110 protein-coding genes, 9 pseudogenes and 2 riboswitches (2 of these 121 only partly in view) are annotated in these 111,169 nt (G+C 71.5%); of the genes and pseudogenes, 62 read left to right on the top strand and 57 right to left on the bottom strand.

Annotated features, from left to right (window positions below):
- Positions 1-399, bottom strand: partial view of an AzlC family ABC transporter permease gene (locus tag MM440_RS00860; protein WP_241441320.1) — the 5' portion only. The gene continues 357 nt to the left of window position 1, outside the view; 399 of the gene's 756 nt are visible here — the first part of the coding sequence; the start codon lies at positions 397-399; its stop codon lies off the left edge, out of view.
- A 127-nt stretch (positions 400-526) separates the two neighbouring features.
- On the opposite strand from MM440_RS00860, the gene MM440_RS00855 reads away from it, so the two are divergent.
- From MM440_RS00855 to MM440_RS00840, 4 genes are all read left to right on the top strand, one after another.
- Positions 527-1,099: a TMEM165/GDT1 family protein gene (locus tag MM440_RS00855; protein WP_241441319.1), complete on the top strand. Its 573-nt coding sequence runs from the start codon at positions 527-529 to the stop codon at positions 1,097-1,099.
- A 16-nt stretch (positions 1,100-1,115) separates the two neighbouring features.
- The gene (locus MM440_RS00850) at positions 1,116-1,781 is read left to right on the top strand and encodes a histidine phosphatase family protein (protein ID WP_241441318.1); all 666 of its coding nucleotides are present in this window, start codon (positions 1,116-1,118) and stop codon (positions 1,779-1,781) included.
- Between the two features lie 9 nt (positions 1,782-1,790).
- Positions 1,791-2,222 (top strand): hypothetical protein, encoded by a 432-nt coding sequence (locus tag MM440_RS00845; protein WP_241441317.1) that lies wholly within the window; start codon positions 1,791-1,793, stop codon positions 2,220-2,222.
- 84 nt (positions 2,223-2,306) lie between these two features.
- Entirely contained in the window at positions 2,307-4,052 is a 1,746-nt protein-coding gene (locus MM440_RS00840) for a pyruvate dehydrogenase (protein ID WP_241441316.1), read from the top strand.
- Positions 4,053-4,117: 65 nt separating this feature from the next.
- Here the strand turns inward: MM440_RS00840 and MM440_RS00835 are convergent, their stop codons facing one another.
- Positions 4,118-5,065, bottom strand: a complete 948-nt coding sequence (locus tag MM440_RS00835; RefSeq protein ID WP_241441315.1) for a TolB family protein — start codon at positions 5,063-5,065, stop codon at positions 4,118-4,120.
- A 186-nt stretch (positions 5,066-5,251) separates the two neighbouring features.
- Between MM440_RS00835 and MM440_RS00830 the strand changes: the two genes are divergently transcribed.
- The 3 genes from MM440_RS00830 (at position 5,252) to MM440_RS00820 (ending at position 8,238) form a co-directional block, all read left to right on the top strand.
- Entirely contained in the window at positions 5,252-6,037 is a 786-nt protein-coding gene (locus tag MM440_RS00830) for a LytR C-terminal domain-containing protein (protein ID WP_241441314.1), read from the top strand.
- A gap of 172 nt (positions 6,038-6,209) precedes the next feature.
- Positions 6,210-7,310: an HpcH/HpaI aldolase/citrate lyase family protein gene (locus tag MM440_RS00825; protein ID WP_241441313.1), complete on the top strand. Its 1,101-nt coding sequence runs from the start codon at positions 6,210-6,212 to the stop codon at positions 7,308-7,310.
- A 1-nt stretch (position 7,311) separates the two neighbouring features.
- Complete coding sequence (locus MM440_RS00820) at positions 7,312-8,238, top strand: HpcH/HpaI aldolase/citrate lyase family protein (RefSeq protein WP_277626168.1); 927 nt, start codon at positions 7,312-7,314, stop codon at positions 8,236-8,238.
- On the opposite strand, the gene MM440_RS00815 is transcribed toward MM440_RS00820, so the two are convergent.
- Entirely contained in the window at positions 8,213-10,477 is a 2,265-nt protein-coding gene (locus MM440_RS00815) for a family 78 glycoside hydrolase catalytic domain (protein ID WP_241441312.1), read from the bottom strand. The two genes, MM440_RS00820 and MM440_RS00815, sit on opposite strands and share 26 nt — an antisense overlap.
- A 38-nt stretch (positions 10,478-10,515) precedes the next feature.
- A pseudogene (locus tag MM440_RS00810) lies at positions 10,516-10,743 on the bottom strand (family 1 glycosylhydrolase); the annotation flags it as partial.
- Between the two features lie 50 nt (positions 10,744-10,793).
- Between MM440_RS00810 and MM440_RS00805 the strand changes: the two are divergent.
- Both MM440_RS00805 and MM440_RS00800 read left to right on the top strand, forming a co-directional pair.
- The gene (locus tag MM440_RS00805; RefSeq protein ID WP_241441311.1) at positions 10,794-11,426 is read left to right on the top strand and encodes a TetR/AcrR family transcriptional regulator; all 633 of its coding nucleotides are present in this window, start codon (positions 10,794-10,796) and stop codon (positions 11,424-11,426) included.
- Positions 11,427-11,472: 46 nt separating this feature from the next.
- Positions 11,473-12,987, top strand: coding sequence for an amino acid permease (locus MM440_RS00800; RefSeq protein WP_241441310.1), 1,515 nt, complete (start codon positions 11,473-11,475; stop codon positions 12,985-12,987).
- Between the two features lie 2 nt (positions 12,988-12,989).
- On the opposite strand, the gene MM440_RS00795 is transcribed toward MM440_RS00800, so the two are convergent.
- The 8 genes from MM440_RS00795 to MM440_RS00760 all read right to left on the bottom strand — a co-directional run bounded on the left by MM440_RS00795 (position 12,990) and on the right by MM440_RS00760 (position 22,431).
- Positions 12,990-14,390 carry an MFS transporter gene (locus MM440_RS00795; RefSeq protein ID WP_241441309.1) on the bottom strand — a complete coding sequence of 467 codons (1,401 nt, stop codon included), beginning with the start codon at positions 14,388-14,390 and terminating at the stop codon, positions 12,990-12,992.
- 74 nt (positions 14,391-14,464) lie between these two features.
- Positions 14,465-14,830 (bottom strand): biotin/lipoyl-containing protein, encoded by a 366-nt coding sequence (locus tag MM440_RS00790; RefSeq protein ID WP_241441308.1) that lies wholly within the window; start codon positions 14,828-14,830, stop codon positions 14,465-14,467.
- Positions 14,831-14,873: 43 nt separating this feature from the next.
- Positions 14,874-15,155, bottom strand: coding sequence for a hypothetical protein (locus MM440_RS00785; RefSeq protein WP_241441307.1), 282 nt, complete (start codon positions 15,153-15,155; stop codon positions 14,874-14,876).
- Complete coding sequence (locus MM440_RS00780; RefSeq protein ID WP_241441306.1) at positions 15,152-16,732, bottom strand: acyl-CoA carboxylase subunit beta; 1,581 nt, start codon at positions 16,730-16,732, stop codon at positions 15,152-15,154. Before MM440_RS00780 ends, MM440_RS00785 begins: the two co-directional genes overlap by 4 nt.
- 26 nt (positions 16,733-16,758) lie before the next feature.
- Positions 16,759-18,264: a methylmalonyl-CoA carboxytransferase subunit 5S gene (locus MM440_RS00775; RefSeq protein WP_241441305.1), complete on the bottom strand. Its 1,506-nt coding sequence runs from the start codon at positions 18,262-18,264 to the stop codon at positions 16,759-16,761.
- 12 nt (positions 18,265-18,276) lie between these two features.
- Positions 18,277-19,944 (bottom strand): GGDEF domain-containing protein, encoded by a 1,668-nt coding sequence (locus MM440_RS00770; protein WP_241441304.1) that lies wholly within the window; start codon positions 19,942-19,944, stop codon positions 18,277-18,279.
- 84 nt (positions 19,945-20,028) lie between these two features.
- Positions 20,029-21,609 (bottom strand): diguanylate cyclase, encoded by a 1,581-nt coding sequence (locus MM440_RS17160; protein WP_241441303.1) that lies wholly within the window; start codon positions 21,607-21,609, stop codon positions 20,029-20,031.
- A gap of 3 nt (positions 21,610-21,612) precedes the next feature.
- The gene (locus tag MM440_RS00760) at positions 21,613-22,431 is read right to left on the bottom strand and encodes a thioesterase family protein (protein ID WP_241441302.1); all 819 of its coding nucleotides are present in this window, start codon (positions 22,429-22,431) and stop codon (positions 21,613-21,615) included.
- A 131-nt stretch (positions 22,432-22,562) separates the two neighbouring features.
- On the opposite strand from MM440_RS00760, the gene MM440_RS00755 reads away from it, so the two are divergent.
- The 4 genes from MM440_RS00755 (at position 22,563) to MM440_RS00740 (ending at position 28,828) form a co-directional block, all read left to right on the top strand.
- Positions 22,563-23,144 carry a GNAT family N-acetyltransferase gene (locus MM440_RS00755; RefSeq protein ID WP_241441301.1) on the top strand — a complete coding sequence of 194 codons (582 nt, stop codon included), beginning with the start codon at positions 22,563-22,565 and terminating at the stop codon, positions 23,142-23,144.
- Entirely contained in the window at positions 23,141-25,564 is a 2,424-nt protein-coding gene (locus MM440_RS00750) for a glycoside hydrolase family 31 protein (RefSeq protein WP_241441300.1), read from the top strand. Before MM440_RS00755 ends, MM440_RS00750 begins: the two co-directional genes overlap by 4 nt.
- 77 nt (positions 25,565-25,641) lie before the next feature.
- On the top strand, positions 25,642-27,579 hold the full coding sequence (locus MM440_RS00745; protein WP_241441299.1) for a penicillin-binding transpeptidase domain-containing protein: 1,938 nt from the start codon (positions 25,642-25,644) through the stop codon (positions 27,577-27,579).
- Between the two features lie 37 nt (positions 27,580-27,616).
- A complete protein-coding gene (locus MM440_RS00740; protein ID WP_241441298.1) occupies positions 27,617-28,828 on the top strand; it encodes an MFS transporter in 1,212 nt (403 codons plus the stop codon).
- On the opposite strand, the gene MM440_RS00735 is transcribed toward MM440_RS00740, so the two are convergent.
- The gene (locus MM440_RS00735; protein ID WP_241441297.1) at positions 28,810-29,295 is read right to left on the bottom strand and encodes a MarR family winged helix-turn-helix transcriptional regulator; all 486 of its coding nucleotides are present in this window, start codon (positions 29,293-29,295) and stop codon (positions 28,810-28,812) included. The genes MM440_RS00740 and MM440_RS00735 overlap by 19 nt on opposite strands.
- 272 nt (positions 29,296-29,567) lie before the next feature.
- Here MM440_RS00735 and metB point away from each other — a divergent pair, with 272 nt between their 5' ends.
- Positions 29,568-30,845, top strand: coding sequence for a cystathionine gamma-synthase (gene metB / locus MM440_RS00730; RefSeq protein ID WP_241441296.1), 1,278 nt, complete (start codon positions 29,568-29,570; stop codon positions 30,843-30,845).
- Here metB and MM440_RS00725 read toward each other — a convergent pair.
- From MM440_RS00725 to MM440_RS00710, 4 genes and pseudogenes are all read right to left on the bottom strand, one after another.
- Positions 30,822-31,397 carry an LOG family protein gene (locus tag MM440_RS00725; RefSeq protein WP_241441295.1) on the bottom strand — a complete coding sequence of 192 codons (576 nt, stop codon included), beginning with the start codon at positions 31,395-31,397 and terminating at the stop codon, positions 30,822-30,824. The two genes, metB and MM440_RS00725, sit on opposite strands and share 24 nt — an antisense overlap.
- Before the next feature lie 28 nt (positions 31,398-31,425).
- Positions 31,426-33,931 (bottom strand): annotated as a pseudogene (locus MM440_RS00720) (glycoside hydrolase family 65 protein).
- Entirely contained in the window at positions 33,928-34,641 is a 714-nt protein-coding gene (locus MM440_RS00715; RefSeq protein ID WP_241441294.1) for an HAD family hydrolase, read from the bottom strand. The pseudogene MM440_RS00720 and the gene MM440_RS00715 overlap by 4 nt, the downstream one beginning before the upstream one ends.
- Before the next feature lie 101 nt (positions 34,642-34,742).
- Complete coding sequence (locus tag MM440_RS00710) at positions 34,743-35,699, bottom strand: DUF389 domain-containing protein (RefSeq protein WP_241441293.1); 957 nt, start codon at positions 35,697-35,699, stop codon at positions 34,743-34,745.
- Between the two features lie 213 nt (positions 35,700-35,912).
- On the opposite strand from MM440_RS00710, the gene MM440_RS00705 reads away from it, so the two are divergent.
- Entirely contained in the window at positions 35,913-36,128 is a 216-nt protein-coding gene (locus tag MM440_RS00705; RefSeq protein ID WP_241441292.1) for a DUF2283 domain-containing protein, read from the top strand.
- A gap of 3 nt (positions 36,129-36,131) precedes the next feature.
- On the opposite strand, the gene MM440_RS00700 is transcribed toward MM440_RS00705, so the two are convergent.
- Entirely contained in the window at positions 36,132-37,142 is a 1,011-nt protein-coding gene (locus MM440_RS00700; RefSeq protein WP_241441291.1) for an LLM class flavin-dependent oxidoreductase, read from the bottom strand.
- A 141-nt stretch (positions 37,143-37,283) separates the two neighbouring features.
- On the opposite strand from MM440_RS00700, the gene MM440_RS00695 reads away from it, so the two are divergent.
- From MM440_RS00695 to MM440_RS00680, 4 genes are all read left to right on the top strand, one after another.
- Positions 37,284-37,829, top strand: coding sequence for a YceI family protein (locus MM440_RS00695; RefSeq protein ID WP_241441290.1), 546 nt, complete (start codon positions 37,284-37,286; stop codon positions 37,827-37,829).
- 161 nt (positions 37,830-37,990) lie between these two features.
- Positions 37,991-38,506: a universal stress protein gene (locus MM440_RS00690; RefSeq protein ID WP_241441289.1), complete on the top strand. Its 516-nt coding sequence runs from the start codon at positions 37,991-37,993 to the stop codon at positions 38,504-38,506.
- On the top strand, positions 38,503-38,940 hold the full coding sequence (locus MM440_RS00685; protein ID WP_241441288.1) for a fluoride efflux transporter FluC: 438 nt from the start codon (positions 38,503-38,505) through the stop codon (positions 38,938-38,940). The genes MM440_RS00690 and MM440_RS00685 overlap by 4 nt, the downstream gene beginning before the upstream one ends.
- The gene (locus MM440_RS00680; RefSeq protein ID WP_241441287.1) at positions 38,937-39,338 is read left to right on the top strand and encodes a fluoride efflux transporter FluC; all 402 of its coding nucleotides are present in this window, start codon (positions 38,937-38,939) and stop codon (positions 39,336-39,338) included. Before MM440_RS00685 ends, MM440_RS00680 begins: the two co-directional genes overlap by 4 nt.
- A gap of 80 nt (positions 39,339-39,418) precedes the next feature.
- On the opposite strand, the gene MM440_RS00675 is transcribed toward MM440_RS00680, so the two are convergent.
- Both MM440_RS00675 and hrpB read right to left on the bottom strand, forming a co-directional pair.
- A complete protein-coding gene (locus MM440_RS00675; RefSeq protein WP_241441286.1) occupies positions 39,419-39,607 on the bottom strand; it encodes a DUF5302 domain-containing protein in 189 nt (62 codons plus the stop codon).
- 120 nt (positions 39,608-39,727) lie between these two features.
- Positions 39,728-42,383 (bottom strand): annotated as a pseudogene (hrpB, locus tag MM440_RS00670) (ATP-dependent helicase HrpB).
- Between the two features lie 71 nt (positions 42,384-42,454).
- Here hrpB and MM440_RS00665 point away from each other — a divergent pair.
- On the top strand, positions 42,455-42,925 hold the full coding sequence (locus MM440_RS00665; protein ID WP_241441285.1) for a YbaK/EbsC family protein: 471 nt from the start codon (positions 42,455-42,457) through the stop codon (positions 42,923-42,925).
- Here MM440_RS00665 and MM440_RS00660 read toward each other — a convergent pair.
- Complete coding sequence (locus tag MM440_RS00660) at positions 42,817-44,088, bottom strand: trans-sulfuration enzyme family protein (RefSeq protein WP_241441284.1); 1,272 nt, start codon at positions 44,086-44,088, stop codon at positions 42,817-42,819. The genes MM440_RS00665 and MM440_RS00660 overlap by 109 nt on opposite strands.
- A gap of 108 nt (positions 44,089-44,196) precedes the next feature.
- Between MM440_RS00660 and MM440_RS00655 the strand changes: the two genes are divergently transcribed.
- Both MM440_RS00655 and MM440_RS00650 read left to right on the top strand, forming a co-directional pair.
- Positions 44,197-44,721: an Lrp/AsnC family transcriptional regulator gene (locus MM440_RS00655; protein WP_241441283.1), complete on the top strand. Its 525-nt coding sequence runs from the start codon at positions 44,197-44,199 to the stop codon at positions 44,719-44,721.
- A gap of 62 nt (positions 44,722-44,783) precedes the next feature.
- Positions 44,784-45,563, top strand: coding sequence for an alpha/beta fold hydrolase (locus MM440_RS00650; protein ID WP_241441282.1), 780 nt, complete (start codon positions 44,784-44,786; stop codon positions 45,561-45,563).
- 6 nt (positions 45,564-45,569) lie between these two features.
- Here the strand turns inward: MM440_RS00650 and MM440_RS00645 are convergent, their stop codons facing one another.
- A complete protein-coding gene (locus tag MM440_RS00645; protein WP_241441281.1) occupies positions 45,570-46,235 on the bottom strand; it encodes a hypothetical protein in 666 nt (221 codons plus the stop codon).
- A gap of 223 nt (positions 46,236-46,458) precedes the next feature.
- Here MM440_RS00645 and MM440_RS00640 point away from each other — a divergent pair, with 223 nt between their 5' ends.
- The 6 genes from MM440_RS00640 to MM440_RS00615 are packed head-to-tail and all read left to right on the top strand — an operon-like array spanning position 46,459 to position 50,686.
- Entirely contained in the window at positions 46,459-47,013 is a 555-nt protein-coding gene (locus MM440_RS00640) for a quercetin 2,3-dioxygenase (protein ID WP_241441280.1), read from the top strand.
- Positions 46,998-47,948 carry an alpha/beta hydrolase gene (locus MM440_RS00635; RefSeq protein WP_241441279.1) on the top strand — a complete coding sequence of 317 codons (951 nt, stop codon included), beginning with the start codon at positions 46,998-47,000 and terminating at the stop codon, positions 47,946-47,948. Before MM440_RS00640 ends, MM440_RS00635 begins: the two co-directional genes overlap by 16 nt.
- Positions 47,945-48,718: a hypothetical protein gene (locus MM440_RS00630; protein WP_241441278.1), complete on the top strand. Its 774-nt coding sequence runs from the start codon at positions 47,945-47,947 to the stop codon at positions 48,716-48,718. Before MM440_RS00635 ends, MM440_RS00630 begins: the two co-directional genes overlap by 4 nt.
- A 31-nt stretch (positions 48,719-48,749) precedes the next feature.
- Positions 48,750-49,052, top strand: a complete 303-nt coding sequence (locus MM440_RS00625; protein ID WP_241441277.1) for a DUF2218 domain-containing protein — start codon at positions 48,750-48,752, stop codon at positions 49,050-49,052.
- Positions 49,033-50,112: an alpha/beta hydrolase gene (locus tag MM440_RS00620; protein ID WP_241441276.1), complete on the top strand. Its 1,080-nt coding sequence runs from the start codon at positions 49,033-49,035 to the stop codon at positions 50,110-50,112. The genes MM440_RS00625 and MM440_RS00620 overlap by 20 nt, the downstream gene beginning before the upstream one ends.
- Before the next feature lie 25 nt (positions 50,113-50,137).
- Entirely contained in the window at positions 50,138-50,686 is a 549-nt protein-coding gene (locus MM440_RS00615; RefSeq protein WP_241441275.1) for an NADPH-dependent FMN reductase, read from the top strand.
- Positions 50,687-50,729: 43 nt separating this feature from the next.
- Here the strand turns inward: MM440_RS00615 and MM440_RS00610 are convergent, their stop codons facing one another.
- The 5 genes from MM440_RS00610 to MM440_RS00590 form a co-directional block, all read right to left on the bottom strand.
- The gene (locus MM440_RS00610) at positions 50,730-52,439 is read right to left on the bottom strand and encodes an NAD-dependent malic enzyme (RefSeq protein ID WP_241441274.1); all 1,710 of its coding nucleotides are present in this window, start codon (positions 52,437-52,439) and stop codon (positions 50,730-50,732) included.
- Positions 52,440-52,479: 40 nt separating this feature from the next.
- Positions 52,480-53,631 (bottom strand): phospholipase D-like domain-containing protein, encoded by a 1,152-nt coding sequence (locus tag MM440_RS00605; RefSeq protein ID WP_241441273.1) that lies wholly within the window; start codon positions 53,629-53,631, stop codon positions 52,480-52,482.
- Positions 53,632-53,685: 54 nt separating this feature from the next.
- Positions 53,686-55,398, bottom strand: coding sequence for an AMP-binding protein (locus MM440_RS00600; RefSeq protein ID WP_241441272.1), 1,713 nt, complete (start codon positions 55,396-55,398; stop codon positions 53,686-53,688).
- 64 nt (positions 55,399-55,462) lie between these two features.
- Positions 55,463-56,296: an ABC transporter permease gene (locus tag MM440_RS00595; protein WP_241441271.1), complete on the bottom strand. Its 834-nt coding sequence runs from the start codon at positions 56,294-56,296 to the stop codon at positions 55,463-55,465.
- The gene (locus MM440_RS00590; RefSeq protein ID WP_241441270.1) at positions 56,293-57,291 is read right to left on the bottom strand and encodes an ATP-binding cassette domain-containing protein; all 999 of its coding nucleotides are present in this window, start codon (positions 57,289-57,291) and stop codon (positions 56,293-56,295) included. Before MM440_RS00590 ends, MM440_RS00595 begins: the two co-directional genes overlap by 4 nt.
- A gap of 9 nt (positions 57,292-57,300) precedes the next feature.
- On the opposite strand from MM440_RS00590, the pseudogene MM440_RS17535 reads away from it, so the two are divergent.
- Positions 57,301-57,849, top strand: a pseudogene (locus MM440_RS17535) (universal stress protein); the annotation flags it as partial.
- 100 nt (positions 57,850-57,949) lie between these two features.
- Complete coding sequence (locus MM440_RS00585; RefSeq protein WP_241441269.1) at positions 57,950-58,351, top strand: universal stress protein; 402 nt, start codon at positions 57,950-57,952, stop codon at positions 58,349-58,351.
- Positions 58,352-58,361: 10 nt separating this feature from the next.
- Here the strand turns inward: MM440_RS00585 and MM440_RS00580 are convergent, their stop codons facing one another.
- The 5 genes from MM440_RS00580 to MM440_RS00560 form a co-directional block, all read right to left on the bottom strand.
- Complete coding sequence (locus MM440_RS00580) at positions 58,362-59,189, bottom strand: oxidoreductase (protein WP_241441268.1); 828 nt, start codon at positions 59,187-59,189, stop codon at positions 58,362-58,364.
- A 2-nt stretch (positions 59,190-59,191) separates the two neighbouring features.
- Positions 59,192-60,067, bottom strand: a complete 876-nt coding sequence (locus MM440_RS00575; RefSeq protein WP_241441705.1) for an aldo/keto reductase — start codon at positions 60,065-60,067, stop codon at positions 59,192-59,194.
- 112 nt (positions 60,068-60,179) lie between these two features.
- Positions 60,180-60,911, bottom strand: a complete 732-nt coding sequence (locus tag MM440_RS00570; RefSeq protein ID WP_241441267.1) for a (2Fe-2S)-binding protein — start codon at positions 60,909-60,911, stop codon at positions 60,180-60,182.
- Positions 60,911-61,837 (bottom strand): CbtA family protein, encoded by a 927-nt coding sequence (locus MM440_RS00565; protein WP_241441266.1) that lies wholly within the window; start codon positions 61,835-61,837, stop codon positions 60,911-60,913. The genes MM440_RS00570 and MM440_RS00565 overlap by 1 nt, the downstream gene beginning before the upstream one ends.
- A 39-nt stretch (positions 61,838-61,876) precedes the next feature.
- Positions 61,877-62,098, bottom strand: a complete 222-nt coding sequence (locus MM440_RS00560; RefSeq protein WP_241441265.1) for a CbtB domain-containing protein — start codon at positions 62,096-62,098, stop codon at positions 61,877-61,879.
- Positions 62,099-62,137: 39 nt separating this feature from the next.
- Positions 62,138-62,280, bottom strand: a riboswitch (cobalamin riboswitch).
- Positions 62,281-62,361: 81 nt separating this feature from the next.
- Between MM440_RS00560 and MM440_RS00555 the strand changes: the two genes are divergently transcribed.
- Positions 62,362-62,715 carry a YciI family protein gene (locus MM440_RS00555; RefSeq protein WP_241441264.1) on the top strand — a complete coding sequence of 118 codons (354 nt, stop codon included), beginning with the start codon at positions 62,362-62,364 and terminating at the stop codon, positions 62,713-62,715.
- A gap of 23 nt (positions 62,716-62,738) precedes the next feature.
- On the opposite strand, the gene MM440_RS00550 is transcribed toward MM440_RS00555, so the two are convergent.
- Together MM440_RS00550 and MM440_RS00545 are read right to left on the bottom strand one after the other, a co-directional pair.
- Complete coding sequence (locus MM440_RS00550; RefSeq protein ID WP_241441263.1) at positions 62,739-63,401, bottom strand: helix-turn-helix transcriptional regulator; 663 nt, start codon at positions 63,399-63,401, stop codon at positions 62,739-62,741.
- A gap of 203 nt (positions 63,402-63,604) precedes the next feature.
- A pseudogene (locus MM440_RS00545) lies at positions 63,605-63,691 on the bottom strand (helix-turn-helix domain-containing protein); the annotation flags it as partial.
- Positions 63,692-63,792: 101 nt separating this feature from the next.
- On the opposite strand from MM440_RS00545, the gene MM440_RS00540 reads away from it, so the two are divergent.
- The gene (locus tag MM440_RS00540; protein WP_241441262.1) at positions 63,793-65,247 is read left to right on the top strand and encodes an MFS transporter; all 1,455 of its coding nucleotides are present in this window, start codon (positions 63,793-63,795) and stop codon (positions 65,245-65,247) included.
- Here MM440_RS00540 and MM440_RS00535 read toward each other — a convergent pair.
- The 3 genes and pseudogenes from MM440_RS00535 to MM440_RS17525 all read right to left on the bottom strand — a co-directional run.
- The gene (locus MM440_RS00535) at positions 65,235-65,873 is read right to left on the bottom strand and encodes an FAD-dependent monooxygenase (RefSeq protein WP_241441261.1); all 639 of its coding nucleotides are present in this window, start codon (positions 65,871-65,873) and stop codon (positions 65,235-65,237) included. The two genes, MM440_RS00540 and MM440_RS00535, sit on opposite strands and share 13 nt — an antisense overlap.
- A gap of 207 nt (positions 65,874-66,080) precedes the next feature.
- Positions 66,081-66,353: a hypothetical protein gene (locus MM440_RS17530; protein ID WP_420914122.1), complete on the bottom strand. Its 273-nt coding sequence runs from the start codon at positions 66,351-66,353 to the stop codon at positions 66,081-66,083.
- Positions 66,311-66,511: pseudogene (locus tag MM440_RS17525) on the bottom strand (glucose-6-phosphate dehydrogenase); the annotation flags it as partial. The pseudogene MM440_RS17525 and the gene MM440_RS17530, both read right to left, overlap by 43 nt.
- Positions 66,512-67,471: 960 nt before the next feature.
- Here MM440_RS17525 and MM440_RS00525 point away from each other — a divergent pair.
- The gene (locus tag MM440_RS00525; protein WP_241441260.1) at positions 67,472-69,793 is read left to right on the top strand and encodes an HNH endonuclease signature motif containing protein; all 2,322 of its coding nucleotides are present in this window, start codon (positions 67,472-67,474) and stop codon (positions 69,791-69,793) included.
- A 294-nt stretch (positions 69,794-70,087) separates the two neighbouring features.
- Positions 70,088-70,921 carry an aminoglycoside phosphotransferase family protein gene (locus MM440_RS00520; RefSeq protein ID WP_241441259.1) on the top strand — a complete coding sequence of 278 codons (834 nt, stop codon included), beginning with the start codon at positions 70,088-70,090 and terminating at the stop codon, positions 70,919-70,921.
- Here MM440_RS00520 and MM440_RS00515 read toward each other — a convergent pair.
- Complete coding sequence (locus MM440_RS00515; RefSeq protein ID WP_241441258.1) at positions 70,858-71,499, bottom strand: TetR/AcrR family transcriptional regulator; 642 nt, start codon at positions 71,497-71,499, stop codon at positions 70,858-70,860. The two genes, MM440_RS00520 and MM440_RS00515, sit on opposite strands and share 64 nt — an antisense overlap.
- 120 nt (positions 71,500-71,619) lie before the next feature.
- Here MM440_RS00515 and MM440_RS00510 point away from each other — a divergent pair, with 120 nt between their 5' ends.
- The 8 genes from MM440_RS00510 (at position 71,620) to MM440_RS00475 (ending at position 77,663) form a co-directional block, all read left to right on the top strand.
- A complete protein-coding gene (locus MM440_RS00510) occupies positions 71,620-72,939 on the top strand; it encodes an FAD-dependent oxidoreductase (RefSeq protein WP_241441257.1) in 1,320 nt (439 codons plus the stop codon).
- The gene (locus tag MM440_RS00505; RefSeq protein ID WP_241441256.1) at positions 72,936-73,895 is read left to right on the top strand and encodes an ABC transporter permease; all 960 of its coding nucleotides are present in this window, start codon (positions 72,936-72,938) and stop codon (positions 73,893-73,895) included. The genes MM440_RS00510 and MM440_RS00505 overlap by 4 nt, the downstream gene beginning before the upstream one ends.
- The gene (locus MM440_RS00500) at positions 73,892-74,734 is read left to right on the top strand and encodes an FkbM family methyltransferase (RefSeq protein ID WP_241441255.1); all 843 of its coding nucleotides are present in this window, start codon (positions 73,892-73,894) and stop codon (positions 74,732-74,734) included. The genes MM440_RS00505 and MM440_RS00500 overlap by 4 nt, the downstream gene beginning before the upstream one ends.
- A 51-nt stretch (positions 74,735-74,785) precedes the next feature.
- Complete coding sequence (locus MM440_RS00495) at positions 74,786-75,469, top strand: 1-deoxy-D-xylulose-5-phosphate synthase N-terminal domain-containing protein (protein WP_241441254.1); 684 nt, start codon at positions 74,786-74,788, stop codon at positions 75,467-75,469.
- Entirely contained in the window at positions 75,469-75,675 is a 207-nt protein-coding gene (locus tag MM440_RS00490; protein WP_241441253.1) for a hypothetical protein, read from the top strand. The genes MM440_RS00495 and MM440_RS00490 overlap by 1 nt, the downstream gene beginning before the upstream one ends.
- Positions 75,672-76,343, top strand: a complete 672-nt coding sequence (locus MM440_RS00485) for a transketolase C-terminal domain-containing protein (protein ID WP_241441252.1) — start codon at positions 75,672-75,674, stop codon at positions 76,341-76,343. Before MM440_RS00490 ends, MM440_RS00485 begins: the two co-directional genes overlap by 4 nt.
- Positions 76,344-76,388: 45 nt before the next feature.
- A complete protein-coding gene (locus MM440_RS00480; protein WP_241441251.1) occupies positions 76,389-76,781 on the top strand; it encodes a DUF2237 family protein in 393 nt (130 codons plus the stop codon).
- Positions 76,782-76,862: 81 nt separating this feature from the next.
- The gene (locus MM440_RS00475; RefSeq protein WP_241441250.1) at positions 76,863-77,663 is read left to right on the top strand and encodes a carboxymuconolactone decarboxylase family protein; all 801 of its coding nucleotides are present in this window, start codon (positions 76,863-76,865) and stop codon (positions 77,661-77,663) included.
- Here the strand turns inward: MM440_RS00475 and MM440_RS17520 are convergent.
- A pseudogene (locus tag MM440_RS17520) lies at positions 77,584-78,299 on the bottom strand (alpha/beta hydrolase fold domain-containing protein); the annotation flags it as partial. The gene MM440_RS00475 and the pseudogene MM440_RS17520 sit on opposite strands and share 80 nt — an antisense overlap.
- A gap of 15 nt (positions 78,300-78,314) precedes the next feature.
- The gene (locus tag MM440_RS00470) at positions 78,315-78,545 is read right to left on the bottom strand and encodes a hypothetical protein (RefSeq protein ID WP_241441249.1); all 231 of its coding nucleotides are present in this window, start codon (positions 78,543-78,545) and stop codon (positions 78,315-78,317) included.
- A 30-nt stretch (positions 78,546-78,575) separates the two neighbouring features.
- Between MM440_RS00470 and MM440_RS00465 the strand changes: the two genes are divergently transcribed.
- Positions 78,576-79,625: an NAD-dependent epimerase/dehydratase family protein gene (locus MM440_RS00465; protein ID WP_241441248.1), complete on the top strand. Its 1,050-nt coding sequence runs from the start codon at positions 78,576-78,578 to the stop codon at positions 79,623-79,625.
- A 16-nt stretch (positions 79,626-79,641) separates the two neighbouring features.
- Here MM440_RS00465 and MM440_RS00460 read toward each other — a convergent pair whose 3' ends face one another.
- Complete coding sequence (locus MM440_RS00460; protein WP_241441702.1) at positions 79,642-80,661, bottom strand: zinc-binding dehydrogenase; 1,020 nt, start codon at positions 80,659-80,661, stop codon at positions 79,642-79,644.
- A gap of 297 nt (positions 80,662-80,958) precedes the next feature.
- Here MM440_RS00460 and MM440_RS00455 point away from each other — a divergent pair, with 297 nt between their 5' ends.
- On the top strand, positions 80,959-81,423 hold the full coding sequence (locus MM440_RS00455) for an ASCH domain-containing protein (RefSeq protein ID WP_241441247.1): 465 nt from the start codon (positions 80,959-80,961) through the stop codon (positions 81,421-81,423).
- A 78-nt stretch (positions 81,424-81,501) separates the two neighbouring features.
- Here MM440_RS00455 and MM440_RS00450 read toward each other — a convergent pair.
- The 5 genes and pseudogenes from MM440_RS00450 to MM440_RS00430 all read right to left on the bottom strand — a co-directional run bounded on the left by MM440_RS00450 (position 81,502) and on the right by MM440_RS00430 (position 85,420).
- Positions 81,502-82,857 (bottom strand): annotated as a pseudogene (locus MM440_RS00450) (IS256 family transposase).
- Positions 82,858-83,082: 225 nt separating this feature from the next.
- Positions 83,083-83,265 (bottom strand): ArsR/SmtB family transcription factor, encoded by a 183-nt coding sequence (locus tag MM440_RS00445; RefSeq protein WP_284285154.1) that lies wholly within the window; start codon positions 83,263-83,265, stop codon positions 83,083-83,085.
- A 99-nt stretch (positions 83,266-83,364) separates the two neighbouring features.
- Positions 83,365-83,523 carry a hypothetical protein gene (locus tag MM440_RS00440; RefSeq protein ID WP_241441245.1) on the bottom strand — a complete coding sequence of 53 codons (159 nt, stop codon included), beginning with the start codon at positions 83,521-83,523 and terminating at the stop codon, positions 83,365-83,367.
- A 20-nt stretch (positions 83,524-83,543) separates the two neighbouring features.
- Complete coding sequence (locus MM440_RS00435) at positions 83,544-84,800, bottom strand: IS256 family transposase (RefSeq protein WP_241441244.1); 1,257 nt, start codon at positions 84,798-84,800, stop codon at positions 83,544-83,546.
- Between the two features lie 50 nt (positions 84,801-84,850).
- Entirely contained in the window at positions 84,851-85,420 is a 570-nt protein-coding gene (locus MM440_RS00430; RefSeq protein WP_241441243.1) for a hypothetical protein, read from the bottom strand.
- A gap of 66 nt (positions 85,421-85,486) precedes the next feature.
- On the opposite strand from MM440_RS00430, the gene MM440_RS00425 reads away from it, so the two are divergent.
- From MM440_RS00425 to MM440_RS17155, 4 genes are all read left to right on the top strand, one after another.
- Positions 85,487-85,909, top strand: a complete 423-nt coding sequence (locus tag MM440_RS00425) for a cupin domain-containing protein (RefSeq protein ID WP_241441242.1) — start codon at positions 85,487-85,489, stop codon at positions 85,907-85,909.
- Entirely contained in the window at positions 85,903-86,283 is a 381-nt protein-coding gene (locus tag MM440_RS00420) for a DUF4267 domain-containing protein (protein WP_241441241.1), read from the top strand. Before MM440_RS00425 ends, MM440_RS00420 begins: the two co-directional genes overlap by 7 nt.
- Positions 86,284-86,372: 89 nt before the next feature.
- Entirely contained in the window at positions 86,373-86,963 is a 591-nt protein-coding gene (locus MM440_RS00415) for a maleylpyruvate isomerase N-terminal domain-containing protein (RefSeq protein ID WP_241441240.1), read from the top strand.
- Between the two features lie 414 nt (positions 86,964-87,377).
- Positions 87,378-87,608, top strand: a complete 231-nt coding sequence (locus tag MM440_RS17155) for a RidA family protein (protein WP_338155583.1) — start codon at positions 87,378-87,380, stop codon at positions 87,606-87,608.
- A gap of 85 nt (positions 87,609-87,693) precedes the next feature.
- Here the strand turns inward: MM440_RS17155 and MM440_RS00405 are convergent, their stop codons facing one another.
- Positions 87,694-88,572, bottom strand: coding sequence for an SDR family NAD(P)-dependent oxidoreductase (locus tag MM440_RS00405; RefSeq protein WP_241441239.1), 879 nt, complete (start codon positions 88,570-88,572; stop codon positions 87,694-87,696).
- A 259-nt stretch (positions 88,573-88,831) separates the two neighbouring features.
- Between MM440_RS00405 and MM440_RS00400 the strand changes: the two genes are divergently transcribed.
- From MM440_RS00400 to MM440_RS00375, 6 genes are all read left to right on the top strand, one after another.
- The gene (locus tag MM440_RS00400; protein ID WP_241441238.1) at positions 88,832-89,338 is read left to right on the top strand and encodes a MerR family transcriptional regulator; all 507 of its coding nucleotides are present in this window, start codon (positions 88,832-88,834) and stop codon (positions 89,336-89,338) included.
- Between the two features lie 9 nt (positions 89,339-89,347).
- On the top strand, positions 89,348-89,998 hold the full coding sequence (locus MM440_RS00395) for a hypothetical protein (RefSeq protein ID WP_241441237.1): 651 nt from the start codon (positions 89,348-89,350) through the stop codon (positions 89,996-89,998).
- A gap of 530 nt (positions 89,999-90,528) precedes the next feature.
- Positions 90,529-92,421, top strand: a complete 1,893-nt coding sequence (dnaK, locus tag MM440_RS00390) for a molecular chaperone DnaK (protein ID WP_241441236.1) — start codon at positions 90,529-90,531, stop codon at positions 92,419-92,421.
- Positions 92,422-92,452: 31 nt separating this feature from the next.
- The gene (grpE, locus tag MM440_RS00385) at positions 92,453-93,049 is read left to right on the top strand and encodes a nucleotide exchange factor GrpE (RefSeq protein WP_241441235.1); all 597 of its coding nucleotides are present in this window, start codon (positions 92,453-92,455) and stop codon (positions 93,047-93,049) included.
- Positions 93,050-93,129: 80 nt separating this feature from the next.
- On the top strand, positions 93,130-94,179 hold the full coding sequence (locus MM440_RS00380; protein WP_241441234.1) for a DnaJ C-terminal domain-containing protein: 1,050 nt from the start codon (positions 93,130-93,132) through the stop codon (positions 94,177-94,179).
- Positions 94,180-94,189: 10 nt separating this feature from the next.
- Positions 94,190-94,675 carry a heat shock protein transcriptional repressor HspR gene (locus MM440_RS00375; protein ID WP_241441233.1) on the top strand — a complete coding sequence of 162 codons (486 nt, stop codon included), beginning with the start codon at positions 94,190-94,192 and terminating at the stop codon, positions 94,673-94,675.
- Positions 94,676-94,684: 9 nt separating this feature from the next.
- Here the strand turns inward: MM440_RS00375 and MM440_RS00370 are convergent, their stop codons facing one another.
- From MM440_RS00370 to cls, 3 genes are read right to left on the bottom strand one after another with little or no spacing between them, the layout of a single operon-like run.
- On the bottom strand, positions 94,685-95,452 hold the full coding sequence (locus tag MM440_RS00370; protein WP_241441232.1) for a carbon-nitrogen hydrolase family protein: 768 nt from the start codon (positions 95,450-95,452) through the stop codon (positions 94,685-94,687).
- Entirely contained in the window at positions 95,449-96,000 is a 552-nt protein-coding gene (locus MM440_RS00365; protein WP_241441231.1) for an O-acetyl-ADP-ribose deacetylase, read from the bottom strand. Before MM440_RS00365 ends, MM440_RS00370 begins: the two co-directional genes overlap by 4 nt.
- A 10-nt stretch (positions 96,001-96,010) precedes the next feature.
- A complete protein-coding gene (gene cls, locus MM440_RS00360; RefSeq protein WP_241441230.1) occupies positions 96,011-97,501 on the bottom strand; it encodes a cardiolipin synthase in 1,491 nt (496 codons plus the stop codon).
- A 155-nt stretch (positions 97,502-97,656) separates the two neighbouring features.
- On the opposite strand from cls, the gene clpB reads away from it, so the two are divergent.
- Entirely contained in the window at positions 97,657-100,248 is a 2,592-nt protein-coding gene (gene clpB, locus MM440_RS00355) for an ATP-dependent chaperone ClpB (protein ID WP_241441229.1), read from the top strand.
- A 26-nt stretch (positions 100,249-100,274) separates the two neighbouring features.
- On the opposite strand, the gene MM440_RS00350 is transcribed toward clpB, so the two are convergent.
- From MM440_RS00350 to thiM, 5 genes are all read right to left on the bottom strand, one after another.
- Positions 100,275-100,886, bottom strand: a complete 612-nt coding sequence (locus MM440_RS00350; protein WP_241441228.1) for an AAA family ATPase — start codon at positions 100,884-100,886, stop codon at positions 100,275-100,277.
- A 12-nt stretch (positions 100,887-100,898) separates the two neighbouring features.
- Complete coding sequence (locus MM440_RS00345; protein WP_241441227.1) at positions 100,899-101,558, bottom strand: TenA family protein; 660 nt, start codon at positions 101,556-101,558, stop codon at positions 100,899-100,901.
- Complete coding sequence (gene thiD / locus MM440_RS00340) at positions 101,555-102,436, bottom strand: bifunctional hydroxymethylpyrimidine kinase/phosphomethylpyrimidine kinase (protein WP_241441226.1); 882 nt, start codon at positions 102,434-102,436, stop codon at positions 101,555-101,557. Before thiD ends, MM440_RS00345 begins: the two co-directional genes overlap by 4 nt.
- Positions 102,433-103,092 (bottom strand): thiamine phosphate synthase, encoded by a 660-nt coding sequence (gene thiE, locus MM440_RS00335; RefSeq protein WP_241441225.1) that lies wholly within the window; start codon positions 103,090-103,092, stop codon positions 102,433-102,435. The genes thiD and thiE overlap by 4 nt, the downstream gene beginning before the upstream one ends.
- Positions 103,092-103,919: a hydroxyethylthiazole kinase gene (gene thiM, locus MM440_RS00330; protein ID WP_241441224.1), complete on the bottom strand. Its 828-nt coding sequence runs from the start codon at positions 103,917-103,919 to the stop codon at positions 103,092-103,094. The genes thiE and thiM overlap by 1 nt, the downstream gene beginning before the upstream one ends.
- A riboswitch (TPP riboswitch) is annotated at positions 103,908-104,000 on the bottom strand. Its footprint overlaps the gene before it by 12 nt.
- 101 nt (positions 104,001-104,101) lie before the next feature.
- Here thiM and MM440_RS00325 point away from each other — a divergent pair.
- Complete coding sequence (locus tag MM440_RS00325) at positions 104,102-104,536, top strand: hypothetical protein (RefSeq protein WP_241441223.1); 435 nt, start codon at positions 104,102-104,104, stop codon at positions 104,534-104,536.
- Positions 104,537-104,549: 13 nt separating this feature from the next.
- On the opposite strand, the pseudogene MM440_RS00320 reads toward MM440_RS00325, so the two are convergent.
- Positions 104,550-105,286: pseudogene (locus MM440_RS00320) on the bottom strand (exodeoxyribonuclease III).
- A 141-nt stretch (positions 105,287-105,427) separates the two neighbouring features.
- On the opposite strand from MM440_RS00320, the gene MM440_RS00315 reads away from it, so the two are divergent.
- From MM440_RS00315 to MM440_RS00305, 3 genes are all read left to right on the top strand, one after another.
- Entirely contained in the window at positions 105,428-106,225 is a 798-nt protein-coding gene (locus MM440_RS00315) for an SDR family NAD(P)-dependent oxidoreductase (RefSeq protein ID WP_241441221.1), read from the top strand.
- Between the two features lie 10 nt (positions 106,226-106,235).
- Complete coding sequence (gene pyrE / locus MM440_RS00310) at positions 106,236-106,796, top strand: orotate phosphoribosyltransferase (RefSeq protein ID WP_241441220.1); 561 nt, start codon at positions 106,236-106,238, stop codon at positions 106,794-106,796.
- A gap of 108 nt (positions 106,797-106,904) precedes the next feature.
- Positions 106,905-107,717 (top strand): LemA family protein, encoded by an 813-nt coding sequence (locus MM440_RS00305; protein ID WP_241441219.1) that lies wholly within the window; start codon positions 106,905-106,907, stop codon positions 107,715-107,717.
- Between the two features lie 563 nt (positions 107,718-108,280).
- On the opposite strand, the gene MM440_RS00300 is transcribed toward MM440_RS00305, so the two are convergent.
- Entirely contained in the window at positions 108,281-108,886 is a 606-nt protein-coding gene (locus MM440_RS00300; protein ID WP_241441700.1) for a DedA family protein, read from the bottom strand.
- A 147-nt stretch (positions 108,887-109,033) separates the two neighbouring features.
- Between MM440_RS00300 and MM440_RS00295 the strand changes: the two genes are divergently transcribed.
- The 3 genes from MM440_RS00295 to MM440_RS00285 form a co-directional block, all read left to right on the top strand.
- Positions 109,034-109,741 (top strand): TrmH family RNA methyltransferase, encoded by a 708-nt coding sequence (locus tag MM440_RS00295; protein WP_420914113.1) that lies wholly within the window; start codon positions 109,034-109,036, stop codon positions 109,739-109,741.
- A gap of 113 nt (positions 109,742-109,854) precedes the next feature.
- Positions 109,855-110,886, top strand: a complete 1,032-nt coding sequence (gene fbaA, locus MM440_RS00290; RefSeq protein ID WP_241441696.1) for a class II fructose-bisphosphate aldolase — start codon at positions 109,855-109,857, stop codon at positions 110,884-110,886.
- 13 nt (positions 110,887-110,899) lie between these two features.
- Positions 110,900-111,169 carry the 5' portion of a DUF3151 domain-containing protein gene (locus tag MM440_RS00285; RefSeq protein WP_241441218.1) on the top strand. The gene runs 141 nt beyond the window's last position, so 270 of the gene's 411 nt are visible here — the first part of the coding sequence; the start codon lies at positions 110,900-110,902; its stop codon lies off the right edge, out of view.

The raw sequence follows: 111,169 nt of genomic DNA, 5'->3' as shown, positions 1-111,169 counted from the left end.
GCCGATGCCGGCGGTCCAGAAGCCGCGCACCTGCTCGTCGCGGTCCGGCTGGGCCACGGCGGTGGCGGTGGACTCGTCGATGGTCAGGTGCGCCGCGAGCAGCCGGGTGAGCCCGCGGGGGCGCAGCAGCGCGTTCATCTGGATCCCGTAGAGCGCGTTGCGGGTCCCGAGCAGCAGCGCCGTCGACAGCGCGGTGAGCGGCGAGCCGGCCGCCCCCACGACCCCGATGAAGCCGAACTGCGAGCCGCCGGTGAACATCAGCAGCGACAGCGCCTGGGCCTGCCAGACCGCGAGCCCGGCGCCGACAGCCAGCGCCCCGAACGAGATGCCGTAGAGCCCGACGGCGGCCGAGATCGACAGGCCCATCCGGGTCGCGGGGGTCATCGTCAGTGCGGGCATGGCTGCCACTGTGGCAGATGGTCGCGCCGGGTGCCGATGCTGTTCGGCGGTGCCGGTATCCTGAAGGTCTGCCCCTGCGCTGCCTGAGTCGTCGGCGCCTTCTGCCCCATCTCGAAGGACTCCCTCGATGCTCGCTGCCCTCTGGCTCAGCTTTGTCGTCATCTTCGTCGCTGAGCTCGGTGACAAGAGCCAGCTCATGGCGATGACGTTCGCGACCCGGTTCCGGCCGGTGCCGGTGCTCGTCGCCATCACCATCGCGACCGCCCTGGTGCACCTCGCGTCCGTGGGCATCGGTGCGGTGCTGGGCTACTCGATCCCGACGAAGTGGATCACCATTCTCGCCGGCGTCGCGTTCCTCGGCTTCGCCCTGTGGACGCTGCGCGGCGACGAGCTGAGCGAGGAGGAGGAGGCGAAGGCCTCCCGCTCGACCAGGTCGGTGCTGATCGCCGTCGGCACGGCCTTCTTCCTCGCCGAGCTCGGTGACAAGACGATGCTCGCCACGATCACCCTCGCGGTGCAGCACGACTGGGTCGGCACTTGGATCGGCTCGACGCTCGGCATGGTCGCGGCCGACGCGCTCGCCATCGGGGTCGGCGCGATCCTCGGCCGACGGCTGCCCGAGCGGGCCATCGCCATCGGTGCGGCCGCGCTGTTCGCGATCTTCGGCATCCTCCTGCTCGTCGAGGGCATCCGGGCCTGAGGCTAGGCTTGCCGGCATGAGACTGCTCCTCGTCCGGCACGGCCAGACCAGCTCCAACGTGGCCGGGGCGCTCGACACGGCGACGCCCGGGGCGGACCTCACCGAGCTGGGTCGCGAGCAGGCCGACGCGATCGTCCCGGCCTTCGCCGGCGAGCGGGTCGACGCGATCTACACCTCGACGCTCGTGCGCACCCAGCAGACGGCCGCGCCGCTCGCCGCGGACCGCGGGCTGGAGCCGACCGTCCGGGCCGGCCTGCGCGAGGTCGGGGCCGGTGACGTCGAGATGCGCACCGACGAGGACGCCATGCGCATCTACTTCCTGACCCTGCTCTCCTGGGCCGGCGGCGACCTCGAGGTGGGCATGCCCGGCGCGGAGACGGGGCACGAGGCCCTCGGGCGGTTCGACGCCGTCGTCGACGAGATCTGGGCCGAGGCCGAGGCCTCCGGGCGCACCGACCAGACCGTCGCCGTGTTCAGCCACGGAGCGATCCTGCGCCTGTGGGCGTGCCTGCGCTGCGCCAACCTGGCCCCGGACTACCTGGGGGACCGGCACCTGTCCAACACCGGGGTCATCGTCGTCGAAGGATCCCCGGGGGCGTGGACGGCGCTGTCCTGGGAGGATGACGCCATCGGCGGCGATGCGCTCACGGACCTCGCCCACGACGGCCCCGCGGCCGGCTGAGGAGGAGCAGTGCCGAGCACGACAGGGGTAGCCCGAGCGGCCGCGACGTCGGCCACGCTCGGTGCGCTGGGGCTGGTGCTCTCGCTGGTGCTGTCCGTGTCCGCGTGCGGCTCCGGTTCGGGTGGGTCTGGGTCGGCTGGGGCCGGCTCGGGCGCGACGTCGACCACTCCGTCGACGGCCTCGGCCATCCCGACGGCCACCCCCTCGACGCTGCCGAGCCCGGACGTCGAGACCATCATCGGCGTGGTCTCCGCCGGCACCGAGAAGGGCTGTCGGGTGCTCACCGTCGACGTGACCGGTGAGGTGCTGCCGCCCATCGGCGGCGGCCTGCAGCCGGGGATGATCGTCACCGTCCGCGGCTACCGGCTCAAGGGGGTGCGCACCACCTGCATGCAGGGCAAGCCGTTCAAGATCACCGAGGTCGTCACGACCTCGACGTAGCCCTCCCCACCTGCCCAGCCCGCTCCAGACCCGATCCAGCACCGAACCAGCTCCGACATCGATCAGCATCGAAGGGAACTCATCGTGAACCTCGCCGACCAGCTCGTCGCCCAGCTCCAGGCCGCCGGTGTGCGGCGGATCTACGGGATCGTGGGGGACAGCCTCAACCCGGTCGTGGACGCCGTCCGTCGCACGGGCGGCTCTGCCAAGGGTGGCATCGACTGGATCCACGTCCGCCACGAGGAGTCGGCCGCGTTCGCGGCCGCGGCCGACGCCCAGCTGACCGGGGAGCTGGCGGTGTGCGCCGGCTCGTGCGGGCCAGGCAACCTCCACCTCATCAACGGGCTCTACGACGCCAACCGCACGGGCGCCCCGGTGCTCGCGATCGCGAGCCACATCCCGAGCGTGCAGATCGGTCAGTCCTTCTTCCAGGAGACCCACCCCGACCGGTTGTTCGTCGAGTGCTCCGTCTACGACGAGATGATCAGCACCCCGGCGCAGGCCCCGCGGGTCGTGCACGCCGCCATCACGCACGCGCTCGCCGCGCCGGGCGTCGCCGTCATCTCCCTGCCCGGCGACATCGCCGCCGAGGAGGCGACCGGCAAGGCACCGGTCTACGTGCCGCCGTTCGCGGGTGTGCTCGAGCCCTCGCCGGCCGCGATCGACGCCGTGGTCGCGGCCATCGACTCGGCCAAGAAGATCGCGATCTTCGCCGGCGCCGGGGTCGAGGGCGCCCACGACGAGGTCGTCGCGCTCGCCGAGCACCTGGCTGCCCCCGTCGGGCACAGCCTGCGCGGCAAGGAGTGGATCCAGTACGACAACCCCTACGACGTGGGCATGACCGGTCTGCTCGGCTACGGCGCCGCCAGCGCCGGTCTCGAGGGGGCCGACCTGCTGCTGATGCTCGGCACCGACTTCCCTTACGACCAGTTCCTGCCCGACGGCCCCACCACCGTCCAGGTGGACCGCCGCGCCGAGGTCCTCGGTCGGCGCACCCAGGTGGACCTCCCGGTGCAGTCCGACGTGCTGCCCTTCGTCACGGCGATCCGGGACCGCGTGCCGCGGCGTACCGACCGCGGCTTCCTGGATGCCATGCTCGACAAGCACGAGCGGTTGATGACCAAGGCGGTCGGGGCCTACACCCGCAACGCCGACACCCTGGTGCCGATCCACCCGGAGTACGCCGCGTCGATCCTCGACGAGCTGGCCACCGACGACGCGATCTTCACCGCCGACACCGGCATGTGCAACGTCTGGACGGCGCGCTACATCAACCCCAACGGCAGGCGCCGGCTCATCGGCAGCTTCCTGCACGGCTCGATGGCCAACGCCCTGCCGCACGCCATCGGCGCCCAGGTCGCCTACCCGCAGCGCCAGGTCGTGTCGGTGTCCGGCGACGGCGGCCTGTCGATGCTGCTCGGCGAGATGATCACCGTCGCCACCCTCGGCCTGCCGGTGAAGGTCATGCTGTTCAACAACTCCACGCTCGGCATGGTCAAGCTGGAGATGCTCGTCGACAAGCTGCCCGACTTCGGTGTCGACGTGCCCGAGACCAACTACGCGGCCGTCGCCGCGGCGATGGGCTGGCACGGGGTGCGGGTCACCGACCCCAAGGACCTGCGCACCTCGATGGCCGACGTGCTGGCCCAGCCTGGGCCGGCGCTGCTCGAGATCATCACCGACCCCAACGCGTTGTCGATCCCGCCGGAGATCACCAGCAAGCAGGTCTTCGGCTTCGCCACCGCGATCAGCAAGATCGTCCTGAACGGCGGTGTCGGAGAAGCGGTCTCGATGGCGCGCTCCAACCTGCGCAACATCCCCCGCGGCTGATCCGGCGGCGGGCGGGGGCGGGCGCGTGTGGGCATGCCGCCGCCCGCTGGGGGTCCGCGGACGGTCTACGCCACCGGGAAGTCGACGTAGGCGAGTCGGCGCGAGTCGGGGTGCCAGGACGAGACGTTCATGGCGCCCTGGCCGCCGAACACGTCGGCGAGCACCCGCACCGGCAGCTCGGGCGTGCCGACCCGCGGGTCCGTGAGGTCCAGCAGACGGATCTGCGCCGGCACGTTCGGCGGGTGCTGGGTCGTGCCCGGCTCGTAGGACACGTAGGCCAGCCAGTGCCCGTCGGGGGAGACGTGCGGGAACCAGTTGACCCGCTCGTCGAAGGTCAGCTGCTCGGGCTCCCCACCCGTGCCCGCGACCCGGAAGAGCTGGGAGTGCCCCGGCACCGTGGACGCGAGCTCGCTGTTGAAGTAGACCGTGCGCCCGTCGGGGGACCACTCCGAGCCGTCGCAGGGCGCGTCGACGTCGGTGAGCTGGGTGATCGTGCCGGTGGCGAGGTCGAGGGTGAAGACGTTGGTGCGGATGACGTCCGTGCTGCCGAGGCGCCCCTCGAGCCCGACGAAGGACAGGTTGTCGCCCTCGGGGCTGATCCCGTGCAGGTAGTGCCGGAAGGCGCGACCCCCGGTGTCGGGGGACACCCGCGTCGCCGGTCCGCCCTCCCACGGCACCCGGTAGAGCTCCCCGCCGGCGGTCAGGTAGTGGAACCGTCCGTCCGGGCTGACCAGGTGGTCGTTGTTGGCGTTGTGCACCGTGCCGGTGTCGATCTCCTCGAGCCCGCCACCCGTTCGGGGGGCACCCGTGTGAGTGACCTGGGCGCCGAGCGGGAGGCGGTGGAGCCGGCCCTGAGCGTTCACCACGACCCAGGTGCCGTCACTGGTGATGTTGGGGGCCTCGACAACCTGAGTTGCGTCTTCCCACAGCGTGATTCGATCATCGTCGATGATGTCGTGCAGGTAGACGACAGATGTCTGGCCGGGGATCAGTGCACGTCCGAACGCCGCCACGGCGCCCTCCTTCGGGTCGGTTGTCGAGACGGCCGGTCACGCTGTGATGACGAAATGATGACGATGTCGTGCGCGTCACCGAAACGCCGTCGCGAGGCCCCTCGCGCGTCCCAAGATAGAGACATGAGGGGCGAGCGAGAAGTCGACCGGGTGCGGCGCAGGCGGGTGCGCCGAATCATTGCGTTCGTGACCTTCCCTGGCATCCTCATCGGCACCGCGGGGGTCACCACCGCCTACGCCGGCAAGTGGTTCACCGCCCCGCCGTTGCTCAGCTGCACCGCCGTCGAGCGCGTCGCTCCGGCCAAGAGCTCCTTCACCCTCAACGTCCTCAACGCGGGCGCCGTCTCCGGCGAGGCCGGCGTCGTCGCGAGCGAGCTGCGCAAGCGCGGCTACGCGGTGGGATCGGTCTCCAACGACGACGTGCTGCGCTCGGTCGACGGCAGCGGTGAGATCCGCTACGGCCGCAAGGGCTATGACCAGGCGCTCTACGTCCAGCAGCTGGTGCCCTCCGCCCGGCTCGTCGAGGTGGACCGCCCCACGACCGCCGTCGACCTGGTCCTCGGGCCGGACTACAAGGCCCTCACCCCGCGCCCGGCGCGACCCCCGGTCTACCCCAAGGACATCGTGGTCAACGTCTACAACACGACGTACTACGAGAACCTCGGCACCACCACGCTCGACCAGCTGGTCAAGCGCGGGTTCAAGCGCGGCGAGGTCAGTGCGGACCCGATGAAGACCTGGGTGCGCGAGTTCGCCGTCATCCGCTACGGCGAGAAGGGCGACCTGGCTGCGAAGCGGTTGGCCACCCACGTGCCCAACGCGACGTTCGAGATGGACGCCCGCCAGGACACCTCGGTCGACCTGCTGCTCGGCATGAAGTGGAAGGGCCTGATCCCGGTCGGTCAGGTCGAGAAGCCGCCGCCGTACGTCGCGCCGAAGCCGACGATGATCTCGGTGCCCTGCGAGCGATAGCTCGCGTTGGGGCAGCGAGCGATAGCTCGCGTTGGGGCAGCGAGCGATAGCTCGCGTTGGGGCAGCGAGCGATAGCTCGCGGGGGGGCCGGGTGTCGTGCGTCATACCGGCCTGTCGGAGGCCGCTGCTAGGTTGCCGGTGACCCGGTCGTCGTCGTCTGGAGAGCCACCTCATGCGTCCTGCCAAGGACTTCTTCGCCCCGCTCGCCGTGGGCGCACCCGCCCCGCTGCGCGAGATCCCCGCCAGGCCGTCGCGGGCCATCCACTTCTTCGACCCGAGCAACGCCAAGATGGCGGCCAAGGTGCCGGCCATGGTGGGCACGGTCGACGTGCTGCTGGGCAACCTCGAGGACGCGGTCAAGGCCGACAACAAGGTCGCGGCCCGTGAGGGCCTGGTGCGGATCGCCCAGGAGACCGACTTCGGCCCGACCCAGCTGTGGACCCGGATCAACAGCCTGGACTCGCCGTGGGCGCTCGACGACCTCACCACCCTGGTCCCGGCCATCGGCGACAAGCTCGACGTCGTGATGGTGCCCAAGGTGCAGGGCGCCGAGGACATCCACTACGTCGACCGGCTGCTCGCCCAGCTCGAGGCCAAGGCCGGGCTGCAGCGCCCGATCCTCGTCCACGCCATCCTCGAGACCGCCCGCGGGGTGGCCAACATCGAGCAGATCTGCGGCGCCTCGCCGCGCATGCAGGGGCTCTCGCTCGGCCCGGCCGACCTGGCGGCCGACCGGCGGATGAAGACCACGCGCGTCGGCGGCGGCCACCCCGGCTACCTGGTGCGGCAGGACCCGCCGCGGGGCAGCGACGGGACCTCCGACGTCGGAGCCGACCGGTCGGTCTACCAGCAGGACCTGTGGCACTACACGATCGCGCGGATGGTCGACGCCTGCGCGATGCACGGGATCTACCCCTACTACGGGCCGTTCGGCGACATCGCGGACGTGGTGGCGTGCGAGGACCAGTTCCGCAACGCGTTCCTGCTCGGGTGCGTCGGCACCTGGACGCTGCACCCCAAGCAGATCGACATCGCCCGTCGGGTGTTCAGCCCCGACCCGGCCGACGTCGAGCACGCCTACCGGGTGCGGGCCGCGATGGGCGACGGCACCGGCGCGGTCATGCTGGACGGCAAGATGGAGGACGACGCCTCGCTCAAGCAGTGCCTGGTCATGGTCGCCCTCGCCGAGCAGCTCTCGGCGATCGACCCCGAGCTGGCCGAGCGCTACGCGAAGGCCCAGGCGGCCGCCGAGAGCACCGAGCAGGAGGGCTGAGATGACCCACCACCAGGACCCGACCCACTCCAGCACCACGAGCGCGACCAGCGACGAGGCGGCCTTCCGGCCGCGCCGCTCCGTGCTCTACATGCCCTCGTCGAACGCCCGAGCGCTCGAGAAGGCCAAGACGCTCGCCTGCGACGCGATCATCCTCGACCTCGAGGACGCGGTGGCGCCGGACGCCAAGGTCGCTGCGCGCGACGCCGCCTGCGCGGCCGTCCGCTCCGGTGGCTACGGTCGGCGCGAGCTGATCATCCGGGTCAACGCCCTCGGCACCGAGTGGCACGACGCCGACCTCGCGGCCGCCTGCGCCGCCGGACCCGACGCGATCCTGGTGCCCAAGGTCGGGTCCGCCGACGAGGTGCGCTCGCTCGTCGCCGCGATGGAGGCCGCGGGCACCCCCGAGCACACGGCGCTGTGGGCCATGATCGAGACGCCCGCCGCGATCCTGCGGGTCGCCGACATCGCCGCGGCGTCCGAGCGGCTGACCGTCCTCGTCCTGGGCACGAACGACCTGGTCAAGGAGCTGCACGCCGAGCACGTGCCCGGTCGCGCGCCGCTGCTCCCGAGCCTCGGGCTCGCCCTGCTCGGGGCCCGCGCCACCGGCACGGTGGTGCTCGACGGGGTCTACAACGCGGTGCAGGACACCGAGGGCTTCCTCCAGGAGTGCACCCAGGGCCGCCAGCTCGGCTTCGACGGCAAGACCCTGGTGCACCCGGGCCAGGTCGCCGGGGCCAACGAGGCCTTCGCGCCCTCGCCCGACGCGGTCGAGGAGGCCCGCGGGATCCTCGCTGCCTGGGAGGCCGGTGCGGGCTCGGGGGTCGTCACCCACAACGGCAAGATGGTCGAGGCGCTGCACGTCGAGACCGCCGAGCGGACCCTCGCCCTGCACGACGCCATCACCGCTCTCGCGGCCGACGCCTGATCGCGAGCAGCTCGTGCCGACCGGCACCGAGCTCGGCGCTGTCGGGCTCCAGCCGCCAGTCGGTCGGCAGCTCGAGCCGGGCCGTGGTCGAGGTGGGGACGTCGACCACGACGCTCGCGGTGCGGCCGTCCTCGTCCCGCCGCCAGTCGACGGCCAGCCGACCGTAGGGCGTCAGCACGTGGGCCGCGCACCGGTCCAGCCGCCCGGACAGGTCGGGCGCGACGCGGCTGACGCGGAACCCGGGCTCGACGCACCCGATCACGGCGATCCGTCGCATCATCGTGTCGACCACGCACCCGAAGGCGTAGTGGTTCATCGACACGGCGTCGACCGTCCCGTCGGGGTGGACGGCGTTCCAGCTCTCCCAGATCATCGTCGCCCCCATCCGCACCTCGTAGAGCCAGGACGGGATCGCGTCCTGCAGCAGCAGCGTCCACGCGAGGTCGGCGTGATCGTTGTCCCAGAGCACGTCGAGCAGGTAGGGGACGGACGGGAAGCCGGTGTCGAGGTGGTCGCCGGACTGGTGGATGAGCTCGACGAGCCGGTCGACTAGGCCCGCTCGACGCTCCGATGTCACCATGTCGAACGCGAGCGCCAGCACGTAGGTGCCCTGCAGCTCGGTCGTCAGTCGCCCCTGCTCGGTGAGGTACTCGGCGCTGAAGGCGTCCCGGACGGTCTGGGCGCGCTGTCGTAGCGCGGCCGCGGCCGCACCGTCGCCGAGGACCTCTTCGGTGTCGGCGAGGACGTCGAGGGAGCGCGCCTGGAAGCACGGCCCGACGATCTCGTGCGTCGTCAACGGCGCGGTCATCATCGCGAGGAACTCGTGCTCCGCGTCCGCCAGCGTCGACGGTGCGAGCCAGTCACCGAAGTTGAGGGCGCCGTTCCACAAGACCGCGTGCCGGGCGCGGGCCTCGGCGTCGAGGTCGGTGTCGCGCAGCCGGCCGGTCAGCAGCCGGGCCGCCTCGCGCGTCTGCCAGTCGACCCAGGAGCGCATCGCCGCGACGTTGTCCTGCAGGAAGGACACATCCCCATAGCGTCGGTAGAGCTCCCACGGTGTCATCGTGATCACGTCACCCCAGCCGGCGGCACCGTCGATGGCGGACAGCCCGGCGCTCAGCGCAACAATGTCGTGCGGGTCGGCGCCGACGCTGCTCGGGCTCGGCGGTGTGGCCCCCAGGTCCATCGCGGGTGGCATGGGGACGATGATGGGCACCATCCCGTCACGGGCGGCCTGCTCGGCGCGCACGTCGGCGAACCAGCGGCGCAAGAAGGCGGCCACCCCCATGAGGGTCGCTGCCGTGGGGGTGAAGATCTGCAGGTCACCCGTCCACCCGGCGCGCTCGCACTGCGGGCAGTCGGTAGGCACGGCGAGGAAGTTCGCGCGCTGGGACCACCGGGTGTTCTGCACGAGCTGGTTCAGCCGGGGGTCGGAGCAGGTGAGGTCGCCGGTCTGCTCGAGGTCGCTGCCGAGCACCACGGCGGTGAGGTCCTCGGACAGCAGCTCGCCGGGCCAGCCGATGACCTTGACGTAGCGGAAGCCGTGGAAGGTGAACTCGGGCTCCCACGTCTCGCCGGCCTCGTCGCCGGCCAGGACGAACTCGTCGACCTGGTCCTTGTCGACGCCGATGATGTTGCGCAGGAAGTTGCCCGCACCGTCGACGACCTCGGCGTGCTCCAGCCGGATCGTGGTCCCCGCCGGCCCGCGTGCCGTGAGCCGCACCCGCCCGGCGATGACCTGGCCGAAGTCGACGACCGTCTCCCCGGCGGGGGTCTGCCGGATCTCGTGCACCGGCAGCTCGAGGAGCGGGCGCACCGGCTCGCCGACGTGCGGCACGACGGGGATCTCGACGTCGACCAGCCGGCCGGGCTGCCACCCGCCGGCGTCGAACCCGGGTGACGACCAGCCGGGGACGGCCCGGCGGGCGTCATGGCGCTCGCCGATGAACAGGTCGGAGTAGTCGATCGGGCCGCGATCGGACACGACGGACTCGTCCGGCACGATCACCTCGCTCGTCCCGTCGGCGAGGTCGACCTCGAGGCGCCAGCTGGCCCGCAGCAGGTCGCCGTACTGCGCGCTGCGGCCGAGGATCGAGATCCGTCCCGCCCACCAACCGTCCGCGAGGACGATGCCGAGCGCGTTGTCGCCCTCCCGCAGCAGGTCGGTGACGTCGTGCGTGACCGACGGCAGCGCGTGGCGGCGGTGGAGAACCGGCCCGGCTCGGGCTCGATGCGGGCCCACTCCAAGGAGAAGCGGTAGGTGTTGAACCCGAGGTCGGCGATCAGCGCGATGTCGTCGGCGAAGCGGTGGTAGTGATCGATGGCGTCGCCGGACGGCTCGGCGAAGATTGTCCCGTCGAGGTGCTCGAGGAACCACACGTCGCTGTTCACGTTGTCACCCTCGACCTGGTGGCCGGCCGTGGCCACGCCCCACCGGAAGTCCGCCGGGAAGACGGCGGACGAGAGGTCGGTGCTGCGCGCGGTGGTGCGGTGGTCGGTCGTCGTCATGGTCTGGATCCTTTCAGCGGACGACGGACAGCCGGCGGTAGCGTGGCCGGATGCCGGACAAGCCCGTGAGTCGCCGTGGACCGTACGCCTCGGGCGAGCGCACCCGGGCCGCCCTGGTGGACGCGGCGCTCCACCTGTTCGCCGAGCAGGGCTTCCAGCGCCAGTCGCTGCGGCAGATCGCCGAGCTGCTCGGGACGAGCCACACGGTGCTACGGCGTCACTTCGGCACCAAGGAGCACCTGCTGACGGCCGTCCTCGAGTCGCGCGGCGACGACGAGGCGCCGCAGCGGGACGATCTCGTCGGCAGCGAAGGGTTCCTCGCCGCGTTCCCGCAGGTGCTCGCCGCCCATGCCGGGCGACGTGGGGTGATCGGCCTCGACACCGTCCTGCGGGTCGAGGCGCTCGACGCCTCCCACCCGGCGCACGAGCTCGTCCGCCGGCAGGGGCGCGAGTTTCGTGAGCAGGTGACCCAGGCGCTGCGCGACGAGCGGGAGGCCGGCCGGCTGCGCGACGACGTGGACCCGGCCGCTCTCGCGCCGCTGGTGACCGCCCTGGTCAGCGGCCTGCAGACGGCCTGGCTCGAGAACCCCGACGAGGACATGGCCGCGCACGCCCGGACCTTCGTCGAGCTGCTGCGCCCGCCGCCGGCGGCTGGGGACGTCCCCGACGTGCCCAAAATGTGACCAACGGCGCAATACCAAGGAAACAGACGGTTCCTACTGTGGGGCCATGACAACCTCCACGTCCCGGGAGCCGGGCCGGCGCAGCGGAATCCTGCGCACCAAGCCGATCGAGGCGATCCTCGCCCACAGCTCCGCCGAGGGCGACGAGTCCGGCGGTGGGCTGCGGCGACACCTCGGCGCCAAGGACCTGGTCGGCTTCGGCGTCGGCATGATCATCGGCACCGGCATCTTCACCCTGACGGGGATCGAGGCCAAGAACCACGCCGGGCCCGCGGTGACCCTCGCCTTCCTCATCGCCGGTCTGGTGAGCGGGCTGGCCGCCGTCTGCTACGCCGAGCTGGCCTCGTCCGTGCCGACCGCCGGCAGCGCCTACACCTACGCCTACGCCACCATCGGCGAGGTGTTCGCGTGGATCATCGGCTGGGACCTGGTGCTCGAGTTCGCGCTCGGCGCCTCGGTGGTCGCGCGAGGCTGGTCGGGCTACGTCCAGCACCTGTTCGGGTTGCCGACCACGTTCTTCGGGGAGCAGTCCGTCGTCAACCTCGGGGCGATGGGCATCACGCTCCTGCTCGGCATCGTCGCGGTCGTGGGTGTGCGCGAGAGTGCCCGGGTCACCAACGCGATGGTGCTCATCAAGGTCTCGGTCTGCGTCTTCATCATCGCCGTGGGCGCGTTCTTCATCAAGGGCGGCAACTACTCGCCGTTCATTCCGCCGAGCCAGCCCGTCGAGGCGTCCTCCACCGCAGGCATGGAGCAGCCGCTCAGCCAGGTGCTCTTCGGGGTCCAGCCGTCGGCCTTCGGCATCGCCGGCGTGATGACCGCGACCGCCGTCGTCTTCTTCGCCTACTCCGGCTTCGAGGCTGTGGCCAACCTGTCGGAGGAGTCCCGCAACCCCGCGCGCGACCTGCCGATCGGTCTGCTGGGCTCGCTCGCCCTCTGCACCGTGCTCTACGTCGGCGTCTGCATCGTCATCACCGGCATGGTGCCCTACACCGAGATCGACGAGGGAGCGCCGCTCGCGGCCGCGTTCAGCCACGTCGGTCTGGGTTGGGCCGGTGTGCTCATCTCGATCGCGGCGGTCGCCGGCCTGACCTCCGTCGTCCTCGTCGACCTCGTCGGCATGGGGCGTATCGGCTTCGCGATCGGCCGCGACGGGCTGCTGCCCGCGGCGGTCGCGAAGGTCCACCCGAAGTACGGCACGCCCTACCGCATCACCATCGCCACCACCGTGCTGGTCATGCTGTTCTCCGGGTTCGTCCCGCTGCGCGAGCTCGCGGACATGGTGTCCATCGGCACCCTGTTCGCGTTCGTGATCGTCAGTGCGGCGGTGCCGATCCTGCGCCGCACCCGCCCCGAGCTCAAGCGCCCGTTCCGCGTGCCGCTGTCGCCGGTGCTGCCGATCGTCTCGGTGCTCGCCTGCACCTACCTGATGACGAACCTGTCGATCATCACCTGGATCCGGTTCGTGATCTGGATGGCCCTCGGGCTCGCGGTCTACTTCTTCTGGGGTCGACGCAACGCGCGCCTCGCCCACGAGGAAGGCCGCGTCCCGGTGGGCTGACCTCAGCCGGCCGCTGCAGCGACGGGCGTCTGCTCTTCGCTGTAGCGTCCCCGGCGGGGGATGAGCAGCGCCCCCACCGCCGCGGCGAAGCAGAGCGCCGCGGCGAACAGCCAGGCGTGGTCGTAGCTGCCCTGCGTGGTGCGGACCCAGCCGGCGAAGCTCGCCCCGACGCCGGCGCCGACCATGTGCGAGGCGAAGCACCAGCCGAACACGATGCCGGAGTCCTCGAGGCCGAAGTGCTGACGGCACAGCGCCACCGTCGGGGGCACGGTGGCGACCCAGTCCAACCCGTAGAACACGATGAAGCCCCACATAGGCGGCTCCACGTGGGGGGCCAGCAGGTGCTCGACGGTGAGCAGAGACGCACCGCGCAGCGCGTAGTAGGCCACGAGCAGGTAGCGCGAGTCGACCCGGTCGGTGAGCCAGCCGGAGGCGATGGTGCCGATCAGGTCGAACACCCCGACCATCGCCAGCAGCCCGGCGGCCGTGGTCTGGGCCATGCCGTGGTCGTGCGCCGCCGGCACGAAGTGGGTCTGCACGATCCCGTTGGTGGACCAGCCGCAGACGAAGAACGTCAGCGCCAGCGCCCAGAAGGTCCAGGTGCCGCTCGCCCGGCGCAGCGTCGACAGGGCCACCACCCCCGGGTTGGCCTGCGGACGAGGCTCGGTATCCACACCATCAACGCCGTCGGGCCCGATCTCCGCGTCGCGCACGGAGGGGGCCGCGTCGATCGCCTGGCCCTCGCCGACGCCGAACGGCATCAACCCCACCTGGTGCGGGTAGTCGCGCAGGAACAGCCCCACCAGCAGCGCCACCACCAGGGCGAGCACCGCGACGATCATCGCGGCGTAGCGCCAGCCCGGGCCGGCCACCGCGGCGGCGATCGCCGGCAGGAAGAGCAGCTGACCGGTCGCGTTGGCCCCGGAGAACAGGCCGGTGACCAGCCCCCGGTGGGCGTAGAACCACCGGTTGGCGACGATCGCACCGAGGACGAGCGCCATGCACCCGGTGCCGACGCCGATGAGCAGCCCCCAGAGCAGCCACAGCTGCCAGGGGGAGGTCATCACGGTCGTGGCGGCGCTGGCGGCTGCGACGACGAGCAGGGCGAGGGTGACGGTGCGCCGGACGCCCCAGCGCTCCATCACGGCGGCGGCGAACGGCGCGATGCAGCCGTAGAGCACGAGGTTCAGCGACACCGCCCCGGACGTGGTGGCGCGGGACCAGCCGAACTCGTTCTCGATCGGCTCCATGAGCACGCCGGTCGACGAGCGGAAGGCGGCGGCCGCGACCAGGGCGGCCAGTGTGACGGCGGCGACGATCCAGGCGCGGTGCCGCCGCGCGGGGATGGCCGCCTCGCGGTCCGGCGTGGGGGACGAGCGGAGCGGGCTGGACGAGCTGGTCATCGGCACTCCTCGGCGCCAGCACGCTGGGCTCGGTGCTGATCCGACGATTGTGCCCGCCGGTCAGCCGATCTGCGTCACTCCGCCCACTCGATGAGCACCTGGCCACCCTGGACGGCCTCGCCGACGCTCACGGCGACGTGGCCGATGGTGCCGTCGCGCGGTGCGGTGATCTCGGTCTCCATCTTCATCGCCTCGAGCACGAGCAGCGTGTCCCCGCTGCTCACCTGCTGGCCGTCCTCGACGAGGACCGTGACGACGGTGCCGGCGATGGTGGCGGTCAGGGCGTTCGACGAGCCCGCCGGAGCCTTCGCGGCCGTCGGGGTGACGCCGTAGGCGGAGGTGCTGCCGACCAGCACGGCGCCGAGCGTGGGCCGCGGTTCCTCCTCGACCTCGACGTCCACGTCGTAGACCGCGCCGTTCACGGTGACCTTCAGCTTCATGGGTCTTTCTCTTTCGTCGTGGCAGGTTCGGTGGGGGAGATGGTCAGCGTCGCGCGGCGCCGACGGCGTGGGACTGCTGGATGGCGGAGCGACCCTGCGTGGCCCACCCGCCGCCGCGGCGCAGGTGGACCTGCTTCACGGTGGCGCGGTTGCCGAGGTAGGCCGCCACCGCCGCGGAGATGGCGAGCAGCACCTCCTCGCTCACCTCGGCGTCCGAGCGCTCGCGGACCTCGCGCTCGAGGCTGTCCAGCCGCTCGGTGAGGGCAGCGACCTGGGCGCTCAGCTGCTCGACCTGCGCCCGCAGCTCGACCTGGTCGCCGGTCATAGCGGGATCAGTCCGTGCTTCTTGGCCGGCCGCAGGTCGCGTTTGGCCTGCAGGTTCTCCAGCGCGCGGGCGACCTTGCGCCGGGTGTCGGCCGGCTCGATGATGTCGTCGACCAGGCCACGGGCCGCCGAGACGTACGGCGTCGAGAACGCGTCGCGGTAGAGCTGGACCAGCTCGGCCTTCTTGGCCACCGGGTCCTCGGCCTCCTTGATCTCCTTGCGGAAGACCACGCCCGCGGCGCCCTCGGCGCCCATGACGGCGATCTCGGCCGACGGCCACGCGAAGACGCGGTCGGCTCCGAGGTCCTTGCCGCACATGGCGAGGTAGGCCCCGCCGTAGGCCTTGCGCAGCACCACCGTGATCTTCGGGACGGTGGCGGAGGAGTAGGCGAACAGCAGCTTGGCGCCGTGGCGGATGATGCCGCCGTACTCCTGGGCGACGCCCGGCAGGAAGCCGGGCACGTCGACGAGGGTGACGATCGGGATGTTGAAGGCGTTGCAGAAGCGCACGAAGCGGGCGCCCTTGTCCGAGCTGTTGACGTCGAGGACGCCCGACATCACCGACGGCTGGTTGGCGACGATCCCGACGGTGCGGCCGGTGATCCGGGCGAAGCCGACGACCAGGTTGGGCGCGAACCCCGCCTGCACCTCGAGAAAGTCGCCCACGTCGACGAGGCGACTGATGACCTCGCGCACGTCGTAGGCCTTGCTCGCGGCGACCGGGATGATGTCGTCCAGCTCCGGGTCGGCGCTGACGTCGTCGTTGCCCTCGACGAACGGTGCCTCCTCGGTGTTGTTGCTCGGCAGGAAGCTGAGCAGCTTCTTGGCGATGAGGATGGCCTGCTCGTCGTCGTCGGCGACGAAGTGGATGTTGCCGGCGTGCTGCATGTGCGCGTCCGGGCCGCCCAGCGCCTCGGCGGTGACCTCCTCACCGGTGACCGACTTGATGACGTCCGGGCCGGTGATGAACATCCGGGCGGCGCGGGTCTGGATGATGAAGTCGGTGAGGGCGGGGGAGTAGGCCGCGCCGCCGGCGCACGGGCCGGCGATGATCGACACCTGCGGCACCACGCCGGACAGCGCGACGTTCTGGAAGAACACCTTCCCGTAGCCCGAGAGGGAGTCGATGCCCTCCTGGACCCGGGCGCCCCCCGAGTCGTTGATGAAGACGAACGGCGTGCCGTTCTCCAGCGCGCTGTGCAGGGCCCTCGCGACCTTGGTCGAGTGCATCTCGCCCGCCGAGCCGCCGGCCACCGAGAAGTCCTGGCTGGCCAGGTGCACCGGTCGCCCGAGCACCGTCGCGGCGCCGGTCACGACGCCGTCGGCGGGCATGACGGCCTGGTCCATACCGAACAGGGTGGTGCGGTGCTGGGCGTGCATGCCGAACTCCTCGAAGGAGCCGGGGTCTACGAGATCGGCGACGCGCTCGCGGGCCGTGAGCTTGCCCGCCTCGTGCTGCTTGGCGTGCCGCTTCTCACCCCCTCCGGCCATCACCTCGCCGCGGCGGGTCCGCAGCTCCTCGATCCGCTCGGCCATGGTCCTGGTCGAGGACTGGGCGGTAGCAGTGTTGTCAGACATAGGGATTCGTCACTTCCTGGACTGGATCAGGCGGGGTCGACGGCGACGCTGTGCTTGCGGCCGTTGACGGTGACCTCGTACTTGATGGAGGTGCGGACGGGACCGGTGCCGGCGTCCTTGGCCGCCGCGGCAACGCGCTCGGCCTCGACCTCGGCGGGGTCCTTGCCGACGTTCTTGGGGCCTTCGGGGCGGGTGGCGAAGAAGCCGGGCGCGACCTTCGGGAACATCGCGTAGGTGAGGACGTCCTCGTCGCTGCCGTCGAAGCCGGGGAGCGCGGCGGCGTCCGCCGCGAGCTGGTCCCACTCGTTGTCGATCAGGTCGGCGGGGCGCACCGTGATCGGCTCCTTGCCGGTCTGGGCCTTCGCCTTCTCGACCACGTCCGGGTCGATCTCGCCGAGCACCGAGCCGTAGTAGCCGAGCACGAGGTCGGCGAACTCGGCGGTGAGGATCTGGTAGCGACCCATCAGCACGTTGAAGACCGCCTGGGTGCCGACGATCTGGCTGGACGGCGTGACCAGGGGCGAGTAGCCGGCGTCCTTGCGGACCCGCGGCACCTCCTCGAGCACCTCGCGCATCTTGTCGCCGGCGCCCTGGGCCTTCAGCTGGGACTCCATGTTGGAGATCATGCCGCCGGGGATCTGGCTGTCGAAGATCTCGGTCTCGACGGTGTAGGAGGACATGAACTGCTGGTAGCGGGGCTTGACCTCGGCGAAGTGCCGCTTGATGTCGGCGAGGCGGACCTTGTCGAGGTCGGCGACGTAGCCCGTGCCCTCGAGCATCTCCTGGAACGACTCGGTCGGGTTGTGGCCCGGGCCGAGCGACATCGAGCTGATGGCGGTGTCGCAGACGTCCGCCCCGGCCTCTACGGCCTTCATGAGCGAGACGAGCGTGACGCCCGTCGTCGCGTGGCAGTGGACGTTGACCTGCATCTGCGGCATCTCGTCCTTGATCGCCTTGACCAGGTCGTAGGCGACCTGGGGCTTGAGCAGCGCGGCCATGTCCTTGACGGCGATCGAGTCGACGCCGATGTCGCGCAGCTCCGTGGCCTGACGGACGAAGACGTCGATGTCGTGCTCGGGGGAGGTGGTGTAGCACAGTGTGCCCTGGGCGTGCTTGCCGACCCGCTTCACGGCGGCGATGGCGCGCTCGACGTTGCGGGTGTCGTTGAGCGCGTCGAAGGTGCGAAAGACGTCCATGCCGTTCTCGGCGGCCTTCTCGACGAAGTGGTCCACGACGTCGTCGCCGTAGTGGCGGTAGCCGAGCAGGTTCTGGCCGCGCAGCAGCATCTGCAGCCGGCTGTTGGGCAACAGGGTGCGGAACGTCCGCAGCCGCTCCCAGGGGTCCTCGTTGAGGAAGCGGATGCACGCGTCGAACGTCGCGCCGCCCCAGCACTCCACGCTCCAGAACCCGGCCTGATCGATGTCCGCGCAGGCACCCACCATGTCGGAGAGGGCCATCCGGGTGGCCATCAGGCTCTGGTGAGCGTCGCGCAGGGCGACCTCGGTGACTCCGATGCTTCGTGTTGTCTCCACCTCTGAAGTGTCTCAGGAGGCGGTCGTCGAGCCCTCGGCGGGGTGGGTGTTGTGGGCGCTCACCTGGACCCCCACCACCCGGTTGCGGCCCCGCTCCTTGGCTGCGTAGAGCGCGTCGTCGGCCCGGCGCATCAGCCGGGCCGGGTCGAGCGGTCCGGTCACGGTCGCGACGCCGATGCTGGCGGTGAGTCGGCTGGCGCCGAGCTCGGGCGGCCACCGGTGGTGTGCCAGCGTGCGGCGCAGGTCGTCGGCGGCGAGGCGGGCGTCCTCCGCGCCCATCCCGGGCAGCAGGGCCACGAACTCCTCGCCCCCGAGTCGCGCGGTCGTGGCGCCCGGGGGCGCCCAGCGCGTCATGAGCAGCCCGACCTCGCGCAGGGCGAGGTCGCCCACCAGGTGGCCGTGCTGGTCGTTGACGGCCTTGAAGTGGTCCAGGTCGAGCAGGGCCAGCGAGATGGTCGACGGTCCGCCGAGGCGGGCGGCGAGCTGGTCGAGCTGGTCGTTGAGGAAGCGTCGGTTGACCAGCCCGGTGAGCTCGTCGCGCAGCGCGGACTCCTTTGCGCTGGAGTTGGACTCGACCAGCTGGGTGATCGTGCTGTCGAGCTCGGTGGCGAGGCTGACCTGGGCGCGCATCTCGCCCTCCGCCTCGCGCGTGCGGTAGAGCACCTCGAGCACCGCGACCCGGCGCTTGGTCTGCGCGGCCTCGTGGGCGGCCCGCTGACGGTGGTGCCGGCGCAGCGCGGCGTAGGCGCCCTCGTAGTCCCCGAGCGCCGCTCGCACGGCGGCCAGTCGCGCGGACACCTCGAGCGCGCGGGTGGGCCAGTGCTCGCCACGCTCGTCGAGCAGGGTGAGCAGGTCCAGCGCCTCGTGCAGCCGGTCGGCGGCCTGGTAGACCTCGGCCAGCCGCAGCGACGCCTCGCTGAGGTCGGCGCTGGAGGCGGTCTCGCTCTCGGCCGCCATGGTCTCCTGGGCCAGCTCGAGGGCGAGGTCGCCCTGACCGAGCAGCGCGCGGGCGCGACTCTCGACCAGCCCGGCCGACAGCCGCACCCCCGGGCTGAGCGGACGAGGGAGCAGCGTCTTGGCCTGCTCCACCCGCTCGAGCGCCTCGTGCGGTCGCTCGAGGAGCAGCAGCGCGTCGGCCACGGCCAGCAGCACCCGCCACCGCGAGCGGTCCGAGCTGTCGGGGGACAGCGCACCCTCCGCGGCGGTCAGGGCGGCGAGCCGCTGGCCGGGGTCCTCGAGCAGCTGGGCGGCCTCCAGCCGGGCCGCGTCGACGGAGTCCACGTCGTTGCTGGCGGCACCGATGTCCTGGCCGAGCAGGTAGTGGTGGCGCGCCCGCTCGAGCTCGCCGACGTCGGCGCAGATCCCTCCGACGAGGGTGTGCGACCAGGCCAGCCACCGGCTCGGACCGTCCGGCTCCAACGCCGGGATCGCCTCGCCGAGCAGCTCCAGCGCGCGGTCGGACTGCTCCTCGTGCCGGGCGATGACGGACTGGGACACCCGAGCCTGGGCGGCCCCGCGCTGATAGCCGATGGCCGTGGCGCTGCGGGCGGTGAGCCGGGCGAGCTCGACGGCCCGCTCCCGGTCGACGTTGCGCAGGTCCCACGCCTGGAGGTTGAGCGCGTCGATCTCGGCCCGGGTGAGCGCGCCGCGGATGGGCGCGTACGAGTGCTCGTCCCCCATGGCGACCTCCTTTGCGCGCAGCTGCGTTCAGGATAGGTCAGTGATCGGCTCGGCAGCGCTTCCCCCGCTGCGGGGTGGATGGGTCTACGAGGCGGCGGCGACCCGGTTGCGACCGGCGGCCTTGGCGTCGTAGAGCGCTCGGTCGGCCGCGCGGATCAGGGACCGGTCGTCGGTGCGGTCCAGGGCCGAGGCCACGCCCGCGCTGATGGTGACCCGCCCGGGGTCGGCCGCGGTCCAGCGGTAGTCGGCGACGGCCTCGCGCAGCCGCTCGGCGAAGGCCTCGGCGACGGGGAGGGGGGTGCGCGGCTGCAGGATCGCGAACTCCTCTCCGCCATAACGGGTCACGACGTCGGAGGGACGCGCGTGCCGCCGCAGCAGCGCGCCGAGGTCGGCGAGGACCTGGTCACCGACCAGGTGCCCGAAGCTGTCGTTGACGACCTTGAAGTGGTCGATGTCGAGCAGCACCAGGCTGAGCGGCTCGCCGCGCTCTGCCGCGTCGGCGCTGAGCTGGGCGAGCTGCTCGTCGAAGTACCGGCGGTTGTAGACCCCGGTCGTCACGTCGCGCACCGACGACTCCCACATCAGCTGGGTGGCGTCCTGCAGGTCCTCGAGGGTGGCGCTCAGGGTGCGGACGCGGTCGCGGGCCCTGGCCGCCTCGCGCTCGGCCCGGCGGGCCCGGTGGAGCACCTCCAGCGCGTTGGCGCGGTTGCGCCCGAGGGCGTCCTGCACGGACTGCCTGCGGTCCACGTGCTCGCGCAGCGCCTGGTAGGCGGCGGCGTGGTCACCGGCCGCCGCGTGGCACCGGGAGAGGACCTCGAGGACCAGCACGCGCTGGGGCTCGGTGAGCTCGTCCCACCCGAGCAGGTCGGCGAGCAGGCTTGCGGCTGCTAGCGGTTCGCCGAGAGCGAGGTGCAGCTCGGCCAGGTCGACGGTGAGCAGGATCGAGGTCGAGCGGTCGGTCCGACGCAGCAGCGTGGTGGCCGCCTCGAGCTCGCGCCGGGCACCCTCGACGTCGCCGAGGTCGATCAGGCACTGCGCACCCAGCGCGATCGAGAGCGCCTCGATGTCGACGACCCCGAGCCCTGCGGCCCGGCGCGCGGCGGTCCCGGACAGCTGGTAGGCCTCGCGCCGCTCCTCGGCCGCGCCGTGCCGGCGCAGGTACCAGGCGAGGTTGTACTCCGCGAAGCACTGGCCCTCGGTGTCGCCGACGCCGGCGAGCAGCCGCAGCGCCTCGCGGTATCCGGCGATCACGTCCTCGAGGGTGCCCCGGCTCTCGGCCTGGTCGTGCACCACCATCGCCTCGAGCTGGCCGTCACCCAGGGAGAGCGCGAGCTCGGTCGTGCGCACGAAGTACTCGGCCGACTGCTCGACGGCGCCGATCTCGCGGCTGGTGTTGGCGAGCACCAGGTAGGCCCGGCCGAGCCAGAGCGGGTCGTCGGCCAGCTCTGGCAGGGCCGTGTGCAGGTGCTCGAGCACCTGGGCATAGTCGGCGCAGCGGTACTGGCTCATGGCCAGCAGCACCCGCGCGCGCCCGGCAGCAGGCTCGGTCGCCGCCTGCCGGACCACCTGCTCGGCCAGTGCGGCCGAGGCCTCCGGGTCGCGGTTGCGCAGCCGCCAGGCCTCGTCGATGGCCGAGGGCTCGGGGTGCTGGGAGTGGACGGGCACGGTCTACGGCATGGGTCGGACGGTGAGGATCTGCTCGGCAGCCCCGAACGGTCCCTGCTCGTCGTGCAGCGTCGACGACGTCAGCCCGAGCCCCTGCGGCCCGAACGACACCGTGGTGTCGAGCCCGAGCCGGCGACCGACGGGCTGACGGAACAGGTGGATCGTGAGGTCGACGTTCGGAAACATCCACTCGCGCGGCGACTCTCGCGTCGCGATGCCGTTGGCCGTGTCGACCAGGCCCACGAGCGCGGCGAGCGGTCCGACGTCCTCGCCGTCGACCAGCGCGTAGGGCGTGCTGAGCCACGCGTGACCGCGGCCCGGCTCGGGTCGGTCACCGCGCATCTGGAGCGACGCGATGTAACCCCCAGGCCACAGCTCGGTCGGGTCCAGCTCGGGCTCGTCCTCGAAGCGGGGCATGGGCTCGGCGAAGGTGCCCGCGACATGGGCGGTGTCCTGGACACTGAGCCGCCAGGCGGTGCCCCGGATCAGCGCCCGCTCGCCCGCGAGCAGGGTCGCCTCGACCAGCTCGATCGTGCGACCGGGACGCAACGTGCGTACGTGCACGCAGACCTCGCTCGCCGGGATCAGCCCGAGGATCTCGAACGTCAGCCGGGCCACCTGCATGTCCGGCCGGGGCTCGTGCCGCTCGATCGCGTGCGTCAGCAGCCCGCCGACGGGAGCCATGTGCTGCTCCCAGTCGTTCCAGGCCCCCTGGGTGTGGATGGTGGGCTGGTAGCACCCGTCGCCGAGCGCTCGGTAGTAGGCGGGCGTGCCGCGGTCCAGCTGCTCGGGGTCCGGGCGGGTCGGGCGGCCTTCAGTCATGGGCCAAATGTAGTGGGCGACGCCGGACTCGGCCCCCCGTCGCGCAGCGGCCCGGACGCCTCCTCGGGCGGACCGTGCCAGCCGGGCGCGGCACCGCCTCGCCCGACCCCTCGAACCGGCATGCTGTGCGCATGGAGGACACGACCGCGCAGGCCGCGGGGCTGGTGGTGACGATCCGGCCCGAGGACAGCCAGGACCACGCGGCTGTGCACGGAGTGGTCGGGCAGGCCTTCGGGTCGGACGTGGTGGCCGAGCTGGTCAACGTCCTGCGGTCCAGCACCGCCTACGTCCCCGGTCTGTCCTTCGTCGCCGAGGCCGGCGGCGCGCGGGTCGGTCACGTCATGCTCACGCGGTCGTGGGTCGACGCCCAGCGGCGACTCGTGCGGGTGCTCGTCCTCTCGCCGCTCTCCGTCGCTCCCGGATACCACCACTTCGGCATCGGCTCCGCCCTGGTCCGGCACGCGCTCGCCGCGGCGGCCGAGTCCGACTACCCCATGGTGCTGCTCGAGGGCGACCCGGCGTTCTACGGGCCGCTCGGGTTCGAGCCGGCGGCCGCGCACGGCATCACGCCACCGAGCGTGCGGATCCCGCCGGCCGCCTGCCAGGTGGTGCTCGGCACGACCTACGAGCCGTGGATGCGTGGGGCGCTCGTCTACGCCGACCCGTTCTGGGCGTTCGACTGCGTGGGTCTGCGCGAGGAGCCCGGCGCGTGACGGAGTCGGCTCCCTCCTCGCCCGCGCGTCGGGACGGGATCGCCCAGGTCACCGGCGAGACCTACCGCATCACCGTGCTCAACAGCGCCGTCGTGCGCCTCGAGCAGTCACCCACCGGATCCTTCGAGGACCGGCCCACCCAGGTCGTGCTGATGCGCGACCTCCCTGCGAACCCGGTTGCGGGACAAGAGGACTCGACAGGTCAGGTGCAGGTGCACGAGACCGGGGACCTCGTAGAGATCGTGACCGACGACCTGCACCTCACCTACGACCGGCGTCCGTTCCGCACGCAGGGGCTCAGCGTGCAGGTGCGTGGTGGCGTCTCGAGCTACCGGTCGGTGTGGCGCTACGGCCTGCCTGCGCCCACCCTGGGCGGCACGGCGCGCACCCTCGACGAGGTCGACGGTCGCACCGACCTGGAGCCAGGGATCTTGTCCCGCAACGGTTTTGCGGTGCTGGACGACTCCGCGAGCCTCGTCGTGCCCGAGCCAGGCCGGTTCGAGCCGCGGCCGCCGGGCTCCGTCGACCTCTACGTCTTCGCGCACGGCCGGGACTACCGACGGGCGCTGCGCGACTTCTACGCGCTCACCGGGTCGCCACCTCTCGTGCCGCGCTACGTGCTCGGCAACTGGTGGAGCCGCTATCACGCGTACTCCGCCGACGAGTACCTCGAGCTGATGGACACCTTTGCCCAGCAAGGGATCCCGTTCTCCGTGGCCGTCCTCGACATGGACTGGCACGAGGTGGACATCCCCCCGCGGTTCGGCAGCGGGTGGACCGGTTACACCTGGGCCAAGCGGCTGTTCCCCGACCCGCCGGCGTTCCTGGCGGCACTGCACGAGCGCGGGCTGCGGGTCACGCTCAACGACCACCCGGCCGACGGTGTGCGGGCCCACGAGGACGCCTATCCGACGATGGCGGCCGCGCTCGGGGTCGACCCCGCGACGGAGCACCCGCTGACGTTCGAGGCGAGCGACGAGGCTTATCTACGAGCACTGTTCGACCACGTGCTGCACCCGATGGAGCGCGACGGCGTCGACTTCTGGTGGATCGACTGGCAGCAGGGGGCCAGCTCGCGCATCCCCGGGCTGGACCCGCTGTGGGCGCTCAACGACCGGCACCTGCGCGAGATGGCGAGCACGGGACGGCGCCCGGTGATCTTCAGCCGCTACGCCGGGCCGGGCAGCCACCGGACGCCGGTCGGCTTCTCCGGCGACACGGTCGTCAGCTGGGCGTCGCTGGCCTTCCAGCCGGAGTTCACCGCCACGGCGAGCAACATCGGCTACGGCTGGTGGAGCCACGACATCGGCGGGCACATGTTCGGCACCAAGGACGACGAGCTCGCCACCCGGTGGGCGCAGCTCGGCACGTTCTCACCCGTCAACCGTCTGCACAGCACGTCGAACCCGTTCAACAGCAAGGAGCCGTGGCGGTTCGGCCCCGCGGCCGAGCGGGCCCAGGTCGCTGCCCTGCGGCTGCGGCACCGGCTGCTGCCCTACCTCTACACGATGGCCGAGCGCGCCTCGGCGCAGGGGCACCCGCTGGTCGAGCCGCTCTACCACGAGCACCCCTGGGCCGAGGAGGCGTATCGGCGGCCCAACGAGTTCGCCTTCGGCGAGGCGATCCTCGTCGCCCCGGTGACCACCCCGATCGACCCACGGTCCATCGTCGCGCGCACCGACGCCTGGCTGCCTGACGGCACGTGGTTCGACCTGCAGACCGGCTGGCGCTACGACGGCGGGCGCGAGCTGTCCACCTACCGCGAGCTGCACCAGCTCGGCGCGTTCGTCCGGGCGGGCGCCGTGCTGCCGCTGCTCGGCGACGAGATCCCCGGCAACGGTGTCGACAACCCGACCTCGCTCGAGATCCGTTGTTACGCAGGCGCGGACGGCGAGCTCACGCTCTACGAGGACGACGACGCCCCGGTGGCCGACGAGCGCGTGGCGCGCACCCCGCTGACCTTCTCCTGGGCCGATCGCACGGTGCACCTCGGGCCGGTGCAGGGTGACGCGTCGGTGGTGCCCGAGCGGCGCGACTGGCGGGTCGGCCTCGTCGGCGCGACGGCACCGCAGGAGCAGAGCAAGGCGGTGCGCGTGCTGGTCGACGGCGTCGAGCGTGCGGACGCCGTGGTGACCCGGGTCGAGGGCTGTCGCACGACCTGGGTGGACGTGCCCGACGTCCCCGTGAGCGCCGCGGTCGTCGTGGAGCTCGGCCCCTGCGAGCTCGCCGCCAACGACGTCGCGGGAGCGGTCTTCGACTACCTGCAGCGCGCCCAGGTCGAGTTCGAGGACAAGACGGCGGCAATGCGCACGGTCGAGTCGATCACCGACCCCGGGCAGGCGCTGGTGCAGCTGGCGACCCTGGACCTGGACCCCGGCGTCCTCGGTCGGGTCGCCGAGCTGCTCACCGCCGCGCGCTGACGCGCCGAGGGTGGCCAGGTCGACGGCCGCGCCGGCGCGAGCGGCGATGATGGGAACCGCCGAAAGAGGGGGTCCTGATGTCCGCTCGTCCCGCCGCGTGGATGCTCGTCGCCGTCCTGGGGGTCACGGGCGCCTCCGGCGCCCTGGCGGCCTGCACGAGCGGCCCGTCCGCCAAGGACGCCGCCACCGCCTTCGCCGCGGCGGTCCAGTCCGGGTCGGTGCAGGGCGTGAGCTTCTCCGGCGACTCTGCGGCAGCGGCGACGTCGGCCACCCGGCTGCTGACGTCGTTCGGCGCGGTGCACCCGACCGTCACGGTCGACTCGGTCTCGGAGGACGGCGACAAGGCCACCGGCTCGCTGACCTACACCTGGACGCTGCTCCCCGGGACGCCCGCCTGGCGCTACACCACCCAGGTGCCGCTGACCAAGGGCGCGGACGCCTGGCAGGTCGTCTGGTCACCGGCGACCGTCGTCGCCGGGGCCAAGGCGGGCGACACCATCGGCGTGACCCGCACCCAGGGCAAGCGGGGCGACATCCTCGCCGGCGACGGGCAACCGATCGTGACCGAGCGAGACGTCCTGCGCGTCGGCATCGACAAGGCCAACGCCGACCCTGCGGCGCTCCCGGCAGCAGCCGCCGCGCTGGCCAGGCTGCTCGGCATCGACGCCGCCGCCTACACCAAGGCCGTGACGTCGGCGGGGCCCCAGGCGTTCGTCGAGGGTCTCGTGGTGCGCGCCTCGGACACAGCCACCGTCACCAAGGTGTCCGCCGGTCTGGGCGCCATCAAGGGTGCCGTCGCCCTCAAGGACACGCTGCCGCTGGCGCCCACCCGGGACTTCGCCCGCCCGCTGCTCGGCACGGTCGGGGAGGCCACCGCCGAGATCGTCGAGGCCTCCAAGGGAGCCGTCGGTGCCGGTGACGAGGTCGGCCTGTCCGGTCTGCAGAAGGAGCACGACGCGACCCTGCGCGGCACCGCGGGCGTCACCGTGGGGGCTACCGACTCCGCGGGCGCGGGCCGAGTGCTGCACGAGATCAAGCCCACGGACGGCAAGCCGTTGCAGACGACGCTCAGCCTGGCCGAGCAGAGCAAGGCCGAGGCCGTGCTGGCCGCGGTGCAGCCGGCGAGCGCGATCGTGGCCATCCAGCCCTCGACGGGCAAGGTGCTCGCCGCCGCGAGCGGGCCTGGGGGACAGGGCTACTCGACGGCGACGCTCGGGCAGTACGCCCCCGGCTCGACGTTCAAGATCGTCTCCGCGCTCGCCCTGCTCGACGCGGGGGTCAAGCCCACCGACCCGGCCGCCTGCACGCCGACGCTCACGGTCGACGGGAAGTCGTTCAAGAACTACGACGCCTACCCGACCGACAAGCTCGGCAGCATCCCGCTGCGCACGGCCTTCGCCGAGTCGTGCAACACGGCGATGATCGCGCTGCGGGCCAAGGCGACGCCCCAGGGGCTCGTCGACGCGGCGCGCTCCGTCGGTCTGGTCGGGCAGCCCGGTCTCGGCTTCCCGGCCTACCTCGGCAGCGTCAAGACCGCGACGGACGAGGTCGAGCACGCCGCCGACATGATCGGTCAGGGCACCGTCACGGCGTCCCCGCTCGGGATGGCGACCGTCGTCGCGTCGATCGTCAAGGGCAGCACGGTCACGCCCCAGCTGGTGGTCGGGGACCCGGCGGCCGCGTCGTCGTCGACCCCCTCACCCACGTCGACCCCCTCACCCACGTCGACCCCTTCACCCACGTCGACCCCCACGCAGATCGCCCAGGCGCCGGCCGTGCGCGATCTGATGCGGGCGGTGACCACCGAGGGCTCCGGCCGGCTGCTCGCGTCCCTGCCCGGGGCGCCCGTGCTGTCGAAGACGGGGACGGCCGAGTTCGGCACCGCCGTCCCGCCCGAGACGCACGCGTGGATGGTCGCTGCTGCCGGCGACCTCGCCGTCGCCACCTTCGTCGACCTGGGTGACGGCGGCGCCAAGACCGCCGGCCCGCTGCTCAAGGCCTTCCTGCAGCCGTAGCGCTCCCGGTGGCGGCCGCCAGGCATACTGGCCTGTCGTGACCACCCGCACCGACGCCGCCGTCCGCATCCCCCGCGAGATCTGGGTGCTGGTGGCCGCAGCGTTCGTGATCGCCATCGGCTACGGGCTGATCTCCCCGGTGCTGCCGCAGTTCGCCCGCAGCTTCGACGTCGGGGTGGCGGCCGCGTCCGTCGTGGTCAGCGCATTCGCCTTCTTCCGGCTCGTGTTCGCGCCGCTCGGCGGAGCCCTCATCGGTCGCCTCGGTGAGCGACCGGTCTACCTGCTCGGACTGCTGATCGTCGCGGCCTCGACCGCGGCGACGGCGTTCGCGCAGACCTACTGGCAGCTGCTGCTCTTTCGTGGGGTGGGCGGCATCGGCTCGACGATGTTCACCGTGTCGGCCATGGGGCTGATGGTGCGCCTCGCCCCGCCGAGCATCCGTGGGCGGGTGTCCTCGGCCTACGCGACGGCGTTCCTGCTCGGCGGCATCCTCGGCCCGGTCGTGGGTGGGGTGCTGGCCGGGCTCGGGATGCGGATGCCGTTCATCGTCTACGCCGTGGCGCTGCTCGTCGCGAGCGCCGTCGTCGCGGTCTTCCTCAAGGACGCGTCGCTGCGGCCGGCGCCGGGCACCCCGGTGCTGGCCGTCATGACCGTGCGCGAGGCGCTCGCGGACTCGGCCTACCGCGCGGCACTGGTGTCCAGCTTTGCCAACGGCTGGGCGAACTTCGGTGTGCGCGTAGCCCTCCTGCCCCTGTTCGCGGCGGTGGCCGTCGCGGGTGAGCCCTGGGTCGCGGGCGCAGCGCTGGCGATCTTCGCCGGCGGCAACGCGGTGGCGCTGACCCTCTCGGGTCGGCTGACCGACGTGCGCGGACGCCGCCCGCTGGTCATCGCGGGGCTGGTCGTCAGCGGCGTCGCCACGATCGCCTTCGGGCTCGCGTCAGCGCTCGTGCCGTTCTTCGTGCTGTCGGCGGTCGCGGGCCTCGGCACCGGCCTGCTCGGTCCCGGTCAGCAGGCTGCGGTGGCGGACGTCATCGGGCGTGACCGCTCCGGTGGCAAGGTGCTCGCGGCGTTCCAGATGTCCTCGGACCTCGGCGCCATCCTCGGCCCGGTGCTCGCGGGCGTGCTCGCCGACCGACTCGGCTTCGGCTGGGCGTTCGGCGTGACCGGGCTGGTGCTGCTCGTCGGGGCGCTGGCCTGGCTGCCGGCGCGCGAGACGATGCCTGCGGCCGATCAGGACGCCGGTCGGTAGGTCCGCGCGCGGTCCTCGGGATCCAGCTTCGGCACGATCGTGCCGAAGACGTCCTTCAGCGCCTCCACCTGTGCCGGGGTGAGCCCGTCGAACACCAGTCGGCGGACGAAGTCGGCGTGCCCGGGGGCGGTCTCGACGACCTTGGCCCAACCCGCGTCGGTCAGCACTGCCTCGGTGCTGCGGCCATCGCCGGGCACCGCTCGTCGCTCCACCCAGCCGGACCGCTCGAGGCGGTCGACGAGGTGCGAGAGCCGCGACATGCTCATCGCCGCGATCGCGGCGAGCCGGCTCAGTCGGACGGCGCGTCCCGGCGACTCGGACAGGGCGGCGAGCACGGCGTAGGACGCGTGGTTGAGGCCCGCGTCGCGCTGCAGCTGGCTGTCCAACGCACCCGGGAGCAGCAGCAGGGCGGCCATGAGGGCACGCCACGCATCCTCCTGCTCGGGGGTCAACCAGCGGGTTTCCATAGCGTCATCCTAATCCGTGAGTTGATCATTCAAATAGCGGATTGCCGCAGGTCGGCGGCGTTTTGGTCAAGGTGGGTGAACGTCGCGACGCAGACTTTTCGCGCTCACCCGCTCCGTAGCCACCTCGCCGCCCGAGGGGCGAAACCGTCTTGGGTGCGCGCCGCTCGTCTCGATAGCCTGCGGCGAGCGTGCCCAGCCCTGCTCGACCCAGCGACCCGACTCAGCGACCTGACCCACCGATCTGACCCACCGACCCCTTGCGAAGGATCACGATGACCGACTCCACCCGCGACGCCCACGAGGTGACCGAGGCCCACGCCGCCACGGCAGCCCGCCAGTCCGCGACGAGCAAGGTCACCATGTCCTCGGGTCACCGCCCCCAGACGGCGGCGGTGCGGGTGGGCATCGGCACCGACGAGGCTCAGGGCGCGGTCGTGCCCCCGATCTACCTGTCGAGCACGTTCTCGTTCCGCGCCTTCGGTGAGGCGCGCGACTACGACTACACCCGGGCCGGCAACCCGACGCGCGACGTCCTCGGCACGGCGCTCGCCGAGCTCGAGGGTGGGGCCGGCGGGGTCGTGACCTGCACCGGCACCGCGGCCATGACGACCATCGTCACGGCGCTGACCAAGCCCGGCGACGTCGTGCTCATCCCGCACGACTGCTACGGCGGCACCTGGCGGCTGTTCGTCGAGCTGGCCGACAAGGGCTACCTGGTCCACCGCACCGTGGACTTCACCGACCCCGCTGCCGTAGACCGTGCGCTCGCCGCGGGCGACGTCACCGTCGTGTGGCTCGAGACCCCGTCGAACCCGCTGCTGCGCATCACCGACATCGCCGCCGTGACGGCCGCCGCCAAGGCGGCCGGGGCGACCGTGGTGGCCGACAACACCTTCCTGTCGCCGCTGCTGCAGCAGCCGCTGGCGCTCGGGGTGGACCTGGTCTTCCACTCGACGACGAAGTACATCAACGGGCACAGCGACGTCGTGGGCGGTGCGATCGTCAGCTCGACGGACGAGCTGCACGAGCGGATGACCTACTGGTCCAACGTGCTTGGCGTCACCGGCGCGCCGTTCGACTCCTACCTCACGGCGCGCGGGCTGCGCTCGCTGCCGGCACGGCTGCGCGTCCACGAGGAGAACGCTCGGGTGGTGGCCGAGCTGTTCGCGAGCCATCCCGCCGTCGCCGCGACCTACTGGCCGGGGCTGCCCGACCACCCGGGCCACGACATCGCGGCTCGCCAGCAGCGCGGCTTCGGGTCGATCGTCAGCCTCGAGCTGGCCGGGGGCGAGGCCGCGGTGCGTCGCTTCGTCGACGGACTGACGTGCTTCTCGCTCGCCGAGTCGCTCGGTGGCACGGAGTCGCTCGTCGACCACCCCGCCACGATGACCCACCTCGCGATGACGGACGAGGCGCGCGCGGCCGCGGGCGTGACCGACGGCCTGCTGCGGCTGTCGATCGGCATCGAGGACCCGGCCGACCTCGCCGCCGACCTGACCCGCGCGCTCGACCGGGCGCTCGCGACCTCAGGTGCCGGGGACCAGGGCTGACCGACCGGGGGTGACCCGCTCCTCGAGCTGGTCCAGCAGGGTGTCGACGGTCGGCGCGACGACCAGGTCCTCGAGGACGCCGGGTCGGATGAAACCGGCATCGCCGAGGCCGATCACGCTGTCCAGCAACGGAGTCCAGAACCCGTCGGCGTCGAGGAACGCGACCGGCTTGTCGTGGTAGCCGAGGGTGCGCCAGGTCCACACCTCGAAGATCTCCTCGAGGGTGCCGAGCCCACTGGGCAGCGCGACGAACGCGTCGGAGCGCTCGGCCATCATGGCCTTGCGCTGGTGCATCGACTCGACCGCGTGGAACTCCGTCAGTCCGGTCTTGCCCCACTCGCGCGCGACCATCGCGGTGGGGATGACGCCGATGACCTCGCCACCGCCGTCCAGGGCGCCCTGGGCGACCGCGCCCATCAGGCCCGCCCCGCCCGCGCCGTAGACCAGACCGATGCCGCGCTCGGCCAGGGTCTGGCCGAGCGCGTAGGCGAGGTCGGTGTGCGCGGTGCCGGGGGCGGAGCCGCAGAACACGGCCAGTCGCTGGAGGTGCATGGGATCCAACGTAGCGCCCAAGCGGTCGTCAGTCGGTGCGCTGCGCCTCTTCCCAGCTGAGGTCGGGGTCGGGGATGCCGGCGGTGATCAGGGTGCCGTCGGCGCGCTTGCCCCCCACGATCGGGTGGGTGCCCTCGAAGCTCGGGAGCCGCGGACCCTGGTTGGCGAGCGGGACGGTCGTGCCGGCCCCGGGCTCTACGGTGCAGGTGGTGCCTCGGACACAGACCTCCAGCGGGCCGCCCTCCTCGACCTCGAAGTGAATCTCCTTGGTCCGCAGGGTGACTCGAAGGCGCGTCCCGCGCACGCGGATCGGGAAGCTGAGCTCGGGCCACTCGCGCGGCAGGCGCGGGTCGAACGAGATCACCCCCGTGGTCGCGCAGACCGGCGAAGCCGTGGACCAGGGCGGTCCACACGCCACCGGCCGAGGCGATGTGCACGCCGTCGGAGGTGTTGCGGTGGAGGTCCGCCAGGTCGACGTAGAGGCCGGTGAGGAAGTAGCGCAACGCCATGTCGGCGTAGCCCACCTCGGCCGCGATGATCGACTGCACGACGGCCGACAGGGTCGAGTCGCCCGTGGTGATCGGGTCGTAGTACTCGAAGTCGGCCTTCTTCTCGGCGAGGGTGAACTGGTCACCCTGCAGGAACAGCGCGAGCACCACGTCGGCCTGCTTGAGCACCTGGAAGCGGTAGATCACGAGCGGGTGGTAGTGCAGGAGCAACGGTCGCTTGTCGGCGGGGGTGTGCTCGAGGTCCCACAGCTCGCGGTCGAGGAAGTGGTCGGCCTGCGGGTGCACGCCGACGGTCTCGTCGAAGGGGATGAACATCCCCTCGGCGCAGCGGTCCCACTCCTCGATCTCGTCCTCGCTGAGGTCGAGTCTCTTCACGAGTCGCGAATACGCCTGCGGGTCATCGTGCTTCATCTGCGTGAGCACCGCGGCGGCGTTGTGCAGGTTGGCCTTGGCCATGACGTTCGTGAACAGGTTGTTGTTGACGACGGTGGTGTACTCGTCCGGTCCGGTCACCCCGTGGATGTGGAACGACTCGGTGCTGTTGGTGCGCCAGAAGCCGAGGTCGGCGAACATCCGGGCGGTCTGGGCGAGCACCTCGGCTCCGTCGCGATACATGAATCCGTTGTCGCCGGTGACCTCAGCGAACTTGGTGAGGGCGAACGCCACGTCGGCGTTGATGTGGTACTGCGCGGTGCCGGCCGCGTAGTAGGCCGACGCCTCCTCGCCGTTGATGGTGCGCCACGGGTAGAGCGCCCCGCGCTGGGACATCTCGTAGGCGCGCTCCTCGGCCTTGCCGAGCAGGTTGATCCGAAAACGCAGCGCGTTGCGGGCGATCGACGGGTTCGTGTAGGTGAGGAAAGGGATCACGTAGACCTCGGTGTCCCAGAAGTAGTGCCCCTCGTAGCCCGACCCGGAGACGCCCTTGGCGGCCACCCCCATCTGGTCGGCGCGGGCCGCCGCCTGGGCGAGCTGGAAGAGGTTCCACCGGGTGGCCTGCTGGACGGCGTCCTGGCCGGGGATGGTCACGTCGGTGTTGGCCCAGTAGGTGTCGAGCCAGCGCCGCTGCTCCGCGGCGTAGTGGTCGAAGCCGTGCTCGCGGACCCGGTCCAGCGTGCGCCGACAGCGGTCGAACAGCTCGCGGGTCGGGACGCCGCGCGAGGTGTGGTAGCTCACGGCCTTGGTGATGGTGATCGGGCGGCCGGGCTCGGCGCGGACGCGGTAGACCTTCTTGCCGAGGTCGGGCTCGGTGGAGATGAGCTCCTCGAACGCGTTGTCCGTGACGATCGTGTGGTCGGCGCCGACCGCGAGGGTCATGCCGGAGTTGACGCAGCGGTAGCCGAGGATCATCCGACGCTCGCTGTTCCAGGCCTGCTGCGGGTCGAGCACCCGCTGGTCGAAGCGGCTGGACTTGCGCGGGTCGAAGCCCTCGCCGGCCGCCGCCGTCGCCACGTGGTACTCGTCGAACCCGTCCTGGCGGTTGAGGACCTGGCTGGAGACGACCACGGGCGCGGACCCCTCGAGCATGGTGACCTCGAAGGTCATCAGCGCGAGGTGGCGCTCGGTGAACGACACCATGCGGGTCGACACGACCTTGACCCGCTTGCCCGACGGCGTGCGCCAGATCAGGTGGCGGCGCAGCACCCCGTCGTGGAAGTCCAGGCTGCGCTCGTAGTCCTCGAAGTCGGCCATCGACAGCAACAGCGGCTCGTCGTCGACGTAGAGCTTGATGGTCTTGGTGTCCGGCACGTTGACGATCGTCTGGCCGGTGCGCGCGAAGCCGAAGGCCTCCTCGGCGTGCCGGATCGCCCAGGTCTCGTGGAACCCGTTGATGAAGGTGCCGTGCGAGTGGGCGTGGCGGCCCTCCTCGACGTTGCCGCGCATGCCGAGGTAGCCGTTGCCGACGGCGAACAGCGTCTCGGTGGTGCCGAGGTCCTCGTCGGACGGGTAGCTCTCGACCAGGCGCCAGGGGTCGACGGGGAAGCGGTCGCGGTCGAGCGGGTCGGGGCCGATCTCGTGGACGTTCATGCGAGGAGCTCGGCGAGGTCGGACACGACGACGTCGGCACCGTTGGCGAGCAGGGACTGTGCTCCCGCGCCACGGTCTACGCCGACGACGAGGCCGAAGGCGCCGGCGCGGCCGGCCTGCACGCCGGAGTGGGCATCCTCGAGGACGACCGCCCGCTCGGGCTCCACGCCGAGCTGCGCGGCGGCGTCCAGGAAGGTGTCCGGCGCCGGCTTGCCCGGCAGGCCCTTCGCCTTGGCGACGCGGCCGTCGACGATCACCGGGAAGCGGTCGATCAGGCCCGCCGCCGTGAGGACGGCGGGGGCGTTCTGCGAGGAGGACACCACGGCGACCTTGGTGCCGCGGGCCGCGAGCTCGTCGAGCAGCCGCACCGAGCCGGGGTAGGCCTGCACGCCGTCCCGCTCGAGGACGGCGTTGAACGCGTCGTTCTTGCGGTTGCCGAGGCCGTGGACCGTCTCCTCGGTGGGGCCGTCGGTCGGCTCGCCCTCCGGCAGCGCGATGTGCCGCGAGGCGAGGAACGAGCGCACGCCGTCGTAGCGCGGCTTGCCGTCGACGTAGGCGAAGTAGTCCGCGTCCGTGTAGGGCTCGATCACGCCTCGGCTCAGCAGGTAGCCGTTGAACATGTCCGACCACGCGCGCATGTGCACGTCGGCCGTGGGGGTGATCACGCCGTCGAGGTCGAACAGCGCAGCGTCATAGGAAGTCCAGTCCACGCCTCCATCGTAGGGAGCGCGGCGCGCCCCGTGGGCCGCTTGACCAGATTCGTTTGAACGTTCATCCGAGTGGCCACCGTGCGGGGGTCGGGTCAGCGGGCTCAGCCCCGCCGGGGGCTGTGCCGGTAGCGCTGCGGCAGTCGCGCGCGCGACCACACCTGCTGCTGGATCAACAGGGTCAGCCAGCCGGCCAGGGCCATGCCCGACAGAGTCAGCGCCAGCTGCTGCAGGCTGCCGACGACCTCGCTGGTGACGCCCAGGGCGAGACAGAGCGCGACGTTCCCGGCGGCGGGGATCGTGGTCACCGAGATGAACACGCCCGACAGGCCGGTCACCCGGCTGGAGGTCAGCGACAGGACGCCGGCGGCTGCCGCCACGACCGCCACGATGACGGACCACCGGTCCGGGCTGTAGATGAACGCGGTGCCGGGGCGCGGGCCCGTCACGTCCTGGACGTCCACCCACCCGAGGGCGTGCGCCAGGAGGGCGAGCAGGCAGGTGACGCCGATCGCCACCGCGAAGCCGACCACGAGAGTGATCGCGGCGTGCCCGAGCAGACCGATCCGCTTGCGCACCAAGGCAACTCCGAGGGCGGCCACGGCGCCGAACTCGGGTCCCAGCACCATTGCCCCGATCACCAGGATCTGGCTGTCGACGATGATCGCGATCGCGGCGATGACCGTGGCCAACACCATGAACGTCACGTAGGTCCAGTTGAGCTCGGACTCGTCGTAGGCCCGCTGGGTCACGTCGGTCCACACCACCGCGTCGGTCGGGCTGCCGGGGATCGAGGCCTCCGCGGCCAGCCCCGCGCGTGACAGCCACACCGGCACCGCCTCGAGATGGATGGTGCCCTCGTGGTGCAGGCCCACAGCGCGGAGCTCCTCGATCACGTCGTTGACGCACTCGCGGGCGACATCGGCGTAGACCAGGTCGCCCGGCGGCTGCAGCGACGCCCCGCGCACGAGCGACAGGCTGCTCACCCCAGGACGATCGCGCAGGACGCCGAGCACCTGCTCGGAGAGGGCCGTCGGGACCGCCATGCGCAGCTGGAGCATGGTCCCAGTGTGCCGTCCCGCCCCGTCCGCGCCGGGCGGCAGGGCTCACCTGGTTGGCTACGAGGTGGCGAGCTGCTCGAGGGTGCCGGTCTACGATCGATCCATGGACGGTCACCGCGTCGCAGGCGGGACGACGCGCGACGACGACGCCGCTGGAATGACCGGTGGGCAGCTCGACCGCAAGGTCATCGCGCACCGTCTGGTGGTGGCACGGTGAAGGTCACCTACGACGCAGTCGCGGATGCTGCGTACATCTACCTGGTGGACGAGATCGGAGTCGGAGGGGTGGCCAAGACTCACGCGTGTGATCCAGGAGAGGTCGGTGGGGTGGTCAATCTGGACCTCGATGACTCCGGCCGGCTCATCGGTGTCGAGGTGTTGGGCGCCTCACGGCTGTTGCCGCCTGAGTCACTGGTCCAGCAGCCCTGAGACTCACCGCGAGACTGCAGATGTCGGACACGACACGCCGAATCCGTGTCCGACATCTGCAGTCTCGATGGGGCTGAGGCGGGCGGCAGGGCTCACCCGGTCGGCTACGAGGTGGCGAGCTGCTCCGGCGGTGGTGACGCGCGCGAAGAGCTCGGGGTCGACCTCGAAGGGGGAGTCCGGCGCCGGGCCGTGCACGACGACCTCGGTGATGCCCACCTCGGCGTGTCGGCCCACGAAGTCGACCAGGCGGTCTACGGAGTCGAGCAGGTGCGCACCCTCAGGGGTGAAGCCGGTGAGCAGGATCCGGCCGAGCTCGGCGGGGGCGCGGCCGGCGTCGGCGCACGCCTGCTCCAGCCGTTGGACCTGAGCACCGATGGCTGCGACAGAGTCCGCAGGAGTGGCGTCGCCGAGGGTGGGGTCGCCGGTGGTGACCCAGGCCTGCCCCAGCCGCGCCGCCAGGCGTAGACCCTTCGGCCCGGTCGCGGCGATGGCGAACGGGATGCGGGGCTGCTGGACGCACCCCGGGACCGAGCGCGCCTCGTCCGCCGAGTAGTACGTGCCGGACCGGGTCGTCGCCGGCTCGCGCAGGAGCTCGTCCAGCAGGTCGACGAACTCCGCGAACCGCGCCGATCGCTCGCGCGGCGTCCAGGCCTGCTGGCCCAGCGCGGTGGCGTCGAATCCGCTGCCGCCCGCGCCGACCCCGAGCGTCACGCGTCCGTCGGAGACGTCGTCGAGGGTCATCAGCTCCTTGGCGAGGGTCACCGGGTGGCGGAAGTTGGGGGAGGTCACGAGCGTGCCGAGCCGCATCCGGCTGGTCACGGCTGCGGCCGCGGTGAGCGTGGGCAGGGCGGCGAACCACGGGCGCTCGCGGAACATCCGCCAGGTGAGGTGGTCGTAGGTGTACGCCGCCGCGAAGCCACTCTGCTCGGCGTCCAGGTAGGCCTCGCGACCTCCCTCGTGCCACGGCAGGACCGGCAGCAGGCACACGCTCAGTGCAGTCCTCAGTGCAGTCATGGAGCCCACCCTAGGGGTCCGGCGCAGCTCGCCGACAGGGCCGGCCGACGCCGCGGGAATACCTCGGGAAGGTTGACACTTCATCTAACTGACCGTAAGGTAGATGAAGATTCAACAATCCACGAGAACCAGGAGAAGCACATGACCACGCTCCAGCAGCTGGACGGCACCTACACCATCGACGCGACCCACAGCCGGATGGGCTTCGTCGCCCGTCACGCCATGGTCACCAAGGTCCGCGGCTCGTTCGACGGGTTCTCCGGCGAGGCGAGCACCGCCCCCGGCCTGGCCGACGCGCGCATCGCCGTGAGCATCGACGCCGCCAGCATCGACACCCGCAACGCCGACCGTGACGGCCATCTGCGCACCGGCGACTTCTTCGACGCCGAGTCCTACCCGACGATCACCTTCGTCTCGACGGACGTCGAGGCCGTCGACGAGGACACCCTGCGCGTCGCGGGCGACCTCACCATCAAGGGCGAGACCCGCCCGGTGACCATCGACTTCGAGTACGCCGGCTCCGCGACCGACCCCTATGGCCAGCAGCGCGTCGGCTTCGAGGGCAAGGCCGAGATCAACCGCAAGGACTTCGGCCTGACCTACAACGCCGTCCTCGAGACCGGTGGCGTGCTCATCTCCGACAAGATCACCCTCGAGATCGAGATCTCGGCGGTCAAGGGCGCCTGAGCGTCGCCTGACGGGCGCCGCACCGGCGCCGGCCGCACCTCAGCCACAGCACGCCCTCGGGCGTAGAGTCGGTGGCGTGTTCGCTGCATCGCAGCGTTCGCGTCACCGACTCTTGCGTGGTGGCACGTGCCTCCGCACCCCGTGGACCCCGGGAGGACCCGATGAGCGCCGGCCCAGGCCCCGTCGTCGTGGGCATCGTGCCCGACCAGCCCGCCGCGGTGCTCCAGCACGGGGCCAGGCTCGCCGGGCTGCTGGGCGTCGGTCTCCACCTGGTCTACGTAGACCCTGCGCGCTACCCCGTGACCGGTGAGCTGGGCGCCGACCCGACCGTCGAGCTGTCCGCACCGATCGACCCCGAAGGTGACTCCGTCGACGGGTCGCCGTTCGACCGGCAGTGGCTGGACCGGCTCGATGAGATCGTGCGGTCCGCACGTCCGGCGCCGGTGCGGTGGCGGGCACACGTGGCCGCGGGCGAGCCGGCCCGGGCGCTCGCCAGGTTCGGCGACCAGGTCGACGCGGGCTACCTGGTGACCGGGTCCCGGGAGCGTCGCTCCCGCAGCTTCCGCGACTTCTTCGGCGGGTCGGTCGCCGTGCATCTCGCACACCACCAGAGCCGACCCGTCGTGGTCGTCCCCGTCGCGCCGCTGGCCCCGGACGAGCCGTTGGACCTGGCGTGAGTCCTGCTGTGCTGCACCAGGATCCGCGCGCCTGGGCCGCCGTCGGCGTCGGCGGAGCACTGGGGACGGCGGCTCGTGAAGGCCTCGTCCTGGCCGTGCCGTGGACCGGTGAGCTGCCCGTCGTGATCCTGGCCATTAACGTCGTCGGCGCGTTCGTGCTCGGCGCCCTGCTCGAGGCCCTGGTGCGCTCCGGGCCGGACGTCGGCCGGCGCCGCGCGGCTCGGCTGGCAGTCGGCACCGGCTTCTGCGGCGGCTTTACCACCTACAGCACCCTCGCGACCGGCACTGCGCTGCTGCTCGGGCACGGGCACGTGGCGACGGCGGTGCTCTACGGCGTCCTCACGCTCGGGCTCGGAGCGCTCGCGACGATCGGCGGCATCGCCTGGGGTGTAGCGCTCGCTCGACGACCCGCGGCACCGGCCGCCGGGTCATGAGCGCCCTCGAGCTCGTCGTCCTCGCCGTCGCTGGCGGCGTCGGTGCGGTCGCGCGCTTCCTGCTGGACTCGGTGGTCCGCGCGCGTCTCGGTGCCGCCCTCGGCTCAGCCCTCGGCGGCCTGCCCCTCGGCACCCTGGTCATCAACGTCACCGGCTCGTTCGCCCTCGGCCTGCTCACCGGGCTCGGTCTGCGCGGCGCGGTGACGTCCGACCTCGTCGCGGTGCTGGGCACCGGCTTCCTCGGGGGCTACACGACGTTCAGCACCGCGAGCTACGAGACCGTGCGGCTCGCCCAGGCCGGCCGCTGGATCGCCGCGTCCATCAACGCCATTGGCGCGCTCGTGGTCTGCGTGGTCGCGGCCGGGCTGGGGCTGTTCGTTGCCGGCCTCGGCAGCTGACGGCTCTCGGCCGATCGGCGAGCAGGTCCGGACATGACGACGGGGCGACCCCGGTGGGGCCACCCCGTCGCCGAGCGAGCTCAGCCCGACTTGCGCCGGAACATCTGCTGCGTCCCGGAGGTCTCGGGACCGTGCGTCCCGTGTGCCTTGGACCGGGCCGAGTGGTCCGAGACGTCGCGCCCCGCGTGGGCGTTCTTGCGATCGAGCGCCTCGCGGAACTTGCGCTTGGTCTCTTCGTCAGGACCCTTGTTCGCGTTCTGTCCAGTCATCACGCCTCCTTCGCCGTAGATCTGCCCACTGTGTCACGCCCCGGCGTCCGGGTCGACCGGATTGCGTCCGTCACGGACCTGCGTCGCGGCTGCCCACGGCCCTTGACTCTGGACAGCGGGTCAGCGAGCGCGCGGGTGCTTGACCCGCGCGGTGGGTGCGGCGGTCCAGGGGTCCTCCGGCCAGGGGTGCCGGGGGTAGCGACCCCGCATCTCGGCGCGCACCCGGGCGTAGGGGCCGGACCAGAACGACGCCAGGTCGTCGGTGACCGCCACTGGGCGACCCGCGGGGGAGAGCAGGTGGAAGAGCAGTCGCACCCGCCCGTCGGCGATCGTCGGGGTCTGCGCCCACCCGAAGCACTCCTGCAGCTTGACGCGTACCACGGGGCGCTCGTCGGTGCGACCGACCTCTGGGTACTCGATCCGCACGGCGTGCCCGGTCGGCACCGTGAGCCGCTCGGGCGCCAGCTCGTCCAGCCGGGCCGCGGCGGGCCACGGCAGCAGGCCGCGCAGCACGCCGGTGAGGTCGGGGCTGCGGCCCCGGGCCAGGTCGTCGCCCACCGGCTCGACCAGGGCCGCGCCGTCGGCCAGCAGGGCGGCATCCGACACGTCAGGCCAGGGCGCCCCCAGCGTCGTGTGCAGCAGCGCGAGGCGTCGACGGAGCAGGTCCGCGCCGGCGGGCCAGGTCAGCCGGTCGAGCCCGTCGCGTGCCAGCGCCGCACGCACCGCGGCGCGGGCGTCGGCCGTGGTGGCACGCACCGGCGTCGCACTCAGCACCACAGCCCCGATCCGGCGAACTCGCCTGGCGCTCAACCGCTCCCAGTCGTAGAACGCGGTCGTCTCGTCCGCGACGAGATGGGCTGCCGCCAGCTCTACGGTGTGCTGGTCGACGGGGATGGCGGCGCGCACGACCGCACCGGTGCCGGCCGTCGCCGCGCCCTGCGCGCGGGTGACCTCGCTGATGGCCAGCCACTCGTGACCACGCAGCCCGCTCGCCGCAGGCAGGCCCGCGCGGGTCCCGGAGACGAGCAGCGCCGTGTCTCCGTCGACCCGGGCCAGCCGGTTCGGCCAGGTCAGCGCGACGATGGTGCCGAGAGCGGTCTCGGGTGAGCCGTCGGGTGTCGGTAGCTCGGGTGCCGGTAGTCCAGGTGCCGGTAGTCCAGGTGTCGGTGGGCCTGGGCGTGGCGGGCCGGCATGCGCCGGCGCGTGCCGGCGCGCCAATCGGGTGAGCCGGTCCGCCTCGTGCCGCCACGCGCCGGCCGAGCCGCGCCGACCACCCCGACGCCGCTCCCGGAGCGTCTGGGCGAGGTCGGGGTGAGTGCCGTCCTCCGCGAGCAGCGCCACGACCTCGGCCGCGGTCTCGGCGCCGAAAAGCGTTGCGCCGTCGAGGAGCCCGCGCGCGAGTCGGGGATCTACGGGGATCTGGGCGAGCCGCCGCCCGACCTCGGTGACCCGGCCGTCCGCACCGACGGCACCGAGGGACCGCAGCTGGTCCTCGGCGTCGTCCATCGCGGCGACCGGTGGCGCGTCCGGCAGCCGCAGCCCGACCCCACGCGGCGACCCCCAGCAGGCCAGCGTGAGCGCTGCCCCGGTGAGGTCCGCGGTGAGGATCTCGGGGGTCGAGTGCGCGGGCATCCGGTGATAGGTCGCGCTCGTCGTAGCACCGCACCACCGTGCCCGGCCCGAGCCGTGCCGCGCGGCCCGCGCGCTGGTCGGCGGAGGCGCGCGAGCTGGTGAGCGTGACGAGGCCGGACATGTCTCGCACGGCGTCCCGTCGCGGCTCGCGGGAGAGCCCGCTGTCCACGACCAGGTGCACCCCGGGCACGGTCAGCGAGGACTCGGCGAGCGCGGTGCTCACGACGACTCGTGGCGGGTCGCCCGGGCATCGTCCGCCGGTCGCACGGTCCTGCAACGCGGGGGCGATCGACCCCTGCAGCTCCAGGACCTCCCGGTGGGGGAGCAGGTCGCGCAGGGCATGCGCCACGGTCGCCACCTCATGGCCCCCGGGGACGAATACCAGTGCGTCCGTAGACCGTCCGCTCCGCTCGTCGTCGGCGACCGCGGCCGCCGTGGTGCGGGCGACGTGCTGCAGGAACTCGCGCGAGACCCCACGCGCATCGGTCCGCAGGCCCGGGAAGGGCGCCCACCGCGTCGTCAGCGGGTGCAGCGCGTCGGGGGCGTCCACCAGGGCCGCGGGCTCGTCGTCGCCGAGGAGCGTCGCGAACCGGGCGGCGTCGACCGTGGCCGACATGGCGACCAGATCGAGGTCGTCCCGCAGCTGGCGGACCTCAGTCAGCAGGCCGACCAGCAGGTCGGTGTCGAGCGCACGCTCGTGCACCTCGTCCAGCACCACTGCGCCGACGCCGGGCAGCGCCGGGTCGGCGAGGAGCCGCCGCAGCAGGATGCCGGGCGTGACCATCTCGACCAGGGTGTCGCGACCGACCTCGCGTGCCCCGCGCACGGTGAATCCGACCGACCCGCCGAGGGTTTCGCCAGCCAGCGCCGCCAGCCGCGATGCGGCAGCTCGAGCGGCTACGCGGCGCGGCGCGGTGACCACCACCCGCTGCGGGGCGCCGGCAACGCCACCACCACGACGGGCCAGCCGGTTGGCGAGCAGAGGCGGGACGAGGGTGGTCTTGCCCGTCCCCGGGGGCGCCTGCACCACCGCGACGCCCGGGGTCGCCCGGGTCAAGGCCTCCTCCAGCGCCGGCAGCGACCCGGCGAACGGCAAGCCCGCGCCGATGGTGCGCAGGTCGAAGGGGCCGTCGGTCGGGGTCACAGACCCAGTATGTCGAGCCCTCGACCGCGCACGGCTGCCGCGGACGGGCGAGCCGTGGCAGGCTCTACGCCATGTCCTTGGACCGCGCACGCACCCACCTGGCCCGGCACGGGCTGGCCGACCACATCCGCGAGCTCGACAGCTCCAGCGCCACCGTGCAGCTGGCGGCGCAGGCGCTCGGCACCGAGCCGGAACGCATCGCCAAGACCCTGTCCTTCCTCGTCGACGGGTCCCCGGTGCTCGTCGTGGCGGCGGGGGACGCGCGCATCGACAACCGCGCGTTCAAGGAGCGCTTCGCCACCAAGGCGCGGATGATCCCGGGCGACCAGGTCGAGGAGCTCGTCGGTCACGCGGTGGGCGGGGTCTGCCCGTTCGGGGTCGAGCCGGGCGTGACGGTCTACCTGGACGAGTCGCTGCGGCGGTTCGACACGGTCTACCCGGCGTGCGGGACCGCGAGCAGCGCCGCGGAGCTGACGCTCGCCGAGCTGGAGCGCGCCGCGGAGCCGGCCGGCTGGGTCGCCGTGACGTCGGTGCCCGAGTGAGTCGCGCGTAGCGCCTGCGCCAGGTCCGCGACGAGGTCACCGGCGCCCTCGAGCCCGACCGAGAGGCGCACCAGGTCGGCGTGCGGGCGGGCCGCGGCGGCGACGGGCCGGTGGGTCAGGCTCGCGGGATGCTGGATGAGCGAGTCGACGCCACCGAGCGACACGGCGTGCACGATGAGCCGGACGTTGCCGACCAGCGTTGCGGCCGAGTCGAATCCGCCGCGCAGGGTGAACGAGACCATCGCTCCGGGCCCGGCCAGCTGGGTGCCCAGCAGACCCTGCGGGTCCTGGCCGTCGAGCCCGGGATAGAGCACCCGGTCGACCTCGGGCTGCTCCGTGAGCCACCGCGCGACCCGGCCGGCGGTCTCCTGCTGGGCGCGCACCCGGACGGGCAGCGTCTGCAGGCCGCGGTGCAGCTCGTAGGCCGACAGCGGAGCGAGCAGCCCGCCCGTGAGCGCGCGCACCTGCCGCAACCGCACCGCCCAGTCGCTCGGACCGGCGACCACACCGCCGAGCAGGTCACCGTGGCCGCCGAGGTACTTCGTCGCCGAGTGCAGCACCAACGTGGCGCCCTGGCGGCGCGGCTGCTGGAGGATCGGGGTGGCGAAGGTGTTGTCGACGAGGACTGGCACGGCCCCGGCCTGCCGGACGACCGCCGCGATGTCGACCAGCTCGAGCGAGGGGTTGGCGGGCGTCTCGAGGACGACCAGCCCCGTCTGCGGGGTGATCGCGTCGGCCACCTCCGTCGGGGCGCACCAGGTCACGGTCGTGCCGAGCGAGCCGCTGTCGAGCACGTGATCCGTCCCGCCGTAGAGCGGCCGGATCCCGACCACGTGCGGCGTGCCCGCCTGGACGGCCGCCAGCAGCACCGCCGTGAGCGCGGCCATCCCCGAGGCGAAGGCCACCGCCTCCGGACAGCCCTCCAGCGCTGCGAGGCCGCGCTCGAAGCGGTCGACGTTGGGGTTCCACAGGCGCTGGTAGACCAGGGTCTCGCCGTCGGTCGGCCGGCCTCCGCCGGCGAGGGTGTCGTAGGCGTGGCCGCCCTGGTCGAGGTCCGGCACCGGGTAGGTGCTCGACAGGTCGATCGGCGGCACGTGCACACCCAGGGCGACGAGGTCCTCGCGCCCGGCGTGCACCGCGGTGGTGTCGGCGCTGGGGCTCATGGTCCCAGTGTGGTGATCCTTCTGTTCAAGCGCCGGAGTCGTGCAGGACGTGCGGCACGTGCGTTGTTGGGCGTAGATCCTGCGGTGCGGGAGGTCTACGATCGAGGTATGGCGAAGGACCTGCGAGCCCGCTCCCGACCTCTCGACCCCGGCCCGGCGCCTCGGGAGCGCCCCGCTCTCGACGCCACTGACCGCGCCCTGCTCGCCGCCCTGACCCGTGACGCGCGCCGATCCAACGCGGCGCTGGCGGCCGAGGTGGGGATCGCGGAGTCGACGTGCAGCGTGCGGGTGCGCTCGCTGGTGGAGCGCGGCGTGATCCAGGGCTTCACGACGATCCTCGACCCCGCCGGGCTCGGCCACCCCGTGCAGGCCGTGATCGCCGTGCGCCTCGCCGGGCACGACATGGCCCAAGTGCAGGCGTTCGGTGACGAGGTGTCGGCGCTGCCCGGGGTGCTGGCGGTGTGGAACGTGAGCGGTGCCGACGACTTCGTCGTGCACGTCGCCTGCCCGACGCCGGACGCGCTGCGCGACCTGGTGCTCAGCCACCTCACCTCACGGCCGGGGGTGGTGCACGCCCAGACGTCGTTGATCTTCCGGGCGCACCACGGGGTGGGCGTGCCGCTGGGGGAGTGACGGCGCTTCTCGGGTCCTGAGCCGGCGGGTGCCGCGCGTGGCGGGCCGTGAGAGCGTGGACCATGCCTTTCGCCACGGCCACCGACGGGTCCCGCCTCTGGTTCGACGCCCTCGGCGAGGGCAACCCGGTCGTGCTGCTGAGCGGGCAGTCGCTCGACCACCGCATGTGGATCGGGTTGGCCGAGGAGCTGGCCCAGGACCTCCAGGTCGTGCTTGTCGACAACCGCGGCACCGGGTCGAGCGAGCTCGGTGATCTGCGCGAGAACCCTCTCAGCACAACGCTGTTCGCCGATGACGTCGTCGCGGTGCTGGACGAGCTGGGCCTCGCTCGCGCCTCGGTCTACGGGTTCTCGATGGGTGGCCGGATCGCGCAGCAGCTCGCGGTCACGCACCCCGACCGGGTCGACCGGCTCGTCCTGTCGGCCACCGGACCGGGCGGACCGCACCAGGCGAAGCGTCCCCGATCGGCCGACCAGGCGCTGCTCGGCGGCAACACCGAGGCGGGTCGGGCGGCCCTCGTCGACCTGTTCTTCAGCCGCGAGTTCGCCTCGCAGCGTGGGGATCTCGTCGACGTGATCCTCCCGAGCACCACCCGCGAGTCGATGCGGGCGCACTTCGCCGCCAGCGCCGGGCACGACGCCTGGGCGCTGCTGCCCTCCATCGAGGCGCCGACCCTGGTGATGCACGGCGACGCCGACCAGCTCACCCCGCCCGACAACGCCCGCATCCTCGCCGACCGCATCCCCGACTCCCGGATCGCGCTGATCGCGGACGGCCGGCACGGCTATCTGCACGAGTTCGCCCTGCAGGTCACGCCGTTCGCGGCCGACTTCCTCGCCTGACGGAGGTCAGAAGCCGCCCGGGCCGCCGCCAGGGCCACCCCCACCCGGTCCGCCACCAAACCCGCCGCCGCCCGGCCCGGCGAAACCGCCAGGACCGCCCGGGCCTCGGTCACCGCGCCCGCCACCAGGTCCACCGAAGCCGCCACCGCCGCCGAAGCCGTAGCCGCCCTGGCCGAATCCACGCTGGCCCCCGAGCAGCCCACCCAGGCCACCACCGAACTGGCCACCGCCGAACAGCCGCGAGAGCAGACCCGGCCGACCGCCGACCCCGTCGCCACCGGTGACCGTGCTCCACGCGGCAGCGCCGAGGAAGCCGGCGGCCAGCGAGGCGAGCGTGGTGCGCCCGAGACCGGCACCGGTGCTGCCGAAGAGCTGCTGCAGGGCACCCGGCTGCTGGACCTCGAGCCGAGTCGCCGCGCGGGCCAACGACGGCGCGGAGGCGTCGGCGGGGGCCTCGCTCGTGCGGGACAGCGCCTGCAGCACCTGCTGGCGCTCGGCCGGCGTCATCGCCGCGAACGCCTGCTCGTGCGCCTGCTCGATCTGGTCGGGGGAGGCCGTGCGCAGCAGGTACTGGTAGCGCGTCACCGCGTCGGTCCCACCGGTGGCGTCGCTCCCGCCCTGCTGGGCGTCCTGCTGAACGCCCTGCTGGCTGAATTCTTCGTATCTGGTCATGCGCTGCCTCTCCTCGCGTGTCGTCGCGACCCTCGTCGCCTGTGGTCGTCGTGCTGGCACCAGTCCATCGGGCGTCGCCAGGCGCGGCCAGTGAGCCTGCTGTGGTGCGCCTGTGAGGGCGGGCGGGACGGTGCGGCCATCAGGAGGTGCGCAGCGCGGACCGCGTGGCACGGCGGCGGTCGCCCTGACACACTCACGACACCAGCCCCGAGGAGGAGGAGTCATGTCTTTCGAGTATCTCGCCCGCCTCGACGGCACGCCGGCCTGGGAGGGAGTGCTGCCCGGTCGCCCGGAGCCGTTCGTCCTGGAGGCCGGGGAGGGGGAGCACTCCAAGCTGTTCGTCGACACGTTCTCGGTGCTGCTGAGCGGCGACGAGACCGAGGGCCAGTTCGGGGTGTTCACGTCCACCTGCCCGCCCGGCGACATCATCCCGACGCACCGCCACGACGACACGCACGAGACGTTCTACGTGCTCGACGGCGCGATCCGGCTGTTCCTGCAGCAGCGCGACGGCGAGAAGGTCTCACAGGTGTTGCGCACGGGTGACTTCGGGTTCGTGCCCGCGGGGATCCCGCATGCCTACCGCGTCGAGGAGCCGACCCGGCTGATGGGCGTGTGCAGCGGTGGGTTCGAGCGCTTCTTCCAGGCCATGGGCACCCTGGTCGACGACCCGCAGGCCGACACGCCACCGTTCGTCCCGGACGGTCCGCGGATGGGCGCGGCGGCGCAGCGCTACAACATGGAGTTCCTGCACGGCTTCGAGTGGCCGACGCCGTGATCGCGCCGCCGGCCCCGGAGTCCTCGCCGCTCCCGCCGGCCCGCACGGGCGCGGCGGGGGTGCAGGTCCACTCGGCCGTGCCGTACGCGTCGCTCGACGGAGCCCGTCCGCTCAAGCTCGACCTCTACCTGTCGCCGTCCGAGAAGGATTGTCCTGCAGTCGTCTTCATCCACGGTGGCGGGTGGCGCATGGGCTCGCGGCGGGCCGTCGGCCCGCTCTACGCGGGTGCCTCGCCGAGCCCGTTCGAGCAGCTCGCGCAGGCGGGGATCGCCGTCGCGAGCATGGACTACCGGCTCTCCGGTGAGGCCGTCTGGCCGGCCCAGCTGCACGACGTGCGCAGCGCGCTCGCCTGGGTGCGTTCCCGCGCCCCCGAGCTCCGGGTAGACCCCACCCGCCTCGCGACCTGGGGCGAGTCCGCGGGTGGGCACCTCGCGCTGATGGCGGCGCTCACCGAGGCCGAGGATGCTGCCGAGGATGCCGACGGATCCTCGGGCGATGCGCCGCTCGCCGCGTGCGTCGCGTGGTACCCGCCGGCCGACCTGGCCGCCGTCCCCGCCGACCTCGGTGCCGACCCGTCGGCGACCGACACGCGCGAGGCGCTGCTGCTGGGGGCGGCGCTGGACGCCGACCCCGAGCGCACTGCTGATGCCAGCCCGATCACGCACGTCACCGGCGCCGCCCCGCGCACCCTGCTGCTGCACGGGGAGGCCGACCCCCTCATCCCGGCCGTCCAGAGCGAGCGGCTGGCCGACCGGATGGCGGACGCCGGGGTGGACGTCCGCCGGCGCACCTACCCTGGCGCCGGCCACCTGTGGCTGGATAGCCCGGACGCCGCAGCAGCGGCGCTCGCCGAGACGATCGCGTTCCTGACCGAGACCCTCCAGACTGAGACCCTTCAGACCGAGACCCTCCAATCCGACTGGGAGACACAGTGATCGACCCCGCACCCGGCTTCACGGCGCAGGTCCTGCTCGAGACCGAGGCGCCGCAGCGCGAGGCGCTGGCCGCCTGGCTCACCGAACGACTCGGCGACGCGGCCACCGTCACCGTGCGCGGCGACGCAGTGGTGGTGCGGATCGGTGGCGGGGACAGCATCGGTGGCGACGACGGCAACCACGGTGCGCCGGAGGTCGTCGTCCGTCCGGTCGACGCCCCGGTCGCGGGGGACGGTCCGGCGTCGACGGTCCACCCGGTCTTCTGGCGCGGTGACACCACGCCGGTGAGCCGCCATCGCAGCCATGTCGAGGTCTCGACCGAGGGGTCCGACCCGCGGGCGGCCCGGCTGGCCCTCGGCTACCCGCTCGGGTCGATCGCCGCGATCCCCGGTGCGGTCGCCGTGCACGACCCTGCCGCGGGCGCGACCTGGCCGGCCGAGGTCTACGCGGACCTGCTGCACACCTGCCTGGCCCAAGAGCTCGTGCCCGGCGCCCTGTGGGCGTCCGTCTGGCTCGATCGGCCCGAGCCGGGGCGCCCGGTGAGCGGTCGCACCGTCGGCCTGACCGCTCTGGGGCACCCCGAGCTGGTGGTGGTGGACTCGGACGCCGGGGTCCAGCCGGTCTACGAGGTGCTGAGCCGACTCGTCGACGCCGTCGCGGCCGGGGCCACGCTGCCGCGGGGACGCACGGTCCCGGTCGGGGAGCGACGCGTCCAGGTGTCTCCCGGGCCAGACCCAGCCGGGGCCCTTAGGGTCGCCCTGGAGCAGTGACATCAAGCACGACGAGCAAAAGGAGCGACCGATGACCGTGACGGGACGGATGGCGACGGAGCGACCCGAGCGCTACGCCAAGCAGCTCGCCAGCCACTGGAGCGCCAAGGGGACCTCGACGACGCTCGACGACGGCGCGGTGCGGATCGAGCTGGCGAGCGGCGGCACGACCGTGCTGCGGCCGGTCGACGGCGCGTTGCTGGTCGAGGCCAACAGCCCCGAGTTCGGCGCGGTGGTCGAGCGGCACCTGCAGCGCTTCGGCCAGCGCGAGGAGCTGGTGGTCGTCTGGGACGAGCCGGCGAGCGAGGCATCCGATGGCGATCAGCAGACGTGACCTGATCGGTGCAGCGGCGGCGACGGCCGGTCTCGCCGCGTGCGTCGGCGCCGGGTCGGGTGACCCGCCCACGACCACCACCCCCGGCGCAGGTGCCGGCACCGCCGCCGGCGAGGTCTACACCCTGCACAGCGACCTCGCCTACGCCGCGCCCGTGGGGCGGGGCCACCTGCTCGACCTCTACCTGCCCACGTCGGGGCAGGGGCCGTTCCCGGTCGTCATCTACCAGGCCGGCTCGGCGTTCCTGAGCGACGACACCAAGACGCACGGCATCCAGGAGGGCGGCTCGGCAGCCCCGGACGGGCTGTCCGGCACGACGACCGCCCAGTCGCTGTCGCAGCGGTGGGCGCCGCATGGCTACGCCGTCGTCGGTCTCAACGTGCGGGGCAGCGGCCAGGCGAAGTTCCCCGCCCCCGTCCACGACGTCAAGGCCGCGATCCGGTTCCTACGGGCCAACGCCGACCGATTCGGCCTGGACACAACGAGATTCGCGACCATGGGCACCAGCAGCGGCGGCTGGGTGTCGACGATGGCCGGGGTCACCTCGGGACTTCCTGAGCTCGAGGGAGACCTCGGCAACCCGACCCAGTCCAGCGCGGTGCAGGCCGTCATCGACCTGTTCGGCCCGACCGACTTCCTCCAGATGGACGAGCACCGGATCCCGGGCGGCCAGACCCACGACGGTGCAGACTCGCCCGAGTCGTTGCTCATGGGCTTCCCGATCCAGCGCGACCCCGCGGCGGTGGCGAAGGCCAACCCGGTCACCTACGTCTCGCGGACCAGCCCGCCGCTGTGGATCTCGCACGGCACGCAGGACCCGCTCGTGCCCGCGCACCAGTCCGAGCTGCTCTTCCAGGCCTACGGCAAGGCCGGGGCGACCGCGTCACTCACCCTGGTGCCGGGGGTCGGCCACACCGAGTCCTACCTGGCGTCCGCCGACGCCTCTGCGGGACGGCAGGTGTGGCAGACGAGCGGCGGATCGACGTCCGGGCCGACGGACCAGCCGGCCCCGACCTATGACACGCTGTTGGCGTTCCTCGACGAGCACCTCAAACGCTGAACCCCGCGAAAACCTAGGAGCAGCAGTGAAGATCGGCATCATCATCGGATCCATCCGCGAGGGGCGCCAGGGCGCCGCCGTGGCCGAGTGGGTCCTCAAGGGGGCGCAGGCGCACGGCGGTGCGACCTTCGAGCTCGTCGACCTCAAGTCGTTCGACGTCCCGCTGCTCACCTCCGCGACGGTCCCGGGGGCGGCGGACAAGACGTACGACTCCGAGCAGGTGACGCGCTGGAGCGAGGCGATCGACTCCTACGACGGCTTCATCTTCGTCACGCCGGAGTACAACCACGGCGTCCCCGGCGCGTTCAAGAATGCCTTCGACAGCCTCGGCAACGAGTGGCTCGGCAAGACCGTCGCGTTCGTCTCCTACGGCGCCGACGGCGGTATCCGCGCGGTCGAGCAGTGGCGCTGCATCGTCGCCAACTTCCAGATGGTCGACGTGCGCGCCCAGGTGGCGCTGAGCCTGTTCACCGAGTTCGGCAAGGACGGCTTCGCGCCGCAGGAGCGCCGCACCGGCGAGCTCGGCGTGCTGCTGGACCAGCTGCTCCGGATGACCAGCCGACTGGCGTCCTGAGCCCGCCGGGGTCGGAGCCTGCAGCGGCCTCAGGCCGCCGCGGTCAGATCACCTCGATCGGCGGGTACTCCGGCATCCACATCCGCTGGAAGATGTCGGTCAGCGGCTCGGTGAGCGGCCGGCGCGCGACGCCCTCGCGCTCGGCCGCCTGGGCCACCGCGATCGCGACCTGCGCCGACACCGGCCGCAGCTCGTTGATCGACGGGAGCAACGAGCTACCGGGCAGGTAGGTGTTGGCGCGCGCCGCGAGAGCCTGCGCTGCGGCCGAGATCATCGAGTCGGTGACGCGGCTCGCCTGGCACGCCGCGACGCCGAGACCGATGCCGGGGAAGATCAGCGCGTTGTTGGCCTGCGCGATGTGGTGGCGGATCTCGTTGTGGTCGACGTCGTCGAACGGGCTGCCGGTCGCGATCAGCGCGTGCCCGTCGGTCCACTCGATCAGGTCCGCCGGGTTGGCCTCGGCGCGGGCCGTCGGGTTGGACAGCGGGAAGATGATCGGCCGCTCGCAGTGCTTGTGCATCTCCTTGACGACCTCCTCGGTGAAGGCGCCGCCCGCTGTCGAGGTGCCGATGAGGATGGTCGGCTTGACCTCGCGCACGACGTCCAGCAGCGAGATGTTCTCGCCGGGGCGGAAGCCCCACTGGGCCACCTCCGAGCGCGGTCGGGCGAACGGTCGCTGGAAGTCCAGCAGGTCGTCCATGTCGTCGACGTACAGACCCTGCAGGCCGATCGGGTAGAACTTGGCCTGCGCCTGCTCGCGCGGGATCCCGGCGGCGACCATGTGGTCCATCAGCAGCTGGGCGATGCCGATGCCGGCGCTGCCCGCGCCGAACGAGACGACGCGGTGCTCCGGCAGCTGCTGACCGGAGGCGTTGATGCCCGCGAGCAGCGCCGCGAGGACGACCGCCGCGGTGCCCTGGATGTCGTCGTTGAAGGTGCAGTAGTCGTCGCGGTAGGCCTCGAGGATGCGATGCGCGTTGGTGGCGCCGAAGTCCTCCCAGTGGATCATCGCGTGCGGGAAGACCGCGGCGCAGGCCTCGACGAACGCCTTGATGAACGCGTCGTAGCGCTCGCCGCGCACCCGCGGGTGCCGGGCACCGAGGTAGAATGAGCTGTTCAGCAGGCCGAGGTTGTCCGTGCCGGTGTCGAGCACGATGGGGATCGCCCGCCGCGGGTGGATGCCGGCAGCGGCGGTGTAGACCGAGATCTTGCCGATGGCGATCTGGATGCCACCGATGCCCTGGTCACCGATGCCGAGGATGCCCTCGGAGTCGGTGGCGACGAGCAGGTCGACGTCATCGGCGTCCAGGCCGTACTCACGCAGCGACTGCTCGATCTGCTCGGGCCGGTCGATGCTGAGGAAGACGCCACGTGGCCGGTTGTACTCGACGCTGAACCGCTCGATGACCTCACCGATGGTGGGGGTGTAGATGATCGGCATCATCTCTTCGAGGTGGTCGGCGAAGACGCGGTAGAACAGGATCTCGTTGCGGTCGCGCAGGTTGGCCAGGTAGTTGTGCTTGGCGAACGGCGTGCGCGCCGACTGGTACTGCTCGTAGGTGCGGCGCGCCTGGGTCGACATCGAGTTCACGCCCGTCGGCAGCAGTCCCGAGATCTCGAGCTCCTGGCGCTCCGCCGTCGTGAACGCCGTGCCGCGGTTGGTCATCGGGTTGGCGAGCACAGCGCGTCCGCGGGTGCGGATCTGCATGGTCGCGTCGCGGCGGGTGGTGTCGAGCTCGTAGTCGTGGTGCATGCGTTCTCTCTGTCACGTGAGGGGGCGTCGGGTTGAGTGCTCAGCGTCGAGTCGGCTCCCAGGGTATCGGTGTGCGGGAGGTGGTGACGGAGCTCAGAAGATGTCGGTCCCGCGCAACCGACGCGGCCGGCCGGGCCGCGGACTCGGCGAAGGCCGCGAAGAGGGATGCAGGGTCTACGAGATCGGCGTCGTCGCCCTCGGCCCGGTCCAGGTGCTCGCGGGCGAGCGCGAGGCGCGCCTCGCGCGGCAACCGGCGAGCCGGGTCCTGGTCGGCACGCAGGGTCGGCGGCTCGCGCCCGTCGAGGGTGTCGTCGAGGACGGCGCAGGTCAGCTCGGAGTCGTGCGTCCAGGACCGTCCGGACGGCGCGAACGGGTAGCGCGGGTGCTTGGCCGGGTAGGTCCGCAGGACCTGGACGTGGTGGCTGCCCTGCGGCTGCGGGTCGGGCAGCTGCGGCGGCAGCGGGTGGGGATGCTCGTCGTCATGGTGGAGGAGGGCCTCGGTCCGCGAGATCGGGTCGGGCGACGGTGAGGTGGGGTCCTCCCACCGCTTGCGGAAGGTCGCCTCGATGTCCCCGATCGCGGGGCCGCGGACCTCGATCATCAGGTCGTGCCACGCCGGCGTGGACCCCCAGACCGCCCCCATCTCGACCGTCTGCGGGTCGCCGCGGTGCTCGGCGTCGTCGCGGCGGGTGTGGCACAGGTCGATGCCGCCGGTGAAGGCGACGTCCAGCTCAGGGCGAACGGGGTGGCGCAGCACGACGAACTTCTGGTGGTGGCACCCCATCGGTCGCACCCGCTGGTCGAGGACGACCTCGCCGCCCGCCTTGCGCACGTCGTCGGCGAGGGTGCGGTTCTGCTGCTCGAAGTAGTGCAGCCCGTCCAGGTGCGATCGCCAGCACAACCCCTTGACGATCACCCCGCGGCGCGCGGCGTCGCCGAGCAGGTCGGCGATCGTGAGCTCATCGTCGCCGAGCCGCTCGTCGGGGTCGCCGCGCCAGTCCGTGAAGAGCAGCAGGTCACCGGCGCGCTGCTGCTCCACCGCGGCCCGGAGCCGGGCGAAGTAGGACACCCCGTGGATCAGCACCGATGCGGCGTTGCCGCTCGTCCACGCCTGCCCGCCGGTGCGGTAGTCCAGGCGCGTGAAGGGGTTGCCGCGCTCCCGCGTGGTCAGGAACCAGTCGTCGACCGCCACGGCCTCAATGAACCCCAGGTGCCCGGCCACGGCACTCGCACGGACGCTGGTCGCTTATTCGGCGGCGTCTCGCTCGCGCAGCATCGCGACGACGTCGGGTCGGACCACCTTGCCGAGGACGTTGGTGGGGAGCTCGTCGACCTCGACGAACCGACGCGGCACCTTGTAGGCGGCGAGGTGCTGCTTGGCCCAGCTGCGCAGCTCGGGACCCGGCGGCAGGTCGCCCTCCGCCACCACCGCCGCCACGACCTCCTCGCCGCTGCCCGCCGCCGGCACGCCGACGACCGCGAGATCACGGATGCGCGGGTGCCGCCGCAGGACCTCCTCGACCTCGACGGGCGAGACGTTGAAGCCGCCGGTCACGATGAGGTCCTTGAGCCGCCCGGTGATGGTCAGGTAGCCGTCCTCGCGGGAGGCGAGATCACCAGTGCGGAACCAGCCGTCGACGAAGGCCTGCGCCGTCTCGTCGGGCTGGTCGAGGTAGCCGCCGAAGACCTGGGGGCCGGTGACGAGGAGCTCGCCGCTCTCGCCGTCGGGGACGTCGCGCTCGGGGTGCTCGGGGTCGACCAGCCGGATCTCGGTGTCGGGGAAGGGGATCCCGATGTGGCCCGGGCGCCGGTCGATGCTGAACGGGTTGCCGACGATCACCGGTGCGGTCTCGGTCAGCCCGTAGCCCTCGATGAGCAGGCCCCCGGTCGCCTGCTCCCAGCGGGCGACGAACTCCGGCGGCAGTGCCATGGCACCGGACAGCCCGGTGGACAGGCCCTGCAGCGAGACGCCGTCCTGCTCGGCGCGCGCGAGCAGCGCCTCGAAGATCGGCGGCACGGCCACCAGGAAGGTGATCGGTCGGCGCCGCACCGCCTGGGTCATCAGCGTCGCGTCCGGGGCGGGGACCATGGTGATGGTGGCCCCGAGAGCGAGGCCCACGAGGACGCCGATCGTCAGCCCGAAGGCGTGGAACATCGGCAGGACGGCGAGGAACCCCTCGGTGCCGAACTCCAGCCCGGTCCACGCGATCCCCTGGTAGCAGTTGGCCACGAGGTTGGCGTGGGTCAGCGGCACCCCCTTGGGCCGCCCGGTGGTGCCGGAGGTGTAGAGGATCACGGCGACGTCGCTCGGCACCGGGCCGGGGTGCGACCGGTCCAGCAGCCCGTGGTGCAGCAGGCGGTGCCACGGCAGCGCGCCGTCCGCCAGTCGTCCGGACGTCAGCTTGGCCCGCGACTGGCGGGCCTTCTCGATCGGCAGCCGCAGCGCGAGGCGGGTGCGGACCGGCACCGAGCGGGTGATGTCTACGGAGACGACCTGCGTGAGCCGGGTGCGCTCGCGCAGCGGCAACACGGCGTCGACCGCGTTGTCCCACACGACCGCGATCGTGGCGCCGTGGTCGAGGAAGAGCGGCTCGAGCTCGTCGGTGGGGTAGAGCGGGTTGTGCTGCACGACCTGCGCGCCGAGTCGCATGATCGCCAGCGTCACGACGAGGTTCTGCGGACAGGTGGGGAGCAGGACCGCCACCCGGTCACCACGCTCGACGCCGAGGGTCTGCAGGCCGCGAGCTACCCGGCGGACCGCCCGGTCGATCTCGGCGTAGCTGCGCGTGGCCCCGAGGAAGTCGGTGCAGGTGCGGGTCGGCACCCGGGCCGCAGCCCGCTCGAGCAGCTCGGGGATGGTGACCTCGGGATAGTCCAGGTGACGAGGCGCCCGCTGCTCGCCTCGTCGCTGACCGTCCCGCCGGCGCGACCCGGCTGACTCGGACCGGCTGAACCTCATGGCGTCTCCTCGCGACGTGTGCTTCTCGGCTGCCGCTCGGCTGCCGACGGACCGCTGCCCCGGGCTACCGGGCGACGGAGCGCTGGTAGGTGCGGATGGACAGCGGCACGAAGATGAGCAGGAGTGCGACCGACCACGCGAGAGTGTAGATCTCGGCGTGCTGCAGGGCCCAGGTGTACTCGATGCGGTGGCGCACCGCCGCACCGGCGGACGCCCCGCCGGGGTTGAGCGCGAAGAGGTTGCCGAAGTTCTCCCGCGCGGCGTGGGTGATCGTCGAGACAGGGTTCCAGCCCGCGATGGTCTTGAGGACGGCCGGCATGTTCTCGCTCGGGACGAACGTGTTGGCGATGAACGTCAGCGGGAAGATGATCATGAACGTCGCGTTGTTGAAGATCTCGGGGGCGCGCACCTTGAGCCCGATGTAGGCCATGACCCAGCTGATCGCGTAGGCGAACACCAGCATCAAGGCGTAGGCGAGCAGGGCGTGCCCGAGCCCGTCGCGGATCCGCCACCCGATCGCGAGACCGGTGATGGTCATGACCACCAGGACGATGACGTTGTTGAGCAGGTCGCTGAAGGTGCGACCCATCAGCACCGCACCGGGGTGCATGGGCAGGGTGCGGAACCGGTCGATGACCCCCTTCTGCATGTCCTCCGCCATGCCCGACCCGGTGATCGTGGCGCCGAAGATGATGGTCTGGGCGAAGATGCCGGCCATCAGGAACTCGCGGTAGCCCGCGCCGTTGCCGGAGCCGGCCAGCGACCCGAAGACGTAGCCGAACAGCAGGATGAACATGATCGGCTGCAGCGTGGTGAAGACGATCAGGTCCGGGACCCGCTTGATCTTGATCAGGTTGCGGCGCGCGATCGTGCTGGCGTCGGCGAGCAGCGTGCTCATCGGACTCCTCCCGTGACGGTGCTGGCTTCGTCGCTGGTCTCCTCGGCGGCGTGGCCGGTCAGCGACAGGAAGGCGTCGTCGAGCGTGGGGCGCCGGATCCCGATGTCCTGCACCGCGATCCCCGCGTCGCCGAGCGCCCGGACGGCGTCGACCAGCACGGTCGTGCCCCCGGAGGCGGGGATGGTCAGGGACCGGGTGTGCTCCTCGACGTCGATGCCGGCTGCTCCGGTGGGGCTGAGCCGGGCGAGCACCTCGCAGGCCGCCGGGACGGCCGCGCTGTCGGCGACCGTGACGTGCAGGCGACCGCCGCCGACCTGGTCCTTGAGCGCGTCGGCCGTGCCCTCGGCGATGACTCGGCCGTGGTCGACGACGATGATGTTGTCGGCCAGCCGGTCGGCCTCCTCGAGGTACTGCGTGGTGAGCAGCACCGAGGTGCCCCCGCGCACCAGCCCGGCGATGACCTCCCACATGTCGCCGCGGCTGCGCGGGTCGAGGCCGGTGGTCGGCTCGTCGAGGAAGATGACGGGCGGCCGGGCCACCAGGGCGCCGGCGAGGTCGAGCCGTCGGCGCATGCCGCCCGAGTAGGTCTTGGCGGTGCGGTCGGCCGCGTCGTCGAGCCGGAACTCGGCCAGCAGCTCGCGCGCCCGAGCCCTCGCCTCGCGGGCGGGCAGGTGGTAGAGCCGGCCCACCATCTCGAGGTTCTCGTAACCGGTGAGGTACTCGTCGACCGCGGCGTACTGCCCGGAGACGCCGATGCGCTTGCGGACCGCGGCAGGGTCCCTCATGACGTCCGCGCCGGCCACGGTCGCGTGCCCGGAGTCGGGCCGCAGCAGCGTGGTGAGCATGCGGACGGTGGTGGTCTTGCCGGCGCCGTTGGGTCCGAGCACCCCGAGCACGCTGCCCTCGGGGACCGCGAGGGAGATCCCGTCAGCGGCTTTGACGTCGTTGTAGTGCTTCACGAGATCTTCAGCGAGGACGGCCTGGTTCGAAGGCATGCGGCCAGCATGGCAGAGGGGTCTGACAGACCCCCACGGGGTTTCCTGACGAGCCGGCACCCCACCCTCGCGGACCGCGGACCGGTGGAGGATAGTGGAAGGACGCGGGCGGGCTCCCGCTCGTCGATCGTCGCAAGGAGGCGCACGATGACCAGCACCGACATCGTTGTCGGCTACGACGCAGGCCATGAGTCCGATCTCGCCCTCGACTGGGCGATCGCGCAGGCCAAGCAGGGCGACGGCGCACTGAAGATCCTGCACGTGGGCACCCCGGCCGTCTCACCCGGTTTCGCCATCGGCGGCACCATCGGCTGGGAGACCTGGGACCCGCCCCAGGACCGGCCGGTCGAGCTGCCCGGCGTCGACCGGGCCAAGGCCGAGCTCGGGGACGACCGCGTGAGCGTGGACCTGTCCATCGGCAGCCCCGCGGGCCGCCTGGTCGACGCGTCCAAGGACGCTGCGCTGGTGGTGGTCGGGTCGCGCGGGCGCGGCTACTTCCTGAGCGGGCTGCTGGGGTCGACGGCGTACGCCGTGGCCGCGCACGCCAGCTGCCCCGTGGCGGTGGTCCGCGCGCCCGACGACGCCGAGCGAGCCCCGCGTCCCGGTCCCGACAAGCCCGTCGTGGTCGGCGTGGACGAGGCCGAGCGGGCACCGTGCGGTGCTCGACGCTGCAGTCTCCGCCGCCCTGGAGGCGCGGGCCACGCTGGTGCTGGTGCGGGTGTCACCCGCCCCGCCGGTGACCGAGTACGCCTTCATGGTCGGGTCCACCACGCAGATCGACGACGACATCGTCAAGGCCGACGAGGAGATGCTGCGGCGGGTGGCCGACGAGCTCATCGAGCGCAACCCGGGCCTGAAGACCAAGGTCGTGCACGAGGTCGGCGTCCCCGGGCACGCGCTCGCGGCGTACGGCGACGAGGCAGGCCTGATCGTGGTCGGCTCCCGCGGCCGGGGTGGCTTCGCCGGGCTGCTGCTCGGCTCGACCAGCCGCACCGCCATCCACCTCGCGGGGTGCCCGGTCCTGGTGCTGCACGAGGCTCCCCGCGGACCGAGCGACTGAGTCGAGCGGGTCAGTCGAAGTCCGTGCTGCGGCTGACCTGCTCCCACTCGGCGAGCTCCGAGCGCAGCGCGTCGAGGGTGCGCGGGATCAGGTCGGCAGCGTCGCTGCCGAGGACGAGCAGCGCTGGTGCGCGCCCGGACTCGACCACGTCGATGAGCGCGTGCGCCGCCTTGGCCGGATCTCCCGGCTGCGTGCCGTGCGCGGTGTCGTTGTCCTTGCGGCGCTTGCCGGCGGTCTCGGCGTAGTCCGCGATCGGCTCCGCGGACTGGGTGAGCGAGCGCCCGGCGAAGTCGGTGCGGAAGGCCCCCGGCTCGACGGCCATGGCCGTGATCCCGAGGGGCGCCACCTCCTTGCGCAGGGCGAACGTCAGCGCCTCGATCGCCGCCTTCACCGCCGAGTAGTAGCCCGACCCCTCCGGGCACAGGCGAGCGCCGATGGAGGAGATGTTGACGATCGTGCCGGAGCGGCGCTCGCGCATCCCGGGCAGCACGGCCTGCGTGGTGCGCATGGAGCCGAGGACGTGCGTCTCGATGAGCTGCTGCACGGCTTCCAGCTCACCCTCCTCGACGGCCGCGCGATAGCCGTAGCCCGCGTTGTTGACGAGGACGTCGACCCCACCGAAGCGGTCGGTGGCTGCGGCGACGGCGTCCCGCACCTGCTCGTCGTCCGTGACGTCGAGCGGCACAGCCAGCGCGTGGTCGGGGTGACGGGCGGCGAGGTCCTCGATCGTGCTCACGTCGCGAGCCGTGACCACGACGTCGTGCCCGCCCTCCAGCGCGGCCTCTGCGAACGCTCTACCGAGTCCGGTGGAGCAGCCGGTGACGAGCCAGGTGGTCAAGATCAGGCCTCCGGGATGTCGCGGCCGAACGCCTCGAGGGTGATCTCCTCGGGCTCGGGACCACCGCGCCGACCGGTGTCGAGCGCGTCGATCCGGCGCAGCTCCTCGTCGGAGAGCTCGAAGTCGAAGACGTCGAAGTTCTCGGCGATCCGCTGCGGCTTGGTCGACTTCGGGATGACCGAGCGCCCCTCCTGCAGGTGCCAGCGCAGCATCACCTGAGCGGGAGTCTTGTTGTGCGCCTTGGCGATTGCGCCGATCATCTCGTCGTCGAGGGTGCTGCCGTGGCTGCCGTCGCGGTAGAACGTGATCCCGCCGATGGGGGACCAGGCCTGGGTGCGGATGCCGTGCTCGGTGCCGAAGTCCTGCACCTCGCGCTGCTGGAAGTAGGGGTGGACCTCGATCTGGTTGACGGTCGGCACCACCTGGGCGACGTCAAGCAGCCGGGTCAGGTGGTCGACCATGAAGTTGCTGACGCCGATGGCACGGACCTTGCCCTGCTCGAGCAGCGTCTCGAGTGCGCGGTAGGCGTCGAGGGTCTTGTCGAACTCCGAGGGGAGCGCCTGGTGCAGGATCAGCAGGTCGAGCTGGTCCAGACCGAGCTTGCCTGCGCTCTTGTCGAAGCCGTGCAGGGTCTGGTCGTAGCCGTAGTCGCTGATCCAGATCTTGGTCTCGACGAAGACGTCCTCGCGAGGGATGTCCGAGGCCTTGAGCGCCTCACCCACCTCGCGCTCGTTGCCGTAGGCGGCGGCCGTGTCGATGTGACGGTAGCCGGTGCGCAGCGCGGCCTCCACCGCTGCGCGGGTCTCCTCCGGCGGCGTCTGGAAGACACCGAGACCCAGGGCCGGCATCTCTACCCCGTTGTTCAGCGTGAACGTCATCATGACTCGACCGTAACGCCGCTCCGGTGGCCGGCGGAAGGTGCGAGGGCGGCCCTGCTGGTACCACCATCGCCCCGCCCACGTCGACGTCGCCGCCACGCTTCGGCGTTGTTCAGCAGGTGGTCAGGACGCAGTCGCCACAGATGGCATCGCGTGTGCTGGCGGCCTGGTAGATGAGGCAGCACGAGCGTCTCCGGAAGCCGGGACCGGAGTGCAGGGCTCCGCCCTCGAGCCGAGGGTCGGTGAGGACCTCGTCGGCCGCGGCGGTCGCAGCGGCTGCGAGGTCAGGTCGGGCTGTGGCGATCACTCGCATCACGCTGTTGGCACTGGAGGCCACGTTGCCCCATGCGACGCGTGGACTCATACCCGCGTGTGTGACGAACGCCCCGGTGACGACCACGACTGCTCGCGGAACAGCCGTGCAGCTGGGGTCGTCGTCGAGGTTGGGGGGCACGTTGGCGGTCGTGATGGCGAGGGGTGGGGGCCCGTCGAGCTCGTTGCGCCACCACAGTGTGTCGAGGTCGGGGTCGGCGGGTGTGCCCAGGGCTCGCAGGGCCATCACGGGGGCCAGGATCCGGGCGATGAGGCCAAGGTGGGCGACGGAGGCGGCGACGCGGCGGCTGATGGTGATGCCCGCCGGGGCGGTGGCGGTCATGGCGGCACCGACGGCCTCGACACGTGCGGCGACCCGTCCCGGGTCGACCAGCACACTCATGGCTTCCCACCCCGACCCGGGCGTGGTGCCGTGCGGCAGGATGCGTGCGGCGATGAACGGGCCGAGGCCCTCGAGCTCGCGCTCGAGGGCCTCGGCTCTGGCCGGGTGGTCGACCGTTGGGGGAGTCATCAGCGGTGGGGGGCCTGCGCCAGGGTGCGGCTCGCGCTGGTCGCGCCGGAGCGCACCTCCGCGGCGCCGAGGTGGCGCTCGACGAGCCACCCGAAGCCGACAGCGATGCCGCCCCAGATGATGAGCTGCTCGAGCAGGGAGTACCAGCGGAACGCCCACAGGTCGTCGGCCGCGAAACCGGGATACATGATCTGACCCGGCGCGTAGTGCATGCCGTCCACCGTCAAGGCCTGTCCGGTGGTGTTGATGATCGGGGCGGGGGTCTCTGTGGCGGAGCGGGTGAACCCGATGTCGTGCGACGCCGTGACGTTCACGGCGAGGTCGCCAAGCGAGGGAAGGGCGGCGAACAGAGCCCCGTAGGCGAGAACGAACACTGCGATCGCGGCCCACACGGCGCGATCGCGGCCCAGGCGCGGGCTGAGGGACCGGGCCGTGAGCACGGCGAGGAGCAGGACCGCGACGCTGCCGGCGACCATCGTCAGATAGACGTGCCCGCGATCGGCGATAGAGAAGTCGTGCCCGATGGCGGGTGGGTTCGCCGGGTACTTGCTGAACGGCAGGAGGAAGATCCCAAGGAAACCGAGCCCGGCCACGATCCACGCCAGGGTTCGGGGGCGCAGGTTCGTGCGGGGACCCAGGAGGAGCCAAGCGACAGCCGTGAGCAGGCCGAGCGCTACGCCCATGCCGATGATCCCTGTGGCAGCGCCGACGGTGGACTGAAGGGATCGCGAGAAGATCTCCGGCCCCTCGTCCTCCACGGGCAGGTGCAGCACCTGGCGGATCGCAGCCAGCATGTCGGCACGCCCAGACTCGTAGTCGATGGCGCGGTTGATGATGGGTTCGACGAGAAGGTACGCGAAGACGAAGCCGAGAGCCCCCGAAAGGGCACCGGACACCGCCCCACGTCCGAGGACGCGAAGTTCCATGACGTTTGTGTCAGCTGTCTGGTATCTGATGCCCGGCCGTCAGTGGCAGGGGAACCCGAGCAGGTGGCGGGAGTCGTGGACCCACTCGTGCAGCACGAGGGTCTTGCCGAAAACGGACGACATGCCCTCGTCGACACCGACGAAGTAGTAGATCGCCACGGCTAGCAGGACCGCTAGCGACAGGACCGCGATGCGCCCAGCGGTCGACAGCGACCGGGCGTTGGTGGCGGCGCGGGTTGCGGAAACAGGCACGGTGCTCATGAGAGAGCCTCCTTCAGGGGTGATGCGCCCCTATCGATGGTGGTAGGCATCACGGCGACCGAGTGTCTGGCTCGCCCCACACCGTCGGTGCCGGGACTCACAGTGGCGCAACCGCCCCGGGTTCACACCGGGTTCCTCGCGTCGTCGTGCCTGCCCAGACTACTACCACAAGGCGGCTGTGCGTCTTGGTGGACATCGACAAGACCGGCCGTCAAGGTGTCGTATCGAGGGGCCGTCCACGCCAGACCTCGAGAGGAGCCGTCGTGACGCAGTATCTGATCTCGTTCAACGATGAGTGGGTGCCCGAGCACACCACCGAGGAGCTGAAGGCGAAGGGGGTGGCCAGTCGGTCCGTCATCGCCGAGATGGAGGACCAGGGCGTCTTCGTCTTCGGCAACGGCGGACTGGACCGGTCGTGCGTGGTGGGCAGCGTGGTGGCCAAGGACGGGAGGCCGGACTTCACCGATGGGCCGTTCGTCGAGTCGACGGAGCACCTCGGCGGCTTCTGCGTGGTGGACGTGGCGGACGACGAGGCGGCGCGCTACTGGGCGGGCCGGCTCGCCGTCGCCCTGGACTGGCCGCAGGAGATCCACCGCTTCCCACCGCCGCGCGGGTGACCGTCCCGGACGCCTGAGATCGGTCAGGGGTCGAGCCGGCGCAGCCGCGTGCCGATGCGGGCCAGCTCGGCCCGGAGCAGCGCTGGCTGTACGTCGGTCAAGGTCGTGTCGAACGTGATGAACAGGCCGGCGACGCCCGCCCAGGACCACCCGCCGATGGTCAGTCGGCAACGGTGAGGATCCAGCGCCTCTACGACGGATCCGCCTGGGGCCCAACGGGCTACGACGGGCGCGGCGAGTTCGAGAGTCGCGGATCCGACGCACTGCCACGGTCCCGGCGTGTCCCCGCGGTCCGGGTTCTGCACGACGAGTCGGGACAGGTCCTCGCTCGTGAGGGGCTGGGCAGAGAAGGGGGGACCGACCGGAGTCCGTGGGCGAGTGCGCTCGACCCGGTAGGTGTGCCACGTGCGCTCGCGGGCGTCCCGGGCTACGAGATACCACCGACCGGCCCAGACCACGAGGTGGTGGGGCTCGATCTCGCGCGGGGGCTCGAAGCCCGGCTCCTCAGGCCCGCGGACGAGACCGTCCGGGCCGGTGACGTCGAAGCGCAGGACGCGGCTGGTGCGGATGGCCGCTCCGATGGTCTGCAGCGTCTCGACGTCGATCGGCGGTGCGGAGAACTCCCAGTAGTTGCGCAGCGAGGTGACCTCGAACGCCTCGCTCGCGGCCCGGAGGCGTTCCGGCATGACCTGGCGCACGGTGGCGAGGGCGCGCGCGACCGCGTCGTCGATGCCGGTGACCGTGGCCGGGGCGGTCTGCAGGGCGAGCGCGATGGCGATGGCCTGGTCGTCGTCCAGGACGAGCGGAGGCAGCTTCCCCCGGGGCCGAGCCGGTAGCCGCCGCCAGGCCCCTTGATTGCGTTGACGGGGTAGCCGAGGTCGCGCAGGGTGTCGACGTCGCGTCGCAGGGTCCGCACGGAGACGTCCAGACGCTCGGCCAGCTCGGCACCCGGCCACTCCACACGCGCCTGCAGCATCGACAGCAGGCGCAGGATGCGCGCGGACGTGTTGGCCATGTCGGCCACTGTGCCATTGATAGCGGTCACTCGGTGGCCGCTACCGGTGTCACCGTCATGACATGACGACTCCAACTCCCATCTCCAGCTCGGCTCCCACCACCGCGCACCGACACCAGATCGCCGGGCGGCAGGCGTCGCTCGCCCTGCTGGTGGTCCTGTTCGCCTCGTTCATGGACCTCCTCGACGTCACCATCGTCACCGTCGCCGCGCCCGACATCGCCGCCGACCTGCACGCCGACGAGGCCCAGCTGCAGTGGATGCTCGCGGCCTACACCCTGGCGCTCGGCTCAGGCCTGATCACCGGTGGGCGGGTGGGCGATGACTACGGCCGACGACGCGTCTTCCTCGTCTCGCTCGCGTGCTTCGCGATCGCGTCGGCCGCCTGTGCGCTCGCGCCATCCGCGTCCGTGCTCGTTGCCGTCCGGATGGTGCAGGGCCTGGCAGGCGGGTTCATGGTGCCGCAGGTCTTCGGGATCATCCGTTCGTCCTTCGAGCCGGCCGCGAGGGGCAAGGCGTTCGGGGCCTACGGCGCGGTGCAGGGGCTGGCCTCGGTCGCCGGTCCACTCCTCGGCGGCGCGCTGGTCGATGCCGACCTCTGGGGGCTCGGCTGGCGCACCATCTTCTGGATCAACATCCCGGTAGCGCTCGTCGCCCTCGTCCTCGGGGCACGTGTGCTGCCCGAGTCGACGGCCGCCACGCGGTCCCGCCTCGACGTGGTCGGCGCAGCCCTGGTGGCGCTGGCCGTCGTGCTCGTCCTGCTGCCGCTCGTCCAGGGGCGCGACTGGGGCTGGCCGCTCTGGGGCTGGGCGCTGCTGGTCGCCGGCCTGCTGCTCCTGGTGGTCTTCCTCGGCTACGAGCGGTGGGTGGCTCGGCGCGGTGGGCAGCCGATCCTGAACCCGACGTTGCTCTCGATCCGTCCGTTCATGGCGGGGCTGGCTGCGGCGGTCCTGTTCTTCGGCACGCTCGCGCCGTTCTTCCTGGTCCTGTCGATCTACCTGCAGACCGGCACCGGCCGATCGGCCTGGGGGACAGGGCTGGTCATCTTGCCCTACGCCATCGGATCGATCATCACCTCCGGCGCCGGGGTGGCCCTCGCCGCCCGCGCCGGCCGGGCCCTGCTGGTCGGCGGCGCTCTGGCTCTGGCCGCCTCCCAGGGGGTGCTGTGGCTGCTGGTCCGGGACGGCGCGGAGCCGGGGTACTGGCCGCTCGCCGGTGCCATGCTCCTTGGCGGTCTTGGTCTCGGTCTCGGCGCACCGATCCTGGTCAACGTCGTGCTGGCGGGTGTCCCCGGGGCTGACGCCGGCTCGGCCGGTGGGGTGCTGTCGACGGTGATCCAGCTCGGCGGCGCGGTCGGGGTGGCCGTGCTGGGGACGGTCTTCTTCAACGCCCTGGGTGCCGGAGGTCGCCACGGGCAGGCGCTGGCGCAGGTACTCCCGTGGCAGGCCGGTGCCTACCTGCTGGCCGCAGTCGCGATGCTCGCCCTACCCAGAGCGGCCACCGCTCAGGACAGCTGAGCTCTGGCCGCACCGGCCAGGCCGACGACCCGCCCGACCCGGTCCGACAGCGCGAGCCGGCGCGCGACCGCGGCGGCGGCCCGAGCCCGCTGACCCGGCCGCAACCGCTCCTTGTCGTAGCGCCGGACGCCGTCGAGCCCGTGGGCATTGAGGGCCTCACCGAGGGCGACCGCGTCGGCCATGGCGTCGCAGGCGCCGCGACCGAGGTTGGGCGACATCGCGTGGGCGGCGTCCCCGACCAGGACGTACCGTCCCTTCACCAGGGTGCCGGGATGGCGGGACTCGAGGATCGTGTTGACGACGGTGCGCTCCGGGGTCGCCCCGGCAAGGACGGCCCCCACCGCGGCGGGGAAGTCCGCGTAGGCCTCGAGCGCCCACGCGAGAGCGTCCTCCGGCGGCTCGGGGTGGCGCCGGGTCGAGGCGTACCAGTTCGTCCCCGTGCCGTGCGACATCGGGTTCGGCCCGAAGCCGAAAAGCCTTCCACCACCCCAGAACTCGTGCATCCGGTCCAGCGGGGTGTCGGGCGGTGTGGGCAGCACGCCACGGATCGCCACCGCGCCGGTGTCGCGCGGGGCGTCACCCCAGACTGCGGCGCGCACGACGCTGCGCGCGCCGTCGGCGGCCACCACCTTCTGGCTGGTGCAGGCCTACGTCTGGCTGGGCCGCACCGACGACGCGCGCGAGCTGATGGAGCGAGTGCTCGACCTCGCGGTCCGCTCGGGCTCTACGCCGAGGAGCTCGACGGCGACGGCGAGATGCTCGGCAACTTCCCGCAGGCCTTCAGCCACCTGGGACTGATCATGGCGGCGTTCGACCTGCACGAGGCGGAGGGCTCAGCTTCGAACGGGACCCGTTGAGCCTGCTGGGTATTCGTCGAGCGGGCGCTCGCCCGCACGCCAGGACTCGAGCACCGGGTCGACGATGCGCCACGCCTCCGCGACGAAGTCGTCGCGCACCGACAGCAGCAGGTCGCGGTCCAGGACTCCGCGCAGCACCTCGCCGTAGGGTGGACCGCGAGCTCGGTCGTGGTGTCGACGGCCTCGGCGTCGACACCGGCTGCCGTCAAAGCCTCCCGGATCAAGGTCCGCCAACGCTCGTCGTCCCACGCGTCGCGCCCCACGCCCACGAGGCGGACGCGACGTGCGGGGTCTACGGACATCAGGGAGCCGAGGCCCGGCAGCAGCAGACGGGCCGTCAGGTCTCCGGTCGCGCCGAGCACGACGAAGGCGGTGGGGGTCGGCTCGGGCGTGTTCTGCGACGACATGGCTTGGCCTCTCCGTCTGTGGGTGTCGAGGTCGTGGGGGAGCTGGTGTCAGGTCACCTCCCCCTGCTCACCTACCCCTGCGCGGCTCCCGCTAACGATTGTTCCGCACCGGGAAGGCGCCCGGCCGCGCCTCGTCACGTCCCGCGAGCGCTCCGTCCGCCCGCATCTGCTGGGTTACTTGTTCGTAGCTGGGTGTCCTGTTCCGCGCTGGGTGTCGTTGGCCAGTGCTGGACGGTTGACCCATCGCTGGACAGCTCACCCAGTGCATCTCGGGCCTGGCAGTGGTGGTCGCCGTGGCCGCGACTGTCCAGGACGTCGTCGTAGCCCTCTTGGCCGGTCCGGGCACCCCGTGTCACCTTGATGGTCGTAGCGCTGGTCGCTGGCTTCTGGCTGTGTAGCCGGGCCGGCGGCGTGCCCCGTCGCCACGCCACGGCACCCCTTCCGCCCGGTTCGGCGACCCGTCGGCGCGTCGACCGGGCAGTCTGGGCCGCCAACAGACCCCGCGATCGGCCTGGCCCTCCGCAACTTCGGAACCCTGCGACCGGCCTTGCCGTGCGACCGGCCTGGCCCTGTCAGCTTCGGAACCCTACGAGCCGCCGGGTCTTGCACCCTGGGCGCCCATCGATCGTCGACCGACGGGCCCGTTCCGGTCAAGGGGACGAGGCGGGTGGGGTGCACGGTGGGTGACCGTGGCGGCGGGTGTGGTGGGCGTTCGGGTGAACGCCCGCGTGCACCGGACCGGCTCTGACAGGCTGGGGGCCGGTCCGGCCAGTCCAGACGTCCAGGCTGTAATCGGCCGTCCTGCACCCACCCCAGCCCCGCCCACCCCAACCCCGCCGAACTCGGCTTGTGGAGCCGGTCTTGGGGGTGACTGTGGGTGCCCGAGCTGCGGTCCGTGACCCGCCCGTGGGCGAACGAGGGACTACCACCACCGCAGTCCAGGACGGTAAAATCGTAGCCATGAGCGAGCCACACACGCACAGCCTCCCGGAACCCCTCCGGGCCCTGGCCGGCGTGCCCGGCAGCGCCCTCGCGACCATGACCGCGGCGTTCACCGACGAAGCCGCGATCGGGTTCGACGAGCTCACCGCCCTGACCAGCTCGGTGCTCACCCTCGACCAGCACGGCGCGCCCGCCCTCACCAGCCACGGCGAAGACGCCGCCATGCTGCTCACCCTGTGTCAACAAACGATCGCCTACCTCACCCTCACCCAAGCGATGACCGTGCACGCCCTCACCGCCGCGACCGCCCAGGCCCGCCTCGCCGCCGACCACGGCCCCGACCACACCCCGTCCGCGACCGCGCGCGGCCGCGCCGAGGGCCGGGCCCGCACCGCGGTCCTGGCCGAAGCCGTCGCCACCTGCGGGTGGGACCCCACCCACCGGGCGCTGGTGCACCACCTCGCCGCCATGAGCGTCGACCGCACCCAGATCGCCGCCCGGCTGCTGGCCCAGGGCGTGCTCACCGGACCCATGGTCGCGATGCTGCTCTCCCGACGCACCGAACACCTCACCGACCCCCAAGTCGCCTGGCTCACCCGCCACTGCGCCAACCTCACCCACCCCACCCAACCCGACCCCGACAGCCAGCAGCAGCCGGACGACACCGACAGCCAGACCCGCGGCGGCACCGACGCCCATGACGTCCCCGGCGGCGGCAACATCGGCGACGGAGCCGATGGTGTGGGTGGGGGTGGGTTGCGGCTGGTCGGGTCGACGGGCCGTCGTGAGCGGGTCGCGGCCGCGCGGCGGCAGGCGTTCGCCGAGGCGTGCGACTGGACCGACGCGGACTGGGTCGACCCCGACGTGCCCCTACCGTCCTGGGCGGTGTTCCGTGACCGGTTCGACCAAGGCCTGGCCTGGCTGCTCGCCGACGACCCCGACGTGGCGGGCGACTACCAGACGGGCATGGCCGCCCGGTGCGTGACCTCCCGGCTCGACCCCGAAGGCACCGGGTCGCTGACCGTGACTGGTGACGGTGTCGCCGTTGCTGCCGCCCGGAACCGGGTCCACCGCCTCGCCCGCCGGCTCCGCCAGCTCGGCGACGAGCGCACCATCGCCCAGATCGCCGCCGACCTCACCCTCACCCTGCTCACCCACGGCTACATCACCTGCCCCCACTGCAGCCACACCATCACCACCACCACCAGCCACACCAGCGATGCCGGTGATGCCGGTGACGGTGGTGCCGATGCCGGACCGGCCGGTGCCTGCGGCGGGATCCACGACGAGACCACCGACGGGCAGACCAGTCACGGGCCGGTCAGCGACGGGCAGGTCAGCGTCGGGGATGTGATGTTGCCGTACCCGGGGCTGGCCGCCCACCGGGTGCCCGGGGTGGACCAGGGCCTGGCGGACGCGGTCGCGGCCGGGCTCGCACCCCCAGCAACGGTGGTGCACGTGACCGTGTCCCTGGAGACGCTGCTCGGCATGTCCCAGCTGCCCGCCCGGATGGACGCCGGACCCGTACGGGCGTGGCTACCCGCCCGGCAGGCCCGCACCCTGGCCCTGACCCTGGGCGGGACCTGGCAGCGGATCGTCACCGACCCTGTCACCGGTGTCGCGCTCAACACCACCATCCGCTCCTACCAACCCGGCCCGGCAACGAGAGCCCACCTCGCCATGCTCGACAACGGCTGCCGCGCCCCCGGCTGCACCACCCGCCACGACCTGCAGCTCGACCACCTGACCCCCCACGCCGCCGGCGGGCCCACCAGCGGGGACAACCTGCATACCCTCGACCACCGACACCACCAGCACAAGACCACCGGCACCTGGCACGCCACCCCCGACAGCCGCGACGACAGCCCAGACGACGACGGCCCGGACGACCCCAGCTGCGTGGGCTCGGATCCGCTCACCGGCTGGCCCGGGCGGCGGGTGCGCTGGACGTTCCCGTCCGGACGACAGGCCACCACCAGCCCGCACCCCTACCCCCGCCCCGAACACCTGGACGCGCCACCACACGGATCGTTGGACCGACACGCCGAGCTCAACGACTACGAACGAGCCCTCGTCGAAGAGACCTACGACCCCTGCCTACCCTTCCCCCGCCAACCCGCAGCACCATGGAACCCCACCAGCCCCGCCAGCAGCGGACCCGCCACCGGACACCTGCCCGCCAGCAACCAAGACACCCAGGCCGGCCATAGCGACTCGCAGGCTAGGACCGGGCACCCTGACGCGGCGGGTACCGCCACCCAGACCGCGGCCACCCACACCGAGCCCACCCAGACCAGCCCCTGGACGCAGACCGACTACCCCGAGCAACCACCCTTCTGAGACGAGCCGAACTGGCCGCCAACCCTGCTGACCCACAACGGATCTGACACAGGCCGACGACGGGCACGAGGCGCAGGACCACCGCACGAGGGTGAAACTTGCCAGGGAAAACAGTTGAGCCGCAGGCGTTCTCGCCACGTCGAATCACCACGCCAGCCCTCGTCACCGCGAGCCAGCGCCGCGATCGGTGCCCGGCGTGGCGACGCTGTGCCCACGACGTGGATGCTCGCGTGGCCGACGTCCGTCTCGCCCCCTAACCGGCGGCCCCGGCATGGGGTGAGGCATGCTGACCGGGTGACTTTGGTCGAGCCGAACGATGTGTCTCGCCTGGTCGAGCGTGAGCTCGGGGAGCCGGTGACATCGGTCGTGGAGATGGCTGGATCGGTCACCAACCGCTCCTACCGCGTAGACACTGGCACGGGCCCGATGGTCATGAAGACCTGCCCGGAGCACGACTGGATTAACGAGACCACCGCCTTGTCGACCCTGGCCGCCGCACCCTCCGTCCCGACCGCTGCGCTGCTGGCTTCGGGCGATCTCGATGGCCTGCCCTGGCTGATCCTCCGCTGGGTGGACGGTGAGCCGGCGGGCGACGCGCAGGCCCGACGCACAGCCGGTCCCGCTGTGAGCGAGCTGCACCAGCACCGGGCTGACCACTTCGGCCCGCCCAGCGACCCCGCGACGTCGTGGGCCGACGTGCTGCACCGAGGCCTGGACGCCGAGCTGAGAGATGTCGTGTCAGCAGGGCTGCTGAGCGCGACCGATGCCTCGGCCGTGCAGCGTGCCGTGGCTGCGATCCCGGCGTACCGCGGTGAGCCGCGCCTGCTGCACGGCGACCTGAAGGACGTGCATCTGCGCACCCACGGCGCCGCTCTCGCGGCTCTCCTCGACTGGGGTGACGCCTCGGCCGGACATCCCATCGACGACCTCGCCAGAGGCGGTGCGGGGCTACCGCCTCCGCTTCACCGTCGGATGCCTGGCCACAGAGCTGCGCGCCGACGGAGACTGGTTCGGGGCCTACCAGGCACGCATCGCGGCCGACCTGCGCGAGCGCGCGAATCGCTCTACGGGACAGTGGTTTTGACCGAACCTGACGCTAGGCTCTCCGGGAGGCGTCCGGTGAGGTAGCCCTGGACCGCGGGGGAGACGAGCGCGACGATCTCGTCCAGGCTGGGCTCCACCATCGGGGGGATCCGCAGCAGGTAGCGGCCGAGCGCGGTGCCGACGAGGTGGGTCATGGCCGATGCGAGGCGTAGACCGGGCTGGTCCTGGGGGAGGAGCGGGGCCATGTCCGCGAGCACGGAGCGCGTGAGGAAGTCGCGGAGCTGGGTCAGGGCCAGCTCGTTCGCGAAGGCGGAGACCACGAGCGCCCGCAGCGGAGCGGCCGTCTCGGGGTCCTCCCAGAGGCTGAGGTAGCCCCGGGTCAACCGTTCTCCCCACTGCTCCGGCGGGCCCTCGGCCGAGCCGCGCACGGCGTCCAGCGCCTCCCGCGGCAGCTCGAGAGAGGCGACGAACAAGCCCTCCTTGTCGCCGAAGAAGTGACGGATCAGCCCCGGGTCCACCCCCGCCTGCCCGGCGATTGCCCGCAGCGTGGCGCCCTTGAAGCCGTGCTGGGTGAACTGCTCGCGCGCCGCGTCGAGGATCGAGTCCCTCGTCGAGACCGGTCCCGGCCGGCGCCCGGTCCTGCCCTTCGTGTCGACGCTCATCGCACTCCCTCCAGCACCCGTGTCCCGCCAGTATGCCGCAAGCGTTGACTTCCACAAATGTAGAGTTCTACAGTTGTGGATATCAGCCGAGAGAGTCAGCCTGTCGAGGAGGGGGGAGCCATGAGCACCAGCTCGATTCGGGATCGCGTCACCACGAGGACGACCTGCGTGGTCGTCGGGGGCGGTCCGGCCGGCATGGTCCTCGGGCTGCTCCTCGCCCGCGCCGGGGTGCAGGTCACCGTCCTGGAGAAGCACGCCGACTTCCTGCGGGACTTCCGGGGTGACACGGTCCACCCGTCCACGATGACGCTGCTGGACGACCTCGGGCTGTTCGAGCGGTTCGACGCGTTGCCGCACAGCAAGATTCGCCGCGCTCAGCTGCCGGCGTCGGACGGCACGCAGGTCACGGTGGCTGACTTCGGGCGACTTCCGTTGCGCCACAAGTACATCGCGATGGTCCCGCAGTGGGACTTCCTGGACCTGCTGGCCGACGCCGGTCAGGAGGAGCCGACCTTCGACCTGCGGATGGAGCACGAGGTCACCGGCGTCGTCCGCCGGGACGGCCGGGTCGTGGGCGTCGACTACGACGCACCGCAGGGGCCGAGTCGGATGCTCGCCGACCTCGTGATCGCTTGTGACGGAAGGTGGTCCGTCGTCCGCCAGGCGTCGAGCCTGCCCAGCCGCGAGCTGCCGGTCCGCTTCGACACGTGGTGGTTCCGGGTGCCCACGTCGCACGCCCTGCCCGAGACCCTGCTGCCCCGCATCGGCAAGGGCCGGGTGCTCATCGGCATCCCCCGCAACGGCTACGCCCAGATCGCCTACCTCGGGCCGAAGGGCACCGACCAGCAGCTGCGAGCCGCCGGGATCGAGTCCTTCCGCGCCGAGATCGCCGCTGCGCTCCCCGAGCTCGCCGACGACGTGCAGCGCGTCGACTCCATGGACGACGTCAAGCATCTCGACGTTCGCGTAGACCGTCTCCGGCGCTGGCACGACCGTGGCGTCCTGTGCATCGGGGACGCGGCGCACGCCATGTCACCGGTCGGTGGGGTCGGCGTCAACCTGGCTGTCCAGGACGGCGTGGCGGCCGCTCGGCTGCTCGCCGGCCCGCTCCTGCGCGGCGACCTCGCCGGGACGCCGTCGCTCGCCCGGGAGGGCGCGCTGCTGCGCCGCATCCAGCGTCGGCGCACCCTGCCCACGGTGGTCACCCAGACCATGCAGCGGATCATGCACGCCCAGCTCATCGACCGCGTCCTGGACGGACGCATCACCCAGATCTCTCCGCGTCTGCCCGACCTGGTCCGCCGCGTGCCGCTGCTCACCGTGGTGCCGGCCTTCCTGGTCGGCGTCGGGGTGCGGCCCGAGCGAGCTCCCCGGTGGGCTCGTCGAACCGCCTCCGCCCACCAGCCCAGAACCCCTCTGCGACAAGGAATCTCCTCGTGAACACCACCTCCACCAACCCGCGCGTCCTGCTCGGCGCCATCCTCGGGATCCCGACGGTCATCGCGCTCATGCTGCTGGCGTTCGCAGCGCCGGCCCTGCACTCCGGGGCGAAGGATCTCCCCCTGGCGGTCAGCGGTCCCGCGCCCGCCGTCGCGCAGGTCGCCGGGATGCTGAGCAAGGCCAGCCCTGGCGCCTTCGACGTCACCACCCACGCCACCGCCGAGGAGGCGGCCGACGCGATCCGGGACCGAGAGGCCATCGGCGGCCTGTCCGTGGCACCCACCGGCCTGACCGTGCAGACGGCCGCCGGTGCCGGCGCTCCATACTCGGCTCTGCTCAAGGGAATTGGCGCCCACCTCGCCGCGAGCGGGCAGCACGTGACCTACTCCGAGCTCGCGCCGCTGCCCCAGGACGATCCCGCCGGGTCTGCCGTGACCACCCTCGGGCTGCCGCTCATCTTCGGCGGCATGGCCTCCGCGGCCGCGCTCGTCCTCGCCTACCGGGGCACCGGCCTCGGTCGCCTCGCCGGCGTGCTGGCGATCTCGGCCCTCGGCGGCCTGGCCGCCACCGCGATCCTGCAGCTCGGGTTCGGCGTGCTGGAGGGCAGCTACTGGCTCACCGCGGCCGCCGTCGCGGCGGGGATCGCCGCCATCTCGGCCACGGTCGTGGGCCTCGGATCCCTCCTCGGAGCGGCCGGGATCGGCCTCGGCGCCGTGCTCATGCTGTTCGTCGCCAACCCCCTCTCGGGCCTGGCCACCGGCCCCGCCTGGCTGCCGCAGCCCTGGGGTGAGATCGGTCAGTACCTCCCCGTCGGTGCGGCCGGCACGGCCATCCGCTCGGCGGCCTACTTCGACGGCGCGGGTGCGGCCCACGCCTGGCTGGTGCTGGCGGCCTGGATCGCGGTCGGCGCGGCGCTTACGCTGATCCCCCGACGCCGACCAGAGGAGACAGCGTGACCGATCGGCTCATCGACCTGTTGGGTCCAAAGCGGCTCACTGAGGTCGTCGACATCGGGGCCAACCCGCTGGAGGACGAGCCGCCCTACCTGGCCATGCTGCGCGACGGGCTCTGTCGCGTCACGGGATTCGAGCCGCAGCAGGAGGCGCTCGAGCGACTGCGGTCGGCCGCAGGCGAGCTCGAGCGCTACCTGCCGTACGCCATCGGTGACGGCGGCTCCCACACCCTGCACGTCTGCGCGTCGTCGGGCTTCTCCAGCCTCTACGAGCCCGACCCGGCGCAGCTGGAGCTGCTCGTCGACTTCCCCAGGCTGGCAACGGTCGTCGAGCGCGTGACGCTGCCGACGACGCGGTTGGACGACGTCCACGAGATCGAGTGGATGGACCACCTCAAGATCGACGTGCAGGGCGCCGAGCTGATGGTGTTCTGCGGTGGGCGGAGCAGGCTGGCGCAGACGACGACGATCCAGGTCGAGGTGGGCTTCCATCGGCTGTACCGCGACCAGCCCACCTTTGCCGACGTAGACCTCGAGCTGCGTGAGCAGGGTTTCGTGCCCCAGGGATTCGTCACCACCAAGACCTGGCCGATCGCCCCGGTGCAGTGGGCCGACCCGGACGAGGAGCGGGCGCGTCAGCTGGTCGAGGCCGACGTGCTCTACGTCCGAGACCTCACCCGGCTCGACCGCCTCGACGACGAGCAGCTGCGCCACCTCGCGCTGGTGACCCACGAGGTCTACGACCAGCGAGGGGTGGCGCTGCGTGCAGTCCGAGAGCTGGTGCGGCGCAACGTCGTCCCCGTCGAGGCCGAGAAACGCTGTCGCGGGTTGCGCCAGACGTGATCCAGCAAGGGGGTTGACCTCAAGTGCGCTTGAGGTCCGACAGTTGCTGGCATGACGCAGATCACCAGCGATCTCGACGAGATCCTGCACCTGATGACGCGGCTGACCGGTGACGAGAAGCACTCGGTGGCCGCCACCTCGACGCTCGACGTGCTCCACGTGCTCTACGAGGACGTGCTGGACGTCTCTCCGGACCGGCTCGACGACCCCGACCGGGACAGGTTCTACCTCAGCAAGGGGCACGGCCCCATGGCCTACTACGCCGTGCTGGCCGCCCACGGCTACTTCCCCCGGGAGTGGCTCGACGAGTTCGGCACCTACGAGTCGCCGCTCGGCTTCCACCCCGACCGCACGCTCGTGCCGGGGGTAGAGATCTCCAGCGGTTCGCTCGGCCACGGACTCCCGCTCGCGGTGGGGACCGCGCACGCCCTGCGCATCCGGCGCAGCCCGGCGCGGGTCGTCGTCCTCGTCGGCGACGCCGAGCTCGACGAGGGGTCGAACGCGGAGGCGATCGAGTACGCCGCGGGCGTGGGACTCGCCAACTTCACGGTGGTGGCGATCGACAACAACTCCTCGTCGTACGCCGTCAGAGGCCGCATGGCAGCACGATTCGCGACCAACGGTTGGCACACAACGACGGTCGACGGCCGCGACCACGGCCAGCTGCGGGCCGCGCTACGCCATCGCGAACCGCACGCGCTCGTCGCCGTCGTCGCGCAGGTGGAGGACAAGTGATGGACTCCCGCGAGCAGCTCGGCGCCACGACCACCGCCCTGCTGGACGAGCGCGACGACCTGGCCCTGGTCTTCGCCGAGATCTCGGGCCAGTTCTTCCACGACGCCGCCGCGCGCCACCCCGAGCGGGTGATCAACGTCGGCACCGCGAGCAGCTGCTCGTCAGCGCCGGAGGAGGGCTGGCCCTCGGTGGCATCCGACCGGTGATCCACACGTTCTCGGCGTTCCTCGTCGAGCGGGCGTTCGAGCAGATCAAGCTGGACCTCGCGCACCAGGGCGTCGGGGGAGTGCTCGTCAGCTCGGGCGGGTCCTACGACATGGCCTCCGTCGGGCGCACCCACCAGTCGCCCGGTGACGTCGCGCTGATGTCCACGATCCCGGGCATCACGATCCACGCTCCCTCGACCGCGGAGGAGGTGGACGTCACCTTGCGCCTGGCGTTGCCCGACACCGGGCTGCACTACGTCCGCGTCACCGGGTTGCGAAACACCCTCTCCCACAAGGCTGGTCCGACCCTGCACGTCGTGCGCCGAGGTGGTGGGCCGACGCTGCTGGCGCTCGGCCACGTGCTCGACGCGACGCTGGCGGCGGCCGACGGGCTCGACGCCACCGTGCTCTACACGACGCAGGTCCTGCCCCTCGACGAGGAGACGTTGCGCGGCAACGTCGGTCAGGACGTCGTCGTGGTCGAGCCGTGGCACGAGGGCACCTCCGCGCACGCCGTGAGCGCGGCTCTGGCCGACCGCCCGCACCGGCTGCTGTCGATGGGCACGCGCCACGAGGAGGTGCGCCACTACGGGTCGCCACGCGAGCACGCCGAGGCGCACGGACTGACCGGGCCGCGGCTCGCCGAGCGCATCCGCGCCTGGCTGTGAGGTCCCGCCAGACGAGTCTCGACCAGCCCAGGCATACTGGCCCCCATGACGCAGCGGAACGTCCTCGGTGGAGAGCTCGACGAGTGCGGGCGCGACCCGATCACGGGCTTCTACCGCGACGCGACCTGCACCGTCGGCCCCGAGGACCTCGGTCACCACTCGATCTGCGCGGTCGTCACCGCCGAGTTCCTCGAGCACCAGCGCTCGATCGGCAACGACCTCACGACGCCGCAGCACCAGCACGGCTTCGCGGGTCTGCACCCGGGTGACACCTGGTGCGTGACCGTGCACAACTGGCTGCTGGCGCACCAGTCCGGCGTGGCGGCGCCGGTGCGGCTGGCCGCCACCAATGAGGCGGTGCTGCGGTTCGTGCCGCTGGAGATCCTGCGCAGCTATGCCGTCGACGTGCCCGACGACACCAGCTCGCTCGACTTCTGACGTCCGCGCCGGCCCGGCTGCGCGCCCGGGGCGCTCTCGGGGGAGGATGGGCTGGACAGCACTGCCGTGGAAGAAGACCCCATGACCGAGCCGAGCCGTCTCGAGAGCTCCGAAGAGGTCTACCGCCGCCTGTTCGGGGAGCGTGACACGACCGCACCGCACCCGGACCCCGAGCTGGGGCGGATCCTGCGGACGGTGATCTTCGGTGACGTGTTCGCGATCGGGGACCTGGACGACCAGACGCGCGAGCTGGTCACGGTCACGGTGCTCGCCACGCTGCAGACCCTGCCTCAGCTGAAGGCGCACTGCGCCGCGGCGCTGCGCGTGGGGGTGACGCCCGTGCAGCTGCGCGAGGCGGTCTACCAGCTGGCCCCGATCGTGGGGTTCCCGCGCACCCTCAACGCCGTCGGGGTGGTCGACGAGGTGCTCACGGCGCAGGGCGTGCAGCTGCCGCTGCCGGACCAGGGGCAGGTCGACGACGCGGACCGGATCGCGCGCGGCCGCGAGATCCAGCACCACCTCTACGGCGACCGCATGGCGCAGTCGCTGGCGACGCTGCCCGACGGCTACGGCGAGACCACTGCCGAGCTGCTGACCGGGCTGCTGTTCGGAGACTTCTACACCCGCTCGGGGCTGGACCTGGCCCTGCGCGAGCTGCTCGTGCTGGTGTCGCTCGCCACCCTCGGTCTGGAGCCGCAGCTGCGCTCGCACGTGCGGGGCGTGCTGCGGGCCGGCAACAGCCCGGAGCGCGTCATCGCGGCGCTGATCCAGGGCTTCCCCTACATGGGCTTCCCCTGCGCGGTCAACGCGATTCGCTACCTCGCCGAGGCGTTGGCGGAGCAGCAGGGGCAGGACGAGCAGCAGGGTGAGCCCGGCGCCTGATGAGTGTCTTCTGGAGGCTCTTCCTCGGCAACGCGGTGGTGCTCGTTATCGCCGGGGTAGCCCTCATGGTCACGTGCAGGAGGTCCGCCTGCTCGTGGTAGTCGATGTCGACCCCCGCCTCCCGGGCCCGGGTGACCAGCAGCCGGGCGTCGGGCCACAGGATGTCCCGGGTCCCGGCGTAGAGGCTGATCGGTCCCAGCCCCGTCAGGTCACCGGCGAGCGGGCTCACCAGCGGGTCGTCGACGGGCAGCTCGCGGCGCCACAGGTCGATGAACACGCGCGTCCCCTCGCGGCAGAGCCAGGGGTCGTGGGGGAGCACCTCGTCGATCTGCGGGTTGGACAGCGACAGGTCCAGGGCGGAGCGATCAGGATGGTCCGGGGGAGGACGCGGCCGTCTCTGTCGCGCAGCAGGATCGCGGCCGAGAGGGCGATCTGACCGCCGGCCGAGTCCCCCGCGAGCACCGTTGTGCCCCAGCGCTGCTCGCTCGCCATCACGAGGTCGGCGAAGCGCGGCACCACCTCCGCCGCCGTCCCGTAGGGCACCAACGGGTAGATCGGGACGGTCACCGCAACCTGGGCCTGCGCCGCGAGCTGGGCGCACAGCTCCCAGTGCTGGCGGACGATCTGCCGGTGCCACCCACCCCCGTGCGCTTAGACCAGCCCGCCTCGCGGCTGCCCCGACGCCGGCAGCACCGTGTAGACCGGCCAGCCGTCGACCTGCTCCACCTCGAAGCGAATGTCCTTGCGCAGCAACCGCGGTGGCCCGTAGGACCGCGGCCGGGTGGTCACGTCGGCTAGCCGTTCCCGGGCGCCCTCCTCGGTCCGGTAGGCACGGTTCGCACGCGTGGCGCGCAGGAAGAGCGGCAGGGCGATCCTGGACATCAGTGATGGCATAGCTACACCGTAGGACCTATGAACCCTCTCCAGATCGACACCACCGAGCCCGTCCTGGTCACGGGCGCCACCGGCTACGTCGCCGGCTGGATCATCAAGGACCTGCTCGAGGCGGGCGTGACCGTGCACGCCACCGTGCGCGACGCGTCCAAGACGGCCCGACTGGCCCACCTCACCGCGATCGCCGACCGGTCGCCCGGGCAGATCCGCTTCTTCGACGCGGACCTGCTGACCGAGGGGGCGTTCGACGAGGCCATGCAGGGCACCCGCGTGGTCTACCACACGGCGTCGCCGTTCGTGCGCGACGTGTCGGACCCCCAGAAGGACCTCGTCGACCCCGCCGTGCAGGGGACGACCAACGTGCTACGCACCGCCAGTCGCACGCCGACCGTTCGTCGGGTGGTCCTGACGAGCTCCGTGGCGGCGATGTACGGCGACGCCGTCGAGCTGTCCGCGACGGGTGGGCGGCTGGACGAGTCCTGCTGGAACGCCACGTCCAGCCTCACGCACGAGCCCTATCCCTACTCCAAGACCTTGGCAGAGCGGGCCGCCTGGGACCAGGCGAAGGAGCAGGACCAGTGGGAGCTCGTGACGGTCAATCCCGGGCTGGTCGTGGGACCCGCCCTCAACGACCAGCCGACGAGCGAGAGCTTCGCGATCGTGCAGCAGCTCGCTGGGGGCCGAGGCCGGTTCGGTGTCCCGAACCTCGCCATGACGGTCGTCGACGTGCGCGACGTCGCGGCGGCCCACATCGCCGCCGCCTACACGCCAGAAGCGCACGGGCGCTACCTGGTGGCGGCCGAGGCCACCGATCTCGTAGACCTCGGACGCCGGCTCCAGCCGCACGCGACCCGTCCTCGGCTGGTGGCCACTCGTGCCCTGCCCAAGCAGCTCGCGGTCCTTGTCGCGCCGCTGGCGGGGATGGACCGCGCCTACGTGCGCGACAACGTGGGGCACCCCCTCCAGCTGGCCACCACCCGCACCCGAGACGAACTGGGCGTGACCTACCGCTCCATCGATGCCTCCCTGGGCGAGATGCTCGCGCAGCTGCAGGGGGCCCGATCGTGAGCAGGTGCAGGCTCGGTCAGACCTCGAGAAGCACCTTGATCTCGCGCCGCTCGTCCATCGCCTTGTAGGCCTCGGCCGCCTCATCGAGCGGCAGCCGCTTGGTGAACACCTTGCCGGGGTGGATCTCGCCGGCCTGGATGCGCTTGATCAGGTCCGGCAGGAAGCGGCGCACCGGCGCAGGGCCGCCCTCGAGGTGGACCTCGTGGAAGAACAGGTTCAGGCCGTCGATCGTCTGGTCGTGCGAGACGCCGACGAAGCCGATGTAGCCGCCGGGGCGCACTGACGCCAGCGCCTGGTCCATCGACCCCTGGGTGCCGACGGCCTCGCACACACCGTGGGCGCCGTAGCCGTTGGTGAGCTCCTTGACCTTGGCCGCGCCCTCGTCACCGCGCTCGGCGATGACGACGTCGGCGCCGAACTCGCGAGCCAGCGCCGCGCGGTCCTCGTGCCGGGAGAAGGCGATGACCTGCTCGGCACCGAGGGTCTTCGCGGCGAGCACGGCGCACAGCCCGACCGCGCCGTCGCCGACGACCGCGATCGTCTTGCCCGGGCCGGCGTTGGCGGCGACGGCGGCGTACCAGCCCGTGCCGAGCACGTCGGAGGCGGCGAGGTAGTCGGCCAGCTTCTCGGGGTCCTCCGGCTCGCCGCCCGGGACCTTCACCAGGGAGCCGTCGGCCAGCTCTACCCGCATGTACTGCGCCTGGCTGCCGGTGTAGCTGCCGGCGTTGGCGCACCGCGACGGGTAGCCGGCCTCGCAGATCTCGCAGGTGCCGTCGGAGAGCATGAAGGAGCCGATGACGAAGTCGCCCAGCTCGAGCGTGGCGACGTCGTCGCCCTTCTCGACGATGGTGCCGACGTACTCGTGGCCCATGAAGCGGTGGTCGACCTCCTCGTGACCGCGGTAGGGCCACAGGTCGGAGCCGCACACGCACGCCGCCGCGAGCTTGATGACGACGTCGGAGGGCTTGACGACGCGCGGGACGTCGATGGTCTCGACGGTGACGTCACCGGGCGCGTTCATGACGACGGCCTTCATGGTGGCGGGGATGTCGTTAGCAGTGGTCACGAGTGAACCTCTCGTTGGTGCACGTTCATGGTGGTCGATCGACCTCCTCATCAAAGCACGAGTTGGACTGTGCCGCAGGGTCGCCCAGAGCGGCCGCGCGGACCGTCGAGGTGTCCTCGCGCGTGAATCCGCGCACGAACCCGTAGATCGCGCACGTTCGCGTGAGGTGCGCAGGGTCGGGAGGGCGGCGTCTCACGGTTTCGTGCGCGGATTCACGGTGACTGCACCCTCATGTCGAGGAGCGGACGATCGGTCTAGGGTGTCCGGGTGGCGTTGACACCCGAGCAGGAGGAGTTCTGGCAGGCGTTTCTGACCGACCACCCCGATGTAGTGGCGTCCGAGGGATCGGTCATCGCCGGGACCCCCGGCAGCCCGGACATCGCGGATCGGCTGATCGACCTCTACCTCGCCGGCGCGAAGACCGCCGGCAGCGGGCTCGCGGAGGACTACGCCACCGCGGGCGATGCACTTCCGCAGGTGGGCGACCACTGGATCGCCCTGGATGGCAACGGGCGACCCCGCCTCATCCTGCGCACCGACCGCGTCGAGACACATCGATTCCTGGATGTGCCTGAGCGCATCGCCATCGCGGAGGGCGAGGGGGACCTGTCTCTTGCGTACTGGCGCCGCGCGCACGCCCAGCACTACGCCCCACACCTTCAGGAGTGGGGCCTGCGCGACATCAACGACGCCACCGTGGTGACCGAGTTCTTCACCCTCGTCCACCCCTGAAGGCGCCCTCAAAGCAGTCCTCCCGCCTGACCCACGACGAGGGGGACTATCCGATTATCGGTGTAAGTGGCGTTTTCGTTACTGGTGGGTGCTGGCCGCGGGCATGCGGTCAGCGAAGGTGACGGCGAACGCGTTCAACGCTGGCTTCCAGCGCATCCCCCAGCGGGTCTGGCCGGTGCCCTTGGGGTCCAACGATCTCACGGTCAGGTAGAGCGTCTTCAACGCGGCCTGCTCGTTCGGGAAGTGACCGCGGGCCCTCACCGCCCTGCGGAACCTGGCATTGAGACTCTCGATCGCGTTCGTGGAACAGAGAACTTTGCGGATCTCGACGTCGTAGTCCAGGAACGGGATGAACTCGGTCCAGGCGTTGCGCCAGAGCCTGATCATCGCGGGGTAGGCCTTGCCCCACTTCTCGGCGAACTGTTCGAACGCCCGCTCCGCATCGGCCGGGGTGGATGCTTCGTAAACGGGCCTGAGGTTGGCGGCGATCTCGGGCCAGTGCCGCTTCGAGGCATAGCTGAAGCTGTTGCGCAGCAGGTGGATGATGCAGGTCTGGACCTTCGCGGCGGGGAACACGGACCCGATGCTGTCGGGCAGGCCCTTCAACCCGTCGCAGACCATGAAGAACACGTCCTTGACGCCTCGGTTCTTCAACTCGGTCAGGCAGGCAAACCAGAACTTCGCCGACTCCCCATCGCCCTGCCCGGGCCAGATCCCCAGAATGTCCTTGTGCCCGTCGAGGTCGACACCGATCGCGGCGTAGTAGGGCTGGTTACGGACCTGCCCATCCCTGACCTTGACCACGATCGCGTCGATGAAGACCGCCGCGTAGATCGGCTCCAACGGGCGGGCCATCCACGTGTTCATCTCGTCGACGACGCGGTCGGTGATCCGGCTGATCGTGTCCTTCGACACCGAGGTCCCGTAGACCTCCGCGAAGTGGGCAGCGATCTCCCCAGTCGTCAGGCCCTTCGCGAACAGCGACAGCACCATGGCGTCCATGTCCGACAACCGGCGTTGGCGCTTGGTGACCAACTGTGGCTCGAACGTGCCATTGCGATCCCGCGGCACCCGGATGTTGACGGCACCGACGTTGTCGGTGATCACCGTCTACGAGCGGGTGCCGTTGCGGGAGTTGCCCGACCCGCGACCGACGGGATCATGCTTGTCATAGCCCAGGTGCTCGTTGAGTTCTTCGTCGAGGGCTGCTTCGACGATCTGCGCCGTGAGGGTCTTGAGGAGGCCGTCGGGGCCGGTCAGGGCGATACCGGCGTCCTTGGCCTGGCGCACCATCTGCGCGACGGCTTCACGCTGAGCCTTGTCCAGCTCGGCCGGCTCATCCTGCGGTGGTGGTGGGTTTGGGGTCACAGTCTCCAGTCTGGCCGACTCCACGGCCTCCGCACTGCTGCTGGTGGTGGTTGTCTCGGTCATCATGACTCCTCCTGCCCTTGCGGGCGATGGAGCCACTTACACCGTTTCTCGGATACTCCCCGACGAGGCTCTCCAGCGACGTGGTGCCGAGTGGCGGATCGTCGAGGTGCCCTCGGTGTGCGTGAATCCGCGCACGAACCCGTAGACCGCGCACGTTCGCGTGAAGTGCGCAGGGTCGGGAGGGCGGCGTCTCCCAGTTCCGTGCGCGGATTCACGCGTCGACGGGCGTCACTCCAGCAGGGCCCGCCCACGTCTGGTCAGCTCGTGCAGGGTCGTGCGGCCGGCTCGGGTGCTGTCGATCAGGCCGGCTTCGCGAAGCACCGTGAGGTGTTCGCTGGCCGTCGGCGCCGTGACGCCCATCAGCCGCGCGACGACCGAGGTCTGCATCGGGGTGGCGAGGGCGGCGAGGATCTTCGCCCGGGTGGCTCCGAGCAGCCGATCCAGCGAAGGGGGTGTAGCGGGTTCTACCCAGAGGTAGCGTCCCGGCGCTGGATAGTAGATCGCGCGCGATCAGTGGTCCGAGGTGGTGCACTGCACCCGGTCGGTGATGAACAGGGACGGGACGAGGATGACTCCTGCCGTGCAGTCCGCCTCGACGTCGACGCCAGTGTCGACCGTGATGTCGTGCGCGTCGCACGACAACGTGGGGTGCAGGCGGGGGACGGTCAAGTCCCGTCGGGTGGTGTTTTTCAGGCGGTCAGGGCGGTGGGGGTGTGTTCAGCGGTGAGGGTGGTCAGGAGGCGTCGCATGCTGATGTCGGACGGGTAGCGGCGTTCGCCGTACTGCCATTCTTCGTGTTGCTCGAGCAGGACCGCGCCGATGAGGCGGGTGACGGACTCGCGGTTGGGGAAGACCTGGACGACGTCGGCTCGGCGTTTGATCTCGGTGTTGCAGCGTTCGATGGGGTTGTTCGACCAGATCTTCTTCCAGTGATCGGTGGGGAACGTGGCGAACGCGGTCAGGTCCTTCTCGGCCTCGGTCAGCATGGCCGCGATCTGCGGCAGCGTCGCTTCCAGTGAGGCGGTGACCTGGTGGTAGGTCTCGCGGACCGTTTCGGGGCTGGTCTGGGCGAAGATCGTGCTGATCAGCGCGTTGATCGGTTTGGAGTGCGCCGAGCCCAGGGTCTGGGTGACGTTGCGGGCGAAGTGGACCCGGCAGCGTTGCCAGCCGGCACCAGGCAGCACGGCCTTGACCGCGGCCTTGAGGCCGGCGTGGGCGTCACTGATCACCAGGGCCACGCCTTCGGGGTGCCCGGGCTTGCTGGGGTTCAGCCCGCGGGCGCGCAGGCCGCGCAGGAACTCGGTCCAGAAGTCGGTGGTCTCGCTGTCCCCGACGGCCATGCCGAGGATCTCGCGGCGGCCATGGGCTGAGACACCGATCGCGGTGACCACGGCCTGGGACACGACCCGTCCGCCGTGGCGGACGTCGAGGTAGGTGGCGTCGAGGTACACGTAGGGGAACCAGGTGTGGTCCAGCGGGCGGGTCAAGAAGGTGTGCACGGCGGTGTCGATGTCTTCGCAGATGCGGGACACGGTGGACTTGCTGATCCCGGACTCGTTGCCCAGGGCCTTGACGAGCTGGTCGACCTTGCGGGTGGACACTCCTTCGATCCAGGCGGTGCAGATCACCGCGTACAACGCCTTGTCCACCCGCCGGCGTGGGTTCAACAGGCACGGGAAGAACGATCCCTCGCGCAGCTTGGGGATCGCGACCGCCAGCTCACCGGCCGGGGTCGCGACCACCTTGGTGCGCGTGCCGTTGCGGCGGGTGGTGCGCTCTGGGGTGCGTTCGTAGCGGTCGGCGCCGATCTTGACCGTGGCCTCGGCGTCGACGAGGTCTTGCAGACCGGCCTGCAGCAGGCGGCGGAACACCTGGTCGTGGGCCAGGTCGGGATCGGTCAGGAGTTCACCGATCAGAGCAGACAAGGCAGACTGGGCAGCGGTCATCGCGGATCCTTGGTTCTTGGCGGAATCTGGAGGCACCCGCGATGACCCCCTCACCAGCGTCGCGACCACCGCGGGAATGCCACCACGCTATGGGACGCACCCCGGGGGACGACCGCGCGCAGGCTCTCCCGGCTGACCTGGAGTGCTCGGTCCAGCATCTCGGCGCGCAGCGCCTGGCGCATGGACGGCCACTCCGGCTCCACGCCCGCCCGCCACAGCCGACGCAGCGCGGCCGCAGCCTCGGACCGTGCCCGCCCGGGGTCGTCGAGCATCCGGTGGCGTTCCCGCGGTTCCCAGCCCCTCGTCGCGTCGACGAGCTCGGCGTAGACCTGCTCGATCGGCGTGGCGAGCAGGGCATCCAGCCCCTCCTCGAAGGTCGGCTCGCTGCAGATCGGGGACGGGTCGAGGAAATCGGGACGATACGTGCCATCGCCCATGTAGACCGTCAGAGCCGTCAGGTCCAGGCCGGCGAGCCGGTGGCTGCGCCGCCGCAGCCACTGCGCGTAGAGCGGGTGGCGCTGCGGCTCGGTGAGGAGCCTGGCCAGGCTGACCACCTCATGGATGGGCGACATCGCCCACCGGACGCTCGCCGCACCCGCGCCCAGGCGATAACGGATCACGCACTCATTATTAGGGCACCGCCGAATCGTGGGCGGGTGGCTGCATCGCCGTTCCAGACTCCCCTTATGAACCAGCTGATCCATCTGGGCCCCAGCGGATCCACCATCGAGGTGCTCGCCTCAGCCACCGACACCGGCGGGGCAGCCAGTCTCTATCGCTGGCGTCTCGCCGCCTCCAGTCGTGGGCCGTCGCCCCACTTCCACACCACCTTCAACGAGACGTTCGTGGTCGAGGAGGGGGAGATCGACTACTTCGACGGCGCGACGTGGCGCACGCTGAGGCCAGGTCAGACGGCGCACGCCGCGGCCGGCCACGTGCACGGTCTACGGAAGACGCGTGAGGAGCCGGCCACGCTGCTCATGCTCCTGTGGCCCGGAGTGCCGCGCGAGGAGTACTTCGCCCAGCTCGCCGGAGCAGACGAGGACGATCTGGCTCGGCTGCACGCCGCCCACGACAACCACTTCGTCGAGGAGCTGTCCGCATGCTGACGACGGTCGCAACAGTGCTCGCAGTCCTGATCGGCGTCGGGATCATCGGCGTGGGTGTTCGTCTCCTGTGTGCGCCGGCCGAGGCGGCCACCGGATTCGGCATCCCCGACACACCGACCGCGGACCCCGCCCTCCGCTCCTGGCTGGCCGTGAAAGCCGTTCGGGATGTCGTCTCAGGACTTCTATTGCTGGTCATCATCCTGGTTGGCACGCCCCACGTGCTGGCATGGTTCCTGCTCGTGGCTACCGGGTTACCTGTCGGTGACGCACTGATCGTCCTCGGCTGCAACGGATCCCGCGCCGTTGGCTTCGGTGTTCACGGAGTGACGGCAGCAATCATGCTCTTCGTCAGCCTTTGTCTGCTCATGGCGTGAGGAGACGATCGGGGACCAAGCGTGAAGTCGAGGTCGCTGCCCCGCCCGGACCACGTCAGGGTGTCGGCGCCGTGCCCTAGGGTCGTAGCATGCAGTCCACTGAGCTGGTCGGAGCCGCCACGAAGACGATGAACGACGCGCTGCAGTCTGCGCTCGGAGAGTCGTGGGATGTTCCGTCGGGCGATGTGACGTGGTCCTGCCGGGACACCGCGGCCCACGTCGCGGATGACCTTTTCTCGTACGCATCTCAGGTGCTCGCACAGCCCGCGGACGGCTATCTGCCGATCGAGGTCGTCGTCGACAAGGACGCGACGAACCGCCAGCTGATGGACGCCGTCGTCATGTGCGGCGCGTTGTTGCAGAACGCCGTGGTCCTGACTCCGTCGAGCAGTCGTGGCTGGCACCCCAACGGGACCTCTGATCCCCACGGCTTCGCGGCCATGGGGGCGGTCGAGGTGCTGGTGCATACCTACGACATCGCCCAAGGGCTTGGCTTTGAGTGGCGGCCGCCGACAGACCTGTCTCGAGCCGTCCTCGATCGCCTTTTCCCCGATGCGCCAGAGGGCGCGCCGGGCGACGTGCTGCTCTACTGCTGCGGCCGCGCCCCACTGGGCCCCCTGCCCAGGAAGACGTCGTGGGCCTGGGACTCGTCGGTGCGTGCGGAAGGCGCGGACCATTGAAGTGAACTCGGGGTGTGAATCCGCGCACGAACCCGTAGACCGCGCACGTTTCCGTGAGGTGCGCAGGGTCGGGAGGGCGGCGCCTCACGGATTCGTGCGCGGATTCACGCGGGGCGCGGCGGGACTGTAGATTCCCGCCGGACATGTCACCGGACCACCATCACGACCCGCTGGCGGTCGCAGCGTCATGGAGCCCTCGAAAGTCAGACGACAGCAGAACGCCAGCATCGCAATACTGGCGAACATGCCGGCCGACCTGATCCGCTCCAGTGTCCTGTCCGATGTGGCGCAGTACGCGTACGCCGCTGTCGTCCCCCAGGGGGCCAGGCTCGTCTTCCTCGCCGGCTCCTGCCCGCTGGACGCGTCCGGCTCGACCGTCGGGATCGGGGACTACCGACGCCAGGCGAGCAGTGCGTGGCAAACCTGCGCACCGTGCTGGCAGAGCTCTCGGCCGATATCACCGACCTCGTCAGCACCCGCGTGCTCGTCGCGAGCGCGGATCAGCAGGATCTCGGCGCCGCCTGGGAGGCGTACCGGGACGCCCTTGCGCCGCACGACCCGCCCAGCACGCTGCTCGGGGTGACGGTCCTGGGTTACGACCACCAGCTCGTCGAGGTCGAAGCCGTGGCGGCGATCCGCCGCTGATGGCGCTCTGCGGTAGGTCAGTCGTGCGACGCCGTGACCGGGGCTCGTCCGGTCGCTCGGCGAGCCCATCGGCGCCACGGCAGGGTCAGGAGTCCAGGTAGCGAATTCCGGTGCGGGCGCTCGCCCATTCCCACAGGCGCGCGGCGGCCGCAGGGTCGTTCGCCGCAGCCGTGGACGTGGCGATGCCCGGCGCCCCGCGATAGCCGCCGAGCCGTGATGGGCCGACGAAGACTCCGCTCGGCAGACCCGGTGCGCTGGCAGCGCACAGGATCGGATCCGCTCCGACATCGACCGGGACGGCGAGGGTGGCATTGGCCACCCGCATCAGCCACCGCTGCGCCCGGGGCACCTGGAGCGTCTGCAGCTCGGTGTCGGCCCATCCCGGGTGTGCGGCGACGCTCGTCAGGGGCAGGCCGTGCCATCGCGCCCATCGCCCGAGCTCGCGAGCGAAGGCCAGCGTGGCGAGCTTCGACGCGCCGTAGGCGGCATTCGGTCGGTAAGCGTCAGCGGTGACGTCGAGGGACGTCGGCCTCAGGTCGCCGTAGCGGTGGTACGTGCTCGACAGGGACACGACGCGCGGCGCCCGCCCCGCCATCAGCCGGGGCAACAGCCGCCCAACCAGGGCGAAGTGACCGAGGAAGTTCACGGCGAGCTGGCGCTCGACGCCGAGGTTGGTCGTGGCGTACGGGCCCCACATGATGCCCGCGTTGTCGACAAGGCAGTCGATCGGGGCCGTCAGCTGCTCCGCGAGAGCCCCGACGTCGTCCAGGTCGGCGAGATCCAGACCAAGTCCCATCACGGAGCCGGCCGGTGCGCCCTTGCCGCGGAGGCTCGCCTCGATCTCGGATGCGACGGCGATGGCCTGTCGTGGCTGCGTTCCCGTGATGACGACATGTGCCCCACGGGCGGCAAGTGCCGTGGCCACGCTGCGGCCGAGGCCACGGGTCCCGCCGGTGACGAGCACGCGACGCCCCGCCTGCGAGGGCATGACGCCGCGCGTCCACCGCGCACCCATGAGGGCGCGCGCCTTCTCCTCGGCGCGGAGGAGGTCGTCGCCCGGGTCAGGGGTGGTCGGTGGGGTCATGGTTCGTGTCCTTCGGGTTCTCCAGCAGCGTCCGCGACCGGGCGGTCCGGGCGGTGGGTGTCGATCCGTGGTCGCGGTCGACGTTCGCGACGCTAGGAGCTGGAGTGCGCGCGAGGTCAAGGTCGGTACGGTGGCGCCTATGAGGGGACACGAGGCGGGGCTGGCCGAGCTCGTCGAGGCGGCGATAGCGCGACTCGTCGAGGACCCCACGGACCTGCCCACGCGCGAGGAGATCGCCGCGGCCGCGGTGCCGCCCGTGCCGGCGCAGGGCCTGTCGATGGGGCAGATGGTCGCCTTCTCGGGGCTCGGGGAGCACGCGCTCCGGTACTACGAGCGCGAAGGGCTGGTCCGCGTGGCGCGCACGGCCCGCGGGCAGCGCCGCTACGACGCCGACGCCGAGCAGCGGATCCTGCCCGTCTCGCGGCTGCGCATCTCGGGGATGTCGATGCGGACGCTCGCTGAGCTGTGCCGCCTGCTCGACGAGCACGGCCAGCACGACCCCCGGGTCCGTACCCTCGTCCTCACCCACCGCGACCGGCTGCGGCGCACCATCGCCGAGCTGCAGCTGGCACTGGCCATCACCGACTACAAGCTTGAGACCGGCCACCTGCAACCGGATCCCGGAGCGGCGTCGGACCGCCCCTAGCCTTGCCGCATGACCGACCTGTCCGCCGTTGCCGTCGCGGCCGCCTCGGATGCCTGGATACTCTCGGGTCCACCTGGCCCCGAGGAGATCGTGACGGACGACTACAAGCTCGTTCGGCTGCCCTACGGGGCGCCAGACCTCGCGCAGCTGCTGTGGCTTCGGGCGGGCCGACCCACGGACGAGGTGCCGGACGAAGTCGTCCACCGAGCCCGCCTGTTCGAGGATCCGACGCTGCTCGTCTACTCGAAGCTGTCCTCCCCGCCTGACCTCGACGAAGCTCTCCAGCGACGTGGTGCCGAGCTCGTTGACACCTGCGACGTCCTAGCCATGGCGCTCGGCAGGCAGGAGGAGCGCAAGGACATCCACCCCTTGACTGGTGTGGAGTTCGCCTGGCGCACAACGCCGGACATCGCCTTGAGCATCGCTCGGATCATGGTCGAGGCCTTCGGCGGCGCGCTCCCGGAGGGGCCGGAGCTGGAGGAGGCTATGGCTCAGCGGGCCCGCGACGGACAGGAGGCCCTGGACGCGGGGCGCGGGGGCGTCCTGCTCGCAACGCTGGACGGAGTACCCGTCGGCACAGCCGGTCTGGAGATCGTCCACGGTGTCGCCCGCTTCGGAGGGGGCAGCGTTCGGGAGCCCTACCGCGGGCGAGGGATCTAACGGCAGCTCGTCGATGCTCGCGTGGACTACGCCACCCGCCAGGGCGCTTCGATGGCGCTGAGCTTCGGTCGGGTGGAGACGAGTTCGCCCATCCTCCGACGCATGGGCTTTTCCTCGTACGGCCAGGAACGCATGTACCGGCTCGGTCTCCACTGAGCGCCCCCTCGCGACTCATCGAAGGCGACCTCGGGGCGTGAATCCGCGCACGAACCTGTAGACCGCGCACGTTGCCGTGAGGTGCGCAGGGTCGGGAGGGCGGCGCCTCACGGTTTCCTGCGCGGATTCACGCGGGCCCCACGGCACACTCCACAGCACACCCGACGGCCCCCCGACAGCACCCAACCGCACCGCCAAAAGAGTTCACCCACCCGGGAACATCGACCGGGCGACCGTAGTTGAGCGGAGTAGACTCAAGTTCGCTGATGTCGGGTTGCACAACGTGCGGCCACGGTCATAACTTGAGTGCTGGACACTCAACCTGAGGGGCCTTCCGACCCCGCAGACCCATCGCACTAAGGAGCGTCATCTACATGGCTCGTGCAGTAGGCATCGACCTCGGTACCACCAACTCGGCCGTCGCCGTCCTCGAGGGCGGGGAGCCCACCATCATCGCCAACGCCGAGGGTGGTCGCACAACCCCCTCCGTGGTGGCTTTCAGCAAGAACGGCGAGGTTCTCGTCGGCGAGATCGCGAAGCGTCAGGCCGTCACCAACGTCGACCGCACCATCCGCTCGGTCAAGCGCCACATGGGCACCGACTGGAGCACCGAGATCGACGGCAAGACCTACACCGCGCAGGAGATCAGCGCCCGCATCCTGCAGAAGTTGAAGCGCGACGCCGAGTCCTACCTCGGTGAGGCCGTGACCGACGCCGTCATCACGGTCCCCGCCTACTTCGACGACGCCGAGCGTCAGGCCACCAAGGAGGCCGGTGAGATCGCGGGCCTCAACGTGCTGCGCATCGTCAACGAGCCGACCGCTGCGGCCCTCGCCTACGGCCTCGACAAGGGCAAGGAGGACGAGCTCATCCTCGTCTTCGACCTCGGTGGTGGCACCTTCGACGTGTCCCTCCTCGAGGTCGGCAAGGACGCCGAGGACGGCTTCGCCACCATCCAGGTCCGCGCGACCAACGGTGACAACCGCCTCGGTGGCGACGACTGGGACGACCGCATCGTCAAGCACCTGCTGACCACGGTCAAGAACAACACCGGGGTAGACCTCGCGAACGACAAGATCGCGATGCAGCGTCTGCGCGACGCCGCCGAGCAGGCCAAGAAGGAGCTGTCCTCCGCGAACAGCACCAACATCAACCTGCAGTACCTCTCGATGAGCGAGAACGGCCCGATCCACCTCGACGAGACGCTGTCGCGCGCCCAGTTCGAGCAGATGACCTCGGACCTGCTGGACCGCACCAAGACGCCGTTCAACAACGTCATCAAGGACGCCGGCATCAACGTCTCGGACATCGCCCACGTCATCCTCGTCGGTGGCTCGACCCGCATGCCCGCGGTCTCGAACCTCGTCAAGGAGCTGACCGGCAAGGAGCCCAACAAGGGTGTCAACCCCGACGAGGTCGTCGCCCTCGGCGCCAGCCTGCAGGCGGGTGTCCTCAAGGGTGAGCGCAAGGACGTCCTGCTCATCGACGTCACCCCGCTTTCCCTCGGTATCGAGACCAAGGGTGGGCTGTTCACCAAGCTCATCGAGCGCAACACGGCGATCCCGACCAAGCGCTCGGAGGTCTTCACGACCGCCGACGACAACCAGCCGTCCGTGCTGATCCAGGTCTTCCAGGGTGAGCGCGAGCTGGCCCAGCAGAACAAGGGTCTGGGCACCTTCGAGCTGACCGGCATCGCCCCGGCCCCCCGCGGCATGCCGAAGATCGAGGTCACCTTCGACATCGACGCCAACGGCATCGTGCACGTGTCCGCCAAGGACCAGGGCACGGGCAAGGAGCAGTCGATGACCATCTCCGGCGGCTCGGCCCTGTCCAAGGACGAGATCGACCGCATGGTCAAGGACGCCGAGGCGCACGCCGACGAGGACAAGGCCCGTCGCGAGCAGGCCGAGAGCCGCAACAACGCCGAGCAGCTGGTCTACTCCACCGAGAAGTTCCTCGCCGAGAACGGCGACAAGGTGGCGGACGGCCGCGGCCCGGTCGACGAGGCGCTCAAGGACCTCAAGGAGACCCTGGCCAACGCCGAGGCGCCCGCCGAGGACGTGAGCGCCAAGGCCACCACGCTGTCCGAGGAGTCCCAGAAGCTCGGGGCCGCGCTCTACGCCAAGCAGTCCGAGGAGGCCAACGCGGCCGGTGCTGCCGGCGGCGACGCCGGTACGGGCGCTGGTGCCGGTGAGCAGGCCCAGGCCGACGACGACGTCGTCGACGCCGAGGTCGTGGACGACGAGGACGACAAGAAGACGAAGTGATCGACGCACCGTCGACCACGAGGAGGTCTGCATGAGTGACGACAACGCCCGCGAGCCGGACGACACCGGCCGCGAGCCGGAGGACGCCGCCCGCGAGGGCGAGGTGCTCCCGGAGGATCCGTTCAGCCCCGAGGAGTCCGCGGCCATGGACGCCGGGTTCGACGCGCAGGAGGCCAAGGCCTCCGGCGCCCACCCGGACACGGTGCTTGCGGCCGAGCGGCTCGCGGACCTGCAGCGCCTGCAGGCCGAGTACGTCAACTACAAGAAGCGCGTCGACCGCGACAAGGTGCTCGTCAAGGACCTGGGGGTGGCCTCCGTCCTGGAGGGTCTGCTCCCGGTCCTCGACGAGATCCACCTGGCTCGCCAGCACGGAGACCTCGAGGCGGGCACCCCGTTCGCGTCGATCTCCGAGAAGCTCGAGAGCGCGCTGGGTCGCTTCGGGCTCACCCGGTTCGGTGAGCCGGGAGAGGCCTTCGACCCGAGCCGGCACGAGGCCCTGATGCACGTCCAGGCCGAGCTCCCCGAGGGCGCGACCGACACGACGATCGTGCAGGTGCTCCAGCCGGGCTTCAAGCAGCACGATCGGGTGCTGCGCGCGGCTCGCGTCTCGGTCGCCGACCCGCAGTAGATCGCTCGGGGCCACCTCCTCCTTCGCGAGGACGGTGGCCCCGGGTGCACCACCCCACAACGTTTGTCGAGGAGACGCCCATGGCGAGCCAGGACTGGTTCGAGAAAGACTTCTACGCCATCCTCGGCGTCCCGCCCGACGCCGACGCGGAGACCATCAAGAAGACCTACCGCAAGCTGGCGCGCACGCTTCACCCGGACCGCAACCCTGGCGACGAGTCGGCCGAGAAGAAGTTCAAGGAGGTCGGTGAGGCCTACGGCGTGCTCTCCGACCCCGAGCAGCGCCAGCAGTACGACGCCATCCGTCAGATGGCCCACGGCGGAGCGCGATTCGCGCCCGGCGCAGGCGGCTCGGCGGGCGGCTTCGAGGACGTCTTCAGCGACCTGTTCGGCGGTGCGGCGGGCGGGACCCGCTTCGGCACCGGTGCCCCCGGTGCCGGCTCCTACACCGGCACCTTCGGCGGGGGAGCCGGCGGCGCCTCGCCGAGCATCGAGGACCTGCTCGGCATGTTCGGCCAGGGCGGGTTCACCGGCGGCGGCTACGGCCCCGGCGGCTACGGCGCGCCGACCGGACCGCGCAAGGGCCCGGACGTCAACGCCGAGACGACGATCAGCCTCGGCCAGGCCGTCTCGGGCGAGAAGCTCACCCTCTCGGCCGCCGACGGCGAGCGCATCACCACGCGAATTCCCGCTGGTGTCAGGGACGGTCAAAAGATCCGGCTGCGCGGCAAGGGCGGCGACGGCGGCCCCGGCGTCGAGCGCGGCGACCTGATGCTGACCGTGCACGTGCGCCCGCACCCCGTCTTCACCCGCGAGGCCGACAACCTTCAGGTAGACCTCCCGGTCACCTTCGCGGAGGCCGCTCTCGGCGCGACCGTGGCCGTCCCGCTCCTCGGCGGCGGCACCGTGAAGGTCAAGGTCGCTCCCGGCACGCCGAGCGGTCGCGTCCTGCGCGTCAAGGGCCGCGGGATCACCCGGGGCAACCACACCGGCGACCTGCTCGTGAAGGTCCAGGTCGTCGTCCCGCAGAAGCTCTCGGACGCTGCCAAGGCGGCCGTCGAGACGCTGCAGGCCGAGGAGTCCGGCGTCGACCCGCGGGCCGACCTGATGACCCAGGCCGCCGCAGGCTGAGAGGTGCACGATGGCTGACCACGGTTTCGCCCCCGACGACGACGCGCCGCTGTTCGTCATCTCGGTGGCGGCCCAGCTGGCCGGGATGCACGCCCAGACGCTGCGTCAGTACGACCGGCTCGGCCTGGTCACCCCGCAGCGCGCGGGCGGTGGCGGTCGCCGCTACTCCGCGCGCGACGTGGCCCAGCTGCGCCAGATCCAGCGCCTCTCCCAGGAGGAGGGCGTGAGCCTCGCCGGCATCCGCCAGATCTTGGCGCTGCAGCGCAAGGTCGCCGACCTCTCCGACCGGCTCGAGTCGGTCGTCGAGGAGGTCGAGGCGCTGCGCGCCCAGGTGCACTACGGCCAGCGTGTCTTCGCGGCCGGCGTCGCGGGCGAGGTCGTCGCGGTCCGCGCGGGTCAGCGCCCGCGCCGTCGGCGGGCCACCGGCCAGGACCTCATGGTCTGGCGGCCCAGCACCCCGTTGCGGTCCATCACCGGCCGCGCGATCACCGGGTGAGGGAGCGTCTCACAGGATCGGCACGGACCGGCGCGTCTGCTTCACCAGCTCGGTGTCGATGTCGGTGACGAGCAGCTCGGGTCGACCGCCGAGCCGGGCCCGCACCGTGCCGGTCGGGTCGACGACGACGCTGCGCCCCATCCCGAGGGGTCCGCGCACCGACTCCCGTCGCCAGGCCTGTCCGGCCGCGACGACGAAGGCCTGACCGTCCGCGGCCCGGGCCCGCGTGAGCAGGTCCCACTGCTCCTGCTTGCCCGGGCCGTCGCCCCAGCTGGCGGGCACCGCGAAGACCTCGGCGCCTCGGCGTGCCAGCTCGGTGAAGTGGTCCGGGAAGCGCAGGTCGTAGCAGGTGGCGAGCCCCACCCGGACGCCGTCCACCTCGATGTCGACGAGCTCGTGCCCGGGCGCGACGGTCTCGGACTCGCGCGACCCGAACGCGTCGTAGAGATGGATCTTGCGATACGCCGCCTCGACGCCGCGACCCGTCGCCAGCAAGGTGTTGTAGACCCGACCGTCCCCCGACGGCTCGAACATGCCTGCCACCACAGTGATCTCGCGCGACTCGGCGGCGCTGCGCAGCGACTGGGCGAACGGCCCGTCGAGCGTCTCGGCGTAGGGGAGCAGCGAGGTGTCGAAGGACACCATCGTGGCCTCCGGCAGCACGACGAGCGTGGCGCCCGCGTCGGCGGCCTCGTCGATCGCGACGAGGGCGGCGGCGAGGTTGTCCTCCTTCTCGCGCCCGCTCGACAGCTGGGCGGCGGCGACGCGCAGCCTCATGACTCCACCGCCAGCGCGCGCTCGAACGCCTGCAGCGCGGGCGCGCCGAACAGCACGAAGCGCACGATCTCGACCGACCGGCCCCGGTGCGACCGAGCCGCGTCGACCGCGATCCGCGCGACCTCGTCGATGTCCCAGCCGTAGACCCCGGCACTGACGGCGGGGAGGGCTACGGTGCGAGCGCCGAGCTCCTCGGCGATCCGCAGCGACTCGGTGAAGCAGGACCGCAGCAGCGCTGGATTCGTCTGTCCGGCATGGCGATTGGGGCCGACGGTGTGGATGACGTGGCTCGCGGCCAGCTGACCCGCGCCGGTGGCTACGGCCTGACCGACCGGCAGCCCGGCCGGCAACGGACCCGCACGCAGCTCCTCGCACTCCTCGAGCAGCACCGGCCCGGCGGCGCGGTGGATGGCGCCGTCGACGCCACCACCTCCGCGCAGCGAGGAGTTCGCGGCGTTGACGATGGCGTCGACCTGCTCGCGGGTGATGTCGCCCTCGACGGCCTCGACGCGCGGTGGTGCCGGATCGCGGGACGTGGTGGGAGCCATGGCGCCATCCTCACACGAGGGCCGAGGTGAGGCGAGCGACTCCGTCGGCGATCTGCTCGTGCCACGGTCGACGCTTCCAGGTGGTGAGGTCGAGCAGCGTGGACACGGACCGCAGGTCGTCCTCGTAGGCGATGACCTGCCGGCAGAACGCCTCGCCCTCGACCAGCACCGAGCACTCGAGGTTGAGGGTGAAGGAGCGCATGTCCATGTTGGACGAGCCGACGACGCTGGTCTGCCCGTCGACGGTGAGCGTCTTGTGCAGCACATAGGGCTGCGGATACATCCAGATCTTCACGCCGGCGAGCAGCAGCAGCTCGTAGTAGGAGCGCTGGGCGTGGTGCACCAGCCACTGGTCGGACTTCTCCGACACGAACAGCTCGACGTCCAGGCCCTGCTCGGCCGCGGTGGTCACGGCCATCAGCAGCGACTCGTCCGGCACGAAGTAGGGGCTGATCATCGACACCCGCTCGTTGCCGTGGTAGATCAGCGAGTTGAACAGCTTGAGGTTGTTCTCGCCCTCGAAGCCCGGCCCACTCGGCACCACCTGCGCGTAGAGGTCGCGCGCGTCACCGGGCTCCACCTCGGCCACCTGCCGGGACAGGGCGTCCGGTGCGACGTCGAGCAGCTCGTCGGTCTCGCTGTACCAGTCGGTGCGAAAGACCGCGTCGAGCTCGTAGACCACCGGGCCGGTGAATCGGGCCATCACGTCGACCCATTCGCGGCCCTTGCGTCGGTTGGCCTTCTTGCCGTAGCGCGCGTCGATGAGGTTCTGCGAGCCGATGAAACCCACCGCGCCGTCGATGATGAGCAGCTTGCGGTGGTTGCGCAGGTCGGGCCGCAGCAGCTCGCGCTTGAACGGGTTGATCGACAGCATCGGGTGCCACTCGACCCCCATCGTGCGCAGCCGGGCCTTGGTCGCCCGATAACCGGTGATGCGCAGCGACGCGAGGTGGTCGAACAGCACCCGCACCTCGGCGCCGCGCGCAGCGGCCCGCTCCAGCGCGTCGAAGACCGGCGCCGTCGTCTCGTCCAACGACAGGATGTAGAACTCGGCGTGGACGTACTCGGTCGCGCCGTCGATCGCCTCGATCATCTTGGTGAACGACTCGGCGTAGCCCGACTCCAGGCTGGCCGCGTTGCCCGCCAGCATCGGCATCGCCCCGAGGCGACGGTTGAGCGTGGTGACGGACGCCAGCCACGGCGGCGCCGAGTCGGGGCTCTGCGCAGACAGCCCCGAGGTGCGCTCGAGGATGACCTCGGAGACCCGGCGCTGCTTGTTGCGACGGTGCCGGGGCAGCTTGGGGGAGCCGATCATGATGAACGCGAACAGCCCGACGAAGGGGATGAAGAAGATCGCGAGCAGCCAGGCGAGCGCGGAGGAGGGGCGGCGGTTGTTGGACACGACGGCGGCGGCGACGACCCGGAAGACGAGGTCGACCACGATGATCACGGCGCCGGTGATGCTCAACCAGGTGTCCGGCCAGTGCAGCCAGCTCAGCACGCTCTACCCCCCTTCGGTCGCGTCCGGCCCAGTCTCGCAGATGCCTCGTGAACAGCAGGCGAACCGAGAAGTTGAGCGGAATAGACTCAACTTCGGCCAGGTTGACGCCTGCAGATAGTCCGACGTCCCACCGAGCAAAGGAACACCAACCCCTGATGGAGCTCTCCTTCACCACGAAGGCCCAGGAGGCCTGCGCCGCGGCCGTGCACGACGCCACCGCCGCGGGCAACGCCCAGGTCGAGCCGGCCCACCTCATGACCGCCCTGCTCGCCCAGCAGGACAGCACGACCGGCCCGCTCATCGACGCCAGCGGCGCCTCGCGCCAAGCCGTCGCCCGGGCCACCGCCGAGATCATCGCGCGGCTGCCCAAGGTCTCGGGCAGCTCCGTCGCCACCCCGGCCGCGTCGTCCGCGCTGCGCAACGTCCTGGAGCAGGCCAACAACGCCATGGCGGCCATGGGCGACTCGTTCATCTCGACCGACCACCTGCTGCTCGCGCTCGCCCGCACCGGCCAGTTCGGGCTGGACGCCGCCAAGATCGAGGAGGCCATCCCGGTCGTCCGCGGCGGTGCCAAGGTCACCTCGGCCAACCCCGAGGGCACGACCGAGGCGCTCGCGAAGTACGGCACCGACCTCACCGAGATCGCCCGCAGCGGCAAGCTCGACCCGGTCATCGGCCGCGACTCGGAGATCCGCCGCGTCGTGCAGGTGCTGTCGCGCCGCACCAAGAACAACCCCGTCCTGATCGGTGAGCCCGGCGTCGGCAAGACCGCCGTCGTCGAGGGGCTGGCCCAGCGGATGGTCGCGGGCGACGTCCCCGAGAGCCTGCGCGGCAAGCGGCTGATCTCGCTCGACCTCGGCGCGATGGTCGCGGGTGCGAAGTACCGCGGCGAGTTCGAGGAGCGGCTCAAGGCCGTGCTCGACGAGATCCGTGCCGCCGACGGCGAGATCGTCACCTTCATCGACGAGATCCACACCATCGTCGGGGCCGGCGCGTCCGGCGACTCCTCGATGGATGCCGGCAACATGCTCAAGCCGCTGCTGGCCCGCGGCGAGCTGCGCCTCATCGGTGCCACGACCCTGGACGAGTACCGCGAGAACATCGAGAAGGACTCGGCGCTCGAGCGTCGCTTCCAGCAGGTCTTCGTCGGGGAGCCCTCCGTCGAGGACACCATCGCGATCCTGCGTGGTCTCAAGGAGCGCTACGAGGCGCACCACAAGGTAGCCATCGCCGACTCCGCGCTGGTCGCTGCCGCCACGCTCTCCGACCGTTACATCACCGGCCGCCAGCTGCCCGACAAGGCGATCGACCTGGTCGACGAGGCCGCCTCGCGGCTGCGCATGGAGATCGACTCCTCGCCCGTCGAGATCGACGAGCTCCGCCGCGGCGTCGAGCGCCTCAAGATGGAGGAGTTCCACCTCTCCCAGGAGAGCGACGCCGCCTCCAAGGAGCGGCTCGGCCGGATCCGCAAGGAGATCGCCGACCGAAGCGAGGAGCTCGCCGGGCTCACCGCCCGCTGGGAGGCCGAGAAGGCCGGGCTGAACCGGGTCGGTGAGCTGAAGGCCCAGCTCGACGAGGCGCGCTCGCGCGCCGACGTCCTCATCCGCGAGGGCAAGCTCAACGAGGCCGCGCCGATCATGTACGGCGAGATCCCCGCACTGGAGAAGGAGCTCGAGGCAGCGGCCGCTGCCGAGTCCGAGGCGCAGCGCTCGCTGGAGGCCCCGATGGTCGGCGAGGAGGTCGACTCCGACGCCATCGCCGAGGTCATCTCGTCCTGGACCGGCATCCCCGCCGGGCGCCTGCTCGAGGGTGAGTCCGACAAGCTGCTGCGCATGGAGTCCGTCATCGCCGGGCGCCTGATCGGCCAGAAGTCCGCGGTCGAGGCCGTGTCCGACGCGGTGCGCCGTTCGCGCGCGGGCGTCTCGGACCCGAACCGCCCGACCGGCTCGTTCCTCTTCCTCGGTCCGACCGGTGTCGGCAAGACCGAGCTCGCCAAGGCGCTCGCCGACTTCCTCTTCGACGACGACCGCGCCATGGTGCGGATCGACATGTCCGAGTACTCCGAGCGGCACGCCGTGGCGCGCCTCATCGGAGCGCCTCCCGGCTACGTCGGCTACGAGGAGGGCGGCCAGCTGACCGAGGCGGTGCGCCGCCGGCCCTACAGCGTCGTGCTCCTGGACGAGGTCGAGAAGGCCCACCCCGAGACCTTCGACATCCTGCTGCAGGTGCTCGACGACGGCCGGCTCACCGACGGCCAGGGCCGGGTCGTGGACTTCCGCAACGTGATCCTTGTGATGACCTCCAACCTCGGCTCGCAGTTCCTCACCGACCCGACGATGGCCGACGACGCCAAGCGCGAGGCGGTCATGGCGACCGTGCGCTCGACGTTCAAGCCGGAGTTCCTCAACCGCCTCGACGAGGTCGTCATCTTCGAGCCGCTCAGCCTCGACGAGCTGAGCCACATCGTCGACCTGCAGGTCGACGAGATGGCGCGCCGGCTCTCCGACCGGCGGATCACCCTCACCGTGACCGACGCCGCGAAGGAGTGGCTGGCGATGACCGGCTACGACCCCGCCTACGGCGCGCGACCGCTGCGTCGACTGGTGCAGAAGGAGATCGGCGACGAGCTCGCCAAGCTCATCCTCGCCGGTCAGGTCCACGACGGCGGCACGGTGACCGTAGACCGTGCTGCCGGTGAGGGCGGTGAGGGCGGCGGCGAGGGTCTGGTGCTGCGTCCCAGCGCGTAGCCCGCGCTAGCTCGGTCCGGTGGTCGTCACAGCGGCAACCACGCCCCTGCCCGGTCGGCGAACTCCTGCTCGGGCCACGCCCCGGCCCCGGCCGGCACGCTCCCGAGCAGGGGTAGACCGGTCGCGGGCTCGAGCGCGTCGCGCACCGCCACCTGGTCCTCGGTGGGCTCCTCGGGCCACGACCCCACGGCGATGCCCAGACCGTCGAGGCCGCGGGCGCGCAGCACCGCGCCGGTGAGGGCGGCGTGCTCCACGTCGTCGGGCTCGTGCCCGGTGACCACGACGAGCCCGACCCGACCGCCGAGGTCGTCGAGGTTGCGAGCGAGGTCGGTGAGGGCTGCGCCGGACAGGTCGCGAGGCACGAGCAGGCCGCCCGCGCAGTCGATCAGCACGAGGTCTACGTCCTCGCCGCGAGCCACCCCGGCGATCTCGGCCGCGCGGACGATCACCGGCAGCGGAGGCGCCGCCGGGTCGGGCCTGGCCAGGGACGGGCGGTCGAGCTGCACGACCCGGACCCGCAGCCCCTGCTCCTCGAGGCCGACCTGCAGCGCCCGGACGACGACGCTCGTGCCCACCGCGCCGCGCGTGCCGGTGACCGCGATGATCGGCGACAGGGTCGTCGTGCCTGGCTCGCTCATGGGGCTAGCCTCTCAGACCGGCCAGCCCTCCTCGCGCCACGCCGCGTCCCAGAACATCCACTCGTAGCGTGCCGCCGTCGCGAACGCCTCGTGCATCCGGTCGACCACCGCGGGGTCGGCGCTCGCGGCGAGCCGGTCCACGATGGCCTTGGCCTGCTCGACGGACTCGGCGAACTCCGCGTCGGCATACATCGAGATCCAGTCGGCGTAGGGATGGCCCGCGAGGTCGCCGTCCGCACCGCCCGCCGCACGCAGCAGGTCGTCGCCCACGTCCTGGTAGATCCAGTAGCAGGGCAGCACCGCGGCCGCGGCCACGGGGTAGCAGCCCTCGGTCTGTCGCGCGAGCAGATAGCTCGTGTAGGCCCGGCAGGTGGGGCTCATCGTGGCGGCCGACAGGTCGGCCACGTGCGACCCGTGCAGCTCGCGCTCGACGACCAGCGCGGACGCCGCCGAGCGCGACCAGAAGAGCGCGTCGTCGGCGACGGTGCTCTGCGCGGCGAGCCCGGCGAGAGCCCTCGAGTAGTCCCCGAGATAGAGGGCGTCCTGCGCCAGGTAGTGCACGAACCGCTGCCGGTCGAGGGTGCCGTCGGCGAGTCCCCGCACGAAGGGCAGCTCGTCGATCGCCGTGCGGATCGCCGCGATCCGCGACCAGGTGTCGTCGGTGAAGGTCATCGCTGGGTCTTGTCCTCTCGCGCCCAGAGCTCGTGGAAGTGGTGGACGGGGCCGTGCCCGTGACCGACCTGCAGGACGTCGGCCGCCTCCAGCGCACCCGTGAGCCAGGCCTTGGCGTCCTGGACGGTCTCGAGCCAACCGGCCCGCTGGGGCCGCAGGGCGGCGAGGGCCGACGACAACGTGCACCCGGTGCCGTGGGTGTGCTCGGTGTCGACGTGTCGGCCGGTGATCTCGTGCACGGCGGACCCGTCGGCCAGGACGTCGGTCGCGGCGCGATCCTCGGTGCGGTGCCCGCCCTTGAGCAGCACCCGCCGTGCGCCTGCGGCGACGAGACCGGTTGCCTGCGAGCGCATCTCGTCGATCGACGTAGCTGGGCCGGCGTCCAGCAGGACCGCCGCCTCGGGCAGGTTGGGCGTGATGATGGACGCGCGGGGGACCAGCTCGCGGACCGCGGCGACCGCGGCCTCGTCCAGCAGCCGGTCACCGCTGGTGGCCACCATGACCGGGTCGAGCACGACCGCGTCGAATCCCGTTCGCGCAGCGAGGAACTCGTCCAACCAGTCGCTCACGACCGTCACCACCTCGGCGTCGGCGAGCATGCCGATCTTGATCGCGTCGATGCGCACGTCGGCCGCCAGGGCGTCGAGCTGGTCGCGCAGGAACGCCGCCGGCGGCACGTGCACACCCGTGACGCCACGGGTGTTCTGCGCCGTCAGCGCCGTGATGGCGCACATCCCGTAGACCCCGAGCGCCGAGAAGGTCTTCAGGTCGGCCTGGATCCCCGCGCCGCCCGACGGGTCGCTGCCCGCGATCGACAGCGCCGTGGGCACCTGGCCATGGGTGAGTGCTCGGCTCGTCTGGATCTGGTTGGTGCTCAACGGTTCTCCTCCCAGGCCTGGCGCAGCCGATGAGCCGACAGAGTGGGGTGGGGGCTGGTGCAGATCGCGCTGACCACGGCCGCCCCGGCCACCCCGCTGCGTGCGACCAGCCCGATGCGGTGCACGTCGATGCCGCCGATCGCGACGCACGGCAGCGGCGTCCGTGCGCCGAGGTCTACGAGACGCTCGATGCCGCCGGGCTGGGCCGCGTCCGGCTTCGTGGCCTGCTCCCAGACCGGGCCGATGCCGAGGTAGTCGAGCATCTGCGGGTCCTCCTCTAGTAGCTCGTCGACCGCGTCGACGTGGGCGACGGACTGGCAGGAGAGCCCCAGCAGCAGGTCCGGGCCGAGCAGCTCCCGTGCCGCGCGCACGTCGAGGTCGTGCTGACCCACGTGCGCGCCGTGTGCGCCGGTCTCGGCGACCAGGTGGACCCGGTCGTTGAGCAGCACGGGGACCCCGGATCCGGCCAGTGCGGTGGTGACCCCCCTTGCCAGAGAGGTGAACTCGCGATCGTCGGCGTGGGGGTCGCGCACCTGCACGAGCGTGACGCCGCCCTCCACCGCGGCGACCGCGGTCGCGGCGACCTCGGCCGGGCCACCGCACATCCTGGTGTCGGTGACCAGATAGAGGGTGAGGTCCAGCGGGCGCCGATGCATCAGGACACCCGCGCTGACGCGTCGACGTCCTCGGGCGTCACGGCTGCCAACTGGTCGAGGAGGGCTACGGCGAAAGAGCCTGGCCCAGAAGCAGACTCGGCCGCACGCTCGGCCGCGATGGTCAGCAGCGCGGTGGCGCCGGCCGCGGCGAGCAGCGGGTCGTCGACGCTGCCGGCGAAACCAGCCATCAGGGCACCGAGGGAGCACCCGACGCCGGTGACCTGGGTCATCAGCGCGTGCCCGTTGGCGAGGCGCACCAGCCGGTCGCCGTCGGTGAGGTGGTCGACCGGGCCGCTGACGGCGACGACGCAACCGTGCTCGGTCGCGAGCGCGCGAGCGATGTCGAGGACGGCCTCGGGGCTGTCGGTCGAGTCGACGCCGCGCCCGCCGGAGCCACCGGCGAGACCGGCGATCTCGGAGGCGTTGCCACGGATGATCGCCGGTGCGTGCTCGGCGACGAGGGTGCGGGCGATCTCGGTCCGCCACGGCAGCCCGCCCGCGGCGACGGGGTCGAGCACCCACGGGGTGCCGGCGGCCGCACAGGCCTCGACCGCGGCGTGCATGGCCGCGACCGTGGCGGCCTGGGGCGTGCCCATGTTGATCAGCACCGCCGAGGCGACACGGGCGAACACCCCGGCCTCGTCAGGGTTGTCGACCATGGCGGGGGAGCCCCCGGAGGCCAGCAGGACGTTGGCGGTCCAGTTCGTCACCACGGTGTTGGTGAGGCACTGGACCAGCGGCCCGGCCTCGCGATAGGTCGTGAGGCTGTCGGCGAGGTCGCTCGCCGAGAGGGTGGGCGGCTGGGTCGGACGGTGCGGAGTCGTCATCGACGTCCCTTCGCTAGTGCTAGCTAGATCAGGTTCCACGGGTGTGTTCTCAGCCCCGGTGGGGCACCCCGCGTCGTGCCAGCACCCTAACCCGCCCGTCCGCGGCGCGCATGTCCGGTCACGCGTGGGTACCTGTGGACAAGTCGACGCACGTTTGCCATCGTTTGCGTGAGTATGCGCCCATGTTCTCCGAGACGACCGCCCGCGATCTGCGGCACCGACCCCTCACCGACCCCACCTTCGCCCGCGAGGCCGTGGACCTGCTCGTCAGCGAGCGCTCCCGCCGCGAGGGCGGCCTCACGCTGCTGGCGTGCGACGACCTCGGCATGCTCAAGGTGCCGATCTGCGCCGACGAGTGCCCCGCCGAGCCGGACCGGACGACGCGCACGGCGATGGGCAACCTGTTCTGGGCGGTGGGCGGATCCCTCGGGCCGGGGGCGACGGCCGTCGCCGTCGTAGGGCACCAGGGGTCGCAGGTCACCGACGCCGACCGCGCCTGGCACGAGCTGCTCGTGCAGGTGGCCGCCGACACCGACGTGCGGCTGCTGCACTTCTTCGTCGCCAGCCCGGGTTACATCCACCCCATGCCGCCGCCGCTGAGCCTCGCCGCCCTGTGAGCCGGGCTCGGGCTCAGTCGATCTCGACGAGCACGGGGGCGTGGTCGCTCGCGCCCTTGCCCTTGCGCTCCTCGCGGTCGATGCTCGCCCCGCTCACCCGCGCGGCGAGCGCAGGGGAGGCGAGCGCGAAGTCGATGCGCATGCCCTGCTTCTTGGGGAAGCGCAGCTGGGTGTAGTCCCAGTAGGTGTAGGTGCGCGGCTCGCTCGTGTGCGGACGCACACGTCGCTGAACCCGGTGTCGACCATCGCCTGGAAGGCCGCCCGCTCGGGCGCCGACACGTGCGTCTTGCCCGCGAAGAACTCCATGTCCCAGACGTCCTCGTCGCGCGGCGCGATGTTCCAGTCGCCCATGAGCACGATCTGCGCGGCCGGGTCGTCGGCGAGCCAGCCGGCGCCGGTGGCGCGCAGCTGCTCGAGCCAGGCGAGCTTGTAGTCGTAGTGCAGGTGTCCGAGCTCTCGCCCGTTCGGCACGTAGAGCGACCAGATCCGCACGCCCCCGCACGTCGCCCCCAGCGCGCGGGCCTCCGCGACGGGCTCCGGCTCGCCGAAGGTGGGCATCCCCTCGAACCCGACGGTCACGTCCTCGAGGCCGACCCGCGACACGATGGCCACGCCGTTCCACTGGTTGAGGCCGTGGTGGGCCACCTCGTAGCCGGCCGCCTCGAACGGCAGCAGCGGGAACTGGTCGTCCCGGCACTTGGTCTCCTGCAGGGCCAGCACGTCGAGGTCGTGCCGCTCGAGCAGGGCCACCGCCCGGTCGACCCGGCTGCGGATGGAGTTGCAGTTCCACGTAGCGATGCGCACCCGGTCACTCTACGGGCGACCACCGACAGACCTGATGGTCAGACCGTCCCCCAGCGGGGGCGCGCCCTGGCCCCTAGAGTGAGCGCCATGTCTACCGCCCTGGTCACCGGCGCCTCCGCCGGCATCGGCCTCGCGTTCGCGCGCGAGCTCGCCGCTCGCGGCCACGACCTGGTCCTCGTGGCCCGCGACGAGGCCCGTCTGCAGGCGCTGGCCCACGAGCTGGGTGACCTGCACGGCGTGCACTGCGAGGTGCTGGTCGCGGATCTCGCCGACCGGGCGGCGATGCAGCGCGTCGCGGACCGCGCGGGGGACCGGGACGCACCGGTCGACCTGCTCGTCAACAACGCCGGCTTCGGCCTGCGCTCGTCCTTCCTGCGCGGGGACATCGCCGACGAGGAGCAGGCCGTCGAGGTGATGATCCGGGCGGTCATGGTCGTGTCCCAGGCTGCTGCGCGCGCCATGGTCGAGCGCGGGCACGGCGCGATCGTGGTGGTGTCGTCGGTCGCGTCCTACGTGTCGATGGGCACCTACTCCGCCGTGAAGGCGTGGGCCCGGGTCTTCACCGAGGGGCTCGCGACCGAGCTCGCCGGCACCGGGGTCACCGCGACGGCGCTCTGCCCGGGATTCACCCACACCGAGTTCCACGACCGGGCCCAGCTGCGCATGGGCGCGCTGCCGGAGGCGCTGTGGCTGGACGCCGACCAGCTGGTGCGCGACTGCCTCGCCGACGTCGCCCGCGGCCGGGTGGTGAGCGTCCCTGGTCGGCAGTACCAAGCGATCGTCGGCGCGCTCGCCGTGGTCCCGCGGGGGGTGGTGCGCCGGGTGACCGGCCTGCTCGCCGAGCAGCGCCGGACGCGACGCGCACGGTCTACCGGCGACGACTAGGCTGCCGAGCGTGACCTCCACCGACGCTCGGGACCGGCTGCTGCAGCTCATCAAGGACGAGGCGATCGTCCACGGCAGGGTGACCCTGTCGTCGGGCAAGGAGGCCGACTACTACGTCGACCTGCGGCGCATCACGCTCGATGGGGAGGCGTCCCCGCTGGTCGGCGCCGTGATGCGCGAGCTGATCAGCGACCTCGACGTCGACGCCGTCGGCGGGCTCACCCTCGGCGCCGACCCGGTGGCCACGTCCATGCTGCACGCCGCCGCGGCCGACGGTCAGCGGCTGGACGCCTTCGTCGTGCGCAAGGCCGGCAAGGCGCACGGCCTGCAGCAGCGCATCGAGGGCCCGTCCGTCGCCGGCCGCCGCGTGGTCGTCGTCGAGGACACCACCACGACCGGCAACTCCCCGCTCGACGCCGTCGCCGCCTGCCGCGAGGCCGGGGCCGAGGTCGTCGCCGTCGCCACGATCGCCGACCGCGACACCGGCGCGGGCGACCGCATCACGGCCGAGACCGGGGTGCCCTACCGCTTCGTCTACTCCCTCGCGGACCTCGGGCTCGACGCGCTCTGACAACTGGCCGGGAACTCCCGTAGCCCGTCGGGCGTCGGACCAGGACCAGGGCACGCGCCGGCCCGCTAGGCTGCGAGGCGACCCATCGCCGTTCAGGGAGGTCCGGACGTGCTCATCGCACTCATCATCCTGCTGGTCATCGTCGTCGGAGGCGGGCTGTGGCTCGTCGGGATGTACAACGGGCTCATCTCGTTGCGCAACCGCACGCAGGAGTCGTGGCGCCAGATCGACGTCGAGCTGAAGCGTCGCCACGACCTCATCCCCAACCTCGTCGAGACCGTCAAGGGCTACGCCACGCACGAGCGCGGCACCCTGGAGTCGGTCATGAACGCTCGCGCCCAGGCCGTCAACGCCCAGGGCACCCCCGCGGCCACCGCCGCCGCCGAGGGCCAGCTCACCCAGGCGCTCGGTCGGCTGATGGCCGTCGCCGAGGCCTACCCGCAGCTGCAGGCCAACCAGAACTTCCTCGCCCTGCAGCAGGAGCTGTCCTCCACCGAGGACCGCATCGCCTCGGCCCGGCGTTACTACAACGCCACCGTCAAGGAGCTCAACACCAAGGTCGAGTCCTTCCCGACCAACCAGATCGCCGAGCGCTTCTCGATCCACCGCGAGGAGTACTTCGAGGTCGAGGACACCGCCCGCAGCACCCCGCAGGTCAACTTCGACACCGGCTCCCCGCGCACCTACACCGCCGAGGACGAGCCCGCCCAGGACGGTCCGTTCCGCACGGCCCCGGCTCCCGCCGCTCCCGCCCTGCCCCAGGACCGCGCTCCCCAGTCCGGCGACCTGCCGCAGGGCCAGTCTGCTCAGGGCCAGTCGGTGCAGGGCCAGTCCGCGTCGCAGCCCGCCGCGCCCCAGCAGCAGCCGATCCAGGGCGACCCGCTGGACCTCTCCAACGACCAGCAGCAGCGCCCCAGCTGACTCGGTCTCGCTACCGGACAGAAGGCACGCCCCCGCACGGGGCGTGCCTTCTGCTGTGCCCGCCCCCGAACGCCCCCGCCCGCCGGCCCAACGCCCTGCTCGCGGCCCACAGACGCGCACGAACCCGTGACACGCCGCCGAAACCGTGACACGCGCAGGTCCCGGACCCCGGCATGTCACGGTTTCGTGCTCACCCCACGGGTTCCTGCGCAACGTCACCCCCAAGACGCCATCTCGTAGACCCCTCCAACACCACCAGCCCCACCCACCACAGGGCCCCACTCGGCCGCCACGCCGAGGCCGGCACCCACCGCCGCCGCCCTGCTCGACACGTCAGTTGGTCACCGAGACGGCAGTTCGTCACGCCAGACGCGGCGACACGGCACTTGGGCACTGAGATGGCTGGTACAACAGCCGTGTCGGTGGCCAACCACCATCTCGGCGGCCCTGCGGTGGCCAACCACCATCTCGCCACCGGACCGCACGCCCGAACGCCGACCCAGTGCAGCCGAACCACGAGTCCAGCCGAACGGCCAACCGGCCAGCACGCCCAGGCAGACGACTCAGACGGTCGTGCGGGAACGGCGCTTGTGCATCCACCACTCGAAGACCATGGGGAGCACCGACACGAAGACGATCAGCAGGATCGCGGCCTCGAGGTTGTTCTGGATGAAGGCGATGTTGCCGAGCAGGTAGCCGAGCATGGTGATGCCGACGGCCCAGAGCACGGCGCCGACGGCCGACCAGGTGAAGAAGCGCTTGCGGTCCATCTTGCCGACGCCGGCGACGACGGTGATGAAGGTGCGCACGATCGGCACGAAGCGCCCGATCACGAGGGCCTTGTTGCCGTAGGTGTCGAAGAAGGCGATGGTCTGGTCGAAGTACTTGCGCTTGAGGATGCGCCCGTCGCGCTCGTAGAGCGGTCGGCCGATGGCGCGGCCGATCTCGTAGCCCACGACGTTGCCGGCAAAGGCCGCTAGCGACAGCAGGACCAGGGCGACGCCGAGGGCGATGTCGACGTCACCGCGCTTGATGAACAGGCCGATCGAGAACAGCAGGGAGTCGCCCGGCAGGATCGGGAAGAACAGCCCGCACTCGACGAAGATGATGACCATCGACAGCCAGAAGAAGGCGTTGCCGTAGGTGTCGAGCAGCCACTGGGGGTCCATCCAGTTGGCGCCGCCGGCGGTGGGCAGGACCGCGGCGTAGACCGTGTGGGCGGTCGAGGTCACGAGGGCAGGATCGATCAGCAGGGGCAGGCTCACACTCTCCAGGATACGGGCCGGGACTGTCCGAGCGCCGTTAGCCTGCTGAACGTGAGCCAAGACCAGGACGTGCCCGAGCAGCCCGGGTCCAGCACGCCGTCCGTGGGTGTCGGGCCGTGGCACGGCCCCTGGCCGGTAGACCCCTCGGGCGCCTTGCCGGGCCACCTGGACCCGGTGCTCCTCACCGAGGGCGACCGACGCAACGTGGTCGACGACTACCGCTACTGGCGGCACGACGCGATCGTGGCCGACCTCGACAGTCGCCGCCACGCGCTGCACGTGGCGGTCGAGAACTGGGGCCACGACTTCAACATCGGCTCGGTCATCCGCACGGCAAATGCGTTCAACGCCAAGGCGTTTCACATCGTGGGTCGACGTCGGTGGAACAGGCGCGGCGCCATGGTGACGGATCGCTACCAGCACGAGCACCACCACCGCGATGTGGCCGAGCTCGTCGCCTGGGCGGCCACTGCGGGTCCGGGCGGGCGCCGGCTGCCGATCCTCGCCATCGACAACGTGCCCGGGTCGGTGCCGCTCGAGACCTACGACCTACCGGAGCACTGCGTGCTGCTGTTCGGGCAGGAGGGTCCGGGCGTGACGGCGGAGGCGCTCGCGGCCGCTGACGCGTGCCTCGCGATCACCCAGTTCGGCTCGACCCGCTCGATCAACGCCGGCGCGGCCGCGGCGATCACGCTGCACGCCTGGGTGCGGCGGCACGCCTTCGGTCAGCGCGTCAGCGACGGGGGGATCGCCCCGTAGCCGGACCCTGTTGTGGTTGGGCGTGGCCGTTCGTGGAAGGATGGGTGACGTACCTCACCGACGTCGTCGACCGGCCCACCGGGGCCGACCGGCGCAGCACCGAAGGAGACTCCATGCCCATCGCAACCCCCGAGGTCTACCGGGACATGCTCGACCGCGCGAAGGCCGGTTCCTTCGCCTACCCGGCGATCAACGTCACGTCCTCCCAGACCGTGACGGCTGCGATCCGCGGCTTCGCCGAGGCGCGCTCGGACGGCATCATCCAGGTGTCCACCGGTGGCGCCGAGTACGCCTCCGGCTCGACCATCAAGAACATGGTGACCGGTTCGCTGGCCCTGGCCGCCTACGCCACCGAGGTCGCCAAGAACTACGACGTCAACATCGTCCTGCACACCGACCACTGCCCCGAGCCCAAGCTCGACGGGTTCGTCCGTCCGCTGCTCGAGGCCTCCGCGGAGAACTACAAGAAGTTCGGTGTGCCGATCTTCCAGTCGCACATGTGGGACGGCTCGGCCGTGCCGCTCGACAAGAACCTCGAAATCGCCAAGGAGCTCCTCGAGCGCTGCGCCGCGATCGACGTCATCCTCGAGGTCGAGATCGGCGTCGTCGGTGGCGAGGAGGACGGTGTCGCCAACGAGATCAACGAGCAGCTCTACACCACCCCCGAGGACGCGCTGAAGACCGTCGAGGCCCTCGGCCTCGGTGAGAAGGGTCGCTACATGACGGCCCTCACCTTCGGCAACGTGCACGGCGTCTACAAGCCGGGCAACGTCAAGCTGCGCCCCGAGATCCTCAAGCAGTGCCAGGACGCCATCGTCGAGAAGTACGGCCTGAAGGCCGGCGACAAGCCGCTCGACCTGGTCTTCCACGGCGGCTCCGGCTCGCTGCCCCAGGAGATCTCGGACGCGGTCGACTTCGGCGTCGTCAAGATGAACGTCGACACCGACACCCAGTACGCCTTCACCCGTCCGGTCGCGGGCTGGATGTTCACCAAGTACGAAGGCGTCCTGAAGATCGACGGCGAGGTCGGCAACAAGAAGGACTACGACCCGCGCGCCTGGGGCAAGGAGGCCGAGGCCGGCATGGCTCAGCGCGTCGTCGAGGCCTGCCAGAACCTGCGGTCCGCCGGCACCCACCAGGGCTGACCGGTAGACCTTCTTGGTCCACAACCTGCTCGGACCCGAGCCGACGCTGCTGCCGGAGGACCCGGCGGCAGCGTCGCTCGCTCGTGGCGACGACCCGCGCACGGTCGCCGCCCATCACCCGTCGTCCGCCCTCGCCTGGGCCACCCTGGCCGAGAAGGCGCTCGCGGCGGGCGACCCGGTCACCGCCTACGCGTTCGCCCGCGCCGGCTACCACCGCTCGCTCGACCAGCTGCGCAAGGCGGGCTGGCGAGGCCAGGGCGAGGTGCCGTGGTCGCACGAGCCC

Source organism: Arsenicicoccus piscis, from assembly GCF_022568835.1.
Lineage (GTDB): Bacteria > Actinomycetota > Actinomycetes > Actinomycetales > Dermatophilaceae > Arsenicicoccus > Arsenicicoccus piscis.
Note: the sequence above shows the minus strand (reverse complement) of the source record. Positions and strands in the feature narration are given on the sequence as shown.

Excerpts from the sequence above, each read along its gene's own strand:
- MM440_RS00855 (WP_241441319.1), top strand. The coding sequence starts at position 527 with ATGCTCGCTGCCCTCTGGCTCAGCTTTGTCGTCATCTTCGTCGCTGAG.
- MM440_RS00850 (WP_241441318.1), top strand. The coding sequence starts at position 1,116 with ATGAGACTGCTCCTCGTCCGGCACGGCCAGACCAGCTCCAACGTGGCC.
- MM440_RS00825 (WP_241441313.1), top strand. The coding sequence starts at position 6,210 with ATGCGTCCTGCCAAGGACTTCTTCGCCCCGCTCGCCGTGGGCGCACCC.
- MM440_RS00820 (WP_277626168.1), top strand. The coding sequence starts at position 7,312 with ATGACCCACCACCAGGACCCGACCCACTCCAGCACCACGAGCGCGACC.
- MM440_RS00805 (WP_241441311.1), top strand. The coding sequence starts at position 10,794 with ATGCCGGACAAGCCCGTGAGTCGCCGTGGACCGTACGCCTCGGGCGAG.
- MM440_RS00800 (WP_241441310.1), top strand. The coding sequence starts at position 11,473 with ATGACAACCTCCACGTCCCGGGAGCCGGGCCGGCGCAGCGGAATCCTG.
- MM440_RS00795 (WP_241441309.1), bottom strand. The coding sequence starts at position 14,390 with ATGACCAGCTCGTCCAGCCCGCTCCGCTCGTCCCCCACGCCGGACCGC.
- MM440_RS00790 (WP_241441308.1), bottom strand. The coding sequence starts at position 14,830 with ATGAAGCTGAAGGTCACCGTGAACGGCGCGGTCTACGACGTGGACGTC.
- MM440_RS00785 (WP_241441307.1), bottom strand. The coding sequence starts at position 15,155 with ATGACCGGCGACCAGGTCGAGCTGCGGGCGCAGGTCGAGCAGCTGAGC.
- MM440_RS00780 (WP_241441306.1), bottom strand. The coding sequence starts at position 16,732 with ATGTCTGACAACACTGCTACCGCCCAGTCCTCGACCAGGACCATGGCC.
- MM440_RS00770 (WP_241441304.1), bottom strand. The coding sequence starts at position 19,944 with ATGGGGGACGAGCACTCGTACGCGCCCATCCGCGGCGCGCTCACCCGG.
- MM440_RS00760 (WP_241441302.1), bottom strand. The coding sequence starts at position 22,431 with ATGACTGAAGGCCGCCCGACCCGCCCGGACCCCGAGCAGCTGGACCGC.
- MM440_RS00755 (WP_241441301.1), top strand. The coding sequence starts at position 22,563 with ATGGAGGACACGACCGCGCAGGCCGCGGGGCTGGTGGTGACGATCCGG.
- MM440_RS00745 (WP_241441299.1), top strand. The coding sequence starts at position 25,642 with ATGTCCGCTCGTCCCGCCGCGTGGATGCTCGTCGCCGTCCTGGGGGTC.
- MM440_RS00735 (WP_241441297.1), bottom strand. The coding sequence starts at position 29,295 with ATGGAAACCCGCTGGTTGACCCCCGAGCAGGAGGATGCGTGGCGTGCC.
- metB (WP_241441296.1), top strand. The coding sequence starts at position 29,568 with ATGACCGACTCCACCCGCGACGCCCACGAGGTGACCGAGGCCCACGCC.
- MM440_RS00725 (WP_241441295.1), bottom strand. The coding sequence starts at position 31,397 with ATGCACCTCCAGCGACTGGCCGTGTTCTGCGGCTCCGCCCCCGGCACC.
- MM440_RS00710 (WP_241441293.1), bottom strand. The coding sequence starts at position 35,699 with ATGCTCCAGCTGCGCATGGCGGTCCCGACGGCCCTCTCCGAGCAGGTG.
- MM440_RS00700 (WP_241441291.1), bottom strand. The coding sequence starts at position 37,142 with ATGACTGCACTGAGGACTGCACTGAGCGTGTGCCTGCTGCCGGTCCTG.
- MM440_RS00695 (WP_241441290.1), top strand. The coding sequence starts at position 37,284 with ATGACCACGCTCCAGCAGCTGGACGGCACCTACACCATCGACGCGACC.
- MM440_RS00690 (WP_241441289.1), top strand. The coding sequence starts at position 37,991 with ATGAGCGCCGGCCCAGGCCCCGTCGTCGTGGGCATCGTGCCCGACCAG.
- MM440_RS00680 (WP_241441287.1), top strand. The coding sequence starts at position 38,937 with ATGAGCGCCCTCGAGCTCGTCGTCCTCGCCGTCGCTGGCGGCGTCGGT.
- MM440_RS00675 (WP_241441286.1), bottom strand. The coding sequence starts at position 39,607 with ATGACTGGACAGAACGCGAACAAGGGTCCTGACGAAGAGACCAAGCGC.
- MM440_RS00665 (WP_241441285.1), top strand. The coding sequence starts at position 42,455 with ATGTCCTTGGACCGCGCACGCACCCACCTGGCCCGGCACGGGCTGGCC.
- MM440_RS00660 (WP_241441284.1), bottom strand. The coding sequence starts at position 44,088 with ATGAGCCCCAGCGCCGACACCACCGCGGTGCACGCCGGGCGCGAGGAC.
- MM440_RS00655 (WP_241441283.1), top strand. The coding sequence starts at position 44,197 with ATGGCGAAGGACCTGCGAGCCCGCTCCCGACCTCTCGACCCCGGCCCG.
- MM440_RS00650 (WP_241441282.1), top strand. The coding sequence starts at position 44,784 with ATGCCTTTCGCCACGGCCACCGACGGGTCCCGCCTCTGGTTCGACGCC.
- MM440_RS00645 (WP_241441281.1), bottom strand. The coding sequence starts at position 46,235 with ATGACCAGATACGAAGAATTCAGCCAGCAGGGCGTTCAGCAGGACGCC.
- MM440_RS00640 (WP_241441280.1), top strand. The coding sequence starts at position 46,459 with ATGTCTTTCGAGTATCTCGCCCGCCTCGACGGCACGCCGGCCTGGGAG.
- MM440_RS00625 (WP_241441277.1), top strand. The coding sequence starts at position 48,750 with ATGACCGTGACGGGACGGATGGCGACGGAGCGACCCGAGCGCTACGCC.
- MM440_RS00620 (WP_241441276.1), top strand. The coding sequence starts at position 49,033 with ATGGCGATCAGCAGACGTGACCTGATCGGTGCAGCGGCGGCGACGGCC.
- MM440_RS00610 (WP_241441274.1), bottom strand. The coding sequence starts at position 52,439 with ATGCACCACGACTACGAGCTCGACACCACCCGCCGCGACGCGACCATG.
- MM440_RS00600 (WP_241441272.1), bottom strand. The coding sequence starts at position 55,398 with ATGAGGTTCAGCCGGTCCGAGTCAGCCGGGTCGCGCCGGCGGGACGGT.
- MM440_RS00595 (WP_241441271.1), bottom strand. The coding sequence starts at position 56,296 with ATGAGCACGCTGCTCGCCGACGCCAGCACGATCGCGCGCCGCAACCTG.
- MM440_RS00590 (WP_241441270.1), bottom strand. The coding sequence starts at position 57,291 with ATGCCTTCGAACCAGGCCGTCCTCGCTGAAGATCTCGTGAAGCACTAC.
- MM440_RS00575 (WP_241441705.1), bottom strand. The coding sequence starts at position 60,067 with ATGACGTTCACGCTGAACAACGGGGTAGAGATGCCGGCCCTGGGTCTC.
- MM440_RS00570 (WP_241441267.1), bottom strand. The coding sequence starts at position 60,911 with ATGACTCCCCCAACGGTCGACCACCCGGCCAGAGCCGAGGCCCTCGAG.
- MM440_RS00565 (WP_241441266.1), bottom strand. The coding sequence starts at position 61,837 with ATGGAACTTCGCGTCCTCGGACGTGGGGCGGTGTCCGGTGCCCTTTCG.
- MM440_RS00560 (WP_241441265.1), bottom strand. The coding sequence starts at position 62,098 with ATGAGCACCGTGCCTGTTTCCGCAACCCGCGCCGCCACCAACGCCCGG.
- MM440_RS00550 (WP_241441263.1), bottom strand. The coding sequence starts at position 63,401 with ATGCCGGAACGCCTCCGGGCCGCGAGCGAGGCGTTCGAGGTCACCTCG.
- MM440_RS00540 (WP_241441262.1), top strand. The coding sequence starts at position 63,793 with ATGACGACTCCAACTCCCATCTCCAGCTCGGCTCCCACCACCGCGCAC.
- MM440_RS00525 (WP_241441260.1), top strand. The coding sequence starts at position 67,472 with ATGAGCGAGCCACACACGCACAGCCTCCCGGAACCCCTCCGGGCCCTG.
- MM440_RS00515 (WP_241441258.1), bottom strand. The coding sequence starts at position 71,499 with ATGAGCGTCGACACGAAGGGCAGGACCGGGCGCCGGCCGGGACCGGTC.
- MM440_RS00510 (WP_241441257.1), top strand. The coding sequence starts at position 71,620 with ATGAGCACCAGCTCGATTCGGGATCGCGTCACCACGAGGACGACCTGC.
- MM440_RS00495 (WP_241441254.1), top strand. The coding sequence starts at position 74,786 with ATGACGCAGATCACCAGCGATCTCGACGAGATCCTGCACCTGATGACG.
- MM440_RS00490 (WP_241441253.1), top strand. The coding sequence starts at position 75,469 with ATGGACTCCCGCGAGCAGCTCGGCGCCACGACCACCGCCCTGCTGGAC.
- MM440_RS00480 (WP_241441251.1), top strand. The coding sequence starts at position 76,389 with ATGACGCAGCGGAACGTCCTCGGTGGAGAGCTCGACGAGTGCGGGCGC.
- MM440_RS00475 (WP_241441250.1), top strand. The coding sequence starts at position 76,863 with ATGACCGAGCCGAGCCGTCTCGAGAGCTCCGAAGAGGTCTACCGCCGC.
- MM440_RS00470 (WP_241441249.1), bottom strand. The coding sequence starts at position 78,545 with ATGTCCAGGATCGCCCTGCCGCTCTTCCTGCGCGCCACGCGTGCGAAC.
- MM440_RS00465 (WP_241441248.1), top strand. The coding sequence starts at position 78,576 with ATGAACCCTCTCCAGATCGACACCACCGAGCCCGTCCTGGTCACGGGC.
- MM440_RS00460 (WP_241441702.1), bottom strand. The coding sequence starts at position 80,661 with ATGAAGGCCGTCGTCATGAACGCGCCCGGTGACGTCACCGTCGAGACC.
- MM440_RS00435 (WP_241441244.1), bottom strand. The coding sequence starts at position 84,800 with ATGACCGCTGCCCAGTCTGCCTTGTCTGCTCTGATCGGTGAACTCCTG.
- MM440_RS00425 (WP_241441242.1), top strand. The coding sequence starts at position 85,487 with ATGAACCAGCTGATCCATCTGGGCCCCAGCGGATCCACCATCGAGGTG.
- MM440_RS00420 (WP_241441241.1), top strand. The coding sequence starts at position 85,903 with ATGCTGACGACGGTCGCAACAGTGCTCGCAGTCCTGATCGGCGTCGGG.
- MM440_RS00415 (WP_241441240.1), top strand. The coding sequence starts at position 86,373 with ATGCAGTCCACTGAGCTGGTCGGAGCCGCCACGAAGACGATGAACGAC.
- MM440_RS00400 (WP_241441238.1), top strand. The coding sequence starts at position 88,832 with ATGAGGGGACACGAGGCGGGGCTGGCCGAGCTCGTCGAGGCGGCGATA.
- MM440_RS00395 (WP_241441237.1), top strand. The coding sequence starts at position 89,348 with ATGACCGACCTGTCCGCCGTTGCCGTCGCGGCCGCCTCGGATGCCTGG.
- dnaK (WP_241441236.1), top strand. The coding sequence starts at position 90,529 with ATGGCTCGTGCAGTAGGCATCGACCTCGGTACCACCAACTCGGCCGTC.
- grpE (WP_241441235.1), top strand. The coding sequence starts at position 92,453 with ATGAGTGACGACAACGCCCGCGAGCCGGACGACACCGGCCGCGAGCCG.
- MM440_RS00380 (WP_241441234.1), top strand. The coding sequence starts at position 93,130 with ATGGCGAGCCAGGACTGGTTCGAGAAAGACTTCTACGCCATCCTCGGC.
- MM440_RS00375 (WP_241441233.1), top strand. The coding sequence starts at position 94,190 with ATGGCTGACCACGGTTTCGCCCCCGACGACGACGCGCCGCTGTTCGTC.
- MM440_RS00370 (WP_241441232.1), bottom strand. The coding sequence starts at position 95,452 with ATGAGGCTGCGCGTCGCCGCCGCCCAGCTGTCGAGCGGGCGCGAGAAG.
- MM440_RS00365 (WP_241441231.1), bottom strand. The coding sequence starts at position 96,000 with ATGGCTCCCACCACGTCCCGCGATCCGGCACCACCGCGCGTCGAGGCC.
- clpB (WP_241441229.1), top strand. The coding sequence starts at position 97,657 with ATGGAGCTCTCCTTCACCACGAAGGCCCAGGAGGCCTGCGCCGCGGCC.
- MM440_RS00350 (WP_241441228.1), bottom strand. The coding sequence starts at position 100,886 with ATGAGCGAGCCAGGCACGACGACCCTGTCGCCGATCATCGCGGTCACC.
- MM440_RS00345 (WP_241441227.1), bottom strand. The coding sequence starts at position 101,558 with ATGACCTTCACCGACGACACCTGGTCGCGGATCGCGGCGATCCGCACG.
- thiE (WP_241441225.1), bottom strand. The coding sequence starts at position 103,092 with ATGCATCGGCGCCCGCTGGACCTCACCCTCTATCTGGTCACCGACACC.
- thiM (WP_241441224.1), bottom strand. The coding sequence starts at position 103,919 with ATGACGACTCCGCACCGTCCGACCCAGCCGCCCACCCTCTCGGCGAGC.
- MM440_RS00325 (WP_241441223.1), top strand. The coding sequence starts at position 104,102 with ATGTTCTCCGAGACGACCGCCCGCGATCTGCGGCACCGACCCCTCACC.
- MM440_RS00315 (WP_241441221.1), top strand. The coding sequence starts at position 105,428 with ATGTCTACCGCCCTGGTCACCGGCGCCTCCGCCGGCATCGGCCTCGCG.
- MM440_RS00300 (WP_241441700.1), bottom strand. The coding sequence starts at position 108,886 with ATGGACCCCCAGTGGCTGCTCGACACCTACGGCAACGCCTTCTTCTGG.
- fbaA (WP_241441696.1), top strand. The coding sequence starts at position 109,855 with ATGCCCATCGCAACCCCCGAGGTCTACCGGGACATGCTCGACCGCGCG.